The organism is Mycolicibacter algericus DSM 45454, from assembly GCF_002086455.1.
GTDB classification, from domain to species: Bacteria; Actinomycetota; Actinomycetes; order Mycobacteriales; family Mycobacteriaceae; genus Mycobacterium; species Mycobacterium algericum.
In genome coordinates, this window is the sequence record NZ_MVHC01000010.1 from 1 (window position 1) to 114,974 (window position 114,974).

The window sequence follows — 114,974 nt, forward strand, 5'->3', positions numbered from 1 at the left end:
ACCGACATCGACGACCTCACCCTGCGCTGCGGCCCCCACCACCGACTGCTGTCCAACGGCTGGCGCACCCGCAAACGTGCCGACGGGGTAACCGAGACGCTGCCCCCCGCCCACCTCGACCGCGGCCGGCCGCGCACCAACAGCTACCACCACCCCGAGAAACTGCTGCGCGACAGCGCCAACGGCGACGACGATCCCGAGCATCCGTAGCGGAGGGCCAGGTGCGCAAATCCCGTTGCGCACCAAAAGACACATCGGCCACAACCGTTCGGGGGGTTGTGGCCGATGTGGCTTATTGAGTGCTGACTACTCCGGCTTAGCCGAGGCCGAGCATGCTGAAGATGCCCAGGTCGCCCAGGAAGTCGGTCAGCGTGGTGGCGTCGGTCACCGGGTCGGCGCCCGTGCCCAGCAGGCTGGTCAGCAGACCGCCCAGCGTCGCGTCACCCAGCTCTCCGGTGCCGTCCGGGTCGCTCAGCGTGCCGCCGAGGGTGATGCCGCTGATGACCTCGTTCCAATCAGCGTCCGGGTCGATGCCCAGCAGGCCGGCGAGCGTCGCGTCACCGAGGTCGTTGGCGTTCAGCAGGTCGGTCAGCGTCATGGTGAACGTGATCCCCAGCATGTCGTTGAGCAGGTCGGCCAGCGAGGTGTCCGGCGACAGGTCGAAGAACGGCAGGTTCAGCAGGCCGGCGTAATCACCGAGACCGAACAGGCCCAGCAGGTCGCCGATGCTGGTGTTGGCGCCGTCACCGCCGATGAAGCCGCCAATCAACGAGTCGATCGGGATCAATCCAAGGGGCACCGGCGCGCCGTCCGCACCCGGCAGCGTCACCTCGTTCAACAGACCACTGAAGTCGGTGGAGAGCAGACCGAGGGTGAGTTCGTCCAACGACACGTGGTCGGGGTTCAGCGCCGCCAGCAGGTCAGCGAGAGACGAGCTGGTGTTGATGTCATCGCCGAACAGTCCCAGAACCTGGCCCATGTTGCCGAAGTCGAGGGCGGTCAGCAGGGTCTGCAGGCTCTCGGCGAAGGTCGGGAAGTCGCCGTCGGCGGTCAGCACGTAGTCGTGCTGCACCGATGCAGCCAGGCTGCTGGCAACTGTCGGAGCTACTGCGACGCCGCCGAACAAAGCTGCACCAGCAAATGCAGTGCTAGCGACCAAGGCGCCGGTTTTGGCCATGAAGCCGCGAGGCGCCATCGGCGCGTCAAAGGTCAGTGTGGACATGTAATGGGTCCCCCTTCTGGGATCAAACACGATCGTTCCGTGATTCGTACAACGGGGATTAACTTATTGTATCCTCAGTCACTTGTCAACAGGCCTTCCAACTTTTTCGCACGCGTCAGCAATCGGTGTTTCCAGGAACATCGCAGCTCATAAGCATCAGAAACGCAGTTCTGCAACGACGACACCATGGCAGAGCAACCAGCCGCCCCCCATGCGCGATTATCGCTTGCTCAGGATTTTCTAGGCTTTCCGAACTTGTGACCGGACTTGGTTCGATCGCAATAACTTCCGGCGGTTCAATTGTGCAGATAACCGTCAAACGGTATGAACTTCGGTTGTCTAAGTACCAGTCAATTCCGGAGGTTGAGCGAAATACGCACGCCGCTCCGCAGCGGGTTCACAGCAAAGCAAGCAAACCGGCTTCGGAGAATGGTTCTGGTCAGAAAAACACACCCGGCCAGGTGGCCGGGTGTGGAGGGGCTAGCGCGGAATTCCCGCTACCAGAGCAGGCCGAAGGCCTCCAGGATGTCGGTGATCGGCGTGTCGCCGGTGATCACCAGGTCACTGTCCTCGGGCAGGAAGCTGCTCAGCAGGGTTCCCAGCGTCTGGTCCCCCCAGATTTCGCCGGAGGGGTCCAGCAGCGTGCCGCCGAACGGGAAGTTGGAGACGTACTCGTCCCAGGTCTGGCCGGGGTTCATGCCGAACAGTTGGCCCAGGGTAGCCGCGTCCATCATCGTGCTCGAGCCGGTGCTGATGGGCAGTTCGTGCAGATATTGGCCGAGTGTCCACGCCGTATTCGGCAGGATCTCAGTGTCGCTCAACCACCAATGGCGGGTGATGTCTGCAGTGGGCTGCCCTAAGATCCCGCTGAGCCAGTCGACCAACGGGTTGTTGACGTTCAGGTCGGGATTGTCGCAGGAGAGTACCGTCAGGTTACAGTTCTCGACGTTCATGTTGGCCAGGAACCCACCGATGGTATTGCCGTACTGACTGACGATCGAGCCCAGGTTCAGCGCGTTGGCCAGTTGTTGCAGCGAGTGCTCGCCGGCACCGTCCCCGAGCACGACATCGATCAGGTCGCCGAGGTCGACGTTGCCGATCGGGACGCCATCCACCAGCCAGTCGCTGCCGAAGCCGAGCAGGGACTCAGCGGTAGCGCTGTAAAGCGGAATATCGAGCGGAAGCCCGAAGATCTCCGTGAGACCGTTCAGGGTGATGCCAGTCGGGTTCATGGCGGCCAGGAAGTCCGCCACCGACGAGTCGATGTTGAATGCTCCGGTTCCAAACCCGCCCAACATGCCGTTGAGGTCGCCCATGCCGAAGTCGTCGAGCAGGGTCTGCAGGCTCTCGGCGAAAGTCGGGAAGGCGATCAGCGCCGTCTCATGCTGCACCACTCCGAACGGCGAGCCCGGAAGCTCCGGTCCGACCGCCGCGACACCGACTAGGCCGGCACCCGCGAGAACGGTTGCCGCAGCGAGGGTCCCACCCCTTTTGGCCAGCAATTGTGACTGCGTAACTCCGAGCAGAATTGACATGCACCGTTACCTTCCCCGAACCCGACCACGTTCCTGTGATCCAGTTGACTAGGCGAAACTAACGTGATCCAAAGCATGCGTCAAAGCATTTGTTAATGTCCGTTTCAGGCTAAACGTACGGGAAAACGGCTGGAATCCTGGCGGGTAGTTATGAAATCGAGTTCATGGAAGCGGAATCGGTTCCAGAATCTCTGTCCTGGCTTCGGGCGCCCTGGCCCGCAGCGCATCCGCCGAAGCGTCATCGGGCTGTTCCTGCGACAGGATCTCGGCCTCCACCCGGGCGGTGTAGTTAGCCACCTCCGCGTCCACCGCGGCGTCGTCCCAACCGAGCACCGCCGCCATCACCTCGGCGACTTCGCGGGCGCAGTTCACCCCGCGATGGGCGTACTCGATGGAGATCCGCGTCCGGCGGGCCAGCACGTCCTCTAAGTGCAGCGCGCCCTCGGCGGCCGCGGCGTAGGCGACCTCTACCTTCAGGTACGTGGGCGCCTCGGCGATCGGGTCCAGCAGCTCCGGCCGCTCCTCGGCCAGCGCCAACACGTCGTGGATCAGCGAGCCGTAACGGTCCAGCAGGTGGCGCACCCGATACGGGTGCACGTCCTGCTCGGCGCCTACGTGCTCGGCCTGGTTGACCAGCGCGAAGTAGCCGTCGGCACCCAGCAGCGGCACCTTCTCGGTGATCGTCGGCGCCACCCGGGTCGGAATGAACTCGGCGGCGGCGTCGATCGCGTCGGCGGCCATCACCCGGTAGGTGGTGTACTTGCCGCCGGCGATAGCCACCAGGCCCGGCGCGGGCACCGCCACCGCGTGCTCCCGCGACAGCTTGGAGGTGTCGTCGTTCTCCCCGGCCAGCAGCGGCCGCAGCCCGGCATAGACGCCCTCGATGTCGGCGTGGCTCAGCGGGGTGGCCAGCGCGGTGTTGACGGTGGCCAGCAGGTAGTCGATGTCGGCCTTGGTGGCCGCCGGGTGGGCCAGGTCCAGGTTCCAGTCGGTGTCGGTGGTGCCGATGATCCAGTGCGTTCCCCACGGGATGACGAACAGCACCGACTTCTCGGTGCGCAAGATGATCGCCGCCTCGGACACGATCCGGTCGCGCGGCACCACGATGTGCACGCCCTTGGACGCCCGGACGTGGAACCGGCCGCGCTGACGTGACAGCGCCTGGATCTCGTCGGTCCACACCCCGGTGGCGTTGACCACCACGTGCCCGCGCACCTCGGTCGTCGCGCCGTTCTCGGAGTCGCGCACCGTCACCCCGGTCACCCGGTCGCCCTCCCGCAACAGCGCCACGACTTGGGTGGAGGTGCGGATGACCGCGCCGTAGTGCGCCGCGGTGCGCCCGACGGTCAGGGTGTGGCGGGCGTCGTCGACGACGGTGTCGAAGTACCGGATGCCGCCGATCAGCGCGCTGCGCTTGAGGCCCGGGCACAGCCGCAGCGCGCCGGCGCGGGTCAGATGCCGTTGCGCGGGAACCGATTTCGCTCCGCCCAGCTGGTCGTAGAGGAAGATGCCGGCGGCCACATACGGCCGCTCCCACCACCGGTTGGTCAGCGGATAGAGGAACGGCAGCGGTTTGACCAGATGCGGCGCCAGCGTGGTCAGCGACAGTTCGCGTTCGTGCAGCGCCTCGCGCACCAGACCGAACTCCAGCTGTTCGAGGTAGCGCAGCCCGCCGTGGAACATCTTCGAGCTTCGGCTCGACGTTCCGGCGGCGAAGTCCCGCGCCTCGACGAGTGCGACCTTCAGGCCGCGGGTGGCCGCATCCAGCGCACAGCCGGTGCCCACCACACCGCCGCCGACCACCACTACGTCGAACTGCTCGCTGCCCAGCCGTTCCCAGGCTTGTGCTCGTTGGTCAGGTCCCAGCGTGCTCACGCCTGCCAGGCTACGTGGCAGGGCGGCGTCGACGGCTGTGACACCGGCCTCACGCGCGCCGAAAACGTCAGTCCAGGTCGTCGGGCGTCATCAGCCGCCGTGCCGCCTCGGTGAGCGAACCCGACAGCGACGGATACACCGCCAGCGTCTGCGCCAGGTCGGCCACGGTGATGCGGTTCTGCACCGCCAGCGCGATCGGCAGGATCAGCTCCGAGGCGATCGGCGCCACCACCACCCCGCCGATCACCACCCCGGTCGCCGGCCGGCAGAACAGCTTGAGGAAGCCGTGCCGCATCCGGCTCATCTTCGCCCGGGCGTTGGTCTGCAACGGCAGCATGACGGTGCGCGCGGGCACCGTGCCGTCGTCGATCTGGGACTGCGGCACCCCGACCGCGGCGATCTCGGGCCGGGTGAACACCGCCGCGGCCACCGTCCGCAGCCGGATCGGGGCCACCGCGTCGCCCAGCGCGTGATACATCGCGATCCGGCCCTGCATGGCCGCGACCGACGCCAGCTGCAGCAACCCGGTGCAGTCCCCGGCGGCGTAGATGCCGGGAACCGAGGTGCGCGACACCCGGTCGACTTGCAGATAGTCGCCGGGCTCGAGCTTGATGCCGACCCGCTCCAGACCCAGCCCGGCGGTGTTGGGCACCGAGCCGACCGTCATCAGCGCGTGACTGCCGGCCACGGTGCGGCCGTCGGTCATGGTGACCAGCACGCCGTCGCGCTCGCGGGTCACCGAGGCGGCCCGGGCGTTTTTGACCAGGGTGACGCCGCGCTCGGCGAACGAGCGTTCCAGCACCCGGGCGGCGTCGGGGTCCTCGTGCGGCAGCACCCGGTCGCGGCTGGCCACCACCGTCACCTTGACGCCCAGCTCGGTGTAGGCGTTGACGAACTCCGCGCCGGTCACCCCCGAGCCCACCACCACCAGGTGTTCGGGCAGCGTGTGCAGGTCGTACAGCTGGCGCCAGGTCAGGATGCGCTCGTCGTCGGGCTCGGCGTTCGGCAGGGTGCGCGGGCTGGCGCCGGTGGCGATCAGCACCACATCGGCCTCGAGCACCCGCTGCGCGCCGCTGGATTGATGCGGCGGTCCCAGCTTCACCTCTCCTCCGTCGAACCTCGCTGAACCGCCGTGCTCGGTGACCAGCACCCGGTGATGCGCCAGGCCGGGCTCGGGATCGATCAGCTCCCCGCGGCCGGCGATGACCTCGATACCGGTGTTGACCAGCTGGGTTCTGATATCGGCGGACTGCGCCTCGGCCAGCGACTTGACCCGCTGGTGGATCTTGTCCAGCTCGATCTCGGCGTCGGTGAAGTGGATGTCGAAGCCCAGGTGCGGGGCCCGTCGCAGCTCGGTGCGCACCCCCGAGGAGGCGATGAAGGTCTTGGACGGTACGCAGTCCCACAGCACGCAGGCCCCGCCGATGCCGTCGGCGTCGACGACGGTGACCGTCACCGCCTCGGGCCCCTTGGCCGCTGCTACCAGCGCGGCTTCGTAGCCGGCCGGACCGCCGCCGATGATCACGATGCGCGTCGAGGCAGAAGTCACAGCGACCAACTTATCCTCGACACGACGTTTAAGCTTTCTGCCGTGCCGCTCTACGCCGCCTACGGGTCAAACATGCATCCCGAACAGATGCTGCAGCGGGCACCGCACTCTCCGATGACCGGTACCGGCTGGATACACGGCTGGCGGCTGACGTTCGCCGGCGAGGACATCGGCTGGGAGGGTGCCCTGGCGACCGTGGTCGAGGATCCGGGGTCGAGCGTGTTCGTCGTCCTCTACGACGTGACCCACGAGGACGAGCAGAACCTGGACCGCTGGGAGGGCTCGGACTTCGGCATCCACAAGAAGATCCGCTGCCGGGTGGACCGGGTGGACGGCATCACGTCGGACCCGGTGGACAGCAAGCCCGAACCGGTGCTGGCCTGGCTGTACGTGGTGGACGCCTGGGAGGGGGGGCTGCCGTCGGCGCGCTACCTCGGCGTGGTGGCCGAGGCCGCCCAGATCGCCGGCGCGCCAGAGGAATACGTGCGCAATCTGCAGACCCGCCCGGCCCGCAACATCGGCCCTGGGAGTTAGCTCCCCTGCTTTCTTTCGCGCGAGGGGGCGTGCCTGTACGGCGACACGCCGGTGCGGCCGTACCATTGTGCACCCTCACGGGTGGATTCAGCCGGCGGCGCGGACGGTCAGGCGGCGGCGCGCGCCAGGTGCGTCTCGATGCGGCGGACGGTCTGCCACGGTTGACGTCGCACATCCTCGGCGATGATCGGAATCACCACCCAGCCCAGCTCCTGCAATGCGGCACGCCGCTGCCGCTCGTAGACGAACGCATCCGGTCCCTCATGCCAGACGACACCGTCGTACTCGACCGCCACCCGCTGCTCGGGCCACGCGAAGTCCACCCGCCACGTCCGGTTGTTGCGATCCACGATCTCGTACTGCAGCACCGGTCTCGGCAGACCGGCGTCGATCATCATCAACCGCGACTCGCTCTCCATCTCAGATCCCGCCAGCGGGTCGGCGAGCGGCAGCAGATCCCGCACCGCCACGATGCCCCGCCGGCCGGCCTGCCGAACCGCGGCGCGCCACAATTCGCGGCGCGAACAGGTGCCGCTGCGCAGCGCCGCATCCAGAGTCGCCAACGCCCTCGGACGGCGCAGCGTACGGGCCACCTCGATCGCGGTCCACGCCGGTGCGGTGGCCGGCCGGCCGGCCACCGTGCTCAGCGGTGCGCCCTCGCGCCGGTGCACCACCAGCCCATCGGCCGACCGGAGTTGTCGACGCGGCGGATTGAGCACGTGCAGCTCGACCGGTTCCTCGGTGTCGAAGCCGTACGCCGCCGCCGCGGTGCCCAGACAGACCGCGACCGTGGTGCCCGTTGCCAGGTCCAACCCGCGCAGCAGCAACTCGTCGCTCATCTCGCCGTCGCCGTAGATGCCATACCAAATCTTTTGCAGCGGACCATGTCTCAGTTCGGTTTCGAGCCCACGGCGGGTCAGGACCGCCAGTGCTTGAGCGGAAGTCACCACCCCGCCCTGGCGGTCGAGCAGGGTGCGCAATCGGTCGTCCATGCCGCAGATCGTCGGTGTCTGACAGCGCCGACGGTTACCTCAGTTGTCCAGATCCGCGCCAATTGTGGACAGCGGCAGAACTGTGCACACTCGTCGGCGCCCGCGAGCGTGCACAGTTGTACAAAATTTCCGGCGTGTCGGCGGGCAGACATGCACGCTCGCGCCACTGGGAGTTAGGGCAGCGCGGCCTGGTCGATGATGCCGGCCATCACCTTGACCCCGATCGCCAGCGCCCGCTCGTCGAGGTCGAACGTCGGTTGGTGCAGGTCCAGTTGCGGCCCGCTGCCCGGCCACACCCCGAGGCGGGCCATCGCGCCGGGAACCTGCTCCAGATACCAGGAGAAGTCCTCACCACCGCCGGACTGCCGGGTTTCGGCCAGCACATCCGGCCCGACCGTCTCGATCGCGCGGGTGAGCATCCGCGTCGACACCGCCTCGTTGACCACCGGCGGCACCCCGCGGTGGTAGTACAGCGTGTGCTGGATGTTCAACGGCGCCAACAGGTGCGCCACCGCGTCCTCGACGATGCCCTGCATCGCCATCCAGGTGTCACGGCTCGCGGTGCGCACCGTGCCGGCCAGCCGTCCGGCCTGCGGGATCGCGTTGGCGGCCGCCCCGGAGTTGACCGCCCCCCACACCAACACGGTGCTGTTGCGAGGGTCGATGCGGCGCGACAGCACGGCGGGCAGCCCGGTGATCAGCGTGCCCAGCCCGTAGACCAGGTCGGCGGTCAGGTGCGGCCGCGAGGTGTGCCCGCCGGGCCCGCCGACGGTGATCTCGATGGTGTCGGCCGCCGACGTGATCGGCCCGGGGACGGTGGCCACCCGGCCGACCTGCAGCCGCGGGTCACAGTGCAGCGCGAAGATCCGGCTGACCCCGGTCAGCACCCCGGCGGCGATCGCGTCGATGGCCCCACCCGGCATCAGTTCCTCGGCGGCCTGGAACACCAGCCGCACCCCGACGGGCAGCTCCGGCGCTGCGGCCAGCGCCAGCGCGGCGCCCAGCAGGATCGCGGTGTGCGCGTCGTGACCGCAGGCGTGCGTCACCCCCGGCACCAGCGAGGAGTACGGCGCCCCGGTCTGCTCGGTCATCGGCAGCGCGTCGATGTCGGCGCGCAACGCGATCCGCGGGCCCTCTTCCGGGCCGAAATCGCAGACCAGCCCGGTTCCGCTGGGCAACACCTTGGGGTTGAGGCCCGCGCCGGCCAGGCGTTCGGCGATGAACTGGGTGGTGGCGAACTCTTGCCGGCTCAGCTCCGGATGGCGGTGCAGGTGCCGCCGCCAGGACACCAGCTCGTCGGCGTTGACCGCCAACCACGCCTCGGCGGCGTGCGACGCGGGAGCTGAGGACATTCAGGCAGTATCCCACCGTGGCACCCGACTAAACTCACGGGCTGTGACGGTTCCGCTCGCGACTCAGGCCGCGGCGGTCGTGGCCCGGCGCACCGGCGTCGACTCGCATGACGTGGCGATCGTGCTCGGTTCGGGGTGGGCGCCGGCGGTGGCGGCCCTGGGCACACCGACCGCGACGCTACCGATGGCCGACCTGCCCGGGTTCAGCGCGCCGACCGCGGCCGGCCACCTCGGCGAACTGGTGTCCATCCGGATCGGCACCCACCAGGTGCTGGTGCTGGTCGGGCGGATCCACGCCTACGAGGGCCACCCGCTGGCCGATGTGGTGCGACCGGTGCGCACGGCGGTGGCGGCCGGGGCTAACACCGTGGTGCTGACCAACGCCGCCGGCGGCCTGCGCGAACAGTTCGAGGTCGGCCAGCCGGTGCTGATCAGCGACCACCTCAATATGACCGGGCGCTCGCCGCTGGAGGGCGCGCACTTCGTCGACATGGTCGACGCCTACACCCCCGCGCTGCGTGCCCTGGCCCGCCAGGTGGACCCGACGCTGGTCGAGGGCGTCTACGCCGGGATGTCCGGCCCGCAGTACGAGACGCCGGCGGAGATCCGGATGTTGCGCACCCTGGGCGCCGACCTGGTGGGGATGTCGACGGTGCACGAGGCCATCGCGGCGCGAGCGGCCGGCGCGCAGGTGCTGGGCCTGTCGCTGGTGACGAACCTGGCGGCCGGGATCACCGGCGAGTCGCTCAGCCACGCCGAGGTGCTGGCCGCGGGGCGCGAATCGGCGGGCCGGATGGGCGCGCTGCTCGCCGACGTCATAGCCCGGCTCTGAGGTCCCGGTCGTGCCGGCTCAGTAGCCGACGCCGGAGCTGTGCCGCATCCGCGGCCACATCGTCTCCCAGCTGCCCCGCGCACCCCGGCACAGGTAGATCTTCGCGGCACTCTCCCCGTTGCGCACCCCGCCGGGGAACCAGATCGACCTCACATAGCTGACCTGCGACCAGTACTGGCGCAACTTCAGCATCGGGAACCGTCCGACGCACAACACGGTATCGGCGCTGCCGGCGGGCGGCCCCCAGTGGGCGAAACTGCCGTCGCCGCTGACCACCGGACGGTTGATGCCGGCGCCCGGCCCCAGGATCGTCAACGCCGAGGCCTCGCCGTAATTGCTGGTGAAGATCGGCACGTCGGGGGGCAGCGACGACGCCGCGGCCGCCACCTGGGTGACGAGCTGCGGCCAGCCGTAGGTCTCCAGCGGAATCGGATTGACCTTCCGCATCGTCTGGGCGGCCGCCGGCGGCAGCACCGGCAGGCAGAACATCGCCGATCCCACGAACAGCCCCACCAGCGCGACCGCCCAGCCGCGCGGCGGCCGGTCCGGGTTCCCGGCCTCGACGCGGACAGCGCCGGCGGCGAACAGCACGACCAGCGCCGGGCCCGCGTAGTAGGAACGACCGCCGCTGATGACGCAGAGCAACAACGCCACCACCGGCACCGCCAGAATCCAGCGGTACTCCCGGCCGGCCGGGGACGACAGCCAGCCGACACCGACCACCCACAGCAGCACCAGCAGCGGGCCGGCGTACAACAGCAGCAGCACCGGCACCTGCGTCAAAGATCCCAGCGGCCCGCCCATCCGAACCGACATCGCCTGGGCGAACTGCAGGCTCGGCCAGCCGTGTTGCGCGTTCCAGACGAGGTTCGGGGCGGCCAGCGCAGCGGCCACGGCGGCGGCCAGCCACGGCCCCGGTGTGCGCAGCGCTTCCCGCCGGAACAGCGCCAGACCCACCGCGATGCCGACCAGCAGCAGCGCAGCGGTCTGTTTGGCCTCCAGCCCGACGCCGGCGACCAGGCCGGCCGGCAGCCAGGCCGGCACCGTGCCGACCCGCAGCGCGCGGGTCACCAGCAGCAGCACCGCGATCCAGATCAACTGGTCGACCACCGTGGTCCCGAAGAACATCGCGGCGCCCATGAACAGCGGACTGGCGGCGACGGCCGCCGCGGTGATCACCTGCGCGTTACGCCGCCCGCCGAACTCCGCGGCGAGCAGCGCCGCCAGCACGATGCAGCCGAGGTGTATCGCAATGGCCAGCAATCGCAGGCCCGCCAGGCCGCCGAGCGCGGCCACCCGCGCCAGCAGCGGCACCAGCGGCGGGTGGTCGACATACCCCCACGCCAGGTGCCGGCCGCCGACCACGTAATAGAACTCGTCGGGATGCCAGCCGTATCGCATCGCCACCGCGCCGTGCACGGCAGCGGCGACCGCCACCACGACGGCGACCGGCAACAGGGTCGAGCGGTCCACCGCCGGCGCTGTCGAACGGTCCACCGAAAGCGTTATTGAGCCGCTCAAAAGCACTTCCTTCTACGTTTCTGACACATAAAATGGACGATCGTATCAAGTGGTTGACACCTGTCCGGCGTGGGGTTTGCCCCGATCGACCACAATCGGTGCTGTGACGCCTGACGAGTGGATCGCCCACGACCCGGACCCGACGACCGCCGCGGAGGTGGCCGGCTGGGATGCCGACGAGACCGCCGCCCGGTTCGCGGCGCCGCTGCGGTTCGGCACCGCCGGCCTGCGCGGGCCGGTGCGCGGCGGACCGGACGCGATGAACCTGGCCGTGGTGCTGCGCGCCAGTTGGGCCGTCGCCACGGTGCTGCAGGCGCACCGGCATGCCGGTGCGACGGTGGTGGTCGGTCGCGACGCCCGCCACGGCTCGGAGGCTTTCGCGTCCGCGACCGCCGAAGTGCTTGCCGCCGCCGGGTTTTCGGTGGTGCTACTGCCCGATCCGCTGCCGACTCCGGTGGTGGCGTTCGCGGTGCGCCACACCGGCGCGGCGGCCGGCATCCAGATCACCGCCTCGCACAACCCGGCCGGCGACAACGGCTACAAGGTGTACTTCGACGGCGGGGTGCAGATCGTGGCGCCCGTCGATACCGAGATCGAAACCGCGATGGCCGCCGCTCCCCCGGCCGATACGATCCCCCGCCGTCCGGTGCCGGCCGCCGGCGACGAGCTGGTGACCCGCTACCTCGGGCGGGCCGCCACGGTGCGGCGCCACCGCGGCCCGGTCCGGGTGGCGCTGACCCCGCTGCACGGCGTGGGCGGCGCGCTCGCCGTAGACGTGCTGTGCGCCGCCGGGTTCACCGACATTCACACCGTGACAAGCCAATTCGATCCGGATCCGGATTTCCCCACCGTCGCGTTCCCGAATCCGGAGGAGCCGGGTGCCGCCGACGAGCTGCTGGAACTGGCCGCCGACGTCGACGCGGACATCGCGATCGCATTGGATCCTGACGCCGACCGTTGCGCGGTCGGTATTCCCGGACCGGCTGGCTGGCGGATGCTGACCGGCAATGAGACCGGTTGGCTGCTGGGCGATTACCTGCTCTCACGGCTGCCCCGGCAACGGGTCTCCGATGCGGTGGTCGCCAGCACCGTGGTGTCGTCGCAGCTGCTGGCGCGCATCGCCGAGCACCATGGGGCTCGCCATGTGGAGACGCTGACCGGGTTCAAGTGGCTGGCCCGCGCCGATGACGGCCTGCCCGGCGCCACCCTGATCTACGCCTACGAGGAGGCGATCGGCTACTGCGTCGACCCGGATGCGGTGCGCGACAAGGACGGCATCACCGCCGCGGTGCTGGCCTGCGACCTGGTGGCGGCGCTGCGCGATCAGGGCTCCTCGGTGCCCGCGGCGCTCGACGAGCTGGCCCGCCGCCACGGCGTGCACGTCACCGAGGCGGTGTCACGCCGGGTCGCCGACCGGGCCGAGGCGACTGCGGTGATGGCCCGGCTGCGCGCCGACCCGCCGACGGTACTGGCTGGATTCGCGGTGACGGCAACCGATCTGATGCACCGCCGCGGGCCGGTCACCGATGCGCTGGAGTTCGGCGGGGCGCGCGAGGGCACCTCGGTGCGGGTGGTGGTGCGGCCGTCGGGCACCGAGCCCAAGCTGAAGTGCTACCTGGAAGTGTCCCGGCCGCCGTCGGATGACGTGGCCGGCGAGCGCGCCGAGGCGTCGCAGCTGTGCGCGGCCGTCGCCGCGGAGGTCCGCGGCTGGTAATTCGCCGCCACTCCCGTCGCCTCCCGGTTACCGTTGTGGCCGTTGTGGTTTCACACTCAGCGTGGCCCGAACTGGCGGTCGCCGGCATCCCCCAGCCCCGGGACGATGTAGGCGTTCTCGTTCAGCCCGTCGTCGATCGCGGCGGTGAACATCCGCACGTCGGCGGCGGTGTTCTTCAGCGCCGCAATGCCTTCCGGCGCGGCCACCACGCACAGCACGGTGATGTCGGCGGCTCCGCGCTCGATGAGCAGTCCCAGGGTGTGGGCCATCGAGCCGCCGGTGGCCAGCATCGGGTCGAGAACCATGACACCCCGGCCGCTCAGGTCGGTCGGCAGCGACGCCAGGTACGGCTCCGGCTGATGGGTGGCCTCGTCGCGCACCACCCCGACGAATCCGACCTCGGCTTCGGGGATCAGGGCGTGCGCGGCGTCGACCATGCCCAGCCCGGCGCGCAGCACCGGCACCAGCAGCGGCGGGCAGGCCAGCCGCGCACCGACGGTGTCGGCCACCGGGGTGCGCACGGCGATCTGTTCGCAGGGCGTCTCGCGGCTCGCCTCGTAGACCAGCATCCAGGTCAGGTCGTGCAGCGCCGCCCGGAATCCGGCGCTGTCGGTGTGCTCGTCACGCAGCGACCGCAGCCGGATCGCGGCCAGCGGATGGTCGACGACGCGCACATTCACGGGCTCAAACACTACGGGTCATGCGCCGAGCAGGTTGAGGATCTCGAAGACCACCGCGCCCATGTCCAGCAGCGGCTCCAGCGAGAGCAGCGGTTCGCCGTTGAACACCGCCTCCGGGCCGAGCCAGTCGGCGACGTCGAGGTCCACCGCCAGCTGCTGCCAGGCGCCCAGCAGCGCGGCGTCCAGCTCGTTGGTGAGCCGGTAGCCGGTCAGCAGGGCGTCGACCAGCGAATCGGGCAGCGGATCGTGGCCGGTGAAGCCCAGCAGGCCGTTGACCGGGTCGACGACGCTGCGCACCGCGGCGTACTGCACGCCGGCCAGCATCTGCAGCGGGTCCATCCGCAGCAGGAACCCGGCGACGCCGGAGCCCTCGGCCAGCTGGCCGCCGGCGGTGACCGCCCAGGGCCCCACCGCGTCGGTTCCGTTGACGCCCACGAACGGGTCGCCCGGGTTGCCGTAGCCCCAGTCGATGACCAGCTTGAGCCACGGCGCCAGCGCGTCGCCGATGACCTTGCCGACGTCACCGAGCGCATAGATCGGCCACAGGATCGGCAGCTGCTGGGGGATCAGGTAGAAGTCGGTGTCGCCGATGGTGCCCAGTTCGATGGTGTCGGAGAGGTTGTCGAACTCCAGATAGGAGAAGTGCACGGTCGCCGTGCCGATCAGCGCGTTGAGCATGGCCAGCAGGTTGGCCGGGTCCTGCGGAAAGTTGGCCAGGCCGTCGTATTCGCCGGTGTAGCTGTCGATGTCGAACCCACTGGTCGGGGTGGGCCCGATGCTCAGCGGGATGCCCAGGAACGGCAGGTGCACCGGCTGGTCGCTCAGCAGCGGGTAGGCCGGGAAGCGGGTCAGCACCCCGCCGAGCGGGTTGTTGGGGTTGCCGATCAGCACGAAGTCCAGGTTGTCGGGGTCGAGGCCGGCCGGGGGGCCGGAAGACGCCGCGAGCAGGTTGGTCATCTCCTGGGTGGCGATGGTGGCGCTCTGCGAGTAGCCGAACACCGTGACGTGATCGCCGGCCTGTAGTTGCGGCACGACGGCGTCGTGCAGGATGTCGACGCCGCGGGCCACCGACTCGGCGAAGGTCAGGTAGGGGTTCGGCGGCGGCAGGCACACCAGCGGGCAGAACTGCTCGGGGGTGACCAGGCCCTCGAACCGGTAGCCGGGGAACGTCGGCTGCCCGGGAAACCACGGCGTGACGGGTTGCAGGAAACGGTCCAGCACCGCCTCCAGGTAGCCGCCGACAGTGGGGTCGGGGATGCTGGTCGGCCCCATGATCCAGCCTTCGTCGGCCAGCAGCACCACGTCGGGCCGCGACTGCGGTCCGGCCCCGGCCGCCGCCACCGACGCCGCTGCGAGCAGTGCTGCCCCCAGCAGACGCCGGTGTCGCATCGGATCAGGCGTCGAGGTAGTTGAGGATGCTGAAGCCCACCCCGAGCAGGTCCAGCAGCGGCTGCGCGGAGATCAGCGGCGCACCGTTGAAGATCGCGTCCGGCCCCAGCACGTCGAGCAGGTTCCATTCGGTGGCCAGGTCCTGCCACCCGTTGAGCAGCAACTGGTCCAGCTCGAGGGTGAGGTTGTAGCCACCCAGCAGGGTGTCGACCACCGACTGCGACAGCGGGTCCTGCCCGGCGAAGTCCAGCAGGTTGTTGATGGTGTTGGTCAGGCTCTGCACCCCGGCGTACTGCATGCCGGCCAGCATCTGCAGCGGGTCCATCCGCAGCAGGAACCCGGCGACGCCGGTGTCCTCCGACAGCTGACCGGTCGCGGTGACCGCCCAGGCGCCGGCCGCCCCGATCGGGTCGACACCGTCGACGGTGATGCCGGCATCCGGGGCGCCCGGGTTGCCGTAGCCCCAGTCGATGACCAGCTTGAGCAACGGCGCCAGCGCGTCACCGGCCAGCTTGCCGAAGTCGCCGAGCCCGTAGAGCGGTCCCAGGATCGGCAACTGGGCGGTGGGAAGCATGTAGAAGTCGTTCCCGCCGATCGAGCCGAGGTCGATCGCGTTGCCGAGGTTGTCGTTGAAGTAGGCGCCGTGCACCGCCGGGATGCCCATCAGCGCGTTGATCACCGCCAGCAGGTTGGTGACGTCCTGCGGGAAGCTGGACCAGCCGTCGTATTCGGTGCTGTAGATGCTGGCCGCGAAGTCGGTCGGACCCGCCCCGATGCCCAGCGGGATGCCCAGGAACGGGATGTGCTGCATGTTCCCGTCGAAGCCGTCGGCGAAGTGCAGCCGGCTCAGGATGCCGCCGATCGCGCTGTTCGGGTCACCGATCAGCACGAAGTGCAGGTTGTCGGGGTCGTAGGAGCCGCCCGGCACGTCGGCGAGCAGCTTCTGCATCGCCAGGGTGGCGACCACGGCGCTCTGCGAGTAGCCGAACACCGTGACCTGCTCGCCGGCCTCGAGCTGCGGGCGGACAGCCGCGTCCAAGTTGGCGGAGCCCTCCGCCAGCGACGCCGCGAAGTCCAGCTGCGGAACCGGCAACGGCTGGCAGACGATCGGGCAGAACTGTTCGGGGGTGATCAGGCCCTCGAACGTGTAGTCGGGGAAGACCGTCTGCCCGGCGAACCACGGCGCCAACGGCTGCAGGTAGAAGTCCCGCACCACGTCCATGTAGTCGCCGATGGTCGGGTCGGACTGGCCGGTGCCGGTCATGATCCAGCCCTCGCCGGCCAGCAGCACGATCTCGGCGATCGCCTTCTCCAGCCGGGACGCCAGCGTCGGCGTCAGCAGCGACGACAAACCGAGCAGCACCGCGCACAGCGCCGCCAGTGCCGTCGCACCCAACCGGTGCGGTCGTGTAGCCGTCATTCGGGCCTCCCGGGTCGTCGCGTCACGCCATCAGTCGCTGTGGGACCCCGCCTGACGACTTCACATGGATCTATAAGGCGGAATTCAGCGTAGAGCCTATTAAGAAAGCGTGCGTTGTCAACTCCACGATCATGGCCTGTTCGGCCATGGCGGTGGACGGACGTCCCGCTGGGGACGTTGCGTCGTCTTGTCGGCGCGTCGCACCCGCGTCACGCCGAAGCCGGCGCCCGGGTGGGTGGGCGTCGCGGCCACCATGACGCCCGCACGGCACCGCCGATACCGCCGCCCCCAGCTGACGTAATCGCATAGTCGTCATCGCGGCCTCCCCGGCCCGGGGCTTTATGCGTTGCCAAACGCACCCCCGACGAAGTGAACCTAACTAAAAGATGAGGGCGACGCCATTGTTGACACAAGAAATTCAGGATTCTTTATCGGCGGTGGCGGGAGGCGACAATCCAGCTGCCAATCCCGGCGCTAATCCCGGTTCGGGGAGCCGCCGGGCACCTCGCTACTCTGTGCGCCATGGCAGCTGACCTCGTACCGATCCGTCTTGCGGTGACCGCCGGTGACCGCTACACGCTGTGGGCGCCGCGCTGGCGCGACGCCGGTGACGAGTGGGAGGCGTTCCTCGGCAAGGATGAAGACCTCTACGTGTTCGACACCGCGGCCGACCTGGTGGCGTTCGTGCGGACCAACACCGACAACGACCTGACGGATCATCCCGCCTGGCCGCGGCTGGTCGAGGCCAACGCCCACAAGCTCAACCCGCCGCGGAGCCGCCAGTACGACCTGATCGCGGTCGAGGAACTGCTGGCCGACAAGCCCACCAAGCAGTCCGTGCGCTCGGTGGCCGACGCCCTGGAGATCGTCTCCTCCATCGGGACGGTCTGTGACCTGACCGCGGTGACGAAGTTCTTCAACGGCAACCCGAGCCTGGGCACGCTGGCCGGTGGCGTCGACAACTTCAGCGGCCGGGCCGGTCGCAAGCGGTGGAACCAGATCGGCGACATCATCGGCCGCAGCTGGAGCAACGTGTTGGCGGCGGTCGAAGGGGTCATCAGCACACCCGACGTCGACGCCGCCGCGTCGTCGCGGGCAGCCGACGAACTGGCCGAAGAACCCCCGGTCGAGGTGACCGAGGCCGAGACCGAGGCGGCGCCGGCCGATGCCGAAACCGCCGACGCCACCGAGAGCACCGAGGCGGCCGTCGAGCGCGCCCGCGGCGATCGCGTGGTGCTCGGCGGCGACGCGGACTTCTGGGCCAAGGTGGGCATCGATCCGATCCGGATCATGACCGACAACGGGACGTTCTTCACGCTGCGCTGCTACCTCGGCGACGAGCCGGTGTTCCTCGGCCGCAACGGCCGGATCAGCGTGTTCAACTCCGAGCGCGCGCTGGCCCGCTACCTGGCCGACGAGCACGATCACGACCTGTCGGACCTGAGCACCTACGACGACATCCGCACCGCGGCCACCGACGGCTCGCTGGCCATCGACATCACCGACGACAACGTCTACGTGCTGTCCGGGATGGTCGACGACCTGACCGACGGGCCCGACGCCGTGGACCGCGAGCAACTCGAACTGGCCGTGGAGTTCCTGCAGGACGTGGGCAGCTACGCCGAGGACGGTGTGGTCGCCGAAACCCTCAAACCGGACCGCGCGCTGGGCCGAATGGTCGGCTACGTGCTCGACCGGGAATCGGTGGCCGAACCGCAGCGTCCGTTCGCTCCGGCGGTCAAGGAATGGGAGCAGCTCGAGCAGTTCGTGCAGTCGCGGCTGCGGCGCGAGTAACGCGCGAACTCAGCGCTTTCCCACCCCCCTGCAGCGGCGTCTGGCGGCATCGTCGGTGCTCTTCGGCGGTGCGGGTATGGCGGCGAGTATCGCCCGAATTCACCGACAATTGCCGCAACCATTTGCCCGATTTCATTGCCCGGTGGTCGTATCCCCGATAACATCTGGCCCGATAACCTCTGGCCGGGCCGTGTGGGTTTGCGGGGCCCTTCCAAATTCGAAAGGACTACACATGCGCAAGGCAACACAACGAGCCGCAGCTGTATCCGCCGCAGTTTTGGGGCTCGCGTTGATCGGCACGGGGTGCAGTAGCACCAAGGAGAAGACCAGCGAAGCCCTGAGTTCGGCGAGCTCGGTCGCATCCTCGGCCAGCTCGGTGATCTCGTCGGCGGTCACCACCCCCGCCGAGGAGAGCGGCGCCGCCAGCTCCACCGAGATGACCGGCGCGGACGGCAAGGAGTACACCGTCGCCGGCCCCATCCTGGCCAAGCTGGACTCGCTGGACGCCGAGGCCAAGCAGAGCCTGGGCGAGCCTACCGGGGCCGAGCAGAAGAACCCCGACGGCGGCGTCTACCAGCAGTTCGACGGCGGCGTGATCGTTCACACCACCCGGTCATACGTGGTGTGGGGCAAGATCCGCGACAAGTGGAACGAGCTGGGCGGTTCGCAGGGCAAGCTCGGTTACCCGACCAGCGATGAGACCACCAACGCTGATGGGACCAAGCAGACCACCTTCGAGCACGGCATCATCACCTGGAAGGAAGGCGACCCGGAGGCCACTGTCACCGAGCACTGATCTCGCTGGAGAAGGCCGGGCAATCGCAATCGCGGTTGTCCGGCTTTCGCCTTTCAGCGACCCGGCGGATTCAGCCGACCAGCACCGCAAATCGCGGCTTGATCACTTCCTCGATTATCGCCACCCGCTGATCGAACGGGATGAATGCCGATTTCATCGCATTCACCATGAACCGCTGCAGATCGGTCCAGCCGTAGCCGAACGTCTCGGCGAGCACCGCCATCTCTTTGCTCATGGTGGTGTCACTCATCAGCCGGTTGTCGGTGTTCACCGTCACCCGCAGCCGGGCGCGCGCCAAAAGGTCGAACGGGTGCTCGGCGATGCTGCCGACCGCGCCGGTCTGCACGTTCGAGCTCGGGCACAGTTCCAGCGGAATCCGCTTGTCCCGCAAGATCGCCGCCAGCCGGCCCAGCCGTACCTGACCGTCGTCATCGACGGTGATGTCGTCGGTGATCCGCACCCCGTGCCCGAGCCGGTCGGCTCCGCAGAACGCGATCGCCTCATGAATGGACGGCAGCCCGAAGGCCTCGCCGGCATGGATGGTGAAGCGGGCGTTGTGGTCGCGCATGTACTCGAACGCATCGAGGTGCCGGCTCGGCGGGTGGCCGGCCTCGGCGCCGGCGATGTCGAACCCAACCACACCCTTGTCGCGGAACCGGATCGCCAGCTCGGCGATCTCCCGCGACAGCGCCGCGTGCCGCATCGCGGTGACCAGGCAGCGCACGGTGATGTCGCGGCCGGCCGCCGCGGCCCGGCGCTCCCCCTCGGCGAACCCGGCCAGCACCGCATCGGTCACCGCGTCGAACGACAGCCCGCCTTCGATGTGCAGTTCGGGCGCGAACCGCACCTCGGCGTAGACCACCGCGTCGGCGGCCAGGTCCTCCACGCACTCGGCGGCGACCCGGAACAGCGCGTCGGGGGTCTGCATCACCGCCACGGTGTGGCTGAACGGCTCCAGATACCGCTCCAGCGACCCGCTGTGCGAGCGGGTGCGAAACCAGGTCGCCAGCTCTTCAGTGTCGGTGGCGGGCAGCCCGTCGTAGCCGACCTGCCCGGCGATGTCGACGACGGTGGCCGGCCGCAACCCACCGTCGAGGTGGTCGTGCAGCAGCGCCTTGGGCGCCTGCCGGATCGTCTCCAGGGTCAGCGGTGTGGTCACGGGGCCGCTCCGATGATCAGTGGGCGCGGGACGGGTGCGGCGTCTGGGCCGCTCAGGATCCGGTAGCCGCCGTCGAGCTCGGCGTGCGCCGGCCCGAACCGCTCGGGAGCATCGGTGTACAGCGTGAACAGCGCCTCGCCGGCGCTGACCGGCTCCCCCGGCCGACGGTGGATGCGCACGCCGGCACCGGCCTGCACCCGTTCACCCGGGCGGGAGCGCCCCGCTCCCAGCCGCCATGCCGTCATACCCACCGCCATCGCGTCGATTTCCCCCATTGTGCCGTCCCGGGATGCGGTGACGGTCTCCGAGCATGCCGCCACCGGCAGCGCGACGCTCAGATCACCGCCCTGGGCGGCGACCATCGCGGCGAAGGCGTCCATCGCGGTGCCGTCGGCCAGCGTCGCGGCCGGCTCACGGTCGTCCAGCCCGGCCAGCTCCAGCATCTCGGTGGCCAGCGCCACGGTCAGCGCCACCACGTCCTCGGGCCCGCCGCCGGCCAGCACGTCGAGTGCCTCGGCAACCTCCAGGGCGTTGCCGACGGTCGCCCCGAGCGGGCTGTTCATGTCGGTGAGCAGGGCGCGGGTCGGCACGCCGTGGGCCGCCCCCAGGTCGATCATCAGCTCGGCGAGCTGCCGGGCCTGACCGGGCGACTTCATGAAGGCGCCCGAGCCGACCTTGACGTCGAGCACCAGCGCCTGCGCCCCTTCGGCCAGTTTCTTGCTCATCACCGAGCTGGCGATCAGCGGCAGCGACTCCACCGTGGCGGTGATGTCCCGCAGCGCATACAGCTTGGCGTCGGCCGGTGCCAGGGCACCGGCGGCGAAGATCGCCGCCCCGACGGTTGCCAGCTGCTCCCGCAGCCGGGCCGTCGGTAGCACCGGGTCGAAACCCGCGATCGACTCCAGCTTGTCCAGCGTGCCGCCGGTGTGACCCAGGCCGCGGCCGGAGGCCTGCGGCACCGCGGCACCGCAGGCGGCAACCACCGCCACCAGCGGCAACGTGATCTTGTCGCCCACCCCGCCGGTGGAGTGCTTGTCGACGGTGGGCACCCGGCGCCCGTCGCGCCGCAGCTCGCCGAAGTCCATCCGCTCCCCGGAGGCGATCATCGCCGCGGTCCAGCGTGCGGTCTCGCCGGTGTCCATGCCACGCAGGAAGATCGCCATCAGCAGCGCCGCCATCTGCTCTTCGGCGATCTCGGCGGCCGTGTAGGAGTCGATCAGCCAGTCGATCGCGGCGTCGGGCAGCCGGTGACCGTCGCGCTTGGCGGCGATCAGCGTCGGGGCGTCAAAGGAGCGGTTCACCGCCATGCGTCGGGCCCGAAGGCGTCGGGCAGCAGTTCCGAGAGCCGCCGGGCGCCGGCGGGATGGTCGACGAGCAGCTCGGGTCCGCCGTGTTCGAGCAGCACCTGCCGGCACCGACCGCATGGCATCAGTAGATTGCCGGCGACGTCGGTGCACGACAGCGCCACCAGCCTGCCTCCCCCGGCGGTGCACAGCGCGGCGACCACCGCACACTCGGCGCACAGGCTCAGGCCATATGAGACATTTTCCACATTGCAGCCGGTGAACAACCGTCCGTCGGCGGTAAGGGCGGCCGCGCCGACCCGCAGCCCCGAATACGGCGCATAGGCGTTCGCGGCGACCGAAATTGCATTGCGCCGCAACACTTCCCAGTCGACTACGGCAGCCATCTCAGCTGCGCCCATATCGTGTGGAACCCATCGCGTCACCTTGTCCGTCCACCTCGGCTTGTCGAACGTCACCCTAACTTCGACCATTCCTACCCGCCGGTAACTGCGACGTGGTCGTTTCGACCCTGTGGATGGGTTTAGAGTCCAAGCCGAGGTTTACTGACAGCGATGGCGTTGAGTAGCTGCCGCAAGCACGGCGGCTACAGATATTGGAGGCGCTAGATGACGGCGACATCCGCCGAGACGGCGGGACCCGGGACGCAGGCGACCACCCGCCGTCCCCGGCGGCAGAGTCTGTACAAGGGCGACCCGGGGATGTGGGCGTTCGCCCTGCACCGGATCACCGGTGCGACCATCTTCTTCTTCCTGTTCGTCCACGTGCTCGACACGGCCCTGGTGCGGGTCAGCCCGCAGGCCTACACCGAGGTGATCGCGACCTACAAGACCCCGCTCGTCGGCCTGATGGAACTCGGCCTGGTCGCCGCGGTGCTGTTCCACGGCCTCAACGGCGTCCGGCTGATCCTGATCGACTTCTGGTGGCAGGGCTGCCGCTGGCAGCGCCAGATGCTGGTGGCGGTCGGCGCCGTCTGGCTGGTGGTGATGGTGCCGGTGGTGGTCCGGATCGGCATGCACATGGCGGAGCGATTCTTATGAGCACACCTGATCTGCAACTCGGCCGTGGCGCGCTGGCCCCGGTGCGCGGCCCGGACCGCGACCGGCCCGCCAGCCTGGGCGACCCGCGCGCGCCGTTCCGGCACAAGGGGATGGCCAACTTCGAGAAGTACACCTGGCTGTTCATGCGGTTCTCCGGCGCCGTACTGATCTTCCTGGTGCTCGGGCACCTGTTCATCATGCTGATGTGGGACGACGGGGTGTACCGGATCGACTTCAACTTCGTGGCCGAGCGCTGGCGCTCGCCGTTCTGGCAGATCTGGGACCTCAGCCTGCTGTGGCTGGCTCAGCTGCACGGCGGCAACGGCATGCGCACCATCATCAGTGACTACACCCGCAGCGGGCGCAGCCGGTTCTGGCTGCTGAGCCTGCTGGCGGTGTCGATGGTCTTCACGCTGGCGCTGGGCAGCTACGTGCTGCTGAGCTTCGACCCGAACATTTCTTGACGGCAGATCTCCTACGAACGGGTGATATCGCGGTGATTGCAGAACATCGATACGACGTGGTGATCGTCGGCGCCGGCGGCGCCGGGATGCGCGCGGCGGTGGAGGCCGCGCCCCGCGCTCGGACTGCGGTGCTGACCAAGCTGTACCCCACCCGCAGCCACACCGGCGCCGCGCAGGGCGGCATGTGCGCCGCGCTGGCCAACGTCGAGGACGACAACTGGGAGTGGCACGCCTTCGACACCGTCAAGGGCGGCGACTACCTGGCCGACCAGGACGCCGTGGAGATCATGGCCAAGGAGGCCATCGACGCGGTGCTCGACCTGGAGAACATGGGCATGCCGTTCTCCCGCACCCCCGAGGGCCGCATCGACCAGCGCCGGTTCGGCGGGCACACCCGCGACCACGGCAAGGCCCCGGTGCGCCGTGCGTGTTACGCCGCCGACCGCACCGGCCACATGATCCTGCAGACGCTGTACCAGAACTGCGTCAAGCACAACGTGGAGTTCTTCAACGAGTTCTACGTGCTGGACCTGGTGCTCACCGAGACCCCGTCGGGTCCGGTGGCCACCGGCGTGGTGGCCTACGAGCTGGCCACCGGCGCAATCCATGTCTTCCACGCCAAGGCGATCGTGCTGGCCACCGGCGGTTCGGGCCGGATGTACAAGACCACCTCCAACGCCCACACCCTGACCGGTGACGGCATGGGCGTCGTCTTCCGCAAGGGTCTGCCGTTGGAGGACATGGAGTTCCACCAGTTCCACCCGACGGGCCTGGCCGGGCTGGGCATTCTCATCTCCGAGGCGGTGCGCGGTGAGGGCGGCCGACTGCTCAACGCCGACGGTGAGCGGTTCATGGAGCGCTACGCCCCCACGATCGTCGACCTGGCGCCGCGTGACATCGTGGCCCGCTCGATGGTGCTCGAGGTGCTCGAGGGCCGCGGCGCCGGGCCGAACAAGGACTACGTCTACATCGACGTGCGCCACCTCGGCGAGGACGTGCTCGAGGAGAAGCTGCCCGACATCACCGAGTTCGCCCGCACCTACCTGGGCGTCGACCCGGTCACCGAGCTGGTGCCGGTCTACCCCACCTGCCACTACGTGATGGGCGGCATCCCCACCACGGTGACCGGGCAGGTGCTGCGCGACAACACCGCGGTGGTGCCGGGGCTCTACGCCGCCGGCGAGTGTGCCTGCGTGTCGGTGCACGGCGCCAACCGGCTGGGCACCAACTCACTGCTGGACATCAACGTGTTCGGCCGCCGCGCCGGTATCGCCGCCGCCGAGTACGCCAACACCCACGAGTTCACCGAGTTGCCGGAGAACCCGGCCGAGATGGTGGTCAACTGGGTCGCCGACATCTTGTCCGAGCACGGCAACGAGCGCGTCGCCGACATCCGCGGTGCGCTGCAGCAGTCGATGGACAACAACGCCGCGGTGTTCCGCACCGAGAAGACGCTCAAGCAGGCGCTGAGCGACATCCACGCGCTCAAGGAGCGCTACGCCCGAATCACCGTGCACGACAAGGGCAAACGCTTCAACTCCGATCTGCTGGAGGCCATCGAGCTGGGCTTTCTGCTGGAGCTGGCCGAGGTCACCGTGGTCGGTGCGCTGAATCGCCGGGAGTCGCGCGGCGGGCACGCCCGCGAGGACTACCCCAACCGCGACGACGTCAACTACATGCGCCACACCATGGCCTACAAGGAAGGCACCGACCTGATCGCCGACATCCGGTTGGACTACAAGCCGGTGGTGCAGACCCGCTACGAACCGAAGGAACGGAAGTACTGATGTCCTCTTCAGCTGACTCCGGCTGCTGCTCATCAGATTCAGGCTGCTGCTCGCCCGGTCCGTCGAGCGCGGCACCGGTGGCGCTGGTCGACGGCCCGCCGGCCGGTGACCCGCCGCTGCCGCCGGTCCCCGAGGGCGCCCGGATGGTCACGCTCAAGATCGCCCGGTACAACCCGGAGAACCCCGACCAGTACGCCGCCACCGACGGCTGGCAGAGCTTCCGGGTGCCGGCGCTGCCCACCGACCGGCTGCTGAACCTGCTGATCTACGTCAAGAGCTACCTGGACGGCACGCTGACCTTCCGCCGGTCCTGCGCGCACGGGGTGTGCGGCTCGGACGGCGTGCGGGTCAACGGCAACAACAAGCTGGCCTGCAAGATGCTGATGCGCGACATCCTGCCGAAGAACCCGGCCAAGGAGCTGACGCTGACCATCGAGCCGATGCGCGGGCTGCCGGTGGAAAAAGACCTCGTGGTCGACATGGAACCGTTCATGGACGCCTACAAGGCGATCAAGCCCTACCTGATCACCTCCGGTAACCCGCCCACTCGGGAGTGGATCCAGAGCCAGCACGACCGGCACCGCTACGACGACACCACCAAGTGCATCCTGTGTGGCATCTGCACCACCAGTTGCCCGGTGTACTGGAGTGAGGGGTCCTACTTCGGGCCGGCGGCGATCGTCAACGCCCACCGGTTCATCTTCGACTCGCGTGACGAGGGTGCCGCGGAGCGGTTGGACATCCTCAACGAGGTCGACGGGGTGTGGCGCTGTCGCACCACGTTCAACTGCACCGACGCCTGCCCCCGCGGCATCGAGATCACCAAGGCGATCCAGGAGGTCAAGCGGGCGCTGATGTTCGCCCGCTAGGCCTTGGGCGACCGTGCGTGTTTGTCCGCCGACACGCCGCTGCGGGAGTACAACTGTGCACCCTCGCGAGAGGCCTGCCGGCCTCGTGATAGGACACTGACTATGCACTGGTACACCGGCAACAGCGGCTATGACACCGTCCTGACCTTCGCGTTCGGCTTCGCCGCGTTCGTGATCATCGGCGGCTTCTTCGGCCAGAGCTCCTACGGCCGGTTCTCCTCGGCCAAGCTCGGCTTCAACCTGAACCCGAAGTTCGGCTGGTGGCTGATGGAGATCCCGGCGACGGTGGTGTTCTTGGTCGCATACCTGTGCGGGCCGGCCCGGTTCGAGCCGACTTCTGTTGTGCTGGCCGGGATCTGGGCGCTGCACTACGCCAACCGCGGCTGGTTCTTCCCGCTGGCGATCCGCCAGGTGCCCGGCAAGCGCAGCACGTTCAACATCTCGGTGGTGGTGATGGGGATGCTCGTGACCACCATGCACGGCTACCTCAACGGGGCGCTGTTCAGCCACGACTACCTGGGACAGTACGGCCGTTCCTGGCTGACCGATCCGCGTTTCGTGGTGGGCCTGGTGATCTACCTGTGCGGGTTCGCGCTGCTGGTCAACTCCGAGTCGATCGTGCGCAACCTGCGCGACAAGAAGAACCCGGGCGCGGCGGAGTACCGGATCCCGTTCGGCGGCGGCTTCCGGTTCGTCACCAGCCCGGCCTACCTGGGTGAGCTGATCGCCTGGACGGGGTTCGCGGTGCTCACCTGGGCGCTGCCCGGCGTCGTCATCCTGCTGATCACCGCCGGCAACCTGATCCCCCGAGCTTTGCAGACGCATCGGTGGTATCAGCAGAAGTTCCCCGACTACCCCACCGACCGCAAGGCGCTGGTGCCGTTCCTGCTGTGAGGCAGCCCACGTCACACTTGGGCGGGCTGTCCCGTCTAACGGGTATGACTACGCAACCACGCATCCAACCGCTGTCCCCCAACAAGACCGGCCTGCTGACCCGCGCGATGTACCGCTACGCCAAACGGCGCTTCGGTGAGGTCCCCGAGCCCTTCACCGTCATCGCGCACCACCCGCGACTGCTGGTGGCCGCCGCCGCCCACGAAGGGCTGCTGCAGTCCGCGTCACGCAAGCTGCCCGCCGAGGTGCGCGACCTGGCGGTGTTCTGGACCGCCCGCACCATCGGCTGCTCGTGGTGCGTGGACTTCGGCGCCATGCTGGCCCGGCTGGAAGGCATGGACATCGAACGGCTGAAGGCCATCGACGACTACGCGACCTCGCCGCGCTTCACCGACGACGAGCGGGCCGCCATCGCCTACGCGAACGCCGTCACCACCGACCCGCACACCGTCACCGACGCCCAGGTCGCCGATCTGCGCGCGCGATTCGGCGACGACGGCGTCATCGAGCTGACGTATCAGATCGGGGTCGAGAACATGCGGGCCCGGATGTATTCGGCGCTGGGCATCACCGAGCAGGGCTTCAGCTCGGGGGACGCCTGCCGGGTGCCGTGGGCCCAGTGACGCCCCGAGACTGTTGTTGGCGTGCGGATGTGCGAGTGGGCCTCACGGTAACTCTCCCCCGCAAGCGGGAGGTACCCCCTGCCTCGCGGCACCGCGCAGCGGAGAACCACTGAACTTGTCCGGGTTGGCGATATCCCAGACGGCATAGACCAGACCGTCGCGCACCGTCATCGCGGTGACGCGCGGCAGCAGCTCGGCGAACCCCTCGGCGGCGGGAGCCCCGGGCGTGTAGGCGCCGAGTTCACCGTTGACCAACGCCAACTGGTTTGCGGTCGTCAGGGTCGGCCCGTACCGGCGCGCGAGACCGAACAGGAACCGCGCCACCTTCTCCGGGCCGTGGATGGTCCGAACCGCGGTCGGCGCCCGGCGGTTGGCGTCGCCGGTGAACGTCACCTCGGGATGCAGCAGCGCCACCACCGCGTCCAGGTCACCGGCGGCCATCGCGGCCATCAACGTCCCGACCGTCTCCGCGTGCCGCGGATCGGGTTCCGGCGGCGGGTCGGCGGCAACGGCCCGGCGGGCCCGCGACGCCAGCTGGCGGGCGGCGGCCTCACTGGTGTGCAGCACCGCGGCGACCTCCCCGAAGGGCACCGCGAAGCCGTCGTGCAGCACGAACGCCACCCGCTGATCCGGGGTCAGCCGCTCCAGCACCACCATCGCGGCGAACCGGGCGTCCTCGCCGGCCACCACCGCCGACAACGGCTCGGCCTGGTCCATGCCGGTCACCACCGGCTCCGGAAGCCATTCGCCCACATAGGTTTCGCGGCGCCGCGGCGCCGAGCGCAGCCGGTCCAGGCCGAGCCGGCTCACCACCGTCGTCAACCATGCCCGCAGGTCGATGATCTCGTCGCGCTCGGCGGCATCGAACCGCAGCCAGGCGTCCTGCACGATGTCCTCGGCGTCGGCGAACATCCCGGTGAGCCGGTAGGCCACCGCCAGCAGGTGAGGCCGCAACGCCTCGAAGTCGTCCACCGCCGTCGTCATTGCAAACCAGCCTAGGCCGCGCCGACCCCTCAGTGCGGTTGCTGCGCGCCGGGCCACAAGCCGACCAGCGCGATCACGCAAACCGCCAGCATCGCCACGCTCAGGCTGTACAGACCGGCGTCGACGAGATTCTCCTGCCACGCAGAGCCATGGTGACCGGCGCCGGCGATCGGCATCGTCCGTCCGGTGCCGAAGATCGCCGCCGCCAGCGTGCTTGCCCAGTTGGCGTAGGTGCCGTAGAGCGCCAGCCAGAACAACGCGGTCAGCCAGCGCGCCGAGAGCCGCAGCCGGCCCCACAGCAGACCGAGCACCACCAGGAACATCCCGTTCAGCACGCCTTCCAGGTGCGAGGACAACCCCATCCGCGGATTGTTCATCGCCCCCGTCACCAGCCCGGTGAGCAGACCCAGCAGGAACAGGAGGACGCCGAACCACAGCAGCGTCCGGCCCTTGTCAGCACCTGTCATGGACCCTCCTCGGATCAGCGGCCCAGCACGACATTATTCCGTCGGGCGCATTGCCAAACGGATTAGCGAAGACCGCCTTAATGTCGTCGACATGAGCCCCAAGCCACGCATCTCCCCGGTCCGCTGGCGGCCGCCGCCGTCGCGGCCGCTGCCTCCGCCCGATCCGACGCCGCCGCTGCAGGTCGTCGAGATCCCCGGTACCGCCGCCGAAGACGTCGTCGTCGACGCCGACGGCGCCATCTGGACCGGCATCGAGGACGGCCGCATCATCGCGGTCGGCCCCGGCGCCGCCCCGCCGCGGGTGATGACCGACACCGGCGGGCGCCCGCTCGGACTGGCCTTCACCCGGGATCACCGGCTGCTGATCTGCGACAGCCACCGCGGCCTGCTGCGCTTCGACCCGAAATCCGGGCAACTGGAGACGCTGGTCAGCCATGTGGCCGGCCGGCCGCTGACGTTCTGTTCGAATGCGGTCGAAGCATCCGACGGCACCATCTACTTCACCGAATCCACCGATAGGTTCCGCTACGAGTACTACAAGGCCTCAGTGATCGAGGCCCGCGCCAGCGGCTCGCTGCTGCGGCGCACCCCCGACGGCGCGACGACGGTGCTGGCATCGGGCCTGCACTTCGCCAACGGGGTGACGCTGACCGCCGACGAATCGGCGGTGGTGTTCGCCGAGAGCACCGGGTGCCGGTTGTCCAAGTACTGGCTGACCGGGCCGCGGGCCGGTTCGATCACCGGGCTGGTGAGCGAGTTGCCCGGCCATCCGGACAACATCTCCACCGGGCGGGACGGCCGTATCTGGGTGGCGATGGTCTCGGATCGCAACGCGCTGTCGGAGTGGCTCTCGCCGCGCGCGCCGGTGCTGCGCACGCTGCTGTGGCGGTTGCTGCCGTATCGCTGGCTGCCGGATACCAAGTCCGGGGCGTGGGTCATCGGCTTCGACGCCGACGACGGCCGGGTGCTCAGCCAGTTCCGCAGCTCCGATCCGGCGTTCGGGCTGGCCACCGGGGTGGTCGAGGCCGGCGATCGGCTGTGGCTGGGCCGGATCAACGGGCCGGGCCTGGCGTATTTTCAGTTGTAACTTCCGCACCACCAGTCACAGCGTGGCTCCCGCGGTTCGCGGCGCGGTTCGCCTACCCTGCACACACGATGACTTTTGCGCGCTCGGTATCAGCCCTGGTGGCGGTGGGTTTTCTCACCGCCGCCGCACCCCTGGCCGCCCCGGCGGCCATGGCCGACCCCACCCCGGGGCTCAACGCGGGCACCGTCGGCTGCCCCTACCAGGTGAGCACCCCGCCCGCCGTCGACGCCTCGGAGGTGCCGCTGGCCGGTGAGCCGCCGCTGCCGCTGCCGGTGCCGGCCACCCCGGTCGGCGGCGACGCGCTGGCCGGCTGCGGGATCGTCGTCGCGCCCGGCACCCCGCCGGTACCCGGCGATGTCTCCGCCGAGTCGTGGCTGGTGGCCGACATGGACAGCGGGGCCGTGATCGCCGCCCGCGACCCGCACGGCCGGCACCGGCCCGCCAGCGTGATCAAGGTGCTGACCGCGATGGCGGCGCTCAACGAGCTGGACCTGGCCAAGGTCGTCCACGGCACCCAGGAGGACGCCAACGCCGAAGGCACCCGCGTCGGCGTCGGCCCCGGCGGCGACTTCACCGTCAATCAGTTGCTGCACGGCCTGCTGATGGGGTCGGGCAACGACGCCGCCCACGCCCTGGCCACCGAGCTCGGCGGCATGGACACCGCACTGCACAAGATCAACGCGCTGGCCGCCAGGCTGGGCGGCCGCGACACCCGCGCCGCCACCCCGTCCGGGCTGGACGGGCCGGGCATGAGCACCTCGGCCTACGACATCGCGCTGTTCTACCGCTACGCCTGGAACAACCCGGTGTTCGCCGACATCGTCGCCACGCGGAACTTCGCGTTCCCCGGCTACGGCGACGTGCCCGGCTACACCTTGGAGAACGACAACCAGCTGCTCTACAACTACCCGGGTGCCCTCGGCGGCAAGACCGGCTACACCGACGACGCCGGGCAGACGTTCGTGGGCGCGGCCAACCGCGACGGCCGGCGGCTGGTGGCGGTGCTGCTGCGCGGCACCCGCCAGCCGATCCCGCCGTGGCAGCAGGCCGCGCAGCTGCTCGACTACGGCTTCGCCACCCCGCCCGGCACCCGGGTCGGCACCCTGATCGAACCCGACCCCTCGCTGGTCACCCGGGCACCCGCCGACGGGCCCAGCCCGCAGGCCATGGTGCTGGCGCCGGCCGACGACACGGTGCCGGTGCGGGTCGGGGTGAGCATCTTCGGCACGATCATCGTGTTCGCGCTCATCATGGGTGCGCGCGCGGTGAACCGCCGGCCGGGCAGGGCCTCAACGTGGTGAAGGCGCTACGGGCCTTCGGCTGGTTCTCCGGGCTGCTGCTGATCGCGATCGGGTTGAGCCGGATGGCGTTGTCGCTGGACTCCATTCCCGACGGCCAGGACGTCAACGCGACCGTCGACAGCGAGAGCCGGGCGGCCGGTGCGCTGTTGATCGGGTTCGGCATCGGCTATATCGAGGCGTTCCGCCGAGCGCGGATCCCGGCCGGGGCGGTACGGCTGCTGGCGCTGACCATGGCGCTGCTGGGGGTGTCCCGGTTGATCTCGATGGCCGACGTGGGCATGCCCCACCCGTCGTTCACGGTGGCCTGTGTCGTCGAGTTCGTCGCGGCCGGTTTGACCTATTGGTATGCCACCCTGGCCGATCGGGACGCGCGCTGACCCCATCCCCTACGGTGAGCCAGGTGGGCCGAATCGGGGAACTGCGCCGATCCTCGCCGCTGGCACTGCTGGTCGGGGTGGCCGCCGCCAGTGTCGGCGTGATCTACGGTTACGACCTGTCCAACATCGCCGGCGCGCTGCTGTTCATCGAGGCCGACTTCGGGCTGACCGCCGCCCAGCAGGAGATGGTGACCACCGCGACGGTGATCGGCGAGATCGCCGGCGCCCTGGCCGCCGGGTGGCTGGCCAACGCGATCGGGCGCAAGAAATCGATGGTCTCGGTGGCGCTGGGCTACGCGGTGTTCGCGCTGTTGGGGGCGGCGGCGACGTCGGTGTCGATGCTGACCGTGGCCCGGCTGCTGCTCGGCGTCACCATCGGGGTGTCGGTGGTGGTGGTGCCGGTGTTCGTGGCCGAGTCGGCGCCGGCCGCCGCCCGCGGCGCGCTGCTGGTCACCTACGGGGTGGCCACCGTGGTCGGGATCATCGCCGGCTACCTGTTCGCCTACCTGCTGGCCGGGGCCGGCAACTGGCGGGCGATGCTGGGGCTGGCCGCGGTGCCCGCCGTGCTGGTGACGATGCTGTTGGCCCGCATCCCCGACACCGCGCGCTGGTATCTGCTCAAGGGCCGGGTCGACGACGCGTACCGCGCCCTGCGCCGCATCGAACCGAACATCGAGGCCGCCCAACGCGAACTCGCCGAGATCAGCCGGACGCTGCAGGAGGAACGCCGCAGCGGGGTCGGAGTGCTGCGCGAGATGCTGCGGCCGCCGTATCTGCGGGCAACGCTGTTCGTGGTGACGCTGGGATTTTTCATCCAGATCACCGGGATCAACGCGATCGTCTACTACAGTCCCCGGCTGTTCGAAAAGATGGGTTTCGAAGGCGATTTCGCGCTGTTGATCCTGCCGGCGCTGGTGCAGGTGGCCGCGCTGGCGGCGATGTTCGTCTCGCTGGCGTTGATCGACCGGGTGGGCCGTCGTCCCATCCTGCTGTCGGGGATCGCCACTATGGTCGTCGCCAACGCGCTGCTGATCGCGGTGTTCGCGGCCGGCCCGGCGTTCGGTGACGCGCTGCCGGCGCTCAAGTTCGGCGGGGTGCTGTTGTTCACCGCCGGCTACACCTTCGGGTTCGGTTCGCTGGTGTGGGTCTACGCCGGGGAGGCCCTGCCGGCGCGGCTGCGCGCGATGGGCTCCTCGGCGATGCTGACCTCGGATCTGGTGGCCAATGCGGTTGTCGCCGGGGTGTTTCTGAGCATGCTCACCGCATTGGGTGGCGCCGGAACGTTCGCGGTGTTCGGGGTGCTGGCGCTGCTGAGCCTGGCGTTCGTGTACCGCTACGCCCCCGAGACTAAGGGCCGGCAACTCGAGGACATCCGGCATTTCTGGGAGAACGGCGGCCGCTGGCCCGACGAACAGCCGACATCGGCGGAGATCGGCGCGTCGACGTGACCCTGATCTCCGCCGGCGCCGTGGTGCTCGACGGCCGGGTCTGCCGGCCCGGCTGGCTTTCGGTGGCCGACGGACGGATCGCCGACTGCGGTACCGGGCCGGTGCGCGCCGACGTCGAATTCGCGGATTGCGTTGTGGCGCCGGGCTTCATCGACATGCACTGCCACGGCGGCGGGGGCGTCGGGTACCCCGACGGCCCGGATCGCGCGGCGGCACTGCACGCCGCGCACGGCACCACCGGCGGGCTGGCAAGCCTGGTGAGCGCCGCCCCGGCGGTGCTGTTGGACCAGGTGCGCGCGCTGGCCGACGCCACCCGGCGCGGCGTGGTGGACGGCATCCACCTGGAGGGACCGTGGCTGAGCGGGCACCACTGCGGCGCCCACGATCCCGCCTGGCTGCGCGACCCCGACGACGCCGAGGTCGATGCGCTGCTGGCCGCCGGCGACGGCGCGATCCGGATGGTGACCCTGGCGCCCGAACTGCCCGGCGGGCCGGCCACGATCCGGCGGCTGGTCGATGCGGGAATCGTTGTGGCGCTGGGGCACACCGACGCCGACTACGACCAGATGCAGGCCGGGATCGAGGCCGGCGCGACCGTCGGCACCCATCTGTTCAATGCGATGCGGGCGTTACACCACCGCGACCCGGGGCCGGTACCGGCGCTGCTGGCCGATCCGCGGGTGACCGTCGAGCTGATCGCCGACGGGGTGCACCTGCATCCGGCGGTGATCCGGCACGTCATGGCGACCGCCGGCCCGGACCGGGTCGCGCTGGTCACCGACGCTATGGCCGCCGCCGGGGCCGGCGACGGGGCGTTCACCCTCGGCGGACTCGACGTGGAGGTGGCCGGCGGGGTGGCCCGGCTGCGCGGCACGGCCACCATCGCCGGCAGCACCGCGACCATGGACCGGCTGTTCGCCACCGCGGTGAACCTGCTGGGCGGGCACGACGCGGCGCTGGCCGCGGCGGTGCGCATGACCGCGACCACCCCGGCGCGGGCGCTCGGCCTCGACGGCGCCGGGGTTTTGGCCGTCGGGTCCGCGGCTAACCTGGTGGTGATGGATGCCGACCTGCAGCTGGTGCGGGTGATGCGCCGCGGAATGTGGCTGAGATGAAGGAGAACCCGATGAGCGAGCCGACCGTCATCGATGTGCCCGAGCAGCGCCGCTATGAGATCAGCGTGGACGGCGTACGGGCCGGACTGGCCGCCTACCACGACAGCGGCGACCAGCGGGACTTCCACCACACCGAGATCGACAAGGCGTTCGGCGGTCAGGGGCTGGCCACCAAGCTGATCGCCTTCGCGCTGGCCGATACCCAGGCCGCGGGCAAGCGAATCGTGCCGAGTTGCTCGTTTGTGGAGGCCTACGTGGCCAAGCACCCGGAGTACGCCGGCGGCCGCTGAGGATGCCAGGGCCGGGCGGCGGACACTTGACGGGTGCGTCGCCGACGGCCGGCGGCCCATGCGCTCTACCACGGACATTTAGTTAAAATTTGTACTACCTGCTAGCATCGGGTTCAGCGACCGCTCGTCAACGATCGGAGGCCCTGCCCCATGCGAAATCCCACGAGAAATCCCATGCGATCCGAGCTGTCCGGCCCGGAGCAACGCGGATGGGGCGCGTACATCCAGGCCAGCATCCGCCTGCAAACCCGCCTGGATGAGACCCTGCGGGACCGCAGCGACCTCACTTTGATCGACTATCACCTGCTGAGGCTGCTGGCGGAGGCACCGCAGCAACGCCTGCGGATGCGCGAGCTCGCCGATCGGATGGTGTTCTCCCGCAGCCGGATCACCTACCAGATCACCTCCATGGAGAAACGGGGCCTCGTCGCCCGCGAAGCCGCACCTGACGATGGCCGCGGCTACCGGGCGGTGCTGACCGCCGCCGGGCGCAAGTCCCTGCGCGACGCGGCACCCGCGCATGCGGGAATGGTCCGCGAGCTGTTCCTCGATGACCTGGCGGCCGACGAACTGGCCTGTGTCGAACGCATTTTCACGCGACTACTCGCTCGACTCACAACCGACGGGACGCAGGGATCGTGATATTCACTCGTGCCGAATCGACGTTTCTCGCCCAACAGCCGATCGGCCGGCTCGCCACGATCGGGCCGGTCGGCGAACCGCAGATCCGCCCCGTCGGCGTACACCTCGGTCCCGGCCACTGCGGCATCGACATCGTCGGCCACGTATTGTCCCGAACCCAGAAGTGGCGCAATGTCCTTCGCGATAACAGGGCCGCGTTCATCGTTGACGAGGTGATCGCCGTGCAGCCGCCGCAGGCGCGCGGCATCGAGATCCGGGGCACCGCAATCGCACTGCCCGGCGCCGGCAGCACCGACGGCGGCCTCAGCGGCGATGTCATCCGGATCTCTCCACGCCGGATCATCGCGTGGGGCCTCGACTCACCGGGTACCACAGCACGAGACGTCCAGGACGACGAAAGGGATGAGCAATGACGGACAACATCGACTGGGATGCGGCCTACCGGCAAGAAGAAGCACCCCCCTGGAACATCGGCGAGCCCCAGCCGGAATACGCGACGCTGATCGACCAGCCCGGCACGGTCCACGACGAGGTGCTCGACGCCGGTTGCGGCCATGCCGAGCTCTCACTGGCCCTCGCCGCCCGCGGCCACACCGTCGTCGGCATCGACCTGTCCCCCACTGCGATCTCAGCCGCCACCGCCGCCGCCGCGGAGCGCGGCCTGACCACCGCGACATTCGCTGCGGCCGACATCACCGCGCTCACCGGCTATGACGGCCGGTTCGCCACCATCTTCGACAGCGGCCTGTTGCACGCACTGCCCGCTGAAGTGCGGCAGAACTACCTGCGGGCCATGCGCCGCGCGGCGAGTCCCGGCGCGGTGTTCTACATCTTGGCCTTCGGCACCGGCGCCTTTCCGGACCACACCGGCCCCGGGCCCACCCAGTTCACCGAGGCGGAACTGCGCGAAATCGTGTCGGACTGTTGGCACGTCGACGAGATCCGGCCGGCCCGCCTGTACGCCACGGCGGTCCCACACCCACTGCCGGGCTTCCTGGTCACCGCACACCGCGCGCAGTGACGAGAGCACCTCAGGTGCGCGCCTTCGTCCGCCAGCGATCCGGATCGTCTTCGAGGGCGCCGCGGTCCCAGTCGCCGCGCACCGCGGCCGCCTCGTAGGTGTCCTGGAGGAACTCGAGCAGCACCGCGTCCGGGTCGGGCGCTTGGCGCACCACTTCATACGGTAGGACGAATTCGCCCATGTCCGTGCTGTAGAACGCCTGCGCGGGCCGCACCGGGTGGTCGGCGAAACCGTCCGGCTCCGGGTAGGCGTAGGCGTAGAAGCCGCCTTCCTCCCCGCCCCCGGGCCAGAATCCGCAGCTGCTGAGTTCGTGCGAGTAGCCCTCCACCATCACCCAGTCACCGCAGTTGGGCGCGCCGCCCGGGTGGGTCGGCGCGGTACGGCCGGAGAAGCGGGTGCAGGCGAGATCCATCGCGCCCCAGAAGAAGTGAACGGGGCTGACTTTGCCGATGAAGCGGGAACGAAACCGGCTCAGCACGCGGTGTGCCTGCACCAGTTGCCGCCAGAACAACTGCGCTGCCTGGGCGTCGTACGAGGCGTGCTCGACGTCCTCGGCGAACGGGATGGCCTGCTGCACCTCGTTGGGGTGGGACTGGATTGCGGTGTGCAGGCCCAACTCGTCCAACGCGGACATGAACGCCGAGTGGAATTCCGCCACCGATTGCCGCCGCAGTGCGATGGCCCGAGTCGCGCCGCAGCCACTGCGGATGCCCAATTGGTGGTCGACGAAGTCGAATTCGATGTCGAACACGTCGCTGCCGTACGGGATCGCCGACGTGGCCAGGCCGCGCGCGGTGACATACAGCGTCACCTGCCACCAGTGGTTCACCAAGGGTGCGTGCGCCAGGCGGACTTTGCCGACGATCTGGGTCCACATGTGCAGGGTGTCCCGAGTGGGTCCCCAGTCCTGCACTCGAAGACGGGGCCAGCCGGTTTCGCGCTCCATTCGCCTCTACTACCCGTTTCGGCGGCCGGTCACACCGTGGCAGCGGGCGGCTCAGTCCGCGCGCAGGTTCTCCGCCTGAACGTCATCGGTCGCCGCCCAGGCGGTGGCGAACAGGATCAGCCGGGTGGTGACGTAGGCGAACACCAGCAGGCCCAGCACCGGGCCGAACACCGCGCCGGCCGGGCCGTTGACCACCGACTGCAGATACACCGAGCCGGCCTGCTTGAACAGCTCGTAGCCGACCGCGGCGATCCCGCCGGCCCGCGCGGCGCTGGCCAGGCTGACCGACTCGCGGGGCAGCCGGGCGATCATCCAGGTGAACAACAGCCACGACACCCCTACCGCCATCCCGACCGATGCGACCCGCAACAATGCGCCCAGCAGGTCGAAGTCGGGAACACCGAGCCAGCGCAGGATCTTGCGCATCAGCTTCGGGTCGGCCAGCGCGGTCAGCGCGATGGTGGCCAGCATGGCGCCGAAAGCCCACACCATCGTGACCAGGTCCGACAGCTTCGACGAGACGAAGCCCTGCTTCTCCGAACGCTTTTCCCACATCTCGGAGAGCGCCTCGCGCAGGTTGGCCATCCAGGTCAAGCCCACCCACGCGGCCGTCGCCAGGCCGATGACACCCACCGAGGCGCGCGATCCGATGGCGGTGTCCATCAAGGTCACCAGCTCGTCGCCGAACTCGCCGGGAATGGAGTGCTTGATGCGGCGCTCGATCTCGTCGAGCACCTCGGGTCGCCGCGACAGCAGGAAGCCACCGACGGAGAACCCGACCATCGCCAGCGGGAACAGCGCGAAGATGGTGTAGTAGCTCATCCCGGCGGCGAAGAAGTTGCCCTGGCACTCGTCGTAGCGTTCCTGCGCCCGCATCACGTGGTCGAACCAGCCGTAGCGCGACCGAAGCCGGTCGAGGATGCCCGGTTTGGACCCGTCGGCCTGGTCTGTGGCGGCCTTATTCATGACTCATACCGGCGGCGGAAGGAATCCCACCCGGTCGTAGACGCGCGCGATCGTCACCGCGGCCACCGCTTTGGCACGTTCGGCGCCGGCGGCCAGCACCGACTGCAACTCGGCGGGATCTGCCAGCAGTTCGTCGACGCGCGCCTTGATCGGCGTGACGAAGTCGGCGACGGCCTCGGCGGTCTCCTTCTTCAGGTCGCCGTAGCCGCGGCCGGCGTAGCCCGCCACCAGTTTCTCGACACTGTCACCGGTGATCGCCGACTGAATGGTCAGCAGGTTCGACACCCCGGGCTTGGCCTGCGGGTCGTAGCGGATCTCGCGCTCGGAGTCGGTGACCGCCGAGCGGATCTTCTTGGCACTTTTCGCCGGATCGTCAAGCAAGCTGATCAGGCCGGCGTCGGTGGCCGCGGATTTGCTCATCTTCGACGTCGGGTCGGCCAGGTCGTAGATCTTGGCGGTGGCCTTGGGAATCATCGGTTCGGGGACGACGAAGGTGTCGGGGAAGCGGGCGTTGAACCGCTGCGCGACGTCGCGGGCCAGTTCCAGGTGCTGCCGTTGGTCCTCGCCGACCGGCACCACGTCGGTGTCGTAGAGCAGCACGTCGGCGGCCATCAGCACCGGGTAGGTGAACAGGCCCACCGTCGTCGAATCCGAACCCTGCTTGGCCGACTTGTCCTTGAACTGCGTCATCCGCGAGGCCTGTCCGAATCCGGTGAAACAGCCCAGCACCCAGGCCAGTTCGGCATGCGCCGGGACGTGGCTCTGGACGAAGATCGCGCTGCGGGCCGGGTCGATGCCCAGTGCCAGGTACTGCGCGGCGGTCACCAGCGTGCTGCGGCGCAGCGTCTCGGGGTCCCAGCCCGGGACGGTGATGGCATGCATGTCGACGACGCAGAACAGCGCATCGTGGTCGTCCTGCAGCTCCGCCCAGTGGGTGATCGCCCCCAGCGCGTTGCCGAGGTGCAGGGACGCCGAGGTGGGCTGGACGCCGGAGAAGACGACGGGGCGGGTTGCGGAAGTGCTCATGGTTTCTCGATCCTGTCACGCCGGTGCGCCGGTGGGCGCACCTGGTAACAGAGCAACCGCTCTGTTATCGTGGCCGCCATGCCCCGCCCGCGCGTGCACGACCCCGGCCGGGTGCTGGACGCGGTCGAGTCGCTGGCGGCGCGGTCCGGCCCGGCGGCGGTGACGATCCGGGCCGTCTCCGAGGCGACCGGAGCCTCTAACGGCGCGGTCTACCACGGCTTCGGGTCGCGGGCCGGGCTGATCGCCGCGGCCTGGTTGCGGGCGGGACGTCGATTCCTGGATATGCAGCGCGAACTCGTCGACAGCGCGCACGACGCGGTGGCGGCCGTCGTCGCCGCCGCCGACACCCCGCTGATATTCGCCGAACGCCACCCGGAGTCCTCGGCGCTGCTGCTGGCGATCCGGCGCGAGGAATTGCTCACCGACGACCTGCCCGTCGACGTCGCTGAACCGCTGCGTCGCCTCGACACCGAACTGATCGGCCTGTTGATCCGGCTCGCGGCCGCGATGTGGGAGCGCCGCGACGCCGCCGCTGTCGACACCGTCACCACCTGCGTCGTCGACCTGCCCACCGCGATCGTGCTCAGCCGAAACCGGTTGGGCAACAACGCCGCCCGCGCCCAACTGCACGCCGCGGTACGCGCCGTGCTGGCCGTGGGACCAGAGAAAGGAACCTGCTGAGTGAAGCTGACCTACGACGACAAGATCGCCGTGCTCGATCTCGGCGACGACGAGAACCGGTTCTCCCCGGACTTTCTCGACGAGGTCGAGCGGATGCTCGACGACGCGGTGTCCAGCGGCGCCCACGGCCTGGTCACCACCGCGGGCGGCAAGTTCTACTCCAACGGCCTGGACCTGGACTGGCTGGCCGCCCACAGTGACCGCGGCGACTGGTACGTCGGGCGGGTGCAGGCGTTGCTGGCAAAGGTGCTGACGCTGCCGATCCCGACCTCGGCGGCGGTGGTGGGCCACGCGTTCGGGGCCGGGGCGATGCTGGCGATCGCCCACGACTTCCGGGTGATGCGCGCCGACCGCGGCTTCTTCTGCTTCCCCGAGGTCGACATCCGGATCCCGTTCACTCCTGGGATGGCCGCGCTGATCCAGGCCAAACTCACCCCGCAGGCGCAGGTGGCGTCGATGACGACCGGCCGCCGGTTCGGCGGTGTGGATGCTGCGGCCGTCGGGATCGTCGACGGCACCGCGGGTGAGGGCGCGGTGACGCCCGCCGCGGTCGAGTTGCTGCGGCCGCTGGCCGGGAAGGATCCCGGCACGCTCGGCGCGATCAAAGCCGGCATGTTCGGGCCGGCGGTGGCGGCGCTGACCGCGGAGTGAACAACATCGGCCCCACCCGTCACCGGCGGCGGGCATAGGGCAGTTGCCCGCATCTGAGCGACAATCAGGCAGTGCACTCGAGCGCCCGCGCCCACCCACACGACCGGTCTGGTGTTGTCGCTGTGAGGCGGGCAACTGACACCCGCCTACTCCGGTGTGACGGATGTGACCGATGAGGGCCAGGGCCGACCGGTGCCCCGGCGTGCTGCGGCCGTGGGTGGCCGACGACGGCCTGTTGGTCCGGTTGCGCCTGGTCGGGGGACGGCTGCCCGTGGCGGCACTGGAACGGCTGCTGAGAGTCAGCGCCGAGTTCGCCGACGGCTCGGTCTACCTGACCAAGCGGGCCAACCTGCAGCTGCGCGGGCTGCCCGGACACGGCGGACAGCTCACGCCCGACGTGGTGGCCGCCCTGGCGTCGACCGGACTGCTGCCATCGCGCAGCCACGAGTTGGTCCGCAACATCCTGGTCTCGCCGCAGACGGGCTATGCCGGCGGGCGCGTCGACCTGCGCCCGGTGTCGGCGCGGCTGGACGCGCTGCTGTGCGGCGACCCGCGACTGGCACACCTACCCGGGCGCTTCCTGTTCGTCCTCGACGACGGGCGCGGCGACCTGATCGACCGGACCACCGATGCCGGGCTGGTGGCGCTCTCCGGCGCGCAGGCGCAGCTGCGGATCGGCGAGAACTGGGGCGCGGTGGTGGCCATCTCCGACGCCGCCGAACGGCTGGCCGCGCTGGCGGCGGCATTCCAGGCCGCCCGCGGCAGCGGTCCCGACGCACCGTGGCACATCCGGGAGCTGCCCAACCCGCTCGCTCCCGTCATCGCCGCCGATCCACGGCTGCCCGCACCGTCGGGTCCGCTACCCTACGGTCCGGTGCCCGGCGGCTCCCACGTGCCGGTCCCCGGCGGGATACTCACGCCGGAGCAGGCGCGCTCGCTGCCGGTGCACACCGAGCTGGTGGTGACGCCGTGGCAGGGTGTCTTCATTCCCGATGCACAGGAGACGAATCCGTGACGAGGCCCGCTAGCCGCCCCACCAAGCGGTATTCCTACCTCGAGGACGGCCCGGCCATCTACGTCGAATCGTTCGCGACGATCCGGCGCGAGTCCGATCTGTCACACATCCCGGCGTCGGCCGAGCGGCTCGCGGTGCGAATGATCCACGGCGCCGGGCAGACCGACGTCGCCGCCGACCTGCTGATCCACCCCGAGGCGGTACCGGCCGGCCGCGCCGCCCTCGACGCCGGCGCACCGATCTTCTGCGATGCCCGGATGGTGGCCGTCGGCGTGACCGCAGGGCGGCTGCCCGCGCGCAACGAGGTGCGCTGCCATCTGCACGACGAGCGGGTTCCGGCGCTGGCCGCCGAATGGGGCACCACCCGCTCGGCGGCGGCGGTGTCGTTGTGGGCGCCGGAGTTGGACGGTGCCGTCGTCGCGATCGGCAACGCCCCCACCGCGCTGTTTCACCTGCTGGAGCTGATCCTGGACGGCGGGCCGCGCCCCGCGGTGATCGTCGGCTGTCCGGTGGGGTTCATCGGCGCCGCCGAGTCCAAGGCGGCGTTGGCGGCCTTGCACGCCGAGCACGGCATCGACATCCCGTTCGTGACGTTGCGCGGTCGCCGCGGTGGCTCGGCGATCACCTCGTCGGCGCTGAACGCCCTGGCCTCGGACGACGAATGAGAGACACAGCGTGAGCGGCACGTTCTACGGGGTGGGCCTGGGCCCCGGCGACCCGGAACTGATCACCCGCAAGGCAGCCCGCATCATCGCCGATGCCGACGTGGTGGCCTACCACGCCGGGGTCAACAAGAACTCCTACGCGCGCACCATCGCCGCCGACCTGATCCGCGAGGGCGTGATCGAGGAGGAGCTGCGCTACCCGGTCACCACGGGGGTGACCGATCACCCCGGCGGCTATGCCGGGGCGCTCGCCGACTTCTACGAGGCCTCCGCGGCACGGCTCGCCGCCCACCTGAGTGCGGGCCGCACGGTGGCGTTGCTGACCGAGGGCGACCCGCTGTTCTACGGCTCGTTCATGTACATGCACGACCGGCTGTCGACCCGCTTCGACACCGAGATCATCCCGGGCGTACCGGCTTTCAGCGCCGCCACCGCCGCGCTCGGCATGCCGCTGGTACGCCAGACCGATGTGCTGACCGTGCTGCCGGGCACCCTGGGCGAGCACGAGCTGGCGATGCGGCTGGCCGACACCGACGGCGCCATCATCATGAAGCTCGGCCGCACCTTCCCCGCCGTATACCGTGCGCTGGTCGCCGCCGGCCGGCTCGAGCACGCTTACTACGTGGAGCGGGCCAGTCATCCGCAGCAGCGCTGGCTGCCGGTGGCCGCCATGGCCGAGACCGACGACGTGCCCTATCTGTCGCTGATCGTGGTCGACGGCGACTCCCGCAACGGGCAGCGCTCGCGCAAGCCGTCCGATTCGGTCCCGGAGGTCGTTGAACCCGTTACTCAGCCCGCCGAGCTGCTGGTCATCGGGCTGGGGCCCGGACCCGAGGGCTGGTTGACCGCCGAGGCCGCCGCGGCGCTGGCCACTGTGGATCACGTGGTGGGCTACGGGCCCTACCTGGCTCGGGTGCCGCAGCGGGCGGGTCTGCAGCGCCACTCCTCGGGCAACACCGTCGAGTTGGACCGGGCCCGGTTCGCGCTGGATCTGGCCGCCCGCGGCGAGAAGGTGGCGGTGGTCTCCGGCGGGGACGCCGGGGTGTTCGGGATGGCCTCGACGGTATTCGAGGCCGCCGATACCGAGCGATACCAACGGGTTTCGGTGCGGGTACTGCCCGGGGTATCCGCGGTGCAAGCGGTCGCCGCGGCCGCCGGTGCCCCCATCGGGGCCGATTTCGCGGTGCTGAGCCTGTCGGATCGCCTCAAGCCCTGGTCGGTGATCGAGTCCCGACTGCGGGCCATCGCCGACGCCGATCTGGTGCTGGCGATCTACAACCCGGCCTCGCGCGCCCGGCCCGACCAGATCGCACTGGCCCGCAAAGTGCTGCTGGAGCACCGCGACGCGGCGACCGTGGTGGTGGTCGGCCGCGACGTCGGCCGGGGATCGGAGTCGCTGACCGTGACCACGCTGGGCGAGTTGGCCACCGACGCGATCGACATGAAATGCCTTGTGCTGGTGGGGTCGTCGTCGACACGGGTGACGGGTGGACGGGTCTGGACGCCGCGATGGGTGCGCTAGCGGTCCAGTTCGTCGGCGCCGGACCGGGGGCCGCGGACCTGCTGACGGTGCGGGCAGCGCGACTGTTGGCCGATGCCGACCTGGTGCTCTACCCGGGCAGTTACCTGGATCCGAAGGTTCTCGACCACTGTTGCGCCACAGCCGAACTCGTGGACACCGCCAAGTTGGACCTGGATGCGATCGTGGGCCGGCTGGTGACCGCCCACCGGGCTGGCCGGCGGGTGGTGCGGCTCGTCTCGGGCGATCCGTCGCTCTACAGCGCGGTCTTCGAGCAGACCCGCCGGCTCGATGCCGCCGGTGTGCCGTGGCAGGTGACACCGGGCGTGCCGGCCTATGCGGCGGCGGCCGCAGCGCTCGGGCGCGAGCTCACGGTGCCGCTGGTGACGCAGTCGGTGGTGTTGACCCGGGTGCAGGCCGCCTCCACCGCGATGCCGCCGCGCGAATCGCTGGCCGCGTTCGCCGCGACCGGGGCCACTCTGGTGCTGCACCTGGCGATCACCCGGATACGAGAACTGATGTGCCGACTGGAATCCGACTACGGCGCGGATTGCCCGGTCGCGGTGGTCTACCGGGCGTCGCAACCCGATGAGCTTGTGCTGCGCGGCACCGTCGCCGACATCGCCGATGCCGTCGAGGCGGCGGGGCTGCGGTCGGCCGCGGTGATCCTGGTCGGCCGCGCGGTGGCCGATCGGCCCGATCCGTGCGGCGGCGAGAGCCATCTCTACGACCCGGCACGGGACCGGGGCGCGCCGACAAGCTGATGCAGAGGCTCGCCGGGTCATCGTCGTCAAGCAGGCAGCGTTAGCGCCCACTGGGTGACCGCCCGGGCCGGCTTCCAGCCGGTGAAGGAACCGAGCGGGGCGGCGTGTTCGACCTGGATGCGGCTCAGCTCGCCGCCGTGCTCGCGGTAGGCCGCCGCCAACAGCGCCTCGCTTTCCAGGGTGACGCCGTGCGCGACCAGCCGGCCACCGGATCCCAGCGCCGTCAGGCAGGCCGCCAGCAGCTCGGGCCGGCTCAGCCCGCCGCCGATGAAGACGGCGTCCGGGGCGGGCAGGTCGGCCAACGCACCCGGAGCACGGCCGTTCACGACGCGTAGCGCAGGCACCCCGAGCTTGCCAGCGTTGCCCGAGATCCGTTGCGCCCTGGTCTGATCAGCTTCGACGGCGATGGCCCGGCAGCTCGGGTGCGCGCGCATCCATTCGATGCCGACCGAGCCGGCGCCCGCACCGACATCCCACAGCAGCTGTCCGGGCGCCGGTGCCAGGCGCGCCAGCGCGGAAGCCCGCAGGTCACGTTTGGTGAGCTGCCCGTCGTGGTCGTAGGCATCATCGGGTAGCCCGGCCGTCCAACCGGCCGGCAGCGGGCCGTCGAGCTCGACGGCGACGATGTTGAGCCGCGGTGCCGGGCCCGCGTAGCTGGCCGCCGTGCTGTCCAACCTGGACTCGGCCCGCCCGCCCAGGTCGCCGAGCACCGTCATCCGGCTCGCCCCGTACCCGTGCTCGACCAGCAGCGCCGCGAGCCCAGCGGGCGTCGTCTCGTCGGCGGAGAGCACCAGCACCCGCCGGCCCGGCGCCAGCTCGCGCAGCACCGCGTGCACGTCGCCGGCCCTGATCACCGCGACCGACTCCGCCGGCCAGCCCAACGCGGCCCGGGCCAGCGTCACCGAGGAGACCGCCGGGATCACGCTGACCCGCTCGGCGCCGAGCAGCTCGATCAGCGTGCCGCCAACCCCGGACAGCAGCGGATCCCCGGAGGCCAGCGCGACCACCCGTCGTCCGGTCAGACCGTCGAGCAGCGCCGGGAGTCCGGCCCGCAGCGGCGAGGGCCAGCCGCGCCGCTCCTGGCCGTCGATGGGGGGCAGCAGATCCAGCTGGCGCGGCGCACCGATCACGACGTCGGCGGCCGCGACCGCTGCGCGCGCCGGTTCGCCCAGGCCGTCCCAGCCGTCGGCGCCGATCCCGACAACGGTGACGTGATGGGCTTGGGCGGGCACGGTGTTAGGGTATCGGCGCGAACTGCCAGGGAAGTCGGTGTGAGTCCGACACAGGCCCGCTACGGTGTTCCGCGGCGCATTCCGGTGCGCCACGGTCAGTCCGAATACCGGCTTCGCGTTGCCAACACCGGCATCACGAGCGGAGCCTCAAATGCAACAGCTGTACCCGTTTCCTGCCGTGCTCGGCGGCGACCCGGACACTCCGGGCGGCCTCGACGACATGGCCCTGGCGCTCGTGCTGAGCGCGATCTCCCCCGGCATCGGCGGGGTTCTCATCCGCGGCGAGAAGGGCACTGCCAAGTCGACGCTGGTACGAGCGCTGGCCCAGGTGCTCCCCGCCATCGACGTGGTGGCCGGCGACCGGTTCTCCTCCGATCCCGCAGAGCCGAACCCGCTCTCCCCGGACGGCCCGTTCCCCGCCGACGCCGCCGTGCAGACCCGCCCGGTGCGGCTGGTGGAGCTTCCGGTCGGCGCCACCGAGGACCGGGTGGTCGGCTCCATCCATCTGGAACGAGCGCTGGGGTCCGGCGCCGTGGAGTTCGAGCCCGGGCTGCTGGCGCGCGCCAACCGCGGCATCCTCTACGTCGACGAGGTCAACCTGCTCGCCGACCACCTGGTGGACCTGTTGCTGGACGCCGCCGCCATGGGCCGGCTGACCGTGGAACGCGACGGGGTCTCGGTCAGCCACGCCGCGCGTTTCGTGATCGTCGGGACGATGAACCCCGAGGAGGGCGAGCTGCGCCCGCAGTTGCTCGACCGATTCGGGCTGACGGTCGAGGTGTCCGCGCCGCGCGATCCGGCGCTGCGCGCCGAGGCGGTCCGCCGGCGGCTGGCGTTCGACGCCGATCCCGAGGCCTTCGCCCGCGACTACGCCGACGCCGAGGAGCGGCTGCGGGCCCGGATCCGCAACGCTCAGGCGCTGCTGCCGCGGGTCGAGCTCACCGACGCCGCGCTGGTGCGGATCGGCGAGATCTGTGCGGCGTTCGACGTCGACGGCCTGCGCGGCGACATCGTGTGTGCCCGTACCGCGGTCGCGCACGCCGCCTGGCAGGGGCGCGACGCGGTCAATATCGAGGATCTGCGGGTGGCCGCCCGGCTGGCCCTGCCGCATCGGCGCCGGCGCAAGCCTTTTGACGCCCCGGGGCTCGATGAGACCGAGCTCGACGAGCTGCTGCCGCCGCAGGATTCCGGCCCGGAGCCAGACCCCGATCCCGACGGCCCCGAGCCCGACGGCCCGCCGGACGGCGGGGGCGCCGCGCAACCCGAGCAGCGCGGGCCGGCGCCGGCAAAACCCGCCGCCACCTCGACCGTCGGCGCTGACTCCCCTTACCGGGCACGGCTTTTCACCGTCGACGGGGTCGGCTCCGGCCGTGCCGGCCGGCGCAGCCGGGCCCGCACCAGTTCCGGGCGCCGCGTGGGTGCCACCGCCGTCGGCGCCGCCGGGGGCCTGCACCTGTTCGAGACGCTGCGGGCCGCCGCCCCGCATCAGGGCGCCCGAGGCCGGGTCGACGGCCCGATGCTGCTGCAGGCCGCCGATCTTCGCCGCGCCGTCCGGGAGGGCCGGGAGGCCAACCTGGTGCTGTTCGTCGTGGACACCTCCGGCTCGATGGCCGCCGCCGAGCGGATGCGGCACGTCAAGACCGCGATCCTGTCGCTGTTGCTCGACGCCTACCGCCGCCGGGACCGGGTGGCGGTGGTGACGTTCCGCGACACCGGAGCGCAAGTGGCACTGCCCGCGACCGGGTCGGTGGAGATCGCCGCGGTGCGCCTCGACGAGCTGCCCGCCGGTGGCCGCACGCCGCTGGCCGAGGGACTGCTCGAGGCCGGTGAGGTGATCCGCCGGGAACGGCTGCGCGACCCGGCGTCACGCCCGCTGCTGGTGGTGCTGACCGACGGCCGGGCCACCGCCGGCGCCGATCCGGTCGGGCGGTCGCGGCAGGCCGCGCTGCAGCTTGCCGAACATGGGTTTTCCGCCGTCGTCGTCGATTGTGAGAGCGGCCGGATGCGGCTCGGGTTGGCGCGCACCCTGGCCGAGCAGCTCCGGGCCGACTACATTCCGTTGCCCGAGGTGAACGCGGAAGCCCTCACCGAGATCGTGAAGGGAGCCGCCTGATGCCGCAGGGACAACCGTTGACGGTGCCCGATGACAACCTGACCACCCGGCAGCGCCGCAATCGGCCGCTGTTGATGGTGCACACCGGCGACGGCAAGGGCAAGTCCACCGCGGCGTTCGGGACGGCGCTGCGCGGCTGGAACCAGGGCTTTGCGATCGGGGTGTTCCAGTTCGTGAAATCCGCCAAGTGGCGCGTCGGTGAGCAGGCGGTGCTGGAGCGGCTCGGCGCCCTGCACGACGAGACCGGCGAGGGCGGCCCGGTGCAGTGGCACAAGATGGGCTCGGGCTGGTCGTGGAGCCGAAAGGCCGGCAGCACCGAGGATCACGCCGGCGACGCCCTGGCCGGCTGGACCGAGGTGAAACGCCGCCTGGCCGAGCAGACTCACGACCTGTACGTGCTCGATGAGTTCACCTACCCGATCCACTGGGGCTGGGTGGATGTCGACGACGTGGTGGCGACCTTGCGCGATCGGCCGGGTCACCAGCACGTGGTCATCACGGGCCGTCGCGCTCATCCCCGGCTGGTCGAGATCGCCGACCTGGTCACCGAGATGACCAAGATCAAGCATCCGATGGACGCCGGCCAGAAGGGTCAGCGCGGCATCGAATGGTGACGTTGCCTCGCCTGGTGGTGGCCGCGCCCGCGTCCGGGCACGGCAAGACCACCATTGCGGTCGGGGTGATGGCGGCGATGGCGGCGCGCGGCCTGCAGGTCAGCGGACACAAGGTCGGCCCGGATTACATCGATCCGGGGTATCACGCGCTGGCCACCGGACGCCCGGCCCGCAACCTCGACCCGGTGCTGGTCGGCGCCGAGCGGATCGTGCCGCTGCTGCTGCACGGCGCGGCCGGCGCGGACATCGCGGTGATCGAGGGCGTGATGGGGCTCTTCGACGGCCGACTCGGTGGCGACGGTGAGGCCTCCACCGCCCACGTCGCCGCGTTGACCACGGCCCCGGTGCTGCTGGTGGTCGACATCTCGCACGCCTCCCGCACGCACGCGGCGGTGGTGGCGGGCCTGGCCGGTTTCGACCCGCAGGTGCGGGTGGCCGGGGTGATCCTCAACCGGGCAGCCAGCGCCCGGCACGCCGACGAAGTCGTCGCCGCGTTGCGCCCCAGCGGTATTCCGGTGCTCGGGGTGTTGCCCCGCGATGCGGGCGTGGCGACGCCGTCTCGGCATCTGGGGCTGGTGCCGGCCGCCGAACGCGACGAATTCGCTGCGATGCCGGCCCGGCTGGCCGGGCTGATCGAGCAGCACGTCGACCTCGACGCGGTGATGCAGATCGCCGGGCTGGCACCGGATCTGGCCGGCACCGCCTGGAATCCGGCCGCTGAGGTGCGCGCCGGGTCGGCCGATCGCCCGGTGGTGGCCGTCGCCGGCGGGCGGGCGTTTACGTTCGGCTACACCGAAACGTTTGAACTGCTGCGTGCCGCGGGCTGTGAGGTGGTCTGCTTCGACCCGCTCACCGATTCGTGTCTGCCGGCGCGTACCGCGGGCATCTACCTGGGTGGCGGGTTCCCGGAGGTGTACGCCGGGCCGTTGGCCGCCAACACCGCGCTGCTGGCTGCGTTGCGGGCGGCGATCGCCGCGGGGGTCCCGACCGTCGCCGAATGCGGCGGGTTGGCCTACCTGTGTCACAGCGTCGACGAGGTCGCCGGGGTCGGGGCGGTTCCGGGTACCGCAGCCATGACGCCGCGGCTCTCGCTGGGCTACCGGCTCGCCACCGCACCCGCCGACAACCTGCTGGCGCGGGCCGGCGAGACGATCAACGGGCATGAATTCCACCGCACCGGTGTGGTTTTCTCTCGCCCGGTCGAGCCTGCCTGGCAGCTGCCCGACGGCCCGGATGGCATCGCCGGGCCGAGCCTGCACGCGTCCTACCTGCACACCCACTGGGCCGGGCATCCGCGGTTGGCGCAACGTTTCGCCGACGCGGTGCACGGCTCCGGTGGCAAAGACCCTAAAGACCTGCATCATCACGGGGACACCGAAACCGGTGCCGGGCTACTGGATTTCGCAGTGAACGTGTACGCCGGGCCGCGCCCGGACTGGCTCGACGACGCCCTGCACGCCGCCCTGGACGACGCCGTGGCCTACCCCGAGGCGTCGGCGGCCCGCGCCGCCCTGGCCGCCCGGCACGGCCGTCGCGCCGACGAGGTGCTGCCCACCGCCGGGGCGTCGGAGGCGTTCGACCTGGTGGCCCGGCTGCGCCGGTGGCGACACCCGGTGATGGTGCACCCGCAGTACACCGGGCCGCATGCCGCGCTGATCGCCGCCGGCCACACCGTCGGCACTGTGTTGTGCCGGGCCGAGGACGATTTCGTGCTGCATCCCGAGGAGGTGCCCGCCGAGGCCGACCTCGTCGTCGTCGGCAATCCGACCAACCCCACCGGGGTGCTGCATCCGGCGTCGGCGTTGCGTCGGCTGCTGCGTCCCGGCCGGGTCGTGCTGATCGACGAGGCGTTCCTGGACGCGCTGCCCGGCGAGCCGGAAAGCCTGGCCGGCGAAGAGCTTCCCGGGCTGCTGGTCAGCCGCAGCCTGACCAAACACTGGTCGATCCCCGGGATTCGGGCCGGATATCTGCTCGGCGACGCCGCGGTGCTCGCCGATGCGGCACGCCTGCAGATCCCGTGGTCGGTGTCGGCGCCGGCGCTGGCGGCCATGCTGTCCTGCTCCGATGAGCGGGCCTTGGCTGAGAGCAGCTGCCGGGCACGGCAATTGGAATTGTGGCGCGAAATGTTGACGGCGGGCCTGACCGCGCGCGCGGTGGCGTTCGTTGCCGGGGTCGCACCCTATGTGCTGGCCCGGGTCGGCCGCGGGGTGCATGCGGCGTTGCGCGACAACGGTATCGCGGTGCGACGAGCCGACACTTTTCCCGGCCTGGATGATTCATGGGTGCGGATCGCCGTGCGTCCCCCGGACTTGACCGACCGGTTGCTGACCGCACTGGATCAGGTGCTGGGGTGACGACGGCCCGGGCGCTCGGGCTGCTACTCGGCTACGCCGCCGATCGCGCCTGGGGTGATCCGCGCCGGCTGCACCCGGTCGCCGGATTCGGGACGTGTGCGCTGGCGGTGGAGCGGCGGTTGTACTGCGACAGCCGGGCGAGCGGTATCGCCCACGTCCTGGTGCTGGTCGGCGGTGTTTCCGGGCTGGCGTATCTGGGCGGGCGCGCGGCGCGAAGCCCGGTGGCGCAGCTGCTGTTCACCGCGTCGGCTACCTGGGCGGTACTCGGCGGTCGGTCCCTGGAGCGTGAGGCGTGCACTGTGCATGACTTCCTGGCGGCCGGCGACCTGCAGCGGGCGCGCGTTCAGCTGCGCAACCTGGTCGGGCGCGACACCGCCGCGCTGGGTCCGGACGAGATCGCCCGCGCCGTGGTCGAATCCGTCGCGGAGAACACCTCGGACGCGGTGGTGGCGTCGCTGTGGTGGGCTGCGGTGGCCGGGGTGCCGGGCCTGGCGGCCCACCGGGCGGTCAACACCCTCGACGCGATGATCGGCCACCGCAACGTCCGCTACCAACGCTTCGGCTGGGCCGCGGCCCGGCTGGACGACCTGCTGGGCCTGCCCGCCGCTCGGCTGACCGGTCTTCTTGCCGCTGCCGTCGGCCCGGATCCCGTTGGCGCACTGCGCTCCTGGCGCCGCGACGCCCGCCACCACCCCAGCCCCAACGCCGGGGTGGTCGAGGCTGCCTTCGCCGGCGCCTTGGGGCTGCGGCTCGGCGGTGTCAACATCTACTACGGGAACCGCCGTGAGGACCGGGCGTTGCTGGGCGACGGGCGGGCTCCCGTGGTCGCCGACATTCCGCGGGCGGTGCAGCTGGCCCGCCGGGTGGGCGGCGTGGCGATGGTCGGTGCGGTGGTGTGGTGCCTGCTCCGGGAGACCAGGAGGTAGACATGTCCGTCCCCGTCGAATTCTCCACGGCGAGTGCGCGGGTGGATCGTGACTGGCTCTGGCACGAACTGACCGAGCACACGTACTGGGCGAAGTACCGCACCCGCGCCATGTTCGATCGTCAACTCGATGAGGCGTGGCGGCTGGTGGGCGCCTACCGGGCCGACGACGGGGCGATGGTGGGTTTCTGCCGGGCGTTCTCCGATGGTGCGGCCATGGCGTATCTGGCCGACGTGTACGTCGCGGCAACCGAGCGCGGTCGGGGAATCGGCCGGGGACTGCTGCGGGTGATGATCGACGACGGGCCGGGCCGCGACTTCCGCTGGATGCTGCACACCGCCGATGCGCACGGGCTGTACGAGACGTTCGGGTTCGCCGCACCCGATGAGACCTTCATGGAACGTCGGTCGCGGTTGCCGCACGTACGCGACTGAGTCAGCCGTCGCAGCCGTTCTGGGGCATGCACGGCACGTAACCCTGCGGGCCCCACTGGCGCGGTCCGGGGTTGAAACTCCAGGAGCCGGGCGGGTAGTTGTTCCACGGCTGATTGCACACCGCCCACGGCAGTGAGCTGTAACAGCCGCTGGGTTCGGTGCCGGAGTCGGCGTTGGCCGACGGTGTGGGAAATCCGAAACCCAGCGCAGCCCACGCCGGTATAGCTGCTATGACGGGGCCGAGTAATCGTCGGATATCTTTCATGACTCGATCATGCTCTCGGCCACCGACAGTGCCCGCGGCTCAGTGGTGGGCGATCAGTTCGGTGACGTGGTCGTGCTCGTCCGGCCGGACCAGGCCGGCGGCAGCGGATTTCAGCCGCCATCTCGTCACCAGCCCGTCGGGGCCGGTCAGCTCTCCGGCGGCGAGCGCGTCATCGATCAACTGTCGGACCCGGGGTTCGTCGGCGGTGTCGGCGGCGAACAGGACCCGCAGCGTGACCTCATCACCGGAGACGTGATGGGCGGTGTGGTGTGGCGCCAGTAGGCAAGGCGGGCGGTGATTCCAGCTGCCGCACAGCGCCTTGGTGATGGCGCCGCCGGGCGCATTCGGGCTGCCTCCACGGTGCAGCTGCACCACCGCGTCGTGCACGTAGGCGCGGTGAGTCACGGGCGCAATGTTATCCACAGTTACGGATTGATTTGCAGTTGCGGCCCGACGCGGACTGCCGGTGCCGCCTGGGAGCTGCCCGGGCTTTAGCTTCGGGACCATGCCTCCGCAATCTTGGGTGACGTTGATCGTCGGCGGTCTGGCGACCGTCGGCGTCATCGCCACCTGGCAACAGAAGAACCGCGCCGACCGGCGCAGCGAATGGTGGCGACGCACCACCTGGGCTTTTGAGCGGACATTCAGCGACAACGACAGCCAAGCCCGTCTCGGCTGGTCCATTCTGCACACCCTGATCCGGTCTAGACTGGCAACCGTCGATGACAACGACATCGTCCAGGTGATCTCGGAACATGCTGCTGTAGACGATGTCGGCGAGGAGGACGCGAATGCCAGCCGAGCAAACGCCTGAGGCGTCAGAACGCCGCGAGTCAGCGTCCCGGCTCGAAGTCCGCAGGGCCGCCGCGCGCGTCGCAGTCGAAGCCAGCAAAAGGACCGGGCGCCCAGTGGACCCCAGAGTCAAGGAACTGGCGGAGTCTTCACCTCCGCGTGAGCTTCCGCGCTCGGCCGAGCGCGGCTGGCGGCGATGGATCGCTGCGGCCACATCGGCATTGCGCTGCGGGGGCAGCTGAGCTACGAGGCGCTTCTGGTCAGCTCGATGACGGGGATGACCCGGTCGGTGCGCTCCCGGTACCCGGCGAAGCCGGGATAGCGCTGCGCCTGGATGTCGTAGAGCCGGTCATGCTCTGCCCCGGTGATCTCGGTGGTGGTGACGGGAAAGGTCTCGGTGCCGATCTCGACGGTGGCCGACGGGTTCGCCCGCAGGTTGTGATACCAACCGGGATGATTGTCCTTGCCCTCGTTGGAGGCGAACACGAAAATCCGGTCGCCCTCGGGCAGGTACATCATCGGGCTGGTGCGCGGCTGCCCGGACTTGGCCCCGGTCGTGGTCAGCAGCAGGACCGGCGCCCCTTCGAACGGGCCGCCCAGCTTGCCGCCGTTGTCGCGGAACTCCGCGATGTTGCGGGCATTGAATTCCAGGGTTCTCTTCGCGTCCACGGGTCCATCATCCCTACCCGATCGCGACGAAGTGCTCGATTACCGGCGGGGACTCGTAGAACTCGTGCAGCAGTGCCCGCCACTGCGCGAACTCAGGCGACTTCCGGAAGCCCTCGGTGTGCGCCTCGACGCTGTCCCATTGCACCAGCAGCAGGTACAGGTTCGGCGACTCGATCGACCGCGACATCGAAATCCCCTGAAAGCCCGGCTGCGCCGCGATCAGCGGTCGTGCGGTGGCGAAGGCCGCTTCGAACTCGGCTTCGCGGCCGGGGCGGATGGGCAGTACTCCGTGTTCCACAATCACGCCCGTCAGTCTGCCCGAGGCGAGTGTGGCCGGGATTACCGCCCAAAGACCCTTGTCTGTTACTTCGCGACACAGTTAGCTTTGTCTGCAACCGACGGACACAGCTAACTCGGGAGGCAGCAGCGACATGGGTGCGATCGCGGCGGCAGTCGTCTTCGCCTGGTTGGGCATGGTGCTGGCGATCTCGTTCATCGAGGCGCCGCTGAAGTTCCGGGCGCCCGGCATCACCCTGCAGCTGGGGCTGGGTATCGGCCGGTTGGTGTTCCGTGCCCTCAACACCGTCGAGATCGTGCTGGCGACGGTGGTGGTGGTCGCGGTCGTCACGCATCCGCCCGGGCGGCTGGCGCTGGTGGCCATCAGCGTGGCGGTGACGATGCTGCTGGTGCAGTCGCTGTTCGTGCGGCCCCTGCTGCGCCGCCGCTCCGATGCGGTGTTGGCCGCCGCCGTGGCACCGCCCGGTGGGATGCGCGAGCGCTCCCGGGCCCACTACGCCTACGCCGGGCTGGAGGTGGTCAAGGTCGCCGGGTTGCTTACCGCCGGTACCGTCCTACAGCTCTGGTCAGTGGCCGCCTAGCACCCAGGCCAGCGCCTGCTCGACGTCGTACACGCATCGCACCCCCGCCGGCCGGTCCGGGCGTCGCACGATGACCACCGGCAGCCCGAGTTCCTCGGCGGCCAACATCTTCGGCCAGGTGTACTCGCCCCCGGAATCCTTGGTCACCACGCTGTCGGCGCGGTGATCGCACAGCAGCGCGAGTTCGCCCGGCAACGCATAGGGCCCCCGGTCGGTGACCACCGTCCAACTCGGTGGCAGCGTGATCGAGGGCGGGTCGACGACACGTGCCAACACCGCCGCGTCGGCCAGCGCCGGCAGGTAGGACGCCAGTTGTTGGCGACCGATCGTCAGCACCGGCCGCCGGCTCAGCCGGGCCGCCACCGCGGCAGCCTGCTCGTGCGAGTCGACCCACCGCCAGGACGGCCGGGCGCGCTCCGCCCAGCCGGGCCGCTCGAGCCGCAGCAGCGGGCGGCCCGCAGCCGAACAGGCGGCGGCCGCATTGCGGGACATGGTGGTGGCGAACGGGTGCGTGGCGTCGACGACGGCGTCGTAGTCGGCCAATGCCGCACGCAGACCGTCGATTCCGCCGAATCCGCCGATACGCACCGCCCCGGCCGGCAGCCGCGGGTTGGCCACCCGGCCGGCCAGTGACGTGGTGACATCCACGCCGGCGGCCACCAATCGGTCGGCCAGGGCGCGGGCTTCGGCGGTCCCGCCGAGCAGCAACACGTGCGTCACGGTGCCCCCGCCGCCAAGAACGGCAGCCCCGGTGGCGGCCCGCCGCGTGTCAACGCCAGCAGGGCATCGACATCCAGCTGCTGTTCGACCAGATCGGCCAGCAAGTCGAGCCGGTGCTCGCGGGCGCCCGGAAACGACACCCCGGAGGGTTCCATGCCGAGGCTTTCGGCGAGGAACTCGGCGCGCAGCGCGTCCTGTTCGAAACTTCCGTGCCGCATGGTGCCGAACACCCGACCGGCACGCACGCCGCCGAGAAAGTCCTGCACCCGCTCACCCCGGCTGATCCGGCCGTGGTGTATCTCGTATCCGCCGTCGGACAGCCGCAGCACTTTGGCTGCGCCGAAACATGTTTCGACGTCCAGCAGACCCAGGCCGGCCACCTGGCCCGGTGCACCCTCGATGCCCTCCGGGTCGCGGATCGACCGGCCCAGCAGCTGAAAACCGCCGCAGATCCCCAGCACCGGCTTGCCCGCTGCGGCGTGCGCGACGACCGCGGCATCCAGTCCGCGCGAGCGCAGCCAGCCCAGATCGGACACCGTGGCGCGGGTTCCCGGCAGCACCACCAGATCGGCGTCGGACAGCCCGCGCGGGTCGGAGGCGAACACCACGTCCAGATCGGGTTCCAGGCCCAGGGCGTCCAGGTCGGTGAAGTTGCTGATCCGCGGCAGCCGGATCACCGCCACCCGTCGCGCCCCGGTCCGCGCCGAGCGCCTGCCGTCCAGGTCCAGGGCGTCCTCGGAATCCAGCCACAGCTGCGGATGCCACGGCAGGGTGCCGAAGACCCGACGCCCGGTGCGCCGCTCCAGTTCCCGCAGCCCCGATTCCAGCAGCCCGGTATCACCGCGGAACTTGTTCACGATGAACCCGGCGATCAGCGCCTGATCCGCCGCGTCGAGCAACGCGACGGTGCCGAAGAATCCCGCGAACACCCCGCCCCGGTCGATGTCTCCGACGACCACCGTCGGCAGATCGGCGTGGCGGGCCAGCCCCATGTTCACGAAATCGCTGTCACGCAGGTTGATCTCGGCCGGGCTGCCGGCACCCTCGGCGATGATCACGTCGTAGCGGGCCGCCAGATCGTCGTAGGCGGCGTGGGCGGCGTCGGCCAACGCCCGGCGCCCCTCCCGCCAGTCCGACGATGAGACCTCCCCCCAGGGCCGGCCCATGAGCACCACATGGCTGCGCTGGTCGCTGCCGGGTTTGAGCAGCACCGGGTTCATCGCCGGCTCGGGGACAGCCCGCGCGGCCAGCGCCTGAACCCATTGCGCCCGGCCGATTTCCGTAGCGGCCCCGTCGGCGCCGGTGCACACCATCGAGTTGTTCGACATGTTCTGCGCCTTGTACGGCGCCACCCGCACGCCGCGACGTGCCAGCGCCCGGCACAACCCGGTGGCCACCACGGTCTTGCCGGCGTCGCTGGTGGTTCCGGCGATCAGCAGCCCGGCCATCAGGGCCTGCGCACCAGGAAGATGTCCATCACCCAGCCGGCCTCGGCGCGGGCTGCGCGGCGGGCGTCGGCGATCTGCCCCGCGACGTCGCCGACTCGGCCGTGCACCAACCGCTCCCCCGCGGCGCCGAGGTTGGCGCCCCACCAGATCGTCCAGTCGGCCAGCGCGGAAAGCTCCAGCCCGTCGGGGTTGAGCATCGCGACGATGTTGTCCTGACCGGCGCCCACGGCTTCCGAAAGTCGCCGCCCGGTGGTGATGTGCACCGGCCGGCCCACCTCGTGCAGCACGATCCGGTGTCGGGCGGCCAGCAGCTGCGGGGCGCTGATACCGGGCAACACCTGGAAATCCAGTTCCACGCCAAGGGCTTTCATCCGCTCCATGATGCGGATCGTCGAGTCGTACAGCGATGGATCGCCCCAGACCAGAAATGCCGCGGTGCCACCCCGCTCACCCAGCACCTCGGCGTAGCGCGCCGCTCGGGCCGCATGCCAGTCGGCGACCGCGCGGCTATACCCGGGTCCGGTCAGCTCCGGTGAGCGGTCGCGCGGTGGGTCGGCGACGGTGACGATCGGGACTGCGGGAGCGTAGGCGTCGACTATCGCGCGGCGCAGCGCCAGCAGGCCGTCCTCGGATCCCTTGGCTGCGGCCAGCACGTAGTCGACGCTGCGCAGCACCTCGGCGGCCTCGGCCGTGACGTGCTGGGGGCCCATCCCGACACCCAGGATCCAGACCTGCAGCGCCATTAACGGTCCTCCAAATCCCCTTCGACGTCCAGATAGGCCTGCTGTAGCGCCGCCATCGTCTCCGGATCGGGGTCAGCCCACAGGCCCCGGTCGGCGGCCTCCTTCAACCGCTCCACGATGCCCTGCAGCGCCCACGGGTTGGATTTGTCGAGGAACTCGCGGGTCTGCGGATCCAGCACGTACTCCGCTGCGAGCTTCTCATACATCCAGTCGTGCACCACGCCGGCGGTGGCGTCGAAGCCGAACAGGTAGTCCACGGTGGCGGCCAGTTCGAAGGCGCCCTTGTAGCCGTGCCGACGCATCGCGGAGATCCAGCGCGGGTTGACCACCCGGGCCCGAAACACCCGAGCGGTCTCCTCGGCCAGCGTGCGGGTGCGCACGGCATCCGTCGACGTCGAGTCGCCCACATAGGCTTTCGGATCTGCGCCGGTCAGCGCCCGCACCGTCGCGATCATGCCGCCGTGGTAGACGAAGTAGTCATCGGAGTCGGCGATGTCGTGCTCGCGGGTGTCGATGTTCTTCGCGGCCACCTTGATCCGCCGGTAGTTGGTGCGCATGTCATCGGCGGCCGCGCAGCCGTCCAGTCCGCGGCCGTAGGCGAATCCGCCCCAGGCGGTGTAGACCTCGGCCAGATCCTTATCGTCGCGCCAGGTTCCGGACTCGATCACCTGCAGGATGCCGGCACCGTAGGAGCCGGGCGCGGAACCGAAGACGCGGGTGGTGGCCCGGCGCAGGTCGCCGTGGGACGCCAGGTCGGCGCGGGCGTGGGCGGCCACGAAGTTCGCCTCGTCCGGCTCGTCGAGGGTCGCCACCAGCTGCACGGCGTCGTCGAGCATCGTCACCACGTGCGGGAAGGCGTCCCGGAAAAATCCTGAGATGCGCACCGTCACATCGATGCGCGGACGCCCCAACTCCTCCAGCGAGACGACCTCCAGCCCGGACACCCGCCGGGAGGCCTCGTCCCAGTCGGGTCGCACCCCGAGCAGGGCCAGCACCTCGGCGACGTCGTCGCCGGACGTGCGCATCGCCGAGGTCCCCCACACCGACAGCCCCACCGACTCCGGATAGCCGCCCGTTTCGTCGAGGTAGCGCCGCAGCAGCGAATCGGCCATCGCCTGCCCGGTCTGCCACGCCAGCCGGGACGGCACCGCCCGCGGGTCGACGGTGTAGAAGTTGCGTCCGGTGGGCAGCACGTTGACCAGGCCACGCAGCGGTGACCCGGACGGTCCCGGCCGCACGAAGCCGCCGGCCAGCGCATGCAGCACCGAGTCCAGCTCGGCTGCGGTGCCGGCCAGTCGCGGAACCACTTCGACCGCAGCGAATCTCAGCACCCGGCACACCTCGGGATCGGGATGCAGCGTGTCGGCGGCGGCCGCATCCCAGCCGGCGGCCTCCATGGCTTCCACCAGTTCCCGGGCACGGTCCTCGATCTCGTCGACGACGGCGGCAGCAGCGCCTTCCTTCAAACCCAGCGCGGCCCGCAGCCCCGGTACCGCGTGGTCCACCCCGCCCCACACCTGCGGGGCGCGCAGGATCGCCAGCACCAGGTTGACCCGCTCGGCTCCGGCCGGGGCGCCGCCGAGCACGTGCAGTCCGTCGCGGATCTGGGCGTCTTTGATCTCGCAGAGCCAGCCGTCGACGTGCAGCAGGAAGTCGTCGAACTCCTCGTCCTGCGGCCGCTCGTCCAGGCCCAGGTCGCGGTGCATCTCCGCGGCGCGCATCAGGTTCCAGATCTCGCCGCGGATCGCCGGCAGCTTGCCGGGATCCATGGTGGCGATGTTGCCGTACTCGTCGAGCAGCTGCTCGAGCCGCGCGATGTCGCCGTAGGACTCGGCGCGCGCCATCGGCGGGATCAGGTGGTCGACGATGGTGGCGTGCGCGCGGCGTTTGGCTTGCGCTCCCTCGCCGGGGTCGTTGACCAGGAACGGGTAGATCAGTGGCAGGTCGGCGATCATGGCGTCGGTGGCGCAGCTCGCCGACAGTGCCGCGGTCTTGCCGGGCAGCCATTCCATCGAGCCGTGCTTGCCCAGGTGGATCACCGCGTGCGCGCCGAAACCGTGTGCCAGCCAACGGTATGCGGCCAGGTAGTGGTGGCTCGGCGGCAGCTCCGGGTCGTGGTAGATGGCAACCGGGTTCTCCCCGAAGCCGCGCGGCGGCTGGATCATCAGCACGACGTTGCCGGATCGCAGTGCGGCCAGCACGATCTCGCCGGCGTCGTTGACGAACAGGGTGCCCGGCGCCGGGCCCCACGCCGCCGTCATCGAGTCGCGCAGCTCGTCGGGCAGCTCCGCGGTCCACTGGGCGTACTGCTGTGCGGTCACCCGTACCTGAGCACCGGCCAGCTGCGCGGCGGACAGCCAGTCCTCGTCCTGGCCGCCGGCCTCGATCAGGGTGTGGATCAGCCGGTCCCCGGCCTGCGTCTCATCCTCGATGCCCAGCACCCCGAAGCCGTCCCCGACGTCGTAGCCGGCGTCGGACAGCCGGTGCAGCAGCCGCACCGCCGAGGCCGGGGTATCCAGCCCGACGGCGTTGCCGACCCGAGAATGCTTGGTGGGATAGGCCGACAGCACCAGCGCCAGCTTCTTCTGGGAGTTCGGGATCCGGCGCAGCACAGCATGGTTCACCACGACACCGGCTACCCGGGCGCAGCGTTCGGGGTCGGCGGCGTAGTGGGGCAGCCCGTCGTCGTCGATCTCCTTGAACGAGAACGGCACCGTGATGATCCGGCCGTCGAATTCCGGGATGGCGATCTGGGTGGCCGAGTCCAGCGGGGTCACACCGTCGTCGTTGGCTTCCCAGTCCGCCCGCGACGACGCCAGGCACAAGCCCTGGAACACCGGAATATCCAGCGCGGCGACCTGTTCGATGTCCCAGGCGCCGTCGTCGTCGCCGGCACCAACGGTCGCGGTGGCGTTCATCGCGCCGCCGGCCGCCAGCATGCAGACCACCACCGCATCCAGGGTGCCCAGCGCGTCGAACAACTCGTCGGGGGCGTTGCGCAGCGACGCGGCGAAGATCGGCACCCCGACCGCCCGGCCGGTGGCGTCGATCGCGTCGGCCAGCGCGTGGGCGAACCCGGCGTTCCCGCTGACTTCGTGGGCCCGGTAGTACAGCACCCCGACCCGCACCGCATCGGGTGCGTCGACCGGCTCGCGAGACCCGTATCCCCATTCCGGGATCACCGTCGGCTCATCGAAGCCCTCACCGGTCAGCAACACCGTGTCGCACAGGAACGCGTGCAGCTGCGCCAGATTCGCCGGCCCGCCCTCGGCGAGGTAGGCGTGCGCCTGCGCCGCCAGCCCGATCGGGACCGTCGAGCACTCCATCAGCTCGGCGTTGGGTGATCGCTCCCCGCCGAGCACCACCACCGGCAGGCCCGTGGCGCGCAGCAGCGTCAGCTCGGCGTCGATCTCCGCGGACGACCCCAGGATCCGCAGCACCACGACATCCGCCCCGTCGAGCACCGCTTCGATGTCCTGGCGCGCCGGGTTGCCCAGGTTGTAGGCCGCCCCGCTGGCGCGTGCCGACAGCAGGTCGGTGTCGGACGTGGACAGCAAGGCGATGCGCCGGGCATCAGACATCGGGGTTCCTCCTCGGGGTTCGCGCCCCATCCGGTCGGGTGTCCCGCGGCCAGTGTCTGGCTGACGAAGCGCGAACCGGCGCTCCTCACAGTGGCGGAACCGCCCCGGAATTCCACCGGGTTCCTGATGCCACGAGACGGCGGCCAGCCTAGCCCAGCGCGGCATGCAAGAATGTCGCCGGTAAGGCGATGGCAACACAGTGAGGAAGCCGGTGTGAATCCGGCGCGGTCCCGCCACTGTCATCGGGGAGTGACCCTCATCGGCCACGGTCCGCCACGTGTGGGGCTGGAAGGCGAGGCGAGCAGTGATCCGAGAGCCAGGAGACTCACGTCATCGCGTCCTGCGAACCGGGGCGGTGTACCCCGAGGAAGCTGATGCACGCCCATGTCCCGTGCACTGCGGGTAGTCCCCGTGCTGGCCACCGCGCTGGCCCTGGCGCTGGCCGGCTGCTCGGCCGAGCACGCCCCCCGCACCGCCGACGGGCGGCAGGACTGCATCACCGACTTCGATCCGCACACTGACTACTTTCCGGACAAATCGACGCTGTCGGATGCCGCCAACTTCGCCATCGAATACCACCGCAGCTATCAGATCCTGACCGTGCACCGCCCCTATCTCGGCGGCAAGCCGGTGTCCTATGTGTTGGTGCGCTGCGGGGCGCCTGCCCCGGCACTGAGCGGCGAACTGGCTGCCGCCCAACGCATCACCGTCCCGGTGCGCAGGCTGTATTCGGGTTCGACGACGCATCTGGCGATGATCACCGAACTCGGCGAGGCCGACGTGGTGGCCGGGGTGGCGAGCCCGGCCGCGGTCGCCGATCCGCAGATCCGCGAGCGCATCGACGCCGGTGAGACCGTCGGCTACGCACCCGGCGGGCAGGTCAACATCGAAAGCGTGCTGCACGCCGGCCCCGACGTGCTGGTCACCCAGGGCATGGACGACGCCGGCTACCCCAAGTTGCGGGAGGCCGGCCTGCCGGTGGTCGCCGACGCCGAATGGTTGGAGCCCACCCCGCTGGGCCGCGCCGAGTGGATCAAGATGTTCGCCGCGCTGACCGGCGCCGAACGCCGGGCCGGGCAGGTCTATCAGGGCATCCGCGACCGCTACCGGGCGCTGGCCGCGCAGGCCTCGGGGGCCGCGCCGACCAAGGTGCTGGTCGGCACCATGTACTCGGGCCACTGGTCCATGCCGACCGGCGCCAGTTACTCCGGGCGCCTGGTGGCCGACGCCGGCGGCAGCTACCCCTGGCTCCCCGACGACGGCGCCGAGAGCCGGCAGCTGAATTTCGAATCGGTCTACACCCGCGCGGCAGACGCACCGCTGTGGCTGGTCACCGACGACTGGGCAACCGTCGATGACGCGGTGGCACGCGACAGCCGCTACGGCGAACTCGCCGCGGTCCGCACCGGCCAGGTGTGGTCGGCGACCAAGGCGATCGGGCCCGGCGGTGGCAATCTGTACTGGGAACGCGGCACCGCGCGACCGGATCTGCTGCTCGGCGACCTGGTCGCGATCCTGCATCCCGAGCTGGGCTCCGGGCATGATTTCGAGTTCTACCGGCAGGTGCCGCGATGACGGCCGCCGCGGTGCGGCCCGGGCGCGCGACGCTGGTGCTGGCCGGGCTGATCGCCGCGGTGCTGGCGCTGACGCTGCTGGGGCTGGCGCTGGGGCCGGTGCGGGTACCGCTGGCCGACACCGTGCGGGTGCTGCTCGGCGCCGAAGCATCGGATCCCCGCTGGCAGGTGATCGTGGCGAACATGCGGCTGCCGCGGGTGCTCACCGCGCTGGCCGCCGGGTCCGCCCTCGGGGTCGCCGGCCTGCAACTACAGACGCTGTTCCGCAACACCCTGGCCGACCCCTACATCCTCGGGGTCAGCTCCGGGGCCAGCCTGGGTGTGGCGCTGGTGGTGCTGGCCGGCGGTGCCGCCGGCGCCGGTTTCCGCACCACCGGGGGCAGCCGCGCCGGGGAGGTGCTCGCGGCGGCACTCGGCGCGGCGGCGATGTTGACGCTGGTGCTGGTGTTGTCGCGTTGGACCCGCTCGGCGGCGACGCTGCTGCTGATCGGGGTGATGATCGGCGCGGCCAGCACCGCGCTGGTGAGCCTGGCGCTGGTGTACTCCGACCCGCAGCGGGTGCAGCAGTATCTGCTGTGGGGCTTGGGCAGTTTCGCCGCAACCGGCTGGACCGACCTACGGCTGCTGCTGCCGCTGGTGGCCGTCGGGCTGATCGCCGCGGCGATGACGATCCGGCCGCTCAACGCCCTGCTGCTCGGTGAGAGTTACGCGGCGACCATGGGCATCAACGTGCACCGCGCCCGCATCGTCACGGTCGCCTCGGCATCACTGCTGGCGGGGGTGACGACCGCGTTCTGCGGGCCGATCGCCTTCCTCGGACTGGTGGTTCCGCACGTGGCCCGCATCGCCGTGGGCACCTCCGACCACCGGATGGTGCTGCCGACGGTGATGTTGCTGGGCGCGGTCGCCGCGCTGGCGTGCGGCATTGTCAGCCAGGTCCCGGGCAGCGATCTGGTCATCCCGATCAACGCGGTGACCGCGCTGGTTGGGGCGCCGGTGGTGATCACCGTGCTACTGCGGGCCCGCCGCGGATCGGGGATGCCGTCATGACACCGGCTGTTCAGCGAGACTCGACGGAGGAGAGGCGAAGCTGGGACCGCCGCATGACGTCCGACCTCATGCCGTCGGTGGCGGCGGTTGAGCTCGTCGACCTGGCGATCGGCTACCGCCGCAGGCGCCGGTCGACGACGGTGGCCAACGGCTTGAGCGCGCAGGCCCGCCGCGGCGAGCTGACCGTGCTGATCGGGCCCAACGGCGCCGGCAAGTCCACCTTGATCCGCACCCTGGCCGGATTGCAGCCCGCACTCGGTGGCCGCGTGCTGCTGGACGGCGCCGACCTGACCGGCCTGCCCCGCGACGAACTGGCCCGCCGGGTCGCGGTGGTGTTGACCGAGCGGATCGACCCGGGCCTGCTGTCGGCGCGAGCACTGGTGGGCCTCGGCCGTATCCCGCACCTGGGGTTGGGGTCTCGGCTGCGTCCCGCCGACGAGGAGATCGTCGACTGGGCGCTGGCCGCGACCGGTGCCCAGCATCTGGCGTCGCGACCGGCCGTGGAGTTGTCCGACGGTGAATGTCAGCGTGTGCTGACCGCGCGTGCGCTGGCGCAGCAGCCCGGGCTGCTGATCCTCGACGAGCCGACCGCGTTCCTGGACGTGTCGTCGCGGGCCGGGCTGTTCGGGCTGCTCCGCAAACTGGCCCGCGACCAGCAGTTGGCGGTGGTGCTCAGCACCCACGACCTGGAATTGGCGCTGCGGGTGGCCGACCGGGTGTGGCTGCTGGACCCGGCCGGCACCCTGGTCGACACCGTCGGCGAGGAGCTGATGCTGTCCGGGCGCATCGGGGCGATGTTCGACACCGACACACTGCGTTTCGACCCGGGCAGCGGCATGTTCGCGTTCGGCACCGAAGGCGGTGAGCGCCGATCCGCGCGCATCGACGCCGGCGAACCGTTGCGCACCGCACTACTGCGGGTGCTGTCGCGGGAGGGCTGGGACACCGCCGAGCCAGGCGAGAACTGTGAACTTCTCGTCACCGCAACCGATCCCGGCGCGGTCACGCTGCGCTGCGCGACGTCGACCACCCACACCGCGATGCGCGACCTGCCGCAGCGGTTGCGCACGCTGCCCACCGGCCCACACCGCTGCGCACCGGCCGACCGGGTGGTCTCCGCGTTGGCTGAACTGGCGGACGTCAGCCCGTATTTCGCGGTGTCCACCGGGCCGGTCGAAGGCGGCGGCTGGCGCCCGGTGACACAGCTCTATACCGACGAAGATCTGCTCGCCGATGCGGTCGGCACCGTGCGAGACCGGATCGGCGCATCGGATTTTCGGGTGGCCGCCTCGACCTTCTTCCTGGGCTTCGCGGCGCGGCTGTGGTCGATCGGGCTGGGCGGGATCGCCGAACACGGCCTGCTGTTGGACCTTGACCCCGGTGAGCTCTGGTACTCCGAATCCGGCGGAACGGTGCGGCTGCACCTGGCGAATCCCATGGCCTGGCAGGGACCGGACCTGGCGTCTCGGCTCGCCGACATCGTCTTGAGCAGGCACCTGACACCGCTGGCCGCCGCGGTGCGACGGCTCGGTTCGATCTCGGAGAAACTGCTGTACGGCAATGCCGCCTCCGCCGCGCTGGGCGCCGCCCGTGCGCTGCACCGCCATCACGGTGCACAGCTGGCGGCCGAACCGTGCTGGGAGCTCGCACGAACGGTGTGCGACGACGAACGACTCACCGACACAATACGTTTCAACGACTCAGGCACCGACTACCGGCGCGCCACCTGCTGCCTGTTCTACCGCACGCCCGACGGCGGGTTATGCATCGACTGCGCACTCACCCATAAGCCCGAGATTCGCACACCCGATAAGAAGGGATTCACATGACCGAAACCGCCACCGAGATCGTCGCCGATCCCCCGATCGTCGACACCGAAGACCGTGGCCGCGAACAGCTGTGGCCGCTGCCCACCGATCAGCAGAGCCTGTTGGATCTGCTGCACCTGTGCTTCGACGAGTACTGGGACGAGATCTGGTTCGGCATCATCATGCAGGGCGCCGCCTGGGAGGTGGCCGCACCGAATGCGCCGCGCAAGATCGCGATGCTCGACGGCTACGCCACCGTCGATTTCGGCCGCTGGCACTTTCACCTGTGCATCGGCAAGCACCGGGCCAGCGGCTCCGAGCTGGGCCGGATCCGCCGCTGCACCCGAGCGGAGCTGTATCGCCGGATCGGCAAGGACGGCAACCCGATGTCGTGGGGAGTGCGCCTGTTCAACGGCCGCGACGAGCAGATGATGACGCTGATGCTGCCCAATCCGTTCCTCACCAACGACCAGCAGATCCGTGAGGAGCCCGAGTGGGGCCAGCTGGAGCTGTGGGACAAGTTGCGCGAGAAGTACCTGGGGCTGGGACCGGACCCGTTGGACCGCAGCGGGGCTCGGATCCGCTGCGGCGGTTAGCAAGGCTCGACGCAGGAGAGCCGCAGCTGGACCGCCGCATCAGACCCGGCGGTTAGCAAGGCTCGACGCAGGAGAGCCGAAGCTGGACCGCCGCATCAGACCCGCGGTTAGGTCTCGTCGGCCGGCCAGGTATTGGGCATCATCGGGCTGACCGCGCCACCGCCGAATCCGTCGTCGGCCAGCGCGGTCAGCCCGGCCGGGCGGGCGCCCGCCCCCCGGTGCGAGCCACCGGCGAAGCCTTGTGCCGCACCCCGATCCGAAGCCGCCACCAGTGCCGGCTCGGGTTCCAGATCCATGTACTCATGGCCGCGGCCCAACATGTCGGCCGTCGACTTGCGCCGCCGCCGCCGGGGCGCGGTCTGCTCGGCCGCCTCGGCTGCGGGGATGTCCGCGCTGTCCGGCTTGGGCACCGGCTTCTTGCGGGCACTGGTTCCTGATGCGCGTCGGGCACCCATGTCCAGGCCCCCGACCATGTACATGTAGGCCGGCATGGTGACCGACGGCGGCCCGGCAGGTGTGGGAGGCGGCGGCACCGCGGCGGCCGCCGCGAAGTGGTGCGCCAAGCCGCCGATGCCCAGGCCGCCGAGCACCCCGGCCGGGGCCAGCACGCTCGTGGCGGCCAGCGCGGGCAGCAATGCGGGTATCAGTGCCGTCTGGGTGATCAGGTAGTTGAGTGCCTGAATGGTGTTACCGATCGTCGCGCCGACGATCTCGACCATCGCCAGCGGTACCACCAGGCCGAGTCCCTGGGGGTTGAACAGCGCCGTGTACATGATCGCCAGCAGATCGTCGACGATGACGATGGTGGTGAACGCGAAATACGACCCCGGATCCAGGGGCACCGAGAAGATGTACGCCAGGTTTGCCGGGTTGAGATAGCTCAGCGGGTTGCCGGTCCACCCCAGCCACGAGCCGGGCACGCCCCACGGCGGCAACAACGACGATCCGCTCTGCAGGCTCGTGAAGAAATCGGCGAGCGGACCCGAGATGCCGGTGAAGCCGATCTTGTCGAAGAACTCGGTCAACTGCGCATACAGCGGGTACTGGCTGCTGTCGGGATACGGCGGGCTGGGGACGAGTCCTTCGAGCCATTTCGCGAAGTCGAGGAACCACTGGGGCGGCTCCGGCGCGGTCGCGTCCGCGCTCCCGGCGGCCTTGAGCACCGGGGGCGCCGGCTCGGTCTGCGGCGATGACGCCACCGCGGCGGTCGCGGTGGCCTCGTAGGCGGTCATCACGGTGGCAGCCTGCAGCCACATCCGCGCGTAGTCGGCCTCGTTCAGCGCGATCGGAATCGTGTTGACGCCAAAGAAGTTCGTGCCCACCAGCACCGCATGCGTGACATGGTTGGCCACCAGCTCGGCCATCGTCGGCATCGCCGCCAGCGCGCCGCTGTAGGCGGCAGCCGCGGTCTGCTGCTGGGCAGCGGCCGCCGTGGCGTCGGCACCGGCACGCACCAACCACGCCAGGTAGGGCGCGTTGGCGGCCACGAACGCCTCCGCGGACGGGCCCTGCCAGGCCCCGGCCTGCACCGCGCCCAACAGGGCGGTCAGCTCATCGGCGGTGGCGGTGTACTTCGCCGACAGCGCGGCCCACGCGGCGGCCGATGCCAGCAGCGGGCCGGCGCCGGGACCGGCCGATAACAAGGTTGAATGCACTTCCGGCGGAGACGCCATCCAAATAGGCGCGGTCACGTCGACCAGCTCTCTCGGGGTACACCGCCCCGGGTAGCAGGATGCGACGACGTGAGTGTCCTGACTCTCGGATCATCGCTCGCCTCGCCTTCCAACTCCCAGCGGAGCCGTGGCTGTTGAGGGTCGCTCCCCGATCACAGTGGCGGGACCGTGCCGGATTCTCACCGGCTTCCTGCACCGTCGTTGCCTTACCGGCGCATTATCGCACGCTAAGGGGCCAGCTTGCGACGTTCCCGCGTCCAGGTGCCCGGTGTCATCGGTGCCGTAACCCCGCCGAATGCGTCCCCGGCCAGGGCGGTCAGACCGCTGGGGAGCACGTGCTCGGTGCCCGGCGGGTCGGTGTTGTCCGCGCCGGCCACCACATCCCGGGCATCGTCCAAATCCATGTACTCATAGCCGCGGCCGAGCATGTCGGCCTTCGCCTTACGGCGCCGCCGGGCCTTGGCCTGCACCTCGGCGGCGGCCGCGGCCGCCGGAACCTCGGCGGCGTCGGGTTCGGGCGCCCTGCGGCGGCGCGCGCTGGTGCCCGCCGCCCGGCGGGCCTGCTGGCCCAGGCCGGCCACCATGTACAGGTAGGACATGCCGTCCACCGGCGCCAGCGGCGGCGCGGCTGGCGGCGGCGGTGCAGGCGGCGCACCGGCGACCGGAGCGGGCGCCGGGGCCGGGGCCGGAGCGGGCGCGGGAGTCGGCGCCGCGGCGGGTGGTGTCGGCGCCACCGTCAGACCGGCGAACGGCGGGACCACCGGAACGACCGGAACCGGCACGGCGTGCAGCGCGGCCAGCCCGGACAATCCCGCCAGCCCGGCCAGCGGTGCCGCGGCCAGCGGCGCCAACGCGGCGGTCAGCATCGGCAGCATCACCGGAATCAGCACGATCGCCTGCTCCAGCAGCGTCTTGAGCAGGGCGATCACGTCGGTGATGATGGTGCCGATCGCCTCGACCGCGGTGAACAGCAAGGTGGCGGCGATGGTGGCAGGGTTGCCGCTGGCGAACGCCGCGGCCAGGTCGGCGGCGATGAACGCGAAGGTCTGCGACAGATAGGCCGCGAACGACCCGAAGTCCATCGGGTAGCCCAGCGCGAACGCGATGTTGTAGGGGCTGAAGAAGCTGAGCGGGTTGCCCAGCACGGGCAGCCAGGGATCGAAGCCGGCAAACATCGACTGCAGGTAGGGGTTGGCCGCCAGTTCGTTGATCATCGGCTGCAGCACGTTGTTGTAGAAATCGGTGTAGCCGCTGTTCTGCAGCCACTCCATGATGTCGTTCTGCCGATCCGGCGGCAGCTGCGGCTGGCTGGCAGCGCTCGAACTGGCCGATTCGGCTTTGGCGATCTGCGGCGCGGCGACGGCCTGCGGACTCGACGCCACCGCCGCACCGGCGACGGCCTGATAGCTGGCCATCACGGTGGCCGCCTGCAGCCACATCCGGCCGTAATCGGCTTCGTTGAGCGCGATGGGAATGGTGTTGACGCCGAAGAAGTTTGTGGCCACCAGCACCGCGTGCGTGACGTGGTTGGCCGCCAGTTCGGCCATCGTCGGCATCGCCGCCAGCGCGGCGTTGTAGGCCGAGGCCGCGACCTGCTGTTGTGCGGCCATCACCGAACTGTCGGCGGCGGCGTGGATCAGCCAGGCCAGGTACGGGGTGTTGGCCGTCAGGTACGCCTCGGCGGACGGGCCCTGCCACGCCCCGGCCTGCACCGCGCCCAGCAGGGCCGTCAGCTCGTCAGCGATCTCGGCGTACTCGGTGCTCAGCGCGCTCCACGCCGCCGCCGACGCCAGCAGCGGACCGGCGCCGGGCCCGGCCGACAGGAGCGTCGAATGGACTTCGGGGGGAGACGCGATCCAAATCGGCGCGGTCACGTTCGCCAGCTTCCTCGGGGTGCCCGCCCCGAATCGCAGGTCGCGACGACGTGAGTGTCTGGCTCTCGGGTGGGCTTCGCTCCCCCGATCACAGTGGCGGGACCGCTCCGGAATTGAAGCGGCGGTCCCAGCTTCGCTGAACCGCCGGATTCGCACCGGATTCCTACCTCGTCATCGCCTTACCCGGCGAATTCTCGCACGCGCAGCGTGTCAGCATCGGTCGAGTGGGAAATCCGCGACGACGCCGGGCGTGTTGGTCGGGGATTTCCCGCTCGGCGGGGTGGGCAGAGGTCGGTCCGGTCAGTCCTTGCCGGCGATCACCGCGTTGAGCGTCGGGCTGGGCCGCATCACCGCCGCCGTCAGATCGTGATCCGGCGCGTAGTAGCCGCCGATGTCCACCGCCTTGCCCTGCACCACGGTCAGCTCGTCGAGGATGACGTCCTGGTTCTTCTCCAACCCGTTCGCCACCGCGGCGAAGTGCTCGGCCAGCGCGGCGTCCTCGGTCTGCGCGGCGAGCTCCTGCGCCCAGTACTTGGCCAGGAAGAACTGGCTGCCGCGGTTGTCGAGCTCCCCGGTCTTGCGCGACGGGCTCTTGTTGTCGGCCAGCAGCCTGCCGATCGCCGTGTCCAGCGTCTGCCCCAGGATCTTCGCGCCGCGGTTGCCGGTCTTGGCGCCCATGTCGTCGAAGCTGGCGCCCAGCGCCAGGAACTCGCCGAGCGAGTCCCACCGCAAGTGGTTCTCCTCCACCAGCTGCTTGACGTGCTTGGGCGCCGAACCGCCGGCGCCGGTCTCATACATGCCGCCGCCGGCCATCAGCGGCACGATCGACAGCATCTTGGCGCTGGTGCCCAGCTCCAGGATCGGGAACAGGTCGGTGAGGTAGTCACGCAGGATGTTGCCGGTCGCGGCGATGGTGTCCTGGCCGCGGATCAGCCGCTCCAGGGTGTAGCGCATCGCCCACACCTGCGGCATGATCTGGATCTCCAGGCCCTCGGTGTCGTGGTCGGCCAGGTAGGCCTTCACCTTCTTGCGCAGCTCGGCCTCGTGCGGACGCTCGGTGTCCAGCCAGAACACCACCGTCATGCCGGAGATCCGCGCGCGCTCCACGGCCAGCTTCACCCAGTCGCGGATGGCGGCGTCGGTGACCGTGCACAGCCGCCAGATGTCACCGGCCTCGACGTTCTGGGTCAGCAGTACCTCACCGGTGTCCAGGTCCACGATGTCGGCGACCCCGGCCTCGGGGACCTCGAAGGTCTTGTCGTGGCTGCCGTATTCCTCGGCCTTCTGTGCCATCAGGCCGACGTTGGGCACGGTGCCCATGGTGGCCGGGTCGAACTGGCCGTGGGTCTTGCAGAAGTTGATCAGCTCCTGGTAGATCCGCGCGAAAGTGGATTCGGGGTTGACCGCCTTGGTGTCCTTGGTCCGCCCGTCGGCGCCGTACATCTTGCCGCCGGCCCGGATCATCGCCGGCATCGAGGCGTCGACGATGACATCCGACGGCGAGTGGAAGTTGGTGATGCCGTTGGCCGAATCCACCATCGCCAGTTCGGGACCCTGCTCGTGGCAGGCGTGCATGTCCTCGATGATCTCTTCGCGCTGGGAGGCCGGCAGCGTCTCGATCTTGTCGTAGAGGTCGACCAGGCCGTTGTTGACGTTGACGCCCAGGTCGTCGAAGAGCTGCTGGTGCTTGGCGAACGCGTCCTTGTAGAACACCTTGATGGCGTGGCCGAACACGATCGGGTGGCTGACCTTCATCATGGTGGCCTTGACGTGCAGCGAGAACATCACGCCGGTCTTGCGGGCGTCCTCCATCTCCTGTTCGTAGAACTCGCGCAGCGCGCGCACGCTCATGAACATCGAGTCGATGATCATGCCGTCGGACAGGGCAACCTTCTCCTTGAGCACAATCGTCTTGCCGCCCTTGGTTTTCAGCTCCATCTTCACGTCACGGGCGCGGTCCAGCGTCATCGACTTCTCGCCGTGGTAGAAGTCGCCATGGCGCATGGTGGCCACGTGGGTGCGCGACGCCTGCGACCACTCCCCCATGCTGTGCGGGTGCTTGCGGGCGTATTCCTTGACCGCCTTGGGCGCACGACGGTCGGAGTTTCCTTGGCGCAGCACCGGGTTCACGGCGCTGCCCAGACACTTGGCGTAGCGGTCGTGGGTCTGGCGTTCGGCGTCGGTCTTGGGGTCGGCCGGATAGTCCGGCAACGCGAAGCCCTTGCCCTGCAGTTCCTTGATCGCGGCGACCAGCTGCGGCACCGACGCGCTGATGTTGGGCAACTTGATGATCGTGGTGTCGGGAAGTTCGGTCAGCCGCCCGAGTTCGGCCAGGTTGTTGGGCACCCGCTGCTCCTCGGTGAGCACATCGGGGAACTCCGCCAGGATGCGCGCGGCCAGCGAGATGTCACTGGATTTGACGGCGATGCCCGCGGGCTCGGTGAAGGCCTGCACGATCGGCAGGAACGAGTACGTCGCCAGCAGCGGCGCCTCGTCGGTCAGCGTGTAGATGATGGTCGGCTGGTCGGCGCACATGGCTGTTCTCCCGGCGTCAGGGTTCGTATGTCTGTTGTTCCGCGTGGTACACGGCGGCCTCAAGTATCGCGTACCGGCCAACGGCGGCCACCGGCCGGTGAGCAGGTGGCGGCACCTCCGATAGATGCGATAGGCTGCCAAGCGGTCATGAGTGCCAGCGCGAAGCCCCGGCTTGCTGGCCGGCAACCCTCCAACCGCGGTGGGGTGCCCCGGGTGATTGACCGGGTTGAGTAGCCACCGCCGGCTACGCGGCAAGCGCGGGTCCGCCACAACGGGCCCCCCGAGTAGACAGGGGAACCTGATGCGTGCCTCCTTGCGCCGATCAGACCGTTGTTGTCGTCGCTGACACCTCTCCTGCCCCAGCGACAACACTTCTCTTCAGAAAGCATCTATCTATGACCGCCGGTAACAACTGGTCGTTCGAGACCAAGCAGATCCACGTCGGCCACGCCGGTGACCCGGAAACCGGGTCACGCGCCCTGCCGATCTACCAGACCACCTCGTACCTGTTCAGCGACACCGACGAGGCCGCGGCCCGCTTCGCGCTGGCCGAGCCGGGCAACATCTACACCCGGCTGACCAACCCCACCAACGCCGTCATCGAGGAACGCATCGCCGCGCTCGAGGGCGGGGTGGGCGCCACCTTGCTGTCGGCCGGCCAGGCCGCCAGCACGTTCGCGATCTTCAACCTCGCCGGCACCGGCGACCACATCGTGGCCAGCCCGCGACTGTACGGCGGCACCTACAACCTGTTCCGCTACTCGCTGCCCAAGCTGGGCATCGAGGTCAGCTTCGTCGAGGACCCCGACAACCTGGAGTCCTGGGTCGCGGCGGTCCAGCCGAACACCAAGGCGTTCTACGCCGAGAGCATCTCCAACCCCAAGATCGACATCCTCGACACCCCGGGTGTCTCGGCGGTGGCGCACGAGCACGGCGTGCCGCTGATCGTCGACAACACCATCGCCACCCCGTACCTGATCCAGCCGATCAGCCAGGGCGCCGACATCGTGGTGCACTCGGCCACCAAGTACCTGGGCGGCCACGGCACCGCGATCGCCGGCGTGATCGTCGACGGCGGCAACTTCGACTGGACCCAGGGTCGCCACCCCGGGTTCACCACCCCCGACCCCAGCTACAACGGCCTGGTCTACGCCGACCTGGGTCCGCCGGCCTACGCGATCAAGATCCGTGCCCAGCTGATGCGCGACTACGGGTCGGTGGCCTCGCCGTTCAACGCCTTCCTGATCGCCCAGGGCCTGGAAACGCTGAGCCTGCGGGTCGAGCGTCACGTCGCCAACGCCCAGCGGGTCGCGGAATTCCTGGCCGCCCGCGACGACGTGCTGAGCGTCAACTACGCCGGGCTGCCCAGCTCACCGTGGTACGAGCGGGCCCAGCAGCTCGCCCCGAAGGGGGTCGGCGGGGTGCTCTCGTTCGAGGTGGCCGGCGGTATCGAGGCCGGCAAGGCATTCGTCAACGCGCTGCAGCTGCACAGCCACGTCGCCAACATCGGTGACGTGCGCTCGCTGGTGATCCACCCCGCGTCCACCACCCACAGCCAGCTCTCCGGAGACGAATTGCTGTCCACCGGCGTCACCCCGGGCCTGGTCCGGCTGGCGGTCGGCATCGAAGGCATCGATGACATCTTGGCCGACCTGGAACTCGGGTTCGCCGCAGCCGCAACACAGCTCGGCGAATCGTCCGCGCTGGCGGCTCGTTGAGGCGGTTGTCAAAGAGGCCACGGTGACGATTTCGGAATTCTCGACCCACGTGCTGCCCGCCGAGGGAGAGACCGGCACGGTCGGCATCGGCCCGCTGCGCTTGGAGAGCGGAGCGGTGCTCGATGACGTCCATATCGCCGTGCAGCGCTGGGGCAAGCTGTCGCCGCGTCGCGACAACGTCGTCATGGTGCTGCACGCGCTGACCGGGGACTCCCATGTCACCGGGCCGGCCGGGCCCGGACATCCCACCGCGGGCTGGTGGGACGGGATCGTCGGGCCCGGCGCCCCGATCGACACCTCCCGCTGGTGCGCGGTGGCCACCAACGCCCTGGGCGGCTGCCGCGGATCGACCGGCCCGGGTTCGCTGGCCCGCGACGGGAAACCCTGGGGCTCACGGTTTCCCGCCATCTCGATTCGCGATCAGGTGGAAGCCGACATCGCCGCCCTGGCCGCGCTCGGCATCACCGAGGTGGCCGCGGTGGTGGGCGGTTCGATGGGCGGCGCCCGCGGGCTGGAGTGGATGATCGGCCACCCGGACCGGGTGCGCGCCGGCCTGCTGCTGGCCGTCGGCGCCCGGGCGACCGCCGACCAGATCGGCACCCAGAGCACCCAGATCGCCGCGATCAAGGCCGACCCGGACTGGCAGGGCGGCGACTACCACGGCACCGGCCGCAGTCCCGAGAGCGGGCTGGCGATCGCCCGGCGCATCGCGCACCTGACCTACCGCGGCGAGGCCGAACTCGACCGGCGATTCGGCAACACCGCCCAGGATGGCGAGAACCCGGCCGCCGGCGGCCGCTACGCGGTGGAGAGCTACCTGGGCCATCAGGGCGGCAAGCTGGTGGCGCGGTTCGACGCCGGCAGTTACGTCACGCTGACCGAATCGCTGTCCGGCTTCGACGTGGGCCGCGGCAGGGGCGGGGTCGCCGCCGCCCTGCGCGACTGCCCGGTACCGGCCGTGGTCGCCGGGATCACCTCCGACCGGCTGTATCCGCTGCGCCTGCAGGCCGAGCTGGCCGAGCTGCTACCCGGCTGCGCGCGCCTGCAAGTGGTCGAGTCCGACTACGGCCACGACGGCTTCCTGCTGGAGACCGACCGCGTCGGAGAATTGATCCGCCAGACCCTGGACTTGGCGGACTCGGCGGGGGTGCACCGGCGGTGAACCGGTCGCGGCAGCCCCGGCACGATCGATCGCTGTCGTTCGGCTCGCAGGCGGCCGCCTACGAACGGGGCCGCCCGTCCTACCCGCCGGAGGCGATCGACTGGCTGCTGCCACCGGGCGCCGCCGACGTGCTGGATCTGGGTGCCGGCACCGGCAAGCTCACCACCCGGCTTGTCGAGCGCGGCCTGAACGTGGTGGCCGTCGACCCGATCGCCGAGATGCTCGAAGTGCTGCAGACCTCGCTGCCGCAGACCCCGGCCCTGCTGGGCACCGCCGAGCAGATCCCGCTGCCCGATGACAGCGTCGACGCCGTGCTGGTGGCGCAGGCCTGGCACTGGTTCGACCCGGCACGGGCCATCCCCGAGCTGATCCGGGTGCTGCGCCCGGGCGGCCGGCTGGGCTTGGTGTGGAACACCCGCGACGAGCGGCTGGGCTGGGTCAAGGAACTCGGCGAGATCATCGGCCGCGAGGACGCCCGCGACGCCGTCGACGGCGGCGTGACACTGCCGGCGCCGTTCGGTGCGATCGAACACCACCAGCTGGAGTGGACCAACTACCTGACTCCCCAGGCGCTGATCGACCTGGTCGCCTCCCGCAGCTACTGCATCACCTCACCGGACGCGGTGCGCACCAAGACGCTGGATCAGGTCCGCCACCTGCTGGCCACCCATCCGGCGCTGGTCGGTTCGGCCGGGCTGGCGCTGCCCTACATCACGGTGTGCGTGCGGGCCACGCTGGACCCGTCGTAGGCAAACCGTGACCCGGCCGACTCGTCGGCGTTATCCCTTTGATGCAGAATTTCAACCACCAGTCCCCGTGCCGCTCGGCGCCGGGCAGATAGACGGGGGAGATAATGCGACGCTTCGTGGCCCTGGCCGGCCTGGGGATATGTGCCGGCCTGATCGGCGCCGCGGCGCCGGCACAGGCGAGTCCGATCGACACCTCGTTCCTGTCCGATCTTGCCGGGGCGGGCGTGCCCGTCGGCGACCCGGCCGCGACCGCGGAGCTGGGCCAGTCCGTCTGCCCGATGCTGACCGAGCCGGCCGGTACCGCGGCCTCGGTGGCCTCCCCGGTCACCGCACTGGGCGGCGGGCCCGCCATGTCGCCGGAGATGGCGCAGCTGTTCACCGAGATCGCGGTGCAGGCCTACTGCCCGCAGATGCTGGCGCAGCTGGCCAGCGGCCAGCTTCCGGAACTGCCGCAGATCCCGGGGATGTCGGTCGGCATCCCCGGTCTGTCCGGCGGCATCCCGGCCATCCCGGCGATTCCGGTCATCCCCGCCATCGGGTAGCGCGACAAGCGGTTGGTTTACCCACGGCGACAACGGGTATGCGGCGTCGGCCGGCCGGGGGTGGGACGGGCCTGTGGGCGGCACGCACAGGCCCCGCCGGATCGAAAGGCCACGTCCCATGCCGCAACGCTTGACCCCGCATTTCGCTGATGTACAAGCCCATTACGACCTGTCCGATGATTTCTATCGGCTGTTTCTCGATCCGACGCAGACCTATAGCTGCGCCTACTTCAAGCGCTACGACATGACGCTGGAGGAAGCCCAACTCGCCAAGATCGACCTTTCGCTCAGCAAACTCGGGCTGCAGCCGGAGATGACGCTGCTCGACGTCGGCTGCGGTTGGGGCACCACCATGCAGCGCGCCATCGAGCAATACGACGTCAACGTGATCGGCCTGACCCTGAGCAAAAACCAAGCCGCCCATGTGCAATCGCGCTTCGATGCGATGGACAGTCCGCGCAGCCGGCGGGTGCTGCTGGCCGGCTGGGAGGAGTTCGACGAGCCGGTGGACCGGATCGTGTCCATCGGGGCGTTCGAGCACTTCGGCTACGACCGCTACGACGACTTCTTCACCACGACCTTCAAGGCGCTGCCCGACGACGGCACGATGATGCTGCACACGATCTGCGGCCTGTCACCGCAGGAGATCGTCGAACACGGCATGGCACTGACCCCCGAGCTGGCCGACTTTCAGATATTCCTCATGACGGAGATCTTCCCCGGCGGCCAGCTGCCGTCGATCGGTCTGGTCAGGGAGCACGCCGTCAAGGTGGGGTTCACGGTGAAGCGCATCCAGTCGCTGCAGCAGCACTACGCGATGACCCTCGACCACTGGGCCGCAGCGCTGGAGGCGCACGAGTGCGAGGCCGTCGAACTGCAGTCCGCGGCGGTTTTCGACCGCTACATGCGGTACCTGACCGGCTGCGCCGAGGAATTCCGCGCCGGGCGATTCGACATCAACCAATTCACCCTGGCCAAGTGAGGCCGAATCGCTGCCCGCAGCGTCAGCTGGTTCCCAGCGGGTCGACGGTCGCGGCGATATAGACCATCGCCGTGGCGGCCGTCGTCATCGTCGCGAAGTCCAGTCCCCGGTCCCGCAGCACCAGCAGCCCGGCCCGCTCCTCGGACAACACCAGCCGCAGCGCGGCGGCCACCGCGGTGCCGATCCCGATCAGCAGGGCGCCGCGACGCCAGAAGTTCGCGCCGGCCAACACGAACGCCGCCACGAAGATCAGCCCGACCAGCATGATCGGCCACTGGGCGGCGACCAGCCGGCGGACGTCCGCGCGCGTCACAGTCCGCTCTCGACCCGCTCGACGACGTTGGTCAGCAGGAAGGCCCGGGTCAGCGGGCCGACCCCGCCGGGGTTGGGCGACACGTGACCGGCCACCTCCCACACGTCCGGATGCACGTCGCCGACCAGTCCGGCATCGGTGCGGCTGACGCCGACGTCGACGACGGCCGCCCCGGGACGCACCATGTCCGCGGTGAGCAGATGCGGCACCCCGACACCGGCGACGATGATGTCGGCCTGGCGAGTGAGCTCCGGCAGGTTGCGGGTTCCGGTGTGACACAACGTCACCGTGGCGTTCTCCGACCGGCGGGTCAGCAGCAGGCCCAGCGGGCGCCCGACGGTCACCCCGCGGCCGATCACCACCACGTGGGCGCCGGCGATCGGCACGTCGTAGCGGCGCAGCAGGTGCACGATCCCGCGCGGCGTGCACGGCAGCGCCGCCGGGGTTCCCAGCACCAGCCAGCCCAGGTTCGTCGGGTGCAGCCCGTCGGCGTCCTTGGCCGGGTCGACGCGTTCCAGCGCGGCGTTCTCGTCGAGATGGCGGGGCAGCGGCAGCTGCACGATGTAACCGGTGCACTCCGGGTTGGCGTTGAGCTCGTCGATGGTGTCGTCGAGCTGCGCCGCGCTGACGTCGGCCGGCAGGTCGCGGCGGAGCGAGGTGATGCCGACCTTGGCGCAGTCGGCGTGCTTGCCGCGCACGTAGGCGTGCGAGCCCGGGTCGTCGCCGACCAAAATGGTGCCCAGCCCCGGAATGCGGCCCGCCCGGGCGAGGTTGTCCACCCGGGCTTTGAGGTCGACGAAGATCTCGTCGCGCGTGGCCTTGCCGTCCAACGTGATCGCACCCACGCCGGACATTGTGACATTCCCCGCCGGATCCGACGTCACCGTCGGGGTTAAGCTCCGGGAATGCCTGCTGCTCCCGACGTCTTCAGTCCGGCCAAGCTCGGCCCGATCACGCTGCGCAATCGGGTCATCAAGGCCGCCACCTTCGAGAACCGCACCCCCGACGCGCTGGTCTCCGACGACCTGATCACCTACCACCGGCTGCCGGCCGCCGGCGGGGTGGGCATGACCACCGTCGCCTACTGCGCGGTCTCCCGCGGCGGCCGCACCTCCGACGACGGACTGTGGATGCGCCCGGAGGCCCTGCCCGGGCTGCGCCGGCTCACCGAGGCCGTACACGCCGAGGGGGCGGCGGTCAGCGCGCAGATCGGCCACGCCGGCCCGGTCGCCGACGCCCGCTCCAACAAGGCCCGCGCGCTGGCGCCGGTACGGTTCTTCAACCCGATCGGCATGAGGTTCGCCAAGAAGGCCACCCGCGACGACATCGACGCAGTCATCGCCCAGCACGCCGACGCCGCCCGCTGCGCCGTCGACGCCGGCTTCGACGCCGTCGAGATCCACCTCGGTCACAACTATCTGGCCAGCTCGTTCCTGTCGCCGCTGATCAACCGCCGCTCCGACGAGTTCGGCGGCTCGCTGGGCAACCGGGCCAAGGTGGCCCGCGGAATCGTGCAGGCGGTCCGCCAGGCCGTCGAGAAGGACGGCGCCGGCCAGATCGCCGTGACGGCGAAGCTCAACATGTCCGACGGGGTGCGCGGCGGCATCAGCCTGGACGAGTCGCTGACCACCGCCAAGTGGCTGCAGGACGACGGCGGCCTGGACGCCCTCGAGCTGACCGCCGGCAGCTCGCTGGTCAACCCGATGTACCTGTTCCGCGGGCATGCCCCGGTCAAGGAGTTCGCGAACGTCTTCCCGCCCCCGTTGCGCTGGGGCATGCGGATGACGGGCAACAAGTTCCTGCGCGAGTACCCGTACCACGACGCCTATCTGCTGGACGACGCCCGGCTGTTCCGCGCCGAGCTGTCGCTGCCGCTGATCCTGTTGGGGGGCATCACCAACCGAGAGACCATGGATCAGGCGATGGCCGAGGGCTTCGAGTTCGTCGCGATGGCCCGGGCGCTGCTGGCCGAACCGGACCTGGTCAACCGGATCGCGGCCGAGCCGGCGACGGTGTCGGAATGCATCCACTGCAACCAGTGCATGCCCACGATCTATGAGCGCACCCACTGCGTTGTCACCGGCGCCCCGGACGTCCTGCGCTGAGGATCCGCGCCGACTCGCGGCGCGCGGACCGGCGGTCACTTCTGTCCGCCCGATACAGTTGATCCGATGAGTCACCCTGCTCCGCCGGTGCTGACCGTGCGCTATGACGGGTCGCAAGGCACATTCTCCGCAGGCCACGACGTGGTCATCGGGCGTGACCTGCGCGCCGACATCCGTATCCCGCATCCACTGGTCTCCCGCGCGCACCTGCTGCTGCGCTTCGAGCAGGGCAGATGGCTCGGAATCGACAACGGCTCGCTGAACGGCATTTACGTCAACGGCCAGCGGGTGCCGATGGTCGACATCCGCGACGGCCAGTGTGTCAACCTGGGCAACCCGGACGGCCCGCGACTGTCCTTCGAGGTCGGGCGGCACCAGGGCCAGGCCGGCAGGCCGCCGCAGACCGTCTCGATCCAGGTGCCGCAGCCGGGCCAGCCAGGAATCGCACGCCCGGGCCGGCCGCCGCAGCAACCCCCGGGCCGGCCCGCCGCGCCGGTGCCCCCCGAACCGGCGCACTACCCGGATCCGCGCTCGGCCGGACACCCCGGCATCCAGCAGCCGCTGCGGCCCGGCCCGCCGCCGTATCAGCCCCCGCCGCTGACCCACCGGCAACCGGCATACCCGGGGGCCGGTCCATCCGGCGACGCGGCCCTGCGCCAGAGTTTCGCGCCACCCGCGCCCGCCGAGCCGTTGCCACCGCGGCAACCGTCCACCCGGATGGCCCCGGTGGCCGCGAAGCCACCGGAGGTCGGCAACCTCGCCACCCGGATGATCGACATCCTGCGGCCCGGATCCGCCTCGCCGCCGGATGCGCCCGCCGGGGCGTTGACCATCGGGCGCGCCACCGACAACGACATCGTCATCTCCGATGTGCTGGCCTCCCGGCACCACGCCATGCTGATCCCGACTCCGCTGGGCACCGAGATCCGCGACAGCCGAAGCATCAACGGCACGTTCGTCAACGGTGTCCGGATCGGCTCGGCGATCCTCACCGAGGGCGACCTGGTCACGATCGGCAACGTCGACCTGGAATTCCACGGCGGCAGCCTGGTACGCCGCACCGAGACCGCGACGGGCAGTGGCGGGCTCGAAGTTCGGGACGTCTGCTTCGACGTCGAGGGCGGCAAGCGGCTGCTCAACAACATCTCGCTGACCGCCCGGCCGGGCACATTGACCGCGATCATCGGCGGCTCCGGCGCCGGCAAGACCACGCTGGCCCGGCTGATCGCCGGCTACACCCGGCCCAGCTCCGGCTCCGTGCTGTTCGAGGGCCACAACATCCACGCCGACTACGCCTCGCTGCGCAGCCGGGTCGGGATGGTCCCGCAGGACGACGTGGTGCACCGCCAGTTGACGGTGAACCAGGCGCTGGGCTACGCCGCCGAGCTACGGCTGCCGCCCGACAGCAGCCAGGCCGATCGCGATCAGGCCGTCGCGGAGGTACTCGAGGAACTCGAGATGACCAAGCACGCCGAGACCCGGGTGGACAAGCTCTCCGGCGGCCAGCGCAAACGCGCCTCGGTGGCGTTGGAGCTGCTGACCGGGCCGTCGCTGTTGCTGCTCGACGAACCGACGTCAGGTCTGGACCCGGCACTGGACCGTCAGGTCATGCTGATGCTGCGCGGTCTCGCCGACGCCGGACGCGTGGTGCTGGTGGTCACCCACTCGGTGGCCTACCTCGATGTCTGCGACCAGATCCTGCTGTTGGCCCCCGGCGGCAAGACGGCATTCATCGGCCCGCCCGACCAGGTGGACACCGCCCTGGGAACCCGCAACTGGGCCGACATCTTCGCCAACGTGGGCGCCGATCCCGACGAAGCCAACCGGCGCTTTCTGGAGCGCGAAGGGGGCCAGCGGTCCTCGGTGGCGCTGGCCGAGACACCCCCCGCCGACCTCGGCAAACCGGCGGCCACCAGTCTGCTCAAACAACTGTCGACGATCGCGCGCCGCCAGGTCCGGCTGATCGTCTCCGACCGTGGCTACTCGATATTTCTGGCCTTGCTGCCGTTCATCGTCGGGATCTTGTCGTTGACCGTCGAGGGCGACCACGGGCTGGGCATACCCGGGCCCGATGCCCCCACCGAACCGCGATACATCATGGTGCTGCTCAATATCGGCGCCGTGTTCATGGGTACCGCGCTGACCATCCGCGACCTGATCGGCGAACGCCCGATCTTCCGAAGAGAGCAGGCCGTCGGACTGTCGACGGTCGCCTACCTGCTCGCCAAGGTCGCGGTGTTCTGCGTGTTCGCCACCGTCCAAGCCGCGATCGCCACCACCATCGTGGTGCTGGGCAAGGGCGGCCCGGCGCGCGACGCGGTGCTGTTCGGCAACGTGAACTTCGAGCTGTTCCTCGGGGTGGCCGGCACCTGCGTGGCCTCGGCGATTCTCGGCTTGGCGCTGTCGGCGTTCGCCCAGTCCAACGAGCAGATCATGCCGATGCTGGTGGTGTCGATCATGTCGCAGCTGGTGCTGTCCAGCGGCATGATCCCGGTCGGCGGCCGGACCGGTCTCGACCAGATGTCCTGGCTGACGCCGGCGCGCTGGGGGTACGCGGCCGGCGGGTCGACCGTCGACTTCAACACCTTGATGAACGCCCCGCAGATTCCCAAGGACCGGCTGTGGGACCACACCCGGGGCATCTGGCTGCTCGACATGGCGATGCTGGCAGTGCTGTCGGTCTGCTACGCCGTGGTGGTGTGGTGGAAGATCCGGCTCAAGCGCTGAGCCGGTTTCACCCCGGGCGGCACCCGCTCAGCCCTGGGCGGGCGCCAGCGCCGACAGCGCGTATTCGCTGATCGCGATGAGCGCATCGCGGGCGGACCGTTGGTCGCGCGCATCGACGGTGATCACCGGGATGTGATCGGGCAACGCCAGTGCTTTGCGCACCGCGGCGACCGGATAGCGCGGGGCGCCGTCGAACTCGTTGATCGCGATCAGAAACGGCAGGTTGCGGTGCTCGAAGAAGTCGACGGCGGCGAAGCTGTCCTGCAACCGCCGGCAGTCGGCCAGGATGATCGCGCCGATGGCGCCGCGAACCAGGTCGTCCCACATGAACCAGAACCGGCGCTGCCCCGGCGTGCCGAACAGGTACAGCACCAGGTCGTCGGCCAAGGTGATGCGGCCGAAGTCCATCGCCACCGTGGTGGTCCGCTTCTCCGGGGTGGCGTCGAGCGTGTCGACGGCCGCCGATGCGTCGGTGACCAGTGCCTCGGTGCGCAGCGGGATGATCTCCGAGACCGTGCCGACGAATGTGGTCTTGCCGACCCCGAACCCCCCGGCGATGACGATCTTCGTCGACGCTGACTCCCTTGGGCGGATCGGACTAGCCGAGCGCTCGTAGGCCACGAAGCGTCCTTCCTATCAGTTCTCGTCGTTCGTCCCGGGTGGAAGCCTCGCTCAGCGTGCGACGCACCCGAAGGTATCCCGACGTGACCAGATCCCCCACCAGAACCCGTGCCACACCCACCGGCAGGTCCAGCCGAGCAGCGATCTCAGCAACCGACGGGCCGGTCTGACACAGTTCGACGATACGGCCGCGCGGATCACCGGCCGGCCACTGGTTGGGTTGCGCCGGGCGCACCGTCTGCACCGGGGCCTCCAGCGGCAGGTTGACCTCGGTGTGGGTGCGGCCCGCGGTCAGCGTGTACGGGCGCACCAGGCTGGCCTCGGTTTCCGGGGCCTGGTGGACCTCCGGCGAGCCGGGCAGGTCCCTCACCGGACCCTCACGACCGGCCGCCCGGCGACGGCGCCGCGGACCGGCGCGCCGACTGCACCACCGCGCCGACCCGCTCCACCAGGACCGCCATCTCGTAGCCGACCTGGCCGATGTCGCAGGAGGCGCTCGCCAATGTCGCCAGGTGCGAGCCGTCGCCGACCCGCATCAGCAGCAGGTAACCGTGCTCCATCTCCACCACCGACTGCAGCACCCGGCCACCCTCGAACAACTGCGCCGCCCCGGTGGCCAGGCTGGCCAATCCCGACGCCACAGCGGCCAGCTGATCGGCGCGTTCCTTGGGCAGGTGCTCGCTGGCCGCGACCGTCAGTCCGTCGACCGACACCAAGACCGCGTGCGACACCCCGGGAACGTCGCGGGCGAAGTTGGTCACCAGCCAGTCCAGCGAGCCTTCGGGAGCGCGCCGCTGGTCACTGTGATCGCTGGGAAAAGTCATTGCTGGTTCTGTCCCTGGTCGGTGTCCAAGTCGTTTTCGAAGTCGTGTTCGAAGTTGCTTTCCCGGGCGTGCGATCTCGCGGCGCGCACCCCGCCGAAGTGGCTGCTGATCGAGGAGCGGATCGCCGCGGGATCCCGTTCCGGCGCCTCGCGGGCCGGCCCGCCGTTGGATGCTACCGGTTCGCCGGTGTCGTCCAGCCGCTGCGCCGGAGGGCCCGAACCCGCCGGCGGCGGCTCGGCTTCGGCCGAGCCGGGCACCAGCCGGGCGCCGGGTTCGCGGACCGGCAGGCCGTGCTCGGTGTGGGCGGCGACCGGCATGTTCTCCACCTCGGCGGCCACCGACCAGCCGCGATCCCACACCGACTGCCAGTCCAGGTCGGCGCGCAGACCCGGCTCGTAGGGATCGTTGCCCAGCGACTCCGAAAGCATCCGTTGATAGATCGTGTCGGTGTCGCTGCCGGTGTTGCGGCCGGCGTCCCCGGTGGCGCCGCGAACCCGGGCCCGCGCGCCGAAGTATGCCGAAGTGTCTGCCGGAGAAGACTTTTCGATCACCGGCTCGGGTTCGGCGAAAGCGTCCTCGGCCGGTTCCCGAAGTCGGTCTGCGGCCTGCTCGTCGGCCTCCCACCAGGGTTGCGGCAGTTCGCGGCGCTCCCGGCCGGCCTCGTCCTCGGCCGGTGGCCGCACCGGCGACCCGGCGGGCATCCCGGTGATGCCACTGGACCCCGGGGTGCGTCGCGGCAGCAGCGAAACGACGGGACCGGGACCGGACTCCGGCGAGTCCTCGTACGGCTCGTGCGCCTCGTACCGCTCATGCGCCCCGGCGGGCTCATACGTCTCAGAGAGCTGGGGCTCGTCGGGCTGGTAGTGCTCGTACGCCTCGGGGTGGCTCGGGCCGGCGTGGTACGGCGGCGGAGCCGGCTCCTCGGTCTCCCGGTAGCTCAGCAGGTGCGGCGGCAGGTACACCTCGGCGGTGATACCGCGCGACCCCTGCGACGCGGGGAACAACCGGACCTCGATCCCGTGCCGGTGGGCCAGCCGGGAGATCACGAACAGACCCATGTGGCGGGCGTTCTCCGGGCTGAACTCGCCGCCGGCCGCCAGCCGCATGTTGGCCATCCGCAGATCGGAGTCGGTCATGCCCAAACCGACGTCGACGACCTCGACCACCACTCCGCCGTCGTTCTCGAGTCCGGCGACCACCCGCACCGGCTCGGTGGGCGCCGAATAACGCAGCGCATTGTCGATCAACTCCGCGAGCAGGTGCACACAGTCGGCCGCCGCGGCGCCGATCACCGTGACGTCGGGCACCAACACGGTCCGCACCCGCTGATAACCCTCCACCTCCGAGGCGGCGGCACTGATCAGCGTCGCCAGCGGGGTCGCCCGTCCCCGCTCGTGCGGCACCCGCGCCCCCGCCAGCACCAACAGGTTCGCGCCGTTGCGCCGCATCCGCGCGGCGAGGTGGTCCAGCCGGAACAGACTCTCCAGCCGGTCCGGGTCGTCCTCGTTGCGCTCCAACCGGTCGATGAGCGCCAACTGCTGGTCGACCAGGGACCGGTTACGCCGCGACATCGTCTCGAACATCTCGTTGACCAGCCGGCGCAGCCGGGCCTCGTCACCGGCCAACAGCAGCGCCTGCGCATGCAGCTCGTCGACGGCGTGGGCGACCTGACCGACTTCCTCGGTGGTGTAGACCGGCAACGGGGCGGGTTCGCGTTCGTCACCGGCACGCACCCGCGCGATCTCGTGTTCGAGGTCGGAGTGGGCGACCCGCAGCGCGCTGTTTCGCAGCGTGCGCAGCGGCCGCACCAGCGAGCGCGCTACCAGCCACACCGCCAGCAGCGTGGCGATGGTCGCGGCCAGCACCAGTGCGATGTCACGGATGGCGGCGGCGCGGCGATCGGCGGCGCGCTCCTCCACCGCCCTGGTCACCGCCCCGGTGTTCTCGGCGATCAGCCGTGCGGCGATCTGGTCGGTGGTGCGGATCGAGTCCCGCAGCACCGGGTTGTTGGGCAGCACCTGTTCCGGATCGGACATGATCGCCATCCGGGTCACCAGCTGCTGCTGCAGGGCCTTGGCGTCCGGGGAGTCGACACCGAGTACCTCGGTCATCCCGAACAGCGTGGAGGGCTCGGTGCCGGCCAGCGTCATCATCGAGCTGCGCAGTTCCGGGTCGGGAACCTCGCCGCCCCGGTTGACCAACAGTTCCTGCATCATCATCTGACCGCGGGCGCCGACGGCGCGGCTCAGGCCCTCGGTCTGCGCCCGGATCCGTTCACTGTCCAGCCGAACCGAGCCGTTGATGGCGTCCTCGGCGGTCAGCAGGATCGGCGCGTAGCCGGTCACCTCCTCGCGCAGCCCCAAACCGGCGGTCGACACCGCGTCCAGCAGGCCCTGGCCCCGCTCGATGAGCGTGCCCACCCCGGAGCGAACGTCGGTCGCGACGTCGGTGTGCGACAGCCGCGACTGGAGTTCGTACATCCGGTTCTCGAAGTTCTTCCGGGCGCCCTCGGCGTCGCCGTCGGAGGAGGCTGCCACCAGCGCGTCGCCCAGCGCCGACATGTAATTGGTGATCGCCGGGATCATCTCGGCGCGGTCGGCGACCAGCCGAAGCCGGTTGGCCTCCGACAGCGCACCGGAGATACGCAGCCCGCCGAAGACACCGGCCAGCAGCATCGGCAGCAGCGCGATCGCCAGCACCTTCCATCGCACCGGCCAGTTGCGCACCGACCACCGCGACGGACGTTTCACCGCCGCTGCAGCGGATTCGTTCTCACGGTCGGCCAGGCCGTCGAGGGCGGGATCCACCTCGTCCGGGTGGTCGAAGAGCGTCACTGCTCGGCGGCCGGTTCGCCGACCGCTCGGCTGAAATTCACCGTTTGCGCCTTCATTCATCGCAAGCTTCCGGCACATCGCACCCGCTGAACCGACAGCGGTGTGAGACCGCGCCTTGATCTGGGCCGACTTCAGTCGGCAATTCGACGAGTATGACAGTCTGCGTGTGCCATCACCATAGCCTTAACCGAAAAGGCACAGCTCCCGAGACGGTTCCGTGTCCCGCGAACGCCGCCGGCTGGTGGTGCTGCTCCACTGCCCCGAACAGCGTTGTCGATGACGTGTCGGTGAGCTGATGGACAATCGGGGCATGACACGGCTGAGTCGGATTGTGCTGGCGGTGGTCGCTGCGGCCGGCGCGGGACTGCTGGGCCTCACGGCCCCGGCGCGGGCCGAACCGGGCTACGGGCAGGACTGCATCCTGCCCGGTGTCAACGAGTGCCGGCTGATGCCGGAGGGCAACCGGCCCCATGATGTGCAGCGGTGGTGCCCCGGCGGTCAGGGCTGGGTGAACGTCTTCACCCCGTGCCGGGACTACTACGGGCCGTATTCGTGAGCGGTCGCTAGACCTGGAGACGGACGCGCCGACGTATCCGGTTTGCCACGCTGACGTGCCACCATCAGTTGTGTTCAAAGTGTTGTTCCACTCACCGCGCATCCCGCCCAATACCGGCAACGCGATCCGGATGGTGGCGGCCACCGGCGCGGAGCTGCATCTGGTGGAGCCGCTGGGCTTCGATCTGTCCGAACCCAAACTGCGCCGCGCCGGGCTGGACTATCACGACCTGGCGGCGGTCACCGTGCACGCGTCGTTACCCGACGCCTGGGCGGCGCTGATGCCGGCACGGGTGTTCGCCTTCACCTCGCACGCCGACACCTCGTTCGCCGACGTGTGCTACCGGGCCGGTGATGTGCTGATGTTCGGCCCGGAGCCCGACGGGCTGGACGCGGCGACGCTGGCCGACCCGCACATCACCGGGCAGGTGCGTATCCCGATGCTGGCCGGCCGGCGCTCGTTGAACCTGTCCAATGCCGCCGCGGTCGCGGCCTATGAGGCGTGGCGCCAGCACGGCTTCCCCGGCGGGGTGTGAGGCGAACGGCGTGCGATCACCACGTGTCCCAGTGCGCCACCTGCTCGGCCGGCAGCCGCTTGGCCGGTTTGAAGTCGGTGCCCTTGGTGTAGGCGATCGGAAACAACCCGCCCTGGCTGTACTTGTCGTGCGGGATGCCGAGAACGTCGGCGGCCTGCTTCTCGCCGTCCTCGAGCAGGTGCAGCGTCGTCCAGCAGGAGCCCAGCCCGCGGTTGCGCAACGCCAGGCAGTAGCTCCACGCGGCCGGGAACAGCGACGCCCAGAATGACGCGCTGAGCCCCAGCGGCGCGTTCTCCACCCGGCCCTCCAGGCACGGGATCATCAGCACCGGCACGTCCTGCATGTTCTCCATCAGGTACCTGGCCGAGTCACTGACGAATTCCATCCGCTCGCCGCGCACATCACCCTCGCCGTAGTCGGGCTTCATCCGGTCCAGGTAAGGCAGGGCGTTGGCGCGATAGATGTCGGCGATCGCCTGCTTGCGGACCGGGTCGGTGACGAACATCCACTGCCAGCCCTGGGCGTTCGAGCCGGTGGGTGCCTGCAGGGCGATCTCCAGGCATTCCATCAGCACCTCGCGCGGAACCGGTTTGTCCAGGTCGAGTCGCTTGCGGACGGATCGGGTGGTGGTCAGGACTTCGTCGGCGGACAAGTTGAGGTTCATCTGTGCAGGCTAGCTGCTAATTCTGCTGGAGTTTCAGACCGCGCGTGATCGCCGTGGTACCGGCCTTCATCAGCAGGCGTTTGACCCGCATGGCGCCCGCTCCAGCGGTGGCGGCAAGGAGCGAACGATCTGACGGGACGAAATCAAGCGGATCGCCCTCGCGGAGTTCCCCGCTTCGGATAACCGTTCCGTAGACGCCGAGGCAGTGATTGGTGTGGGCGGCGATGCTGCGGGTGATCTGCCGGTCGCGGCGCAACTCCGGCTGGGCGTGCGACGGCATCACGCAGCGGACGGTGGGCAGCAGTGGTTTGAGGGCGGCCAGCGGCGCGTGCAATGTGCCCCCGCACCAGTCGGTCTCCGGATGGTCGGAAGTCCCGGAAGTGCTAGCCGCGTCCACCAAGATCGTGGGGCGAAAGCGCCGAACGTCGAAGTCGGAACCCGGGGTCAGCCCGGTCATCGTGCGCAGGGTCTGCTCGGTGATCACGTGCACCGGATAGGCATCGACATAGCTGCCGACCGGGGTGATGTAGCGGCTCAGCTCGGCGAGTTTCTTGACCGGAAACATCGACAGATCCGGGAGTGGTTCGCCGGCGTCGAGACCGAAGTAGTTGTGCAGATCGGCCGCGCTGGCCATCTGCCCGCGATACTGATCGCGATCCTCGATCGGTGGCAGCGGCCGCAGTTCGACGTCTCGGTCGAGGTACGACGACAGCGCGGCGTGGACTTCCGGATCGGAACTGGAGATCTCGCTGCCGTCGGGGAATCCGATAAGCACCTCCGGCGCGTGGCCGGGGCCGGCTTCCGGTGGCGGCGGCAGCGCATACCGCGCTGTGCACAACAACAGCCCCGCCAGGCGCTTGGCGCTGGTGGTCGCATTCTTCTCCAGGTCGCGGACCGCCCACGTCCGGTCCGCGTGGAGGCCCAGTTTGCCGACCCCGGCGGTGCTGACGCGCTGTCCGCCCATGGATTTCACCGGGTAGCGCCAAATTCCGCTGATTCGACCGACCGCATGCATACTCTGCAGAGCCTAATCGGCCGGCGCGGGACAGCCCGGCGTCACCGGAAGTCCCGAGAGCGCGACCCCACCGCCAACTCGAGGGCGCCCAGTCGCTCGGCCAGCACGGTGATCGCCCCGCTGGCGTTCTGCACCCGCCCGCGGATCAGCAGTGCCGTGGCGGTCTGCGCCAGCCGGCGATGCCGCGTCCACACCCCCGGCGTGCACAACACGTTGACCATCCCGGTCTCGTCCTCGAGGTTGACGAACGTCACCCCGCGCGCGGTCGACGGCCGCTGCCGGTGCGTCACCGCGCCGGCCACCAGCACCCGGGTGCCGTCGGGGACGCCTGCCAGCCGGGTGGCCGGGATGACTCCGATCGCGTCGAGGTCGGCGCGCAGGAACTGGGTCGGGAAGCTGTCCGGCGAGACCCCGGTGGCCCATACGTCGGCGGCCGACAGCTCGATCTCGCTCATGCCGGGCAGTTCCGGAGTGTGCCCATCGCAGCCGGACACTCCCACCCCGGGCAACCGGTCCGGCCGTTGTCCCGCTGCCGAGCCGGCCGCCCACAGCGCCTCGCGGCGCGACATGCCGAATCCGCCGAACGCCCCGGCGGTCGCCAACGCTTCGGCCTGCGGCGTCGAAAGTTGCACCCGAGCAGTCAGATCCAGCATCGACGCGAACGGGCCATGGGCCGCACGATCGGCCACCAGCCGCTCAGCCAGGTCGACACCGATACCGCGGACGGCCCCCAACCCGAGCCGTACCTGCAGGCCGGCCTCCTCCAGCGTGGCGTGCGCCAGGCTGGCGTTGACGTCCGGGCCGTGCACGACGACCCCGTGCCGACGGGCGTCGGCGACCAGCGACTGCGGCGAATAGAAGCCCATCGGTTGCGCCCGCAGCAGGGCGGCGCAGAACGCTGCCGGGTGATGCAGCTTGAACCAGGACGAGTAGAATACCAGCGACGCGAAGCTCATCGCGTGGCTCTCCGGGAACCCGTAGTTGGCGAAGGCTTCCAGCTTCTCGTAGATCCTCATCGCCACCGCACCGGTGATGCCGTGGCACTGCGCCATGCCGTCATAGAACCGGTCTCGCAGCCGGCGCATCCGCTCCGGTGACCGCTTGGATCCCATCGCGCGCCGCAACTGGTCGGCCTCCCCCGCGGTGAAACCGGCGCAGTCCACCGCCAGCGTCATCAGCTGCTCTTGAAACAACGGAATTCCCAGGGTTTTCCGCAGCGCACGCTCCATACACGGATGCTCGTAGGTCACCGGGTCGACGCCGTTGCGGCGGCGAATGTAGGGGTGTACCGACCCGCCCTGGATCGGCCCGGGGCGGATCAGCGCCACTTGCACCACCAGGTCGTAGAACACCCGCGGGCGCAGCCGCGGCAGGGTGGCCATCTGCGCGCGCGACTCCACCTGGAACACCCCCACCGAGTCGGCGCGGGCCAACATCTCATACACCGCCGGTTCGGACAGATCGATCGCGGCCAGGTCCACCTCGATGCCCTTGTGCTCGGCAACCAGGTCGATCGCGTAGTGCAGCGCCGAGAGCATGCCCAGCCCCAGCAGATCGAACTTCACCAAACCGATGGCCGCACAGTCGTCTTTGTCCCACTGCAGCACACTGCGGCCGGGCATCCGCGCCCATTCCACCGGGCACACGTCGGCGATCGGGCGGTCACAGATCACCATGCCGCCGGAGTGGATACCCAGATGCCGTGGCAGGTCGGCGATCTGGGTGGCCAGGTCGATCACCGGGCCGGGAATACCTTGGATATCAGCGTCTTCGGCGCGGTGCAATGAGCCCCAGCGGCCCAGCTGCTTACTCCAGGCGTCCTGCTGCCCCGGCGAGTAACCCAGCGCGCGGGCCATGTCCCGCACGGCGCTGCGGCCCCGGTAGGTGATGACGTTGGCGACCTGGGCGGCGTGGTCGCGGCCGTATTTGTCGTAGACGTACTGGATCACCTCTTCGCGCCGATCCGACTCGATGTCGATATCGATGTCGGGTGGGCCGTCGCGGGCCGGGGATAAGAACCGCTCGAACAGCAGCTCATTGGCCACCGGGTCGACCGCGGTGACGCCGAGGGCGTAGCAGACCGCGGAGTTCGCCGCCGACCCCCGGCCCTGGCACAGGATGTCGCTGTCCCGGCAGAACCGGGTGATGTCGTGCACCACCAGGAAGTAGCCCGGAAAGCCCAGCTGCGCAATGACTTCCAGTTCACGCTCGATCTGAGCGTAAGCACGCGGGGCACCCGAGGGCGGGCCGTAGCGCTGTTCGGCGCCGGCCAGGGCCAGCCGCCGCAGCCAGCTGTCCTCGGTGTGTCCGTCCGGGACGGCAAACGGCGGCAGCCGCGGGGCGATCAGCGCCAGCGGAAACGCGCATCGTTCGCCGAGCTCGGCCGCCGCCGGCACCGCCGACGGGTGCGCGGCGAACAACCGGGCCATCTCGGCGCCGGAACGCAGATGCGAACCGCCCAGCGGGGCCAGCCGGCCGGCGGCGGCATCCAGGGACTGTCGGGCGCGGATCGCCCCCATCGCCATCGCCAGTCGCGCCCGCGACGGCCCGGCGAAATGCGCAGCGGTGGTGGCCACCACCGAGACCCCGAACCGGGGCGCCAGCGCGGCCAGCGCCGCATTGTGCTCGTCGTCGTAAGGATCGCCGTGCCGGGTCAGCTCGACGCTGACCCGCGCGGCCCCGAACCGGTCCACCAGGTCGGCCAGCGCCGTGGCCGCGGCATCCGGCCCGCCGGCGGCCAGCGCCTGGCGGACGTGGCCCTTGCGGCATCCGGTCAGGATGTGCCAGTGCCCGTCGGCCGCCTCGGTCAGCACGTCCAGATCGAAACGCGGCCTGTCCTTCTCGCCGGCCAGGTGCGCGGCGGCGATCTGCCGCGACAACCGCCGGTAGCCCTCCGGGCCGCGGGCCAGCACCAGCAGGTGCGGGCCGGGCGGGTCCGGGTCGTCGGTGCGCGCGCCCGGCCCCAGCGACAGCTCGGCGCCGTAAACGGTGGCGATCTCCTGCCCCGCGGCGGCGAGCTCCGCGGCCGCCTCGGCGAACCGCACCACCCCGTATAGCCCGTTGTGGTCGGTCAGCGCGATCGCCCGCAGGCCCAGCCGGGCGGCCTCGACGACCAGCTCCTGCGGGGTGCTGGCCCCGTCCAAGAAGCTGTACGCCGAGTGCGCGTGCAACTCGGCATAGGGAACCGTCGGGCCGCGCGGCGGCGGGCGCTCGGGCCGCGGCTCCGTGGGCTCGCGATCAGCCGACACACCACGGGTGTGACGAGGCTTACCATCGAGCACTCGCTCCATTTCCGCCCAGCTCGGCGGGCCGCTTCCCCAGCCCATACCCGACAATCTATCGAACATATGTACGAGACGCTTGGGTGGAGTGTGAAAAAGAACTTTGATGCACTAATCTGTGTCAGGTTCCGACACGATGCGAAAGGCCCACTGCTTTCATGTTCGGCGTTGTCAGACGCACGTGGTTACCCCTGCTCATCGTGATGGTTCTCTTGGTGGGGGGGTTCGTCGTGCATCGCATTCGCGGCTACTTCGGCGGTGATGACAGCGGCAGCAGCGCCGCGCCGTTCGAGGACACCAAGCCGTTCCACCCCAAGGTGGTGGTCTACGACATCTTCAGTCCGGACGGGACCTACGCCGACATCAACTATCTGGACCTGGAGGCAACGCCGCAGCGGGTCGACGGCGCCAGCCTGCCGTGGTCGCTGACCCTGTCGACCACCAACCCGGCGGTGAGCCCCAACATCGTCGCGCAAGGTGATGGCAGCACCATCGGCTGCCGGGTCACCATCGACGGCGAGCTCAAGGACGAACGCGTCTCCAGCAGCCCCGTGAGCGCCCAGACCTTCTGCATTGTGAAATCAGGATGAGCAAACACATCAGCGACGACACCCCGACCGAAACGCTGCCGGCGGCGCAGCCGCCGCACCGCGGCGCCATCGCGACATGGATCCGCCGGCTGGCGGTGCCGGTCATTCTGATCTGGGTGGCCATCACCGTGGTGGTGAACGTCATCGTGCCGCAACTCGACGAGGTCGGCGCGATGCGCGCGGTATCGATGGCCCCCAAAGACGCCCCGTCGATGATCTCGATGATGCGCATCGGCAAGACCTTCGATGAGTTCAAGTCCGACAGCTCGGCGATGGTGGTCCTCGAAGGCGACCAGCCGCTCGGCGATGAGGCGCACAAGTACTACGACGAGCTGGTCGCCAAGATGGCGGCCGACACCGAGCACGTCGAGCACATCCAGGACTTCTGGAGTGACCCGCTGACCGCGGCGGGGTCGCAGAGCCCGGACGGCAAGGCCGCCTACGTGCAGGTCTACCTGGCCGGCAACATGGGCGAGACGCTGGCCAACGACTCGGTCAAGGCCGTCCAGAAGATCATCGCCGACACCCCCGCACCGCCCGGCGTGCACGCCTACGTCACCGGCGGGGCCGCCCTCAACGCCGACCAACACATCGCCGGCGACAAGAGCCTGAAGGTGATCACCGCGCTGACGTTCGCGGTGATCATCGTGATGCTGCTGAACTTCTACCGGTCGATCGGCACGGTGCTGCTGGTGCTGGGCATGGTGGTGTTCGAGTTGAGCGCCGCGCGCGGCATCGTGGCCGTGCTCGGCTTCTACAACATCATCGGGCTGTCGACGTTCGCGGTGAACCTGCTGGTGACGCTGGCCATCGCCGCGTCGACGGACTATGCGATCTTCCTGCTCGGCCGCTATCAAGAGGCCAGAGCGCTCGGCGAGGACAAGGAGTCGGCGTTCCACACCATGTATCACGGCACCGCGCACGTGATCCTGGGCTCGGGGCTGACCATTGCCGGTGCGACCTTCTGCCTGTCCTTCACCCGATTGCCCTACTTCAAGTCACTGGGTGTCCCGCTGGCGATCGGCATGGTGGTGGTGACGTTCGCGGCGCTGACCTTCGGCGCCGCCGTGGTGGCAGTCGCCAGCCGCTTCGGGATGCTCGAGCCCAAGCGGGCGATGCGGATCCGCGCCTGGCGGCGGCTCGGCGCGATGATCGTGCGCTGGCCGGGGCCGGTGCTGGTGGCCACCACCGGGGTCTGCCTGGTCGGGCTGCTCACCCTGCCGGGGTATGAGACCAACTACAACGACCGGGAGTACATGCCGGATTACGTGCCGGCCAACATCGGCTACGCCGCCGCCGACCGGCACTTCTCCCAGGCCCGGATGAACCCGGAACTGCTGATGATCGAGGCCGACCACGACCTGCGCAACCCGGCTGACTTCCTGGTCATCAACCGAATTGCCAAGCGGGTGTTCGAGGTACCGGGCGTCGGGCGGGTGCAGACCATCACCCGGCCGCTGGGCACCCCGATCGAACACACCACGATCCCGTTCGCGATCAGCATGCAGGGCACCACTCAGCAGCTGAACATGAAGTACCAGCTCGACAGCATGCGAAACATGCTGAAAATGGGCGAGGACATGCAGGTCTCCGTCGACAGCATGAAGGCGATGCTGGAAGTGACCCGGGAGATGTCGGTGACCACCGACGCCATGGCCCAAAAGATGCACATCATGCTCGGCGACATCCAGAAGTTGCGCGACGAGATGGCCGACTTCGACGACATGTGGCGCCCGATGCGCAGTTACTTCTATTGGGAGCCACACTGTTTCGACATCCCGATCTGCTGGTCGATCCGGTCCATCTTCGACATGATGGACGGCATCGACGCGATGACCGAGGACTTCGAGCTGGTGCTGCCCGACATCGACAACCTCGCTCGGCTGATGCCCAAGATGCTCGAGATCATGCCGCCGATGATCGAGACCATGGAGAACATGCGGACCACCCAGCTGAAGATGCAGTCCACCATGGAGGGCCTGCAACTGCAGATGGAGAAGATGATGGAGGGCCAGAACGCCATGGGCAAGGCGTTCGACGACTCCAAGAACGATGACTCGTTCTATCTGCCGCCCGAAGCGTTCGACAACCCCGACTTCAAGCGCGGCATGAAGATGTTCCTGTCCCCCGACGGGCATGCGGTGCGGTTCATCATCAGCCACGAGGGCGATCCGATGTCCCCGGAGGGCGTCAGCCACATCGTGCCGATCAAGAACGCCGTGCACGAGGCGCTCAAGGGCACCCCGCTGGAGGGCTCCCGGGTCTACCTCGGCGGCACCGCGGCCATGTTCAAGGACATGAAGGACGGGTCGGCCTGGGACCTGATGATCGCGGGCATCGCCTCGCTGTGCCTGATCTTCATCATCATGCTGCTGATCACCCGGGCGATCGTGGCCTCGGCGGTGATCGTCGGCACCGTGCTGTTGTCGCTGGGCACCTCATTCGGGATATCGGTGCTGGTCTGGCAACACATCATCGGACTGCATCTGCACTGGATGGTGCTGGCGATGAGCGTGATCATCCTGTTGGCGGTGGGTTCGGACTACAACCTGCTACTGGTCTCCCGGATGAAAGAGGAGATGCACGGCGGGCTCAAGACGGGCATCATCCGCGCCATGGGCGGCAGCGGCTCCGTGGTCACCTCGGCCGGTCTGGTGTTCGCGTTCACCATGATGTCGATGCTGGTCTCCGACCTGCGGGTGATCGGACAGGTGGGCTCCACCATCGGCCTGGGCCTGATCATCGACACCCTGGTGATCCGCTCGTTCATGACGCCGTCGATCGCCGCGCTGCTGGGCCGCTGGTTCTGGTGGCCGCAGCGGGTGTGGACGCGGCCCAGCCCGATCGCCCAGCAGGTTGCGCCGACCCCGGTGTCCGTCGGCCGCGACTGACCGCGGGCGTCACTTCTGCGGGCGGACGACGAGCACCGGCGCGTGCGCTGACTGCACCACCGCCTGGCTCACCGAGCCCAGCAGCATGCCGGTGAAGCCGCCGCGGCCGTGGCTGCCCACCACCACCAGCTGGGCCTGCTTGGACTGCTCGATGAGTTGGTCGGCCGGCCGGTCACAAACCACCACGCGGCGCACCGTGACGTCGGGATAGCGCTCCCGCCAGCCCGCCAGCCGCTCGGCCAGGGCCAACTCCCCGTCCGATGCCATCGCGGCCAGGTCGATGCCGGGGAAATCCAGCATGCCGCTGTCGTGCCAGGCGTACACCGCCACGAGTTCCACCCCCCGCAACGACGCCTCCGCGAACGCCACTTCGGTGGCGGCCTCCGACACCGGAGAGCCGTCGATGCCGACCACCACCGGCGCGGTGTCGGAGTGCGGGTCGCTGTCCGGGTGGGGTTCGTGGATGACCACGACCGGGCAGTGCGCGTGCCGCACCAGTGACGAGCTGACCGAGCCGAGCAGACTGCGGCGCAGCAGCCCGTGGCCGCGGGACCCGACCACCAGCCTGGCGGCGTCGCGGGTGGCGTCCACCAGCATCGGAACCGTCGACCCCACCACGATCCGGGCGTCGACCCGCAGGTTCTCGCCCTGCGTCTCGGCGATTGCGACGGCTTCCCGCAGATGGCGTTCGCCCTGCTCCTGCTGCCACTCGGTGTAGCCCGGCGGCATCGGCGTCTCGGGGAACGTCATCACCACCGGCGGGGCCAGTACGTGGACCAGCGTCAGCGGCAGGTTGTGCAGGGCGGCGGCGCGGGCCGCCCATTCGACCGCGGCGTTCGACGACGGCGATCCGTCGACACCGACCAGGATTGCAGGGTTCACCCCTCCACGCTAAGCGGTATGACACCGTGGTGACCAGCCAAGCGTCCAGCTGGAGGAAGGCGGACCAGAAGTTGCCCATCACGATCGACCCGCGGCGGCACGACGCGGTGCTGTTTTGTCTCGACGCCGACACTGAAGCACTCACCAAGGCCCTGATCCGACGGCTGCAGCAGGCCGGGCTGCGCACGCAACCGGTGGCGTCGAGCGCGCAGCTGGTGGCCGCTGCCGCCGGGCTGGGTGTGCGGCCGGGCCGCAGCGTGGTGCTCACCGACTCCGACGCGGACGTAACCGCCGCGCGTGGTGCGGGTTTCGCCCTGGTCGTCGGCGTGGGAACCGACGGCGGCGACGCGGTGGTGGCCGAGCCGGGCCAGATCGAGGTGCGTACCGGTGATCGGCCGATGTCGGCGCTGGCCGACGCGATGACCGCGCCGGAGCTGAGCGAGCTCACCGATCCGGCGGTGTTCTTCGACTTCGACGGCACGCTGTCGGACATCGTCGAGGATCCCGACGCGGCCCGGCCGGTCGCCGGTGCGGTGGAGGCGTTGGCCGCGTTGGCCGCCCGCTGCCCGGTCGCGGTGCTGTCCGGGCGGGACCTGGACGACGTGCGGGCGCGGATGGGCCTGGCCGGGATCTGGTATGCGGGCAGTCACGGCTTCGAGCTGACCGGGCCCGACGGCGCCCACCATCAGAACGACGCCGCCGCCGACGCGGTGCCGGTGCTGGCCGGTGCCGCCGCGTCGCTGCGCGAGCAGATCGGGACGATACCGGGAGTCGTGGTGGAGCACAAGCGATTCGCCGTCGCGGTGCACTACCGCAACGCGGCCCGGGATCGGGTCGGCGAGGTGATGGCGGCGGTGCGCGACGCCGGGCGGCGGTTGGGGCTGCGGGTGACGACCGGTCGCGAGGTGATCGAGTTGCGCCCGGAGATCGACTGGGACAAGGGCCGCACGCTGCACTGGATTCTGGAGCGGCTGGGCACAGTGACACCGCTGTTCCTCGGCGACGACATCACCGACGAGGACGCGTTCGACGCGGTCGCTGATCTGGCGGGTGCCGGAATCCTGGTGCGGCACAGTGACGATGGCGACCGCGCCACCGCGGCCCGGTTCGCACTGGACAGCCCGGCCCGGGTTGTCGAGTTCACCGCGCGGCTGGCCGGCAGGCTCGGCGCCGGGTAGCGGGACGTTTGGCCGATCGGCGAACGGGCAACTCCCGCCCATGACCTTCGATCTCAGGCCGACCGCGGCGCAGCACGATCTGGCGCGCCGCACCCATCAGTTCGCCGAGTCCGTCATCCGTCCGGTCGCCCTCGACTACGACCAGCGGCAGGAGTTCCCGTGGCCGGTGTTGGAGGAAGCCGCCCAGCAGGGCTTCTACAGCCCGTTGTTCTACCGGGATCTGATCGGGGACTCGACGGGCCTGTCGATGCCGATGTTCATGGAGGAGCTGTTCTGGGGTTGCGCCGGAATCGGGTTGGCGATCGTGATGCCGGCGCTGGCGCTCTCGGCGATCGGTCAGGCCGCCTCCCCCGAGCAGCTGCTGGAGTGGGCGCCGGAATGCTTCGGCACGCCCGGTGACCTCAAGCTCGCGGCCCTGGCGATCTCCGAACCCGAGGGCGGTAGCGACGTACGCAACCTGCGCACCACGGCCCGCCGCGACGGCGACGATTGGGTGATCGACGGGCACAAGATGTGGATCGGCAACGGCGGCATCGCCGACGTGCACGTGGTCAACGCCGTCGTGGACGAAGATCTCGGTCATCGCGGGCAGGCGTTGTTCATCGTGCCCGGCGGCACCCCCGGCCTGGAGTTGGTGCGCAAACTCGACAAGCTGGGCTGCCGGGCGTCGCACACCTCCGAGTTGCGTTTCGATGGCGTCCGGGTACCGCAGGCCAATCTGCTGGGCGGGCAGGAAAAGCTCGACCACAAGCTCGCCAAGGCTCGCGAAGCCGTTGCGGGCGGCACGTCGTCGAGGTCGGCGACGCTGGGCACCTTTGAGCAGACCCGGCCGATGGTCGCCGCGCAGGCCATCGGCATTGCCCGCGCCGCAACGGAATACGCTACCGGCTACGCCACCCGGCGGGTCGCGTTCGGCGGCCCGATCATCGACAATCAGGGCATCGCCTTTCCGCTGGCCGAGCTCGCCACCGCGATCGACGCCGCGCGCCTGCTGACCTGGCGGGCGTCGTGGATGGCGGCCAACGGGATCGCGTTCGGCCGCGGCGAGGGGTCGATGTCGAAGCTGGCGGCAAGTGAGGTCGCGGTGCGGGCCACTGAACGCGCGATTCAGACCTTGGGCGGCTGGGGCTACATCACCGATCACCCGGTGGAGAAGTGGTATCGAGATGCCAAGTTGTACACCATCTTCGAGGGCACCAGCGAGATACAGCGGATCGTGATCTCGCAGGCGCTGGGCGCCTCGGAGGGCGCTCCGCCGCTGCATGTCGAGATCGAGCCGTCCGGCGGCCCGCTGAACCGGATGTTCGGCCGCGGCACCCCGGTTCGCACCCGCGCGGCCAGTGCCGCACTGGCGATGCAGGACCGGATCCCCGATCCGGTGATGCGACTGGCGATGAAAGTGCTGCGGCCCCCGCGCCCGTAGCCCGTGCGCTGAGAGCCTTAGGCGTCCTCGCCGGCCATCCGCAGCCCGGTGGCCAGGCCGTCCACCCAGATCGAGACCATCAGCTCGAGTACCGGCGGGTGATTCGAGGGCATGAACATCTTGATGAGCTTGCCGACGCGGGCGTGGGCCAACTTCTGAAAGTCACGGTCATCGAGCTCCGGGAACTCCAGATACTCACTGCCTGGCTGCGCGTTCTCAGCGGCCGTGTACGCGTCCATGGCCACATCCGATCAAGCCCCGGAACGTTACGGAAGGGACGGAAGTCCCCAACGGGCGGTCAGCCCCGGTACTCCGCGGCACCGTCGTCGAGCACCACCCGCGCGTTGGCGCCGTCGGGGCCGGCGGCCTCGGTGCGGAACACCGCCCTACCCGGCTGGGTCCGCCAGATCGAGGTGGTCAGCGTCTCGCCGGGGAACACCGGTTCGGTGAAGCGTGCCGTGATCGCGGTGACCTGCTCGGCGTCGCCGCCGCCGAGTTCGGCAACCAGCGCACGGCCGGCGAAGCCGTAGGTGCACAACCCGTGCAGGATCGGCTTGGGGAAACCGGCCAGCGTGGTGGCGAACCAGGGATCGCTGTGCAACGGGTTGCGGTCGCCGGAGAGCCGATACAGCAGCGCCTGGTCCTCGCGGGTCGCATAAGCCACGCGCGCATCCGGCTCGGAATCCGGAATCTGCGGAGCCACCGGCCGCTGCCCCGGCTCCCCGCCGAAACCACCGGCCTTGCGGATGACCAGAGTGGTCAGCGTCTCGGCGATCGGCTCGGAGGTCGTGGGGTCGGTGCCGCGCGCCCGCAGCATCACCACGGCATTCTTGCCCTCGCCCTTGTCCTGGATGTCGGCGACCTCGGCGACCACCTGCAGGCTTCCGGCGGCCGGCAGCGGCGCGAACAACCGCACCTCCTGCGAGCCGTGCAGCAGCATCGCCGGGTTGAAGGTGCCGATCTTGCCGGCGGCCGCGAAGCCCAGGCAGCAGACCACGGCGAAGGTGGGCAGCACCTGCTGAGGGATGCCGTGGCTGTTCTCGGTGGTGAACGCTAGGTCGGCTGTCCCGGCGCCGACGCCGAGCGCATACAGCATGGTGTCGCGATCGGTCCATTCGACCAGCACCGGATCGGTCGTCGCGCCGACGGCTGTCGGATCCAGTGCCATGGGTTCTCCTCACCGCGATCGTGGGCGGATACGCCCCACCATTTCAGCAGAACCGGCCCCGTCGGCACCCCCGACACGGCAGGCTGTCGCCATGGGGAAGCGTATCTGGAATCGCACCGGCACGGTGTTCGCGATGTTGGCCGCCGCCCTCGCCGCAGTCCTGGTGCTCGGGGGTTGTTCGGGGACACCGCATACCCGCACCATCACTTTGACGTTGATCCGCCATGGCGAATCGGAAGCCAACGCCGCCGGGATCATCGACACCACGGTGCCCGGCCCAGGGCTGACCGAGAAGGGCCGCGCGCAGGCTCAGGAGATCGTGGATCAGCTGTCGCGCAACCACTACGACGGCGTCTACGCCTCCTCGATGGCGCGCAGCCAGCAGACCGCCGCGCCGCTGGCGCGCGAACTCGGCCGTCAGGTGCAGATCCTGCCCGGGCTGCGGGAGATCGACGCGGGCTGGTTCGCCGACAAGCAGAACACGGTGGTCAACGCGACCTATCTGCTCGCCCCGCAGGCCTGGATTCACGGTGACCGGACCGCGGCCATACCCGGCTCGATCGACGGCAACCAGTTCAACGACGAGTTCAGCGCCGCGGTGCAGCGGATCTATGACAGCGGAGACGCCAATCCGGTGGCGTTCTCGCACTCGGCGTCGATCATGGCGTGGACGCTGATGAACGTCAGGAACCCGCGGGATGAGCTGATGACCGACCACCCGCTGCCCAACATCGGCCGGGTGGTGATCAAGGGCAGCCCGAGCACCGGCTGGAAGCTGGTGGACTGGGACGGAATTCGGGCGTTCTGAGCGCACGGTTGACGTGGTGGCCGTGACAGGCCACCATGACCGGATGCGCTATGTCGTTACCGGCGGTACCGGATTCATCGGGCGACGGGCGGTGTCCCGTCTGCTGACGACCAAACCCGACGCGCAGGTGTGGGTGCTGGTGCGCCGCGAGTCGCTGGGCCGCTTCGAAGCGCTGGCCTCGCAACCCGGCCAAGCCTGGGGCGAGCGGGTAAAGCCGCTGGTCGGCGACCTGACGGCGGAGAACCTCGGGCTGACCGACACGGTGATCGACGAGCTCGGCAGCATCGATCACGTGCTGCACTGTGCGGCGATTTACGACATCACCGCCGGCGCGGCCGAACAGCAGGCGGCCAATGTCGAGGGCTCCCGCGCGGTGATCGGGCTGGCGAAGCGGCTCGATGCCACCTTGGCGCACGTGTCGTCGATCGCGGTGGCCGGCGACTACGCCGGCGAGTTCACCGAGGCCGACTTCGACATCGGACAGGCGCTGCCGACGCCGTATCACCAGACCAAGTTCGAGGCCGAAGCGCTGGTGCGCTCGACGCCGGGGCTGCGCTACCGGATCTACCGCCCGGCGGTGGTGGTGGGTGATTCGCGCACCGGCGAGATGGACAAGATCGACGGCCCGTACTACTTCTTCCCGCTGCTGGCCAGGCTGGCGGCGCTACCCCGACTCACCCCGATGGCCGTGCCCGACACCGGACGCACCAATGTCGTCCCGGTCGACTACGTGGTAGACGCGCTCGTCGAGTTGATGCACGCCGACGGGTATGACGGGCGTACCTTCCACCTGACGGCGCCGAAATCGATTGGGCTGCCAGACATCTACCGGGCCGTCGCGGCCGAGGCGGGGCTCCCGCCGCTGCGCGCCAAGCTGCCCGGCGCGGTAGCGGCCCCGGTGCTCAACGTCGGCGGCCGGGCGCGGGTGTGGCGCAACATGGTCGCTACCCAGCTGGGCCTGCCCGCCGAGGTACTCGACCTGGTGAACCTGCGGCCGACATTCATCGCCGACGCCACCCGGGACGCGTTGCGAGGAACCGGTATCGAGGTCCCGCGGTTCGCCGAGTACGCGCCTCGGCTGTGGCGATACTGGGCGCAGCAGCTGGATCCCGACCGCGCCCGCCGCGGTGATCCGGCCGGACCACTGGTCGGCCGCCACGTCGTCATCACCGGGGCGTCCAGCGGCATCGGCCGGGCCTCGGCGATCGCCGTCGCCGAGCGCGGCGGTGTCGTCTTCGCGCTGGCCCGCAGCGGCGAGGCGCTGGATGAGTTGGTGGCCGAGATCCGCGCCGCGGGCGGGCAGGCCCACGCGTTCAGCTGCGACGTCACCGATTCGGCGTCGGTGGAGCACACCGTCAAGGACATCCTGGGCCGGTTCGACCACGTCGACTACCTGGTGAACAACGCCGGCCGGTCGATTCGCCGCTCGGTGGCCAGTTCCACCGATCGGCTGCACGACTACGAGCGCACCATGGCGGTCAACTACTTCGGCGCGGTGCGGATGGTGCTGGCGCTGCTGCCGCACTGGCGAGAACGCCGGTTCGGGCATGTCGTCAACGTGTCGAGCGAAGGGGTGCTGGCGCACAGTCCCCGCTACAGCGCCTATGTGCCCACCAAGGCCGCGCTGGACGCGTTCGCCGATGTGGTGTCGACCGAGACGCTCTCAGACCACATCACGTTCACCACCATCCACATGCCGCTAGTGGCCACCCCGATGATCGCGCCGTCGCGAAAGCTGTTGCCGGTCGGGGCGATCAGCGCCGAGCACGCGGCGGCGATGGTGGTCCGCGGCCTGATCGAGAAGCCGGACCGGATCGACACCCCGCTGGGCACCCTGGCCGAGGCGGGTAATTACGTCCTTCCCGGGCTGGCGCGCCGGGTGTTGCACCAGGTCTACCTGGGTTACCCGGACTCGGCCGCCGCGCGCGGCGTGGCACCGGCCACTGCGGCGCAACCACCTCGGCAATCCTCCCGCAGGCCGAAGCGGCCGGCTCGGGCGATCACCAGGGTGCGGGTGCCCCGTCCGGTCAAGCGGGCGGTCCGGCTGGTGCCGGGCGTGTACTGGTGATCGTGCGGTCGTGACGCTGCCGGTCTTCGCCGACGTCGACACCGGCGTCGATGACGCCGTTGCGCTGGTCTACCTGCTGGCCGACTCGCGGGCCCGGCTGGTGGGTCTGGCAGCAACCGGCGGAAACGTTGCGGTGCAACAGGTCTGCCGCAACAACCTGGCCCTGCTGGAGTTGTGCGGGGCGAGCGGCATTCCGGTGTCGCGGGGCGCCGAGGCACCGCTGAACGGACCGGTCCGCACCGCGGAGGCCATTCACGGGCCGCAGGGACTGGGGTATGCCGAGCTGCCGCCGGGCAGCGGCCGGCTCACCGGATACGACGCCGCGGCGGCGTGGGCCGCCGCCGCGCGGGAACACCCCGGGCAGCTGGTCGGGCTGGTGACCGGCCCGCTGACCAACCTGGCGCTGGCGCTGCGGGCCGAGCCCGCACTGCCCACGCTGCTACGCCGGCTGGTGATCATGGGCGGCGTGTTCTCCGGCGAGCGGGCCGACCGGGCCGAGTTCAACATCGGGTTCGATCCCGAGGCGGCCGCCGAGGTGTTCTCGGCGTGGGCGGCTGTTGCGCCGCAACGGCTTCCACTGGTATGCGGGCTGGATCTGACCCAGCGCATCGCGATCACCCCGGCGATCCTGGCACTGCTGCCGGCTCCGACGGACAGCCCGGTGGTCCGGTTGCTCCACGACGCACTGCGGTTCTACTTCGAGGCGCACGATGCCCGGGGGCACGGGTACCTGGCGTATCTGCACGATCCGCTGGCCGCGGCGGTCGCGCTGGAACCCGGCCTGGTGACCACCCGGCCGGCCGCGATACGGGTTGTGCTCACACCCGAGGCGGAGCGCGGGCGCACGATTCCCGACTGGAACGCGCGCCAGCCCAACGCGCTGATCGGCGTGGGCGTCGACCCGGCGGCGTTCTTCGACCGGCTCGTGCAGCGAATCGGCACGTTGGCCCGCCGGACCCCGCCGAGCGTGTAACCACTGCGATTCGGGGCGAGTTTTTTCGCAGTGAGTACACGTTCGGCGAAGAAAGCCGGGAAGGAGACGTGCGAAGGCCCAGCCGGGTCACTCATAGCTGCCCTCCAGGTACCACCGCCGCAGCCGGTAGCACAGCAGCAGCGCCGCACCGGGCGCGCCGGCCGGGCCGTCCAGCAGCGCCTGAACCCGGGCGGTGCGCCCTGCCCCCGGCCCCTCCCGCAGCGGATCCCACCACCGCTCGTCGACCGGCCAGGGCCCGGCCCACCAGCGCAGCCGCTCATCACGCCCCCGGGCCACCAGCCATACCGGATCGGCCGAGAACAATCCGCGGCCGGTCACCCGGATCGGGTTTCGTTCGGCGTCAAGCAGTTCCACCGGATCATCGAGCAGCACCGCCGGCGAGGGCTCGGGGAGCCGGCCGGGCCACGGCTGGCGCGGGTCGGCCAGCGGCACCGGCTCATCCCCCAGCGGGGTCAAGGTGATGCGCTCGGCGGGGCCACGGCCACCGGAGAGCACCGGCACCCGCACCGCCTCCGGGCCGAGCAGGCCCTGCACCCGCACCAGCGCCCGGCGGGCCCGCAACCGGTCCTCCTCACCGAGCCCGCCCCACAGTGGTAGTTGCAGCGCCTCGGTCGCCGATGCCACCTCCACCGGCTGCAGCCGCAGCAGCGTCACCGGGCCGGTGGGCCGGTCGGAGGTGGCGCGGCTGTTCAGCCAGCCGTCCAGTTGCCAGCGCACCCGGTCGGCGGTGGCGTCCTCGGTCAACGGCTCGGCGCACCGCCACACTCGGGTCAACTCGTCACCGGTGGCGGTGACGGCGTGAATGGCCAGTCGGGTGCAGCCGACGCCGGCGGCCATCAGGGTGCGGTGCAGCACGCCGGCCAGCGACCGGCCGGCGAACGCCGCGGCGTCGACCCGGTCGATCGGCGGATCGCAGTGCAGCACGGCGTCCAGATCCGGAGTGGGCCCCCGCCCGGACGGCCCGCGCTCCGGCTCGCCGCGGGCGAATCGGTGCGCGGTCAGCGCATCGGAGCCGAACCGCGATGTCACGTCCGGGCGTGGTAGCGCGGCGAACTGCCCTATGGTCCGGATCCCCAACCGCCACAACAGGTCCACGAGACCATCGCGTCCGGGGCCGGACAGGCTGGGCTCGGCGGCCAGCTGCCGGATCGACAGCGCCGACAGGAACCGGGCGTCCCCCCCGGGTGGCACCACGGCGCCGGCGCGTGCCGCGAGCACCGCGGCGGAGAGCCCATCGGCGATCCCGACCTGGCATTCGACATCGGCGGCGGCCACCGCGTCGACGAGGCGTTCGGCGGCTTGCTCCTCGGAGCCGAAGGCCCGGACCGCACCGCGCACCGACACCACCAGCAGACCGGGCCGTAGCACCTCGGCGGCCGGCACCAGGTCGTCGACCGCGGCCAGGACCGGCTCGAACAGCCGGGCATCGCGATCGGTGTCGGCGGCCACCACATGCAGCGGCGGACAGCGGGCCGCCGCCTCACGGCGCCGCAGCCCACGCCGCACCCCGGCCGCGCGGGCACCCGCCGAGCAGGCGATCACCCGGTTGGCCAGGGTGACGGCGATCGGCGCGGTGGCCGGCAGACCCGCCGCGACCGCCGCGGCGACTGCGGGCCAGTCCATGCACCACAGCGCCAGCACTCGAGAGTCGGCCATGAGAAGACCAGCTACCCGGCCCTGGTTCGTCCGACCGCGCCCTGCAGCGCCCGCACCTCGAGCCGCACCGCGCCGATCCGCCCGAAGCCCGGGCGCGCCGCACAGCCCCCGCTTGCCACCTCGTAGCCGCTCACCCGGGCGTCCAGCCGCAGCGCCGCACCCTGCCAGTCACCGCCGGAGATCAGCAGGGCGCAGCCCCGGTGGCGGGCCCGGGCCAGCACCACCCGGGTGCGCGCCGGCGGCACGTGGCGGCCGCCCAGGCCGAGCACCACCAGATCCATGCCGTCCATCAGCACCGTGGCCACCTCTACCGGATCGTTGCCGGGGTCGGGGATCACCGCGAGCCGGCTCAGATCGGCGCCCATCTCCGCTGCGGCCAGCAGGCCGGTGTCCGGCTGGGCGACGATGGCCGCGTTACCGCCGGCCGCCGTCACCGCGGCCACCATGCCCAGCGTCAACGAGCGGGCTCCCGACAGCACCGCCACCGTGCCCCGCGGCAATCCCGCGGGCAGCACCCCGGCCAGCAGCGGCGGGACCGGCAGCGCGGCCTCGAAAGCCTGGGCAGCCGGAGCAGCCGAGACCACTCCCCGCCGCCCGGCGCCTACTTTCCCGGCCACCGCCGCCATCTGCCGGCGCAGCTGTTCCAGCTGGTCAGCTCGATTTTCAGGGCTGCTGGGACGTTGCCCCAAGTCCACCGCCGCCGTCATGATCGCCTCCGGGAAAACTCGCCTCAGTTCGAAACTGTGTTCGATAGGCCCGAGTGAACACTTCCCCACCGACAACCGTCAAGCCGGGCGGATCAGGCGTCCCGCGCGTCACATCCGCACCGCATCAGCAGACTTCGGGAACGGCCCCGGTTGTCGCTCAGCGGGGCAACAGCGACCGTGGCTTGCTGCTGTGGCAGCTGAGGCGGATGTGTCCACAGCGTGGAAAGTGACGGGTGTGTGTCTACTCCCACTCGATGGTGCCGGGCGGTTTGCTGGTGATGTCCAGCACGACGCGGTTGACCTCGGGCACCTCGTTGGTGATCCGGGTGGAGATGCGCTCGAGCACCTCGTAGGGCACCCGGGTCCAGTCGGCGGTCATGGCGTCCTCGCTGGAGACCGGCCGCAGCACGATCGGATGCCCGTAGGTGCGGCCGTCGCCCTGCACCCCGACCGAGCGGATGTCGGCCAGCAGCACCACCGGGCACTGCCAGATCTGATGGTCCAGACCGGCGGTAGTCAACTCCTCGCGGGCGATCGCATCGGCCTGACGCAGCGTCGCCAGCCGCTGGCCGGTGACCTCGCCGACGATCCGGATGCCCAGCCCCGGCCCGGGGAACGGTTGGCGCGCCACGATCTCCTCCGGCAGCCCCAACTCCCGTCCGACCGCGCGCACCTCATCTTTGAACAGCAGCCGCAACGGCTCGACGAGGGCGAACTTCAGGTCATCCGGCAGCCCGCCGACGTTGTGGTGGCTCTTGATGTTCGCGGTGCCGGCGCCCCCGCCGGATTCCACCACGTCCGGATACAGCGTGCCCTGCACCAGGAACTCGACGTCCCCTTCAGCGGCGTGGTCTACCAGGGTGTCTCGCACCGCACCCTCGAAGGCACGAATGAACTGCCGCCCGATGATCTTTCGCTTGCCCTCCGGGTCGGACACCCCCGACAGCGCGTCCAGGAACGTCTCGGCGGCGTCGACCGTGATCAGCTTCGCCCCGGTGGCGGCGACGAAGTCCTCCTGCACCTGCTCGCGCTCCCCGGCGCGCAACAACCCGTGGTCGACGAACACACACGTCAGCCGGTCCCCGATGGCGCGCTGCACCAGCGCCGCGGCGACCGCGGAATCCACCCCACCGGACAACCCGCAGATGGCGTGCCCGTCACCGATCTGCTCACCCACCTGCGCGATCAGGGCGTCGGCGATGTTGGCCGGCGTCCAGGACGCGTCGATCCCGGCGAACTCGTGCAGAAACCGGCTGAGCACCCGCTGCCCGTACGGGGTGTGGATCACCTCCGGGTGGTACTGCACCCCGGCCAGCCGACGGGTCCGGTTCTCGAACGCGGCCACCGGAGCGCCCGCGGTGCTGGCCACCACCGCGAACCCGTCCGGTGCCCCGGTCACCGCATCGCCATGGCTCATCCACACCGGCTGGGAAGCCGGGAAGCCCGAATGGAGTTCGCCGCCGGACACTTTCAGCTCGGTGCGGCCGTACTCACTGGTTCCGGTGCGCTCGACGGTGCCGCCGAGGGCGGCCGCCATCGCCTGGAAGCCGTAGCAGATGCCGAACACCGGGATGCCGAGGTCGAACAGCGCCGGATCGAGCCGGGGGGCGCCGTCGGCGTAGACACTGGCCGGCCCGCCGGACAGCACGATCGCCCGCGGTTCACGCGCGGCGATCTCCTCGACGGTCGCGGTGTGCGGGACGACTTCGGAGAACACCCGCGCCTCCCGGACCCGGCGCGCGATCAGTTGGGCATACTGCGCGCCGAAGTCGATGACCAACACGGGGCGAGGCGATGGAGACGACACCACAGAGAGCTTAGTGGCGGCAAACTCAACCGATCCGACGGTAGGCATGGTGAAGTGGACACAGCCCGATCCGGAAGGGAGCAGTTCATGGTGCTGGGCCTGCCCGAAACGGTGCGCGCCTGCCTGTTCGACCTCGACGGTGTGCTCACCGACACCGCCAGCGTGCACACCAAGGCATGGAAGGCCATGTTCGACGCCTACCTGGCCCAGCGCGCCGAACGCACCGGCGCGCCGTTCGTGCCGTTCGACCCGATCGACGACTACCGGCGATTCGTCGACGGCCGCAAACGCGACGACGGGGTGCGCACCTTTTTGGCCAGCCGCGACATCGTGCTGCCCGACGGCGGCGACGACGACCCGCCCGACGCCGAAACCGTGCACGGCCTGGGCAACCGCAAGAACGCGGCGTTCCTCACGGCGCTGCAGGCCGACGGGGTGGACGTGTTCGAAGGGTCGCGGCGTTACCTGGCGGCGGTCACCGCGGCAGGGCTGGCCACCGCGGTGGTGTCGGCCAGCGCCAACGCCGGCGAAGTGCTGGCGATCACCGGCCTGGAGAAGTTCATCGCGCTGCGCGTCGACGGGGTGACATTGCGCACCGAACACATCGCCGGCAAGCCGGCCCCGGACTCGTTCCTGGCCGCGGCGCAGCTGCTCGATGTCGCTCCCGGCGCGGCCGCGGTGTTCGAGGACGCACTGTCGGGGGTGGCGGCCGGCCGAGCCGGCGGGTTCGGTTTCGTGGTAGGCGTGGATCGGGTAGGTCAGGCCGAGGACCTGCTGCGCCACGGCGCCGACGTCGTTGTCACCGATCTGGAGGAACTGTTGGGAGAGCAGGCCGAATGATTCCTGAGGACTATTTTCCGATCGAACCGTGGCAGATCCGCGAAATCGGGCTCAACCTGGATCTGCTCGGGCAGACCGAAGCGCTGTTCACGCTGTCCAATGGGCATATCGGCTTGCGCGGCAACCTCGACGAGGGCGAGCCGTACGGCCTGCCCGGCACCTACCTGAACTCGTTCTACGAGGTGCGGCCGCTGCCCTACGCCGAAGCCGGGTTCGGCTATCCGCAGGCCGGGCAGACCGTCGTCAGCGTGACCAACGGCAAGATCCTGCGGCTGATGGTCGACGACGAGCCGTTCGACGTCCGCTACGGCGAACTGGTCGACCACGAGCGCATCCTGGACATGCGGGCGGGCACCCTGACCCGCCGGGTGCACTGGCGCTCCCCGGCCGGCAAACAGGTCAAGGTGCACTCGACCCGACTGGTGTCGCTGTCGCAGCGCAGCGTCGCGGCCATCGAATACGTCGTCGAGGCGGTCGACGAATTCGCGCGTGTGACAGTGCAATCCGAGCTGGTCGCCAACGAGGACCAACCGCCGACCTCCGGTGACCCGCGGGTCGCGGCGATTCTGGAGAACCCGCTGGAGGCCGTGGAGCGGGAGAACACCGACCGCGGCGCGGTGCTGGTGCACCGCACCCGGGCCAGTGACCTGATGATGGCCGCGGCCATGCACCACGAGATCGAGGTACCGGGCCGGGTCCAGGTCAACACCATGGCGATTTCCGACGTGGCCGCGACCACCGTGGTGTGCGGGCTGCGCCCGGGACAGAAACTGCGGATCATCAAGTACCTGGCCTACGGCTGGTCCAGTGAGCGGTCCCGGCCCGCGCTGCGCGACCAGGCGATCGCGGCGCTGACCGGCGCCCGCTACAGCGGCTGGCAGGGGCTGCTGGATTCCCAGCGGGCCTACCTCGACGACTTCTGGGACGGCGCCGACGTCGAGGTCGACGGCGATCCCGACTGCCAGCAGGCGGTCCGTTTCGCGCTGTTCCACATCCTGCAGGCCAGTGCCCGCGCCGAACGCCGGGCGATCCCCAGCAAGGGACTGACCGGCACCGGCTACGACGGCCACACATTCTGGGACAGTGAGAGTTTCATCATCCCCGTGCTGACCTACACCGCGCCGCACGCGGCGGCCGACGCGCTGCGCTGGCGGTCCTCGACGCTCGACCTGGCCCGCGACCGGGCCACCGAACTCGGGCTGGCCGGGGCGGCGTTCCCGTGGCGGACGATCCGCGGCCAGGAATGCTCGGGGTACTGGCCGGCCGGCACCGCCGCCTGGCACATCAACGCCGACATCGCCGCGGCGTTCGAGCAGTACCGGCTCGTCACCGGGGACGGCTCGCTGGAGGCCGAGTGCGGGCTGGAGGTGCTGGTCGAGACCGCCCGGTTGTGGCGGTCGCTGGGTCACCACGACCGGCACGGGGTGTGGCACCTGTCGGGGGTGACCGGCCCCGACGAGTACACCGCGATCGTCCGCGACAACCTGTTCACCAACCTAATGGCCGCCCACAACCTGCGCACCGCCGCCGACGCGTGTGCCCGCCACCCCGATGCCGCCCACGAGTTGGGGGTCACCAACGAGGAGATGGCCGGCTGGCGGGATGCCGCCGACGCGACGCACATCCCCTACGACGAGGAACTCGGCGTTCACCCGCAGTGCGAAGGCTTCACCTCCGCCGCGGAGTGGGACTTCGACAACCGGACCACCTACCCGCTGTTGCTCAACGAGCCCTACGTGCGGCTGTACCCGGCCCAGGTGGTCAAGCAGGCCGACGTGCTGCTGGCCATGCACTGGCGAAGCCACGCGTTCACCCCCGAGCAGAAGGCCCGCAACGTCGACTACTACGAGCGGCGCACGGTGCGGGACTCGTCACTGTCGGCGTGCACCCAGGCGGTGATGTGCGCCGAGGTGGGGCACCTGGAGCTGGCCCACGACTACACCTACGAGACGGCGTTCGTCGACCTGCGCGATCTGCACGACAACACCCGCGAGGGACTGCACCTGGCGGCACTGGCGGGGACCTGGCTGGCGCTGGTGGCCGGCTTCGGCGGGCTGCGCGACGACCAGGGCGTGCTGTCACTGAACCCGGCTTTGCCGGAGGGGATCTCACGCCTGCGATTCCGGTTGCGCTGGAAGGGGTTCCGCGTGACGGTCAGCGCCACCGACGACGAGGTCAGCTACACCCTGCGTGACGGCCCGGACGGCCGGCTGACGATCCACCATGCCGGCAAGGAACTCGAACTGAGCACCCAGGCGCCCACCACGGTGCCGGCATGCCCGCGCGAGCCGCTGCTGCCGCCACCGATTCAGCCGCCCGGCCGCGCGCCCGCCCACCGGCGCCAGTTCGCGCGGTAGGTGTACAGCTGAGGTCTCAGCGCGTCCCCGCCGACCACCGCAGCGCGCCGACGGCCTGATCGGGCACCGCCGGGTTCTTCGGCGCGATCGGCTCCAGCCGCCGGTAGGGCTCGCCCTGGGCCGGCCGCTGGTCGGCTTCACCCTTGTTCGGCCACAGCGACGCGGCCCGCTCGGCCTGCGCGGTGATCGACAGCGACGGGTTGACGCCGAGGTTGGCCGAGACCGCCGCACCGTCGGCCACCGCCAGCGTCGGGTAGCCGTACACCCGCTGGTAGGGGTCGATGACGCCGTGCTCGGGGCTGTCTCCGATCGCCGCGCCGCCCAGGAAGTGCGCGGTGAGCGGGATGTTGAACAGTTCCCCCCAGGTGCCGCCGGCCACGCCGTCGATCTTGGCGGCGATGCGGCGGGTGACCTCGTTACCGACCGGGATCCAGCTCGGGTTCGGTTCACCGTGGCCCTGCTTGCTGGTGTAGCGGCGGATGCCCAGCCTGCCGCGTTTGGTGAACGTGGTGATCGAGTTGTCCAGGTGCTGCATGACCAGCGCGATCACGGTGCGCTCGCTCCACTGCTTGGGGTTGAGCAGCCGCAGGATGTGCGCGGGGTCTTCGCGGGCCTGATCCAGCAGCTGGCGCCAGCGCGGAACATCGGTGCCTTGCGGGCCGGCGCCGTCGGTCATCAGGGTCTGCAGCAGACCCATCGCGTTGGAGCCCTTGCCGTAGCGGACCGGTTCGACGTGGGTGTCGGCGGTGGGATGGATCGAGGAGGTGATCGCCACACCGTGGGTCAGGTCCAGGTCCGGGTTGACGTCGAGGGTCGCCGCGCCGACGATCGATTCGGAGTTGGTGCGGGTCAGCACGCCCAGCTTGTCGGACAGTCGGGGCAGCTTCCCCCGGTCCCGCATCTTGAACAGCAGCTTCTGGGTGTTGTAGGTGCCCGCGGCCAGGATCAGATACCGGGCGGTGAAGATCTTGCGTTGCCGGCGCACACGCAGGCCGGTGCGCACCGTCCGCACCTGCCACAGCCCGTCGCCGCCCTGCTCGAAGGCGGTCACGGTCGTCATCGGATGCACTTGCGCGCCAGCCGATTCCGCCAGGTACAGGTAGTTCTTCACCAGGGTGTTCTTGGCGCCCCACCGGCAGCCCGTCATGCACTCGCCGCACTCCAGGCAACCGGTGCGCTGCGGCCCGGCGCCGCCGAAGTACGGGTCGGGCACCGTCTTGCCCGGGGTCTTCTCGCCGTCCTCACCGAAGAACACCCCGACCGGAGTGGCCACGAACGTGTCACCGACTCCCATGTCGTCGGCAACCTGCTTGACGATGCGGTCGGCGTCGGTGAACGTCGGGTTCTTGACCACCCCGAGCATCCGCTGGGCCTGGTCGTAGTGCGGCATCAGCTCGGCGCGCCAATCGGTGATGTGCGCCCACTGCTTGTCGGCGAAGAACGGCTCCGGCGGGACGTAGAGGGTGTTGGCGTAGTTCAGCGATCCGCCGCCCACCCCCGCGCCGGCCAGCACCATGACGTTGTTGAGCAGGTGGATCCGCTGGATGCCGTAGCACCCCAGTTTCGGCGCCCACAGGAAATCCCGCAGGTGCCAGGAGTTCTTGGCGAAGTCCGGGTCGGCGTAGCGGCGGCCCGCCTCCAAAACACCGACGCGGTAGCCCTTCTCGGTCAGTCGCAGCGCGCTGACGCTGCCACCGAACCCCGAGCCGATGATGAGGACGTCATAATCCGGCTGTGTCGACACGCCATGAGCCTACCGGGGGGTAACCTCCCCCGGGTCAGCTCCCGACGGTCAGCCCGACCTTCTGGAATTCCTTGAGGTCGCAGTAGCCCGCCTTGGCCATCGACCGGCGCAGCCCGCCGACCAGGTTCAATGAGCCGAACGGATCGTCCGAGGGCCCGTCGAGCACCTGTGCCAGGCCCGGGCGCTCACCGTAGGCGACCTGCATCAGCGCGCCACGCGGCAGCGACGGGTGCGCCGCCGCCGACGGCCAGTACCAGCCCTCACCCTGCGCCTCGGCGGCGGCGGCCAGCGGCGTGCCCAGCACCACCGCGTCGGCGCCGCAGGCGATCGCCTTGGCCAGGTCCCCGGAGGTGTGGATGTCGCCGTCGGCCAGCACATGCACGTAACGCCCGCCGGTCTCGTCCAGGTATTCGCGGCGGGCCGCGGCGGCGTCGGCGATCGCGGTGGCCATCGGCACCGAGATGCCCAGCACCTCATCGGAGGTGGTCACCCCGGCGGTGGAGCCGTAGCCGACGATCACCCCGGCCGCCCCGGTGCGCATCAGGTGCAGCGCGGTGCGGTGGTCGATCACCCCGCCGGCCACCACCGGGATGTCGAGCTCGGAGATGAACGTCTTGAGGTTCAGCGGTTCGCCATCGTTGGCGACGCGTTCGGCGGAGATGATGGTGCCCTGGATGACCAGCAGGTCGATGCCGGCCGTCACCAGGGCCGGCGTGAGTGCTGCGGCGTTCTGCGGGCTGACTCGCACCGCGGTGGTCACACCGGCCTCGCGGATGCGCGCCACCGCGGCGCCCAGCAAATCGGGGTCCAACGGCGCGGCGTGCAGCTGCTGCAGCAGCCGGATCGACGCCTCCGGCTCCGGTTCCTTGTCCGCAGCGGCCACGACCTGGGCGATCTTGTCCGCGACGTCGGCGTGCCGGCCGATCAGCCCTTCGCCGTTGAGCACCCCGAGCCCACCGAGCCGGCCGAGTTCGATCGCGAACTCCGGGGAGACCAGCGAGTCGGTGGGGTGTGCCAACACCGGGATCTCGAACCGGTAGGCGT

General features: G+C 69.9%; 101 protein-coding genes, 2 pseudogenes and 6 riboswitches (1 of these 109 running past the window's edge). Of the genes and pseudogenes, 56 read left to right on the forward strand and 47 right to left on the reverse strand.

Features of this window, described 5'->3' with window-relative positions; translation table 11 throughout:
- Nucleotides 1-210: pseudogene (locus BST10_RS11720) on the forward strand (HNH endonuclease signature motif containing protein); the annotation flags it as partial.
- 106 nt (nt 211-316) lie between these two features.
- On the opposite strand, the gene BST10_RS11725 reads toward BST10_RS11720, so the two are convergent.
- From BST10_RS11725 to BST10_RS11740, 4 genes are all read right to left on the reverse strand, one after another.
- Nucleotides 317-1,072, reverse strand: coding sequence for a hypothetical protein (locus BST10_RS11725; RefSeq protein WP_083037888.1), 756 nt, complete (start codon nt 1,070-1,072; stop codon nt 317-319).
- A 647-nt stretch (nt 1,073-1,719) separates the two neighbouring features.
- Entirely contained in the window at nt 1,720-2,757 is a 1,038-nt protein-coding gene (locus BST10_RS11730; RefSeq protein ID WP_083037889.1) for a hypothetical protein, read from the reverse strand.
- 162 nt (nt 2,758-2,919) lie between these two features.
- Nucleotides 2,920-4,653 (reverse strand): glycerol-3-phosphate dehydrogenase, encoded by a 1,734-nt coding sequence (glpD, locus tag BST10_RS11735; protein ID WP_083037890.1) that lies wholly within the window; start codon nt 4,651-4,653, stop codon nt 2,920-2,922.
- Nucleotides 4,654-4,699: 46 nt separating this feature from the next.
- Nucleotides 4,700-6,181: an NAD(P)H-quinone dehydrogenase gene (locus BST10_RS11740; protein ID WP_013830055.1), complete on the reverse strand. Its 1,482-nt coding sequence runs from the start codon at nt 6,179-6,181 to the stop codon at nt 4,700-4,702.
- A 42-nt stretch (nt 6,182-6,223) separates the two neighbouring features.
- Between BST10_RS11740 and BST10_RS11745 the strand changes: the two genes are divergently transcribed.
- Nucleotides 6,224-6,715, forward strand: coding sequence for a gamma-glutamylcyclotransferase family protein (locus BST10_RS11745; protein WP_013830056.1), 492 nt, complete (start codon nt 6,224-6,226; stop codon nt 6,713-6,715).
- A gap of 107 nt (nt 6,716-6,822) precedes the next feature.
- On the opposite strand, the gene BST10_RS11750 is transcribed toward BST10_RS11745, so the two are convergent.
- Together BST10_RS11750 and BST10_RS11755 are read right to left on the reverse strand one after the other, a co-directional pair.
- Nucleotides 6,823-7,707: a DUF559 domain-containing protein gene (locus tag BST10_RS11750; RefSeq protein WP_083037891.1), complete on the reverse strand. Its 885-nt coding sequence runs from the start codon at nt 7,705-7,707 to the stop codon at nt 6,823-6,825.
- 173 nt (nt 7,708-7,880) lie between these two features.
- Nucleotides 7,881-9,059, reverse strand: a complete 1,179-nt coding sequence (locus BST10_RS11755) for an amidohydrolase (RefSeq protein WP_083037892.1) — start codon at nt 9,057-9,059, stop codon at nt 7,881-7,883.
- 43 nt (nt 9,060-9,102) lie between these two features.
- On the opposite strand from BST10_RS11755, the gene BST10_RS11760 reads away from it, so the two are divergent.
- Nucleotides 9,103-9,891: a purine-nucleoside phosphorylase gene (locus BST10_RS11760; protein WP_013830060.1), complete on the forward strand. Its 789-nt coding sequence runs from the start codon at nt 9,103-9,105 to the stop codon at nt 9,889-9,891.
- An 18-nt stretch (nt 9,892-9,909) separates the two neighbouring features.
- Here BST10_RS11760 and BST10_RS11765 read toward each other — a convergent pair whose 3' ends face one another.
- Nucleotides 9,910-11,388: a glycosyltransferase family 39 protein gene (locus BST10_RS11765; protein ID WP_242665668.1), complete on the reverse strand. Its 1,479-nt coding sequence runs from the start codon at nt 11,386-11,388 to the stop codon at nt 9,910-9,912.
- 127 nt (nt 11,389-11,515) lie between these two features.
- Between BST10_RS11765 and BST10_RS11770 the strand changes: the two genes are divergently transcribed.
- Nucleotides 11,516-13,126: a phospho-sugar mutase gene (locus tag BST10_RS11770; protein WP_083037893.1), complete on the forward strand. Its 1,611-nt coding sequence runs from the start codon at nt 11,516-11,518 to the stop codon at nt 13,124-13,126.
- Nucleotides 13,127-13,182: 56 nt separating this feature from the next.
- On the opposite strand, the gene upp is transcribed toward BST10_RS11770, so the two are convergent.
- The 3 genes from upp to BST10_RS11785 are packed head-to-tail and all read right to left on the reverse strand — an operon-like array spanning nt 13,183 to nt 16,615.
- Entirely contained in the window at nt 13,183-13,806 is a 624-nt protein-coding gene (gene upp / locus BST10_RS11775; RefSeq protein WP_083037894.1) for a uracil phosphoribosyltransferase, read from the reverse strand.
- 18 nt (nt 13,807-13,824) lie between these two features.
- Complete coding sequence (locus tag BST10_RS11780) at nt 13,825-15,195, reverse strand: PE-PPE domain-containing protein (RefSeq protein WP_083037895.1); 1,371 nt, start codon at nt 15,193-15,195, stop codon at nt 13,825-13,827.
- Between the two features lie 4 nt (nt 15,196-15,199).
- On the reverse strand, nt 15,200-16,615 hold the full coding sequence (locus BST10_RS11785) for a PE-PPE domain-containing protein (RefSeq protein WP_232062396.1): 1,416 nt from the start codon (nt 16,613-16,615) through the stop codon (nt 15,200-15,202).
- A gap of 522 nt (nt 16,616-17,137) precedes the next feature.
- Between BST10_RS11785 and satS the strand changes: the two genes are divergently transcribed.
- Together satS and BST10_RS23525 are read left to right on the forward strand one after the other, a co-directional pair.
- Entirely contained in the window at nt 17,138-18,409 is a 1,272-nt protein-coding gene (gene satS / locus BST10_RS11790; protein ID WP_083037896.1) for a protein export chaperone SatS, read from the forward strand.
- Between the two features lie 232 nt (nt 18,410-18,641).
- Nucleotides 18,642-19,205, forward strand: a complete 564-nt coding sequence (locus tag BST10_RS23525) for an LGFP repeat-containing protein (protein ID WP_205277415.1) — start codon at nt 18,642-18,644, stop codon at nt 19,203-19,205.
- 70 nt (nt 19,206-19,275) lie between these two features.
- On the opposite strand, the gene BST10_RS11800 is transcribed toward BST10_RS23525, so the two are convergent.
- Genes BST10_RS11800 through BST10_RS11810 form a run of 3 tightly spaced genes read right to left on the reverse strand, consistent with a single transcriptional unit; the run spans nt 19,276 to nt 22,054 of the window.
- A complete protein-coding gene (locus BST10_RS11800) occupies nt 19,276-20,364 on the reverse strand; it encodes an adenosine deaminase (protein WP_083037897.1) in 1,089 nt (362 codons plus the stop codon).
- Nucleotides 20,361-21,665 (reverse strand): thymidine phosphorylase, encoded by a 1,305-nt coding sequence (locus BST10_RS11805; protein WP_109559484.1) that lies wholly within the window; start codon nt 21,663-21,665, stop codon nt 20,361-20,363. Before BST10_RS11805 ends, BST10_RS11800 begins: the two co-directional genes overlap by 4 nt.
- Entirely contained in the window at nt 21,662-22,054 is a 393-nt protein-coding gene (locus BST10_RS11810) for a cytidine deaminase (protein ID WP_083037899.1), read from the reverse strand. The genes BST10_RS11805 and BST10_RS11810 overlap by 4 nt, the downstream gene beginning before the upstream one ends.
- A 222-nt stretch (nt 22,055-22,276) precedes the next feature.
- Here BST10_RS11810 and sdhC point away from each other — a divergent pair, with 222 nt between their 5' ends.
- The 6 genes and pseudogenes from sdhC to BST10_RS11840 all read left to right on the forward strand — a co-directional run.
- Nucleotides 22,277-22,708 (forward strand): succinate dehydrogenase, cytochrome b556 subunit, encoded by a 432-nt coding sequence (gene sdhC / locus BST10_RS11815; RefSeq protein ID WP_081465563.1) that lies wholly within the window; start codon nt 22,277-22,279, stop codon nt 22,706-22,708.
- Complete coding sequence (locus BST10_RS11820; protein ID WP_013830073.1) at nt 22,705-23,172, forward strand: succinate dehydrogenase hydrophobic membrane anchor subunit; 468 nt, start codon at nt 22,705-22,707, stop codon at nt 23,170-23,172. The genes sdhC and BST10_RS11820 overlap by 4 nt, the downstream gene beginning before the upstream one ends.
- 32 nt (nt 23,173-23,204) lie before the next feature.
- Nucleotides 23,205-24,959, forward strand: coding sequence for a succinate dehydrogenase flavoprotein subunit (gene sdhA / locus BST10_RS11825; protein ID WP_083037900.1), 1,755 nt, complete (start codon nt 23,205-23,207; stop codon nt 24,957-24,959).
- Between the two features lie 77 nt (nt 24,960-25,036).
- On the forward strand, nt 25,037-25,828 hold the full coding sequence (locus BST10_RS11830) for a succinate dehydrogenase iron-sulfur subunit (RefSeq protein WP_083037901.1): 792 nt from the start codon (nt 25,037-25,039) through the stop codon (nt 25,826-25,828).
- A 102-nt stretch (nt 25,829-25,930) separates the two neighbouring features.
- Nucleotides 25,931-26,722, forward strand: coding sequence for a phosphatidylethanolamine N-methyltransferase family domain-containing protein (locus BST10_RS11835; RefSeq protein ID WP_083037902.1), 792 nt, complete (start codon nt 25,931-25,933; stop codon nt 26,720-26,722).
- An 8-nt stretch (nt 26,723-26,730) separates the two neighbouring features.
- Nucleotides 26,731-27,345, forward strand: a pseudogene (locus tag BST10_RS11840) (carboxymuconolactone decarboxylase family protein); the annotation flags it as partial.
- 42 nt (nt 27,346-27,387) lie between these two features.
- Here BST10_RS11840 and BST10_RS11845 read toward each other — a convergent pair.
- The gene (locus BST10_RS11845) at nt 27,388-28,329 is read right to left on the reverse strand and encodes a sigma-70 family RNA polymerase sigma factor (RefSeq protein ID WP_083037904.1); all 942 of its coding nucleotides are present in this window, start codon (nt 28,327-28,329) and stop codon (nt 27,388-27,390) included.
- Nucleotides 28,330-28,358: 29 nt separating this feature from the next.
- Entirely contained in the window at nt 28,359-28,796 is a 438-nt protein-coding gene (locus BST10_RS11850; RefSeq protein ID WP_083037905.1) for a styrene oxide isomerase, read from the reverse strand.
- A gap of 91 nt (nt 28,797-28,887) precedes the next feature.
- Between BST10_RS11850 and BST10_RS11855 the strand changes: the two genes are divergently transcribed.
- From BST10_RS11855 to BST10_RS11895, 9 genes are all read left to right on the forward strand, one after another.
- Complete coding sequence (locus BST10_RS11855; RefSeq protein ID WP_083037906.1) at nt 28,888-29,883, forward strand: SMP-30/gluconolactonase/LRE family protein; 996 nt, start codon at nt 28,888-28,890, stop codon at nt 29,881-29,883.
- A gap of 68 nt (nt 29,884-29,951) precedes the next feature.
- A complete protein-coding gene (locus BST10_RS11860; protein WP_083037907.1) occupies nt 29,952-31,184 on the forward strand; it encodes a D-alanyl-D-alanine carboxypeptidase family protein in 1,233 nt (410 codons plus the stop codon).
- Entirely contained in the window at nt 31,178-31,561 is a 384-nt protein-coding gene (locus BST10_RS11865) for a DUF4345 domain-containing protein (protein ID WP_083037908.1), read from the forward strand. The genes BST10_RS11860 and BST10_RS11865 overlap by 7 nt, the downstream gene beginning before the upstream one ends.
- A 41-nt stretch (nt 31,562-31,602) precedes the next feature.
- The gene (locus tag BST10_RS11870; protein WP_275987265.1) at nt 31,603-33,009 is read left to right on the forward strand and encodes a sugar porter family MFS transporter; all 1,407 of its coding nucleotides are present in this window, start codon (nt 31,603-31,605) and stop codon (nt 33,007-33,009) included.
- Nucleotides 33,006-34,124: an N-acetylglucosamine-6-phosphate deacetylase gene (nagA, locus tag BST10_RS11875; protein ID WP_083037909.1), complete on the forward strand. Its 1,119-nt coding sequence runs from the start codon at nt 33,006-33,008 to the stop codon at nt 34,122-34,124. Before BST10_RS11870 ends, nagA begins: the two co-directional genes overlap by 4 nt.
- 11 nt (nt 34,125-34,135) lie before the next feature.
- Entirely contained in the window at nt 34,136-34,414 is a 279-nt protein-coding gene (locus BST10_RS11880; RefSeq protein WP_083037983.1) for a GNAT family N-acetyltransferase, read from the forward strand.
- 174 nt (nt 34,415-34,588) lie between these two features.
- Nucleotides 34,589-35,056, forward strand: coding sequence for a MarR family winged helix-turn-helix transcriptional regulator (locus BST10_RS11885; protein WP_083037910.1), 468 nt, complete (start codon nt 34,589-34,591; stop codon nt 35,054-35,056).
- Nucleotides 35,053-35,469, forward strand: a complete 417-nt coding sequence (locus BST10_RS11890) for a PPOX class F420-dependent oxidoreductase (RefSeq protein WP_083037911.1) — start codon at nt 35,053-35,055, stop codon at nt 35,467-35,469. The genes BST10_RS11885 and BST10_RS11890 overlap by 4 nt, the downstream gene beginning before the upstream one ends.
- Entirely contained in the window at nt 35,466-36,077 is a 612-nt protein-coding gene (locus BST10_RS11895; protein ID WP_083037912.1) for a class I SAM-dependent methyltransferase, read from the forward strand. Before BST10_RS11890 ends, BST10_RS11895 begins: the two co-directional genes overlap by 4 nt.
- Nucleotides 36,078-36,087: 10 nt before the next feature.
- On the opposite strand, the gene BST10_RS11900 is transcribed toward BST10_RS11895, so the two are convergent.
- The 3 genes from BST10_RS11900 to trpS are packed head-to-tail and all read right to left on the reverse strand — an operon-like array spanning nt 36,088 to nt 39,015.
- The gene (locus BST10_RS11900) at nt 36,088-37,023 is read right to left on the reverse strand and encodes a DUF5996 family protein (RefSeq protein ID WP_083037913.1); all 936 of its coding nucleotides are present in this window, start codon (nt 37,021-37,023) and stop codon (nt 36,088-36,090) included.
- A gap of 51 nt (nt 37,024-37,074) precedes the next feature.
- Entirely contained in the window at nt 37,075-37,989 is a 915-nt protein-coding gene (gene yhjD, locus BST10_RS11905; protein ID WP_109559482.1) for an inner membrane protein YhjD, read from the reverse strand.
- Between the two features lie 3 nt (nt 37,990-37,992).
- Nucleotides 37,993-39,015: a tryptophan--tRNA ligase gene (gene trpS / locus BST10_RS11910; RefSeq protein ID WP_083037914.1), complete on the reverse strand. Its 1,023-nt coding sequence runs from the start codon at nt 39,013-39,015 to the stop codon at nt 37,993-37,995.
- A gap of 78 nt (nt 39,016-39,093) precedes the next feature.
- On the opposite strand from trpS, the gene BST10_RS11915 reads away from it, so the two are divergent.
- The 6 genes from BST10_RS11915 (at nt 39,094) to cobM (ending at nt 44,310) form a co-directional block, all read left to right on the forward strand.
- On the forward strand, nt 39,094-39,696 hold the full coding sequence (locus BST10_RS11915) for a TetR family transcriptional regulator (RefSeq protein WP_083037915.1): 603 nt from the start codon (nt 39,094-39,096) through the stop codon (nt 39,694-39,696).
- Nucleotides 39,697-40,347, forward strand: coding sequence for an enoyl-CoA hydratase-related protein (locus BST10_RS11920; RefSeq protein WP_083037916.1), 651 nt, complete (start codon nt 39,697-39,699; stop codon nt 40,345-40,347).
- Nucleotides 40,348-40,519: 172 nt separating this feature from the next.
- On the forward strand, nt 40,520-41,362 hold the full coding sequence (locus BST10_RS11925; RefSeq protein WP_083037917.1) for a nitrite reductase: 843 nt from the start codon (nt 40,520-40,522) through the stop codon (nt 41,360-41,362).
- Nucleotides 41,359-42,027, forward strand: coding sequence for a precorrin-8X methylmutase (locus BST10_RS11930; RefSeq protein WP_083037918.1), 669 nt, complete (start codon nt 41,359-41,361; stop codon nt 42,025-42,027). Before BST10_RS11925 ends, BST10_RS11930 begins: the two co-directional genes overlap by 4 nt.
- A gap of 10 nt (nt 42,028-42,037) precedes the next feature.
- Nucleotides 42,038-43,549, forward strand: coding sequence for a precorrin-3B C(17)-methyltransferase (gene cobJ, locus BST10_RS11935; RefSeq protein WP_083037919.1), 1,512 nt, complete (start codon nt 42,038-42,040; stop codon nt 43,547-43,549).
- A complete protein-coding gene (cobM, locus tag BST10_RS11940) occupies nt 43,537-44,310 on the forward strand; it encodes a precorrin-4 C(11)-methyltransferase (RefSeq protein WP_083037920.1) in 774 nt (257 codons plus the stop codon). Before cobJ ends, cobM begins: the two co-directional genes overlap by 13 nt.
- A 26-nt stretch (nt 44,311-44,336) precedes the next feature.
- Here the strand turns inward: cobM and cbiE are convergent, their stop codons facing one another.
- Nucleotides 44,337-45,542 carry a precorrin-6y C5,15-methyltransferase (decarboxylating) subunit CbiE gene (cbiE, locus tag BST10_RS11945; RefSeq protein ID WP_163762359.1) on the reverse strand — a complete coding sequence of 402 codons (1,206 nt, stop codon included), beginning with the start codon at nt 45,540-45,542 and terminating at the stop codon, nt 44,337-44,339.
- Nucleotides 45,525-45,672: riboswitch (cobalamin riboswitch) on the forward strand. It overlaps the preceding gene by 18 nt.
- A 21-nt stretch (nt 45,673-45,693) precedes the next feature.
- Here cbiE and BST10_RS11950 point away from each other — a divergent pair.
- From BST10_RS11950 to BST10_RS11970, 5 genes are read left to right on the forward strand one after another with little or no spacing between them, the layout of a single operon-like run.
- Nucleotides 45,694-47,655: a magnesium chelatase subunit D family protein gene (locus tag BST10_RS11950; RefSeq protein WP_083037921.1), complete on the forward strand. Its 1,962-nt coding sequence runs from the start codon at nt 45,694-45,696 to the stop codon at nt 47,653-47,655.
- Nucleotides 47,655-48,269 (forward strand): cob(I)yrinic acid a,c-diamide adenosyltransferase, encoded by a 615-nt coding sequence (cobO, locus tag BST10_RS11955; RefSeq protein ID WP_013830097.1) that lies wholly within the window; start codon nt 47,655-47,657, stop codon nt 48,267-48,269. The genes BST10_RS11950 and cobO overlap by 1 nt, the downstream gene beginning before the upstream one ends.
- Nucleotides 48,263-50,623, forward strand: coding sequence for a bifunctional hydrogenobyrinic acid a,c-diamide synthase/histidinol phosphate aminotransferase CobBC (cobBC, locus tag BST10_RS11960; RefSeq protein ID WP_165757195.1), 2,361 nt, complete (start codon nt 48,263-48,265; stop codon nt 50,621-50,623). The genes cobO and cobBC overlap by 7 nt, the downstream gene beginning before the upstream one ends.
- Entirely contained in the window at nt 50,620-51,549 is a 930-nt protein-coding gene (locus tag BST10_RS11965; RefSeq protein WP_083037922.1) for a cobalamin biosynthesis protein, read from the forward strand. The genes cobBC and BST10_RS11965 overlap by 4 nt, the downstream gene beginning before the upstream one ends.
- 2 nt (nt 51,550-51,551) lie before the next feature.
- Complete coding sequence (locus tag BST10_RS11970) at nt 51,552-51,983, forward strand: GNAT family N-acetyltransferase (protein WP_083037923.1); 432 nt, start codon at nt 51,552-51,554, stop codon at nt 51,981-51,983.
- Nucleotide 51,984: 1 nt separating this feature from the next.
- On the opposite strand, the gene BST10_RS22985 is transcribed toward BST10_RS11970, so the two are convergent.
- Complete coding sequence (locus tag BST10_RS22985; RefSeq protein WP_133054431.1) at nt 51,985-52,248, reverse strand: hypothetical protein; 264 nt, start codon at nt 52,246-52,248, stop codon at nt 51,985-51,987.
- Nucleotides 52,249-52,287: 39 nt separating this feature from the next.
- Nucleotides 52,288-52,653, reverse strand: a complete 366-nt coding sequence (locus BST10_RS11975) for a hypothetical protein (protein ID WP_083037924.1) — start codon at nt 52,651-52,653, stop codon at nt 52,288-52,290.
- A 118-nt stretch (nt 52,654-52,771) separates the two neighbouring features.
- Here BST10_RS11975 and BST10_RS11980 point away from each other — a divergent pair, with 118 nt between their 5' ends.
- On the forward strand, nt 52,772-53,062 hold the full coding sequence (locus tag BST10_RS11980) for a hypothetical protein (protein WP_235673637.1): 291 nt from the start codon (nt 52,772-52,774) through the stop codon (nt 53,060-53,062).
- 221 nt (nt 53,063-53,283) lie between these two features.
- On the opposite strand, the gene BST10_RS11985 is transcribed toward BST10_RS11980, so the two are convergent.
- Both BST10_RS11985 and BST10_RS11990 read right to left on the reverse strand, forming a co-directional pair.
- Nucleotides 53,284-53,709, reverse strand: a complete 426-nt coding sequence (locus BST10_RS11985) for a nitroreductase family deazaflavin-dependent oxidoreductase (protein WP_083037928.1) — start codon at nt 53,707-53,709, stop codon at nt 53,284-53,286.
- A 13-nt stretch (nt 53,710-53,722) separates the two neighbouring features.
- A complete protein-coding gene (locus BST10_RS11990; protein WP_083037930.1) occupies nt 53,723-54,013 on the reverse strand; it encodes an antibiotic biosynthesis monooxygenase family protein in 291 nt (96 codons plus the stop codon).
- 127 nt (nt 54,014-54,140) lie between these two features.
- On the opposite strand from BST10_RS11990, the gene BST10_RS11995 reads away from it, so the two are divergent.
- Nucleotides 54,141-54,587, forward strand: a complete 447-nt coding sequence (locus BST10_RS11995; protein ID WP_083037932.1) for a hypothetical protein — start codon at nt 54,141-54,143, stop codon at nt 54,585-54,587.
- On the opposite strand, the gene BST10_RS12000 is transcribed toward BST10_RS11995, so the two are convergent.
- The 4 genes from BST10_RS12000 to cobN are packed head-to-tail and all read right to left on the reverse strand — an operon-like array spanning nt 54,573 to nt 61,079.
- A complete protein-coding gene (locus BST10_RS12000) occupies nt 54,573-55,307 on the reverse strand; it encodes a cobalt-precorrin-6A reductase (protein WP_083037934.1) in 735 nt (244 codons plus the stop codon). The two genes, BST10_RS11995 and BST10_RS12000, sit on opposite strands and share 15 nt — an antisense overlap.
- The gene (locus tag BST10_RS12005) at nt 55,304-56,755 is read right to left on the reverse strand and encodes a cobyric acid synthase (RefSeq protein WP_083037936.1); all 1,452 of its coding nucleotides are present in this window, start codon (nt 56,753-56,755) and stop codon (nt 55,304-55,306) included. The genes BST10_RS12000 and BST10_RS12005 overlap by 4 nt, the downstream gene beginning before the upstream one ends.
- Complete coding sequence (gene cobF / locus BST10_RS12010) at nt 56,755-57,498, reverse strand: precorrin-6A synthase (deacetylating) (RefSeq protein WP_205277416.1); 744 nt, start codon at nt 57,496-57,498, stop codon at nt 56,755-56,757. Before cobF ends, BST10_RS12005 begins: the two co-directional genes overlap by 1 nt.
- The gene (gene cobN / locus BST10_RS12015; protein WP_083037938.1) at nt 57,498-61,079 is read right to left on the reverse strand and encodes a cobaltochelatase subunit CobN; all 3,582 of its coding nucleotides are present in this window, start codon (nt 61,077-61,079) and stop codon (nt 57,498-57,500) included. The genes cobF and cobN overlap by 1 nt, the downstream gene beginning before the upstream one ends.
- 30 nt (nt 61,080-61,109) lie before the next feature.
- Nucleotides 61,110-61,228, reverse strand: a riboswitch (cobalamin riboswitch).
- Nucleotides 61,229-61,233: 5 nt separating this feature from the next.
- A riboswitch (cobalamin riboswitch) is annotated at nt 61,234-61,426 on the forward strand.
- A 37-nt stretch (nt 61,427-61,463) separates the two neighbouring features.
- Between cobN and BST10_RS12020 the strand changes: the two genes are divergently transcribed.
- Genes BST10_RS12020 through BST10_RS12035 form a run of 4 tightly spaced genes read left to right on the forward strand, consistent with a single transcriptional unit; the run spans nt 61,464 to nt 66,107 of the window.
- A complete protein-coding gene (locus tag BST10_RS12020) occupies nt 61,464-62,654 on the forward strand; it encodes an ABC transporter substrate-binding protein (protein ID WP_083037940.1) in 1,191 nt (396 codons plus the stop codon).
- Nucleotides 62,651-63,703, forward strand: coding sequence for a FecCD family ABC transporter permease (locus tag BST10_RS12025; RefSeq protein WP_083037942.1), 1,053 nt, complete (start codon nt 62,651-62,653; stop codon nt 63,701-63,703). The genes BST10_RS12020 and BST10_RS12025 overlap by 4 nt, the downstream gene beginning before the upstream one ends.
- Nucleotides 63,704-63,756: 53 nt before the next feature.
- A complete protein-coding gene (locus BST10_RS12030) occupies nt 63,757-65,532 on the forward strand; it encodes an ATP-binding cassette domain-containing protein (RefSeq protein ID WP_235673638.1) in 1,776 nt (591 codons plus the stop codon).
- Nucleotides 65,529-66,107, forward strand: a complete 579-nt coding sequence (locus BST10_RS12035; protein ID WP_083037944.1) for a DUF7676 family protein — start codon at nt 65,529-65,531, stop codon at nt 66,105-66,107. Before BST10_RS12030 ends, BST10_RS12035 begins: the two co-directional genes overlap by 4 nt.
- Nucleotides 66,108-66,214: 107 nt before the next feature.
- On the opposite strand, the gene BST10_RS12040 is transcribed toward BST10_RS12035, so the two are convergent.
- From BST10_RS12040 to BST10_RS12050, 3 genes are all read right to left on the reverse strand, one after another.
- Nucleotides 66,215-67,798 carry a PPE family protein gene (locus BST10_RS12040; RefSeq protein ID WP_083037946.1) on the reverse strand — a complete coding sequence of 528 codons (1,584 nt, stop codon included), beginning with the start codon at nt 67,796-67,798 and terminating at the stop codon, nt 66,215-66,217.
- A 33-nt stretch (nt 67,799-67,831) separates the two neighbouring features.
- Nucleotides 67,832-68,015, reverse strand: a riboswitch (cobalamin riboswitch).
- A complete protein-coding gene (locus BST10_RS12045) occupies nt 68,008-69,654 on the reverse strand; it encodes a PPE domain-containing protein (RefSeq protein ID WP_083037948.1) in 1,647 nt (548 codons plus the stop codon). (Overlaps the previous riboswitch by 8 nt.)
- 35 nt (nt 69,655-69,689) lie before the next feature.
- A riboswitch (cobalamin riboswitch) is annotated at nt 69,690-69,866 on the reverse strand.
- Between the two features lie 88 nt (nt 69,867-69,954).
- Nucleotides 69,955-72,189, reverse strand: a complete 2,235-nt coding sequence (locus BST10_RS12050) for an NADP-dependent isocitrate dehydrogenase (protein WP_083037950.1) — start codon at nt 72,187-72,189, stop codon at nt 69,955-69,957.
- Nucleotides 72,190-72,332: 143 nt separating this feature from the next.
- Nucleotides 72,333-72,453, forward strand: a riboswitch (SAM riboswitch).
- Nucleotides 72,454-72,584: 131 nt separating this feature from the next.
- On the opposite strand from BST10_RS12050, the gene BST10_RS12055 reads away from it, so the two are divergent.
- From BST10_RS12055 to BST10_RS12075, 5 genes are all read left to right on the forward strand, one after another.
- Nucleotides 72,585-73,907: a bifunctional o-acetylhomoserine/o-acetylserine sulfhydrylase gene (locus BST10_RS12055; protein WP_083037951.1), complete on the forward strand. Its 1,323-nt coding sequence runs from the start codon at nt 72,585-72,587 to the stop codon at nt 73,905-73,907.
- Between the two features lie 22 nt (nt 73,908-73,929).
- Nucleotides 73,930-75,069 carry a homoserine O-acetyltransferase MetX gene (gene metX, locus BST10_RS12060; RefSeq protein WP_083037952.1) on the forward strand — a complete coding sequence of 380 codons (1,140 nt, stop codon included), beginning with the start codon at nt 73,930-73,932 and terminating at the stop codon, nt 75,067-75,069.
- A complete protein-coding gene (locus BST10_RS12065; protein WP_083037953.1) occupies nt 75,066-75,818 on the forward strand; it encodes a class I SAM-dependent methyltransferase in 753 nt (250 codons plus the stop codon). Before metX ends, BST10_RS12065 begins: the two co-directional genes overlap by 4 nt.
- A gap of 104 nt (nt 75,819-75,922) precedes the next feature.
- Nucleotides 75,923-76,360 carry a DUF732 domain-containing protein gene (locus BST10_RS12070; RefSeq protein WP_083037954.1) on the forward strand — a complete coding sequence of 146 codons (438 nt, stop codon included), beginning with the start codon at nt 75,923-75,925 and terminating at the stop codon, nt 76,358-76,360.
- 118 nt (nt 76,361-76,478) lie between these two features.
- Complete coding sequence (locus BST10_RS12075) at nt 76,479-77,342, forward strand: cyclopropane mycolic acid synthase family methyltransferase (protein ID WP_083037955.1); 864 nt, start codon at nt 76,479-76,481, stop codon at nt 77,340-77,342.
- Between the two features lie 22 nt (nt 77,343-77,364).
- Here BST10_RS12075 and BST10_RS12080 read toward each other — a convergent pair whose 3' ends face one another.
- Nucleotides 77,365-77,607: a DUF3017 domain-containing protein gene (locus BST10_RS12080; protein ID WP_049793046.1), complete on the reverse strand. Its 243-nt coding sequence runs from the start codon at nt 77,605-77,607 to the stop codon at nt 77,365-77,367.
- Nucleotides 77,608-77,651: 44 nt separating this feature from the next.
- Nucleotides 77,652-78,500 (reverse strand): bifunctional methylenetetrahydrofolate dehydrogenase/methenyltetrahydrofolate cyclohydrolase, encoded by an 849-nt coding sequence (locus tag BST10_RS12085; RefSeq protein ID WP_083037993.1) that lies wholly within the window; start codon nt 78,498-78,500, stop codon nt 77,652-77,654.
- A 60-nt stretch (nt 78,501-78,560) separates the two neighbouring features.
- On the opposite strand from BST10_RS12085, the gene BST10_RS12090 reads away from it, so the two are divergent.
- Both BST10_RS12090 and BST10_RS12095 read left to right on the forward strand, forming a co-directional pair.
- On the forward strand, nt 78,561-79,760 hold the full coding sequence (locus BST10_RS12090) for an NADH:flavin oxidoreductase (RefSeq protein ID WP_013830124.1): 1,200 nt from the start codon (nt 78,561-78,563) through the stop codon (nt 79,758-79,760).
- A 66-nt stretch (nt 79,761-79,826) separates the two neighbouring features.
- The gene (locus BST10_RS12095; protein ID WP_041318573.1) at nt 79,827-82,487 is read left to right on the forward strand and encodes an ATP-binding cassette domain-containing protein; all 2,661 of its coding nucleotides are present in this window, start codon (nt 79,827-79,829) and stop codon (nt 82,485-82,487) included.
- Nucleotides 82,488-82,514: 27 nt separating this feature from the next.
- On the opposite strand, the gene BST10_RS12100 is transcribed toward BST10_RS12095, so the two are convergent.
- From BST10_RS12100 to BST10_RS12115, 4 genes are read right to left on the reverse strand one after another with little or no spacing between them, the layout of a single operon-like run.
- On the reverse strand, nt 82,515-83,081 hold the full coding sequence (locus BST10_RS12100; RefSeq protein WP_109559486.1) for a GTP-binding protein: 567 nt from the start codon (nt 83,079-83,081) through the stop codon (nt 82,515-82,517).
- A 4-nt stretch (nt 83,082-83,085) separates the two neighbouring features.
- Nucleotides 83,086-83,478, reverse strand: a complete 393-nt coding sequence (locus tag BST10_RS12105) for a DUF742 domain-containing protein (protein WP_013830127.1) — start codon at nt 83,476-83,478, stop codon at nt 83,086-83,088.
- Nucleotides 83,479-83,485: 7 nt separating this feature from the next.
- Nucleotides 83,486-83,932 (reverse strand): roadblock/LC7 domain-containing protein, encoded by a 447-nt coding sequence (locus tag BST10_RS12110; RefSeq protein ID WP_013830128.1) that lies wholly within the window; start codon nt 83,930-83,932, stop codon nt 83,486-83,488.
- A complete protein-coding gene (locus tag BST10_RS12115) occupies nt 83,929-86,766 on the reverse strand; it encodes an ATP-binding protein (protein ID WP_013830129.1) in 2,838 nt (945 codons plus the stop codon). Before BST10_RS12115 ends, BST10_RS12110 begins: the two co-directional genes overlap by 4 nt.
- Nucleotides 86,767-87,076: 310 nt before the next feature.
- Here BST10_RS12115 and BST10_RS12120 point away from each other — a divergent pair, with 310 nt between their 5' ends.
- The gene (locus tag BST10_RS12120; protein WP_133054432.1) at nt 87,077-87,322 is read left to right on the forward strand and encodes a hypothetical protein; all 246 of its coding nucleotides are present in this window, start codon (nt 87,077-87,079) and stop codon (nt 87,320-87,322) included.
- A 70-nt stretch (nt 87,323-87,392) separates the two neighbouring features.
- Nucleotides 87,393-87,857, forward strand: coding sequence for a tRNA (cytidine(34)-2'-O)-methyltransferase (locus BST10_RS12125; protein WP_013830131.1), 465 nt, complete (start codon nt 87,393-87,395; stop codon nt 87,855-87,857).
- Between the two features lie 16 nt (nt 87,858-87,873).
- Here the strand turns inward: BST10_RS12125 and BST10_RS12130 are convergent, their stop codons facing one another.
- The 3 genes from BST10_RS12130 to BST10_RS12140 are packed head-to-tail and all read right to left on the reverse strand — an operon-like array spanning nt 87,874 to nt 92,862.
- Nucleotides 87,874-88,521 (reverse strand): nitroreductase family protein, encoded by a 648-nt coding sequence (locus BST10_RS12130; RefSeq protein WP_013830132.1) that lies wholly within the window; start codon nt 88,519-88,521, stop codon nt 87,874-87,876.
- Between the two features lie 16 nt (nt 88,522-88,537).
- Nucleotides 88,538-89,536, reverse strand: coding sequence for an MOSC domain-containing protein (locus tag BST10_RS12135; RefSeq protein ID WP_049792922.1), 999 nt, complete (start codon nt 89,534-89,536; stop codon nt 88,538-88,540).
- 41 nt (nt 89,537-89,577) lie between these two features.
- On the reverse strand, nt 89,578-92,862 hold the full coding sequence (locus tag BST10_RS12140) for an error-prone DNA polymerase (protein ID WP_013830134.1): 3,285 nt from the start codon (nt 92,860-92,862) through the stop codon (nt 89,578-89,580).
- A gap of 113 nt (nt 92,863-92,975) precedes the next feature.
- On the opposite strand from BST10_RS12140, the gene BST10_RS12145 reads away from it, so the two are divergent.
- A complete protein-coding gene (locus BST10_RS12145) occupies nt 92,976-93,407 on the forward strand; it encodes an MmpS family transport accessory protein (protein WP_041318576.1) in 432 nt (143 codons plus the stop codon).
- Nucleotides 93,404-96,298, forward strand: a complete 2,895-nt coding sequence (locus BST10_RS12150) for an MMPL/RND family transporter (RefSeq protein WP_013830136.1) — start codon at nt 93,404-93,406, stop codon at nt 96,296-96,298. The genes BST10_RS12145 and BST10_RS12150 overlap by 4 nt, the downstream gene beginning before the upstream one ends.
- Nucleotides 96,299-96,307: 9 nt before the next feature.
- Here the strand turns inward: BST10_RS12150 and BST10_RS12155 are convergent, their stop codons facing one another.
- A complete protein-coding gene (locus tag BST10_RS12155) occupies nt 96,308-97,180 on the reverse strand; it encodes a universal stress protein (RefSeq protein ID WP_013830137.1) in 873 nt (290 codons plus the stop codon).
- Nucleotides 97,181-97,251: 71 nt separating this feature from the next.
- Between BST10_RS12155 and otsB the strand changes: the two genes are divergently transcribed.
- Both otsB and BST10_RS12165 read left to right on the forward strand, forming a co-directional pair.
- Complete coding sequence (gene otsB, locus BST10_RS12160; protein WP_083037995.1) at nt 97,252-98,358, forward strand: trehalose-phosphatase; 1,107 nt, start codon at nt 97,252-97,254, stop codon at nt 98,356-98,358.
- A 40-nt stretch (nt 98,359-98,398) separates the two neighbouring features.
- A complete protein-coding gene (locus BST10_RS12165; RefSeq protein ID WP_083037957.1) occupies nt 98,399-99,781 on the forward strand; it encodes an acyl-CoA dehydrogenase family protein in 1,383 nt (460 codons plus the stop codon).
- A gap of 17 nt (nt 99,782-99,798) precedes the next feature.
- Here the strand turns inward: BST10_RS12165 and BST10_RS12170 are convergent, their stop codons facing one another.
- Nucleotides 99,799-100,020 (reverse strand): hypothetical protein, encoded by a 222-nt coding sequence (locus BST10_RS12170; RefSeq protein ID WP_083037996.1) that lies wholly within the window; start codon nt 100,018-100,020, stop codon nt 99,799-99,801.
- A 59-nt stretch (nt 100,021-100,079) separates the two neighbouring features.
- Nucleotides 100,080-100,949, reverse strand: a complete 870-nt coding sequence (locus BST10_RS12175; RefSeq protein ID WP_083037959.1) for a MaoC/PaaZ C-terminal domain-containing protein — start codon at nt 100,947-100,949, stop codon at nt 100,080-100,082.
- A gap of 91 nt (nt 100,950-101,040) precedes the next feature.
- Here BST10_RS12175 and BST10_RS12180 point away from each other — a divergent pair, with 91 nt between their 5' ends.
- The 3 genes from BST10_RS12180 to BST10_RS12190 are packed head-to-tail and all read left to right on the forward strand — an operon-like array spanning nt 101,041 to nt 104,798.
- The gene (locus BST10_RS12180; RefSeq protein ID WP_013830142.1) at nt 101,041-101,757 is read left to right on the forward strand and encodes a histidine phosphatase family protein; all 717 of its coding nucleotides are present in this window, start codon (nt 101,041-101,043) and stop codon (nt 101,755-101,757) included.
- A 43-nt stretch (nt 101,758-101,800) separates the two neighbouring features.
- Entirely contained in the window at nt 101,801-103,825 is a 2,025-nt protein-coding gene (locus tag BST10_RS12185; RefSeq protein WP_083037961.1) for an SDR family oxidoreductase, read from the forward strand.
- Nucleotides 103,826-103,835: 10 nt separating this feature from the next.
- Nucleotides 103,836-104,798, forward strand: a complete 963-nt coding sequence (locus tag BST10_RS12190; RefSeq protein WP_013830144.1) for a nucleoside hydrolase — start codon at nt 103,836-103,838, stop codon at nt 104,796-104,798.
- A gap of 87 nt (nt 104,799-104,885) precedes the next feature.
- On the opposite strand, the gene BST10_RS12195 is transcribed toward BST10_RS12190, so the two are convergent.
- The 3 genes from BST10_RS12195 to guaA all read right to left on the reverse strand — a co-directional run bounded on the left by BST10_RS12195 (nt 104,886) and on the right by guaA (nt 109,037).
- Nucleotides 104,886-106,475: a DNA polymerase Y family protein gene (locus BST10_RS12195; protein ID WP_083037963.1), complete on the reverse strand. Its 1,590-nt coding sequence runs from the start codon at nt 106,473-106,475 to the stop codon at nt 104,886-104,888.
- A gap of 11 nt (nt 106,476-106,486) precedes the next feature.
- A complete protein-coding gene (locus tag BST10_RS12200; protein ID WP_083037965.1) occupies nt 106,487-107,182 on the reverse strand; it encodes a hypothetical protein in 696 nt (231 codons plus the stop codon).
- A gap of 241 nt (nt 107,183-107,423) precedes the next feature.
- Complete coding sequence (gene guaA / locus BST10_RS12205; RefSeq protein WP_193374394.1) at nt 107,424-109,037, reverse strand: glutamine-hydrolyzing GMP synthase; 1,614 nt, start codon at nt 109,035-109,037, stop codon at nt 107,424-107,426.
- Between the two features lie 42 nt (nt 109,038-109,079).
- On the opposite strand from guaA, the gene BST10_RS12210 reads away from it, so the two are divergent.
- Nucleotides 109,080-109,829: a beta-phosphoglucomutase family hydrolase gene (locus tag BST10_RS12210; protein ID WP_041320142.1), complete on the forward strand. Its 750-nt coding sequence runs from the start codon at nt 109,080-109,082 to the stop codon at nt 109,827-109,829.
- Nucleotides 109,826-112,186 carry a glycoside hydrolase family 65 protein gene (locus BST10_RS12215; RefSeq protein ID WP_013830149.1) on the forward strand — a complete coding sequence of 787 codons (2,361 nt, stop codon included), beginning with the start codon at nt 109,826-109,828 and terminating at the stop codon, nt 112,184-112,186. Before BST10_RS12210 ends, BST10_RS12215 begins: the two co-directional genes overlap by 4 nt.
- A 16-nt stretch (nt 112,187-112,202) precedes the next feature.
- Here BST10_RS12215 and BST10_RS12220 read toward each other — a convergent pair whose 3' ends face one another.
- Both BST10_RS12220 and BST10_RS12225 read right to left on the reverse strand, forming a co-directional pair.
- Nucleotides 112,203-113,930, reverse strand: coding sequence for a GMC oxidoreductase (locus BST10_RS12220; protein ID WP_083037967.1), 1,728 nt, complete (start codon nt 113,928-113,930; stop codon nt 112,203-112,205).
- Between the two features lie 34 nt (nt 113,931-113,964).
- On the reverse strand, nt 113,965-114,974 hold the 3' portion of the coding sequence (locus BST10_RS12225) for a GuaB3 family IMP dehydrogenase-related protein (RefSeq protein ID WP_193374478.1). The gene runs 118 nt beyond the window's last position; only the last 1,010 of its 1,128 coding nucleotides appear in the window; its start codon lies off the right edge, out of view; it ends in the stop codon at nt 113,965-113,967.

Bases quoted from the DNA above. Each gene is read 5' to 3' on its own strand.
- BST10_RS12005 (WP_083037936.1), bottom strand. From the start codon at position 56,755: ATGGCCGGGCTGCTGATCGCCGGAACCACCAGCGACGCCGGCAAGACC.
- BST10_RS23525 (WP_205277415.1), top strand. From the start codon at position 18,642: ATGCGCAAGGCAACACAACGAGCCGCAGCTGTATCCGCCGCAGTTTTG.
- BST10_RS12055 (WP_083037951.1), top strand. From the start codon at position 72,585: ATGACCGCCGGTAACAACTGGTCGTTCGAGACCAAGCAGATCCACGTC.
- satS (WP_083037896.1), top strand. From the start codon at position 17,138: ATGGCAGCTGACCTCGTACCGATCCGTCTTGCGGTGACCGCCGGTGAC.
- BST10_RS12195 (WP_083037963.1), bottom strand. From the start codon at position 106,475: ATGGCCGACTCTCGAGTGCTGGCGCTGTGGTGCATGGACTGGCCCGCA.
- BST10_RS12075 (WP_083037955.1), top strand. From the start codon at position 76,479: ATGCCGCAACGCTTGACCCCGCATTTCGCTGATGTACAAGCCCATTAC.
- BST10_RS12180 (WP_013830142.1), top strand. From the start codon at position 101,041: ATGGGGAAGCGTATCTGGAATCGCACCGGCACGGTGTTCGCGATGTTG.
- BST10_RS11950 (WP_083037921.1), top strand. From the start codon at position 45,694: ATGCAACAGCTGTACCCGTTTCCTGCCGTGCTCGGCGGCGACCCGGAC.
- sdhC (WP_081465563.1), top strand. From the start codon at position 22,277: ATGACGGCGACATCCGCCGAGACGGCGGGACCCGGGACGCAGGCGACC.
- BST10_RS11755 (WP_083037892.1), bottom strand. From the start codon at position 9,059: ATGTCCTCAGCTCCCGCGTCGCACGCCGCCGAGGCGTGGTTGGCGGTC.
- BST10_RS12145 (WP_041318576.1), top strand. From the start codon at position 92,976: ATGTTCGGCGTTGTCAGACGCACGTGGTTACCCCTGCTCATCGTGATG.
- BST10_RS11880 (WP_083037983.1), top strand. From the start codon at position 34,136: ATGAGCGAGCCGACCGTCATCGATGTGCCCGAGCAGCGCCGCTATGAG.
- BST10_RS12170 (WP_083037996.1), bottom strand. From the start codon at position 100,020: ATGGACGCGTACACGGCCGCTGAGAACGCGCAGCCAGGCAGTGAGTAT.
- trpS (WP_083037914.1), bottom strand. From the start codon at position 39,015: ATGAGCACTTCCGCAACCCGCCCCGTCGTCTTCTCCGGCGTCCAGCCC.
- BST10_RS12150 (WP_013830136.1), top strand. From the start codon at position 93,404: ATGAGCAAACACATCAGCGACGACACCCCGACCGAAACGCTGCCGGCG.
- BST10_RS12025 (WP_083037942.1), top strand. From the start codon at position 62,651: ATGACGGCCGCCGCGGTGCGGCCCGGGCGCGCGACGCTGGTGCTGGCC.
- BST10_RS12120 (WP_133054432.1), top strand. From the start codon at position 87,077: ATGACACGGCTGAGTCGGATTGTGCTGGCGGTGGTCGCTGCGGCCGGC.
- cobF (WP_205277416.1), bottom strand. From the start codon at position 57,498: ATGGCGCTGCAGGTCTGGATCCTGGGTGTCGGGATGGGCCCCCAGCAC.
- BST10_RS12020 (WP_083037940.1), top strand. From the start codon at position 61,464: ATGTCCCGTGCACTGCGGGTAGTCCCCGTGCTGGCCACCGCGCTGGCC.
- BST10_RS11885 (WP_083037910.1), top strand. From the start codon at position 34,589: ATGCGATCCGAGCTGTCCGGCCCGGAGCAACGCGGATGGGGCGCGTAC.
- BST10_RS12080 (WP_049793046.1), bottom strand. From the start codon at position 77,607: ATGCTGGTCGGGCTGATCTTCGTGGCGGCGTTCGTGTTGGCCGGCGCG.
- BST10_RS11915 (WP_083037915.1), top strand. From the start codon at position 39,094: ATGCCCCGCCCGCGCGTGCACGACCCCGGCCGGGTGCTGGACGCGGTC.
- BST10_RS11780 (WP_083037895.1), bottom strand. From the start codon at position 15,195: ATGCGACACCGGCGTCTGCTGGGGGCAGCACTGCTCGCAGCGGCGTCG.
- BST10_RS12175 (WP_083037959.1), bottom strand. From the start codon at position 100,949: ATGGCACTGGATCCGACAGCCGTCGGCGCGACGACCGATCCGGTGCTG.
- yhjD (WP_109559482.1), bottom strand. From the start codon at position 37,989: ATGAATAAGGCCGCCACAGACCAGGCCGACGGGTCCAAACCGGGCATC.
- BST10_RS11750 (WP_083037891.1), bottom strand. From the start codon at position 7,707: ATGGACGACCGATTGCGCACCCTGCTCGACCGCCAGGGCGGGGTGGTG.
- BST10_RS12200 (WP_083037965.1), bottom strand. From the start codon at position 107,182: ATGACGGCGGCGGTGGACTTGGGGCAACGTCCCAGCAGCCCTGAAAAT.
- BST10_RS12215 (WP_013830149.1), top strand. From the start codon at position 109,826: ATGATTCCTGAGGACTATTTTCCGATCGAACCGTGGCAGATCCGCGAA.
- BST10_RS11835 (WP_083037902.1), top strand. From the start codon at position 25,931: ATGCACTGGTACACCGGCAACAGCGGCTATGACACCGTCCTGACCTTC.
- BST10_RS11925 (WP_083037917.1), top strand. From the start codon at position 40,520: ATGAGGGCCAGGGCCGACCGGTGCCCCGGCGTGCTGCGGCCGTGGGTG.
- BST10_RS12030 (WP_235673638.1), top strand. From the start codon at position 63,757: ATGACGTCCGACCTCATGCCGTCGGTGGCGGCGGTTGAGCTCGTCGAC.
- BST10_RS12070 (WP_083037954.1), top strand. From the start codon at position 75,923: ATGCGACGCTTCGTGGCCCTGGCCGGCCTGGGGATATGTGCCGGCCTG.
- BST10_RS12140 (WP_013830134.1), bottom strand. From the start codon at position 92,862: ATGGGCTGGGGAAGCGGCCCGCCGAGCTGGGCGGAAATGGAGCGAGTG.
- BST10_RS11810 (WP_083037899.1), bottom strand. From the start codon at position 22,054: ATGGCTGCCGTAGTCGACTGGGAAGTGTTGCGGCGCAATGCAATTTCG.
- cobM (WP_083037920.1), top strand. From the start codon at position 43,537: ATGGGTGCGCTAGCGGTCCAGTTCGTCGGCGCCGGACCGGGGGCCGCG.
- cobO (WP_013830097.1), top strand. From the start codon at position 47,655: ATGCCGCAGGGACAACCGTTGACGGTGCCCGATGACAACCTGACCACC.
- BST10_RS12110 (WP_013830128.1), bottom strand. From the start codon at position 83,932: ATGACTTTTCCCAGCGATCACAGTGACCAGCGGCGCGCTCCCGAAGGC.
- BST10_RS11855 (WP_083037906.1), top strand. From the start codon at position 28,888: ATGAGCCCCAAGCCACGCATCTCCCCGGTCCGCTGGCGGCCGCCGCCG.
- cobN (WP_083037938.1), bottom strand. From the start codon at position 61,079: ATGTCTGATGCCCGGCGCATCGCCTTGCTGTCCACGTCCGACACCGAC.
- BST10_RS12035 (WP_083037944.1), top strand. From the start codon at position 65,529: ATGACCGAAACCGCCACCGAGATCGTCGCCGATCCCCCGATCGTCGAC.
- BST10_RS11785 (WP_232062396.1), bottom strand. From the start codon at position 16,615: ATGACGGCTACACGACCGCACCGGTTGGGTGCGACGGCACTGGCGGCG.
- BST10_RS11860 (WP_083037907.1), top strand. From the start codon at position 29,952: ATGACTTTTGCGCGCTCGGTATCAGCCCTGGTGGCGGTGGGTTTTCTC.
- BST10_RS12095 (WP_041318573.1), top strand. From the start codon at position 79,827: ATGAGTCACCCTGCTCCGCCGGTGCTGACCGTGCGCTATGACGGGTCG.
- BST10_RS11730 (WP_083037889.1), bottom strand. From the start codon at position 2,757: ATGTCAATTCTGCTCGGAGTTACGCAGTCACAATTGCTGGCCAAAAGG.
- BST10_RS11970 (WP_083037923.1), top strand. From the start codon at position 51,552: ATGTCCGTCCCCGTCGAATTCTCCACGGCGAGTGCGCGGGTGGATCGT.
- BST10_RS12185 (WP_083037961.1), top strand. From the start codon at position 101,801: ATGCGCTATGTCGTTACCGGCGGTACCGGATTCATCGGGCGACGGGCG.
- BST10_RS12090 (WP_013830124.1), top strand. From the start codon at position 78,561: ATGCCTGCTGCTCCCGACGTCTTCAGTCCGGCCAAGCTCGGCCCGATC.
- BST10_RS11850 (WP_083037905.1), bottom strand. From the start codon at position 28,796: ATGACAGGTGCTGACAAGGGCCGGACGCTGCTGTGGTTCGGCGTCCTC.
- BST10_RS12050 (WP_083037950.1), bottom strand. From the start codon at position 72,189: ATGTGCGCCGACCAGCCGACCATCATCTACACGCTGACCGACGAGGCG.
- BST10_RS11995 (WP_083037932.1), top strand. From the start codon at position 54,141: ATGGGTGCGATCGCGGCGGCAGTCGTCTTCGCCTGGTTGGGCATGGTG.
- guaA (WP_193374394.1), bottom strand. From the start codon at position 109,037: ATGCCTACCGTCGGATCGGTTGAGTTTGCCGCCACTAAGCTCTCTGTG.
- BST10_RS11900 (WP_083037913.1), bottom strand. From the start codon at position 37,023: ATGGAGCGCGAAACCGGCTGGCCCCGTCTTCGAGTGCAGGACTGGGGA.
- BST10_RS22985 (WP_133054431.1), bottom strand. From the start codon at position 52,248: ATGAAAGATATCCGACGATTACTCGGCCCCGTCATAGCAGCTATACCG.
- BST10_RS12165 (WP_083037957.1), top strand. From the start codon at position 98,399: ATGACCTTCGATCTCAGGCCGACCGCGGCGCAGCACGATCTGGCGCGC.
- cobBC (WP_165757195.1), top strand. From the start codon at position 48,263: ATGGTGACGTTGCCTCGCCTGGTGGTGGCCGCGCCCGCGTCCGGGCAC.
- BST10_RS11820 (WP_013830073.1), top strand. From the start codon at position 22,705: ATGAGCACACCTGATCTGCAACTCGGCCGTGGCGCGCTGGCCCCGGTG.
- BST10_RS12130 (WP_013830132.1), bottom strand. From the start codon at position 88,521: ATGAACCTCAACTTGTCCGCCGACGAAGTCCTGACCACCACCCGATCC.
- BST10_RS12135 (WP_049792922.1), bottom strand. From the start codon at position 89,536: ATGCATGCGGTCGGTCGAATCAGCGGAATTTGGCGCTACCCGGTGAAA.
- BST10_RS11845 (WP_083037904.1), bottom strand. From the start codon at position 28,329: ATGACGACGGCGGTGGACGACTTCGAGGCGTTGCGGCCTCACCTGCTG.
- BST10_RS11895 (WP_083037912.1), top strand. From the start codon at position 35,466: ATGACGGACAACATCGACTGGGATGCGGCCTACCGGCAAGAAGAAGCA.